The sequence below is a fragment of the Leptolyngbya sp. GGD genome, from assembly GCF_026735145.1.
Classification (GTDB): Bacteria; Cyanobacteriota; Cyanobacteriia; order Leptolyngbyales; family Leptolyngbyaceae; genus Leptolyngbya; species Leptolyngbya boryana.
Map to the genome: position 1 here is coordinate 343,546 of NZ_JAPQKE010000003.1, position 115,343 is coordinate 458,888.

At 47.6% G+C, this 115,343-nt stretch carries 100 protein-coding genes, 1 tRNA gene and 1 other annotated feature (1 of these 102 running past the window's edge); of the genes, 50 read left to right on the forward strand and 51 right to left on the reverse strand.

What is annotated here, in order from left to right:
* Positions 1–293: the 5' portion of a pyridoxal-phosphate-dependent aminotransferase family protein gene (locus tag OU814_RS16535; protein WP_017287823.1), read on the reverse strand. It extends 859 nt beyond the left edge of the window; the window shows 293 of its 1,152 coding nt (coding positions 1–293); its start codon is at positions 291–293; its stop codon lies beyond the left edge, outside the window.
* 108 nt (positions 294–401) lie between these two features.
* On the opposite strand from OU814_RS16535, the gene OU814_RS16540 reads away from it, so the two are divergent.
* Together OU814_RS16540 and OU814_RS16545 are read left to right on the forward strand one after the other, a co-directional pair.
* Entirely contained in the window at positions 402–1,934 is a 1,533-nt protein-coding gene (locus OU814_RS16540) for a metallophosphoesterase family protein (RefSeq protein WP_017287824.1), read from the forward strand.
* A 125-nt stretch (positions 1,935–2,059) separates the two neighbouring features.
* A complete protein-coding gene (locus tag OU814_RS16545) occupies positions 2,060–2,440 on the forward strand; it encodes a hypothetical protein (protein WP_017287825.1) in 381 nt (126 codons plus the stop codon).
* 17 nt (positions 2,441–2,457) lie between these two features.
* On the opposite strand, the gene OU814_RS16550 is transcribed toward OU814_RS16545, so the two are convergent.
* The 4 genes from OU814_RS16550 to OU814_RS16565 all read right to left on the reverse strand — a co-directional run bounded on the left by OU814_RS16550 (position 2,458) and on the right by OU814_RS16565 (position 4,442).
* Entirely contained in the window at positions 2,458–2,793 is a 336-nt protein-coding gene (locus tag OU814_RS16550; RefSeq protein ID WP_017287826.1) for a hypothetical protein, read from the reverse strand.
* Positions 2,794–2,801: 8 nt separating this feature from the next.
* A complete protein-coding gene (locus tag OU814_RS16555; protein WP_017287827.1) occupies positions 2,802–2,933 on the reverse strand; it encodes a type II toxin-antitoxin system HicA family toxin in 132 nt (43 codons plus the stop codon).
* 87 nt (positions 2,934–3,020) lie between these two features.
* Positions 3,021–3,230 carry a type II toxin-antitoxin system HicB family antitoxin gene (locus tag OU814_RS16560; protein ID WP_017287829.1) on the reverse strand — a complete coding sequence of 70 codons (210 nt, stop codon included), beginning with the start codon at positions 3,228–3,230 and terminating at the stop codon, positions 3,021–3,023.
* Between the two features lie 90 nt (positions 3,231–3,320).
* Positions 3,321–4,442: a geranylgeranyl reductase family protein gene (locus OU814_RS16565; RefSeq protein ID WP_017287830.1), complete on the reverse strand. Its 1,122-nt coding sequence runs from the start codon at positions 4,440–4,442 to the stop codon at positions 3,321–3,323.
* A 493-nt stretch (positions 4,443–4,935) separates the two neighbouring features.
* Here OU814_RS16565 and OU814_RS16570 point away from each other — a divergent pair, with 493 nt between their 5' ends.
* Positions 4,936–5,922: a hypothetical protein gene (locus tag OU814_RS16570; protein WP_268184403.1), complete on the forward strand. Its 987-nt coding sequence runs from the start codon at positions 4,936–4,938 to the stop codon at positions 5,920–5,922.
* Between the two features lie 110 nt (positions 5,923–6,032).
* Here the strand turns inward: OU814_RS16570 and OU814_RS16575 are convergent, their stop codons facing one another.
* The 4 genes from OU814_RS16575 to OU814_RS16590 all read right to left on the reverse strand — a co-directional run bounded on the left by OU814_RS16575 (position 6,033) and on the right by OU814_RS16590 (position 8,960).
* On the reverse strand, positions 6,033–6,860 hold the full coding sequence (locus tag OU814_RS16575) for a thiazole synthase (RefSeq protein WP_017287832.1): 828 nt from the start codon (positions 6,858–6,860) through the stop codon (positions 6,033–6,035).
* Between the two features lie 70 nt (positions 6,861–6,930).
* Entirely contained in the window at positions 6,931–7,971 is a 1,041-nt protein-coding gene (gene thiO, locus OU814_RS16580; RefSeq protein ID WP_017287833.1) for a glycine oxidase ThiO, read from the reverse strand.
* Between the two features lie 3 nt (positions 7,972–7,974).
* A complete protein-coding gene (locus OU814_RS16585) occupies positions 7,975–8,340 on the reverse strand; it encodes a hypothetical protein (RefSeq protein WP_017287834.1) in 366 nt (121 codons plus the stop codon).
* Positions 8,341–8,630: 290 nt separating this feature from the next.
* Positions 8,631–8,960 carry a 2Fe-2S iron-sulfur cluster-binding protein gene (locus OU814_RS16590; protein WP_017287835.1) on the reverse strand — a complete coding sequence of 110 codons (330 nt, stop codon included), beginning with the start codon at positions 8,958–8,960 and terminating at the stop codon, positions 8,631–8,633.
* Positions 8,961–9,059: 99 nt separating this feature from the next.
* On the opposite strand from OU814_RS16590, the gene cimA reads away from it, so the two are divergent.
* From cimA to OU814_RS16605, 3 genes are all read left to right on the forward strand, one after another.
* Positions 9,060–10,691, forward strand: a complete 1,632-nt coding sequence (gene cimA, locus OU814_RS16595) for a citramalate synthase (protein ID WP_268184406.1) — start codon at positions 9,060–9,062, stop codon at positions 10,689–10,691.
* A 447-nt stretch (positions 10,692–11,138) separates the two neighbouring features.
* Complete coding sequence (locus OU814_RS16600; RefSeq protein ID WP_017287837.1) at positions 11,139–11,357, forward strand: DUF4327 family protein; 219 nt, start codon at positions 11,139–11,141, stop codon at positions 11,355–11,357.
* A gap of 50 nt (positions 11,358–11,407) precedes the next feature.
* A complete protein-coding gene (locus OU814_RS16605) occupies positions 11,408–11,968 on the forward strand; it encodes a uridine kinase family protein (protein WP_268184409.1) in 561 nt (186 codons plus the stop codon).
* On the opposite strand, the gene OU814_RS16610 is transcribed toward OU814_RS16605, so the two are convergent.
* The gene (locus OU814_RS16610) at positions 11,956–13,758 is read right to left on the reverse strand and encodes a serine/threonine phosphatase (RefSeq protein ID WP_268184411.1); all 1,803 of its coding nucleotides are present in this window, start codon (positions 13,756–13,758) and stop codon (positions 11,956–11,958) included. The genes OU814_RS16605 and OU814_RS16610 overlap by 13 nt on opposite strands.
* Positions 13,759–13,984: 226 nt before the next feature.
* Between OU814_RS16610 and gatB the strand changes: the two genes are divergently transcribed.
* From gatB to OU814_RS16625, 3 genes are all read left to right on the forward strand, one after another.
* Positions 13,985–15,496, forward strand: coding sequence for an Asp-tRNA(Asn)/Glu-tRNA(Gln) amidotransferase subunit GatB (gene gatB, locus OU814_RS16615; RefSeq protein WP_017287840.1), 1,512 nt, complete (start codon positions 13,985–13,987; stop codon positions 15,494–15,496).
* A gap of 394 nt (positions 15,497–15,890) precedes the next feature.
* Positions 15,891–17,147, forward strand: a complete 1,257-nt coding sequence (gene argJ, locus OU814_RS16620; protein ID WP_017287841.1) for a bifunctional ornithine acetyltransferase/N-acetylglutamate synthase — start codon at positions 15,891–15,893, stop codon at positions 17,145–17,147.
* A gap of 16 nt (positions 17,148–17,163) precedes the next feature.
* A complete protein-coding gene (locus tag OU814_RS16625) occupies positions 17,164–17,991 on the forward strand; it encodes an FkbM family methyltransferase (RefSeq protein WP_268184414.1) in 828 nt (275 codons plus the stop codon).
* Between the two features lies 1 nt (position 17,992).
* Here OU814_RS16625 and OU814_RS16630 read toward each other — a convergent pair whose 3' ends face one another.
* The 4 genes from OU814_RS16630 to OU814_RS16645 all read right to left on the reverse strand — a co-directional run bounded on the left by OU814_RS16630 (position 17,993) and on the right by OU814_RS16645 (position 23,502).
* Positions 17,993–20,749, reverse strand: a complete 2,757-nt coding sequence (locus OU814_RS16630) for a zinc-dependent metalloprotease (protein ID WP_268184416.1) — start codon at positions 20,747–20,749, stop codon at positions 17,993–17,995.
* A 154-nt stretch (positions 20,750–20,903) separates the two neighbouring features.
* The gene (locus OU814_RS16635) at positions 20,904–21,704 is read right to left on the reverse strand and encodes an ABC transporter permease (RefSeq protein ID WP_268184418.1); all 801 of its coding nucleotides are present in this window, start codon (positions 21,702–21,704) and stop codon (positions 20,904–20,906) included.
* A 2-nt stretch (positions 21,705–21,706) separates the two neighbouring features.
* Positions 21,707–22,525 carry an ABC transporter permease gene (locus OU814_RS16640; protein WP_017287845.1) on the reverse strand — a complete coding sequence of 273 codons (819 nt, stop codon included), beginning with the start codon at positions 22,523–22,525 and terminating at the stop codon, positions 21,707–21,709.
* A complete protein-coding gene (locus OU814_RS16645) occupies positions 22,522–23,502 on the reverse strand; it encodes an ABC transporter ATP-binding protein (protein ID WP_268184421.1) in 981 nt (326 codons plus the stop codon). The genes OU814_RS16640 and OU814_RS16645 overlap by 4 nt, the downstream gene beginning before the upstream one ends.
* Before the next feature lie 74 nt (positions 23,503–23,576).
* On the opposite strand from OU814_RS16645, the gene pgl reads away from it, so the two are divergent.
* The 3 genes from pgl to OU814_RS16660 all read left to right on the forward strand — a co-directional run bounded on the left by pgl (position 23,577) and on the right by OU814_RS16660 (position 26,270).
* Complete coding sequence (gene pgl / locus OU814_RS16650) at positions 23,577–24,299, forward strand: 6-phosphogluconolactonase (protein WP_017287847.1); 723 nt, start codon at positions 23,577–23,579, stop codon at positions 24,297–24,299.
* A gap of 57 nt (positions 24,300–24,356) precedes the next feature.
* Positions 24,357–25,673, forward strand: a complete 1,317-nt coding sequence (locus tag OU814_RS16655; protein WP_268184423.1) for an ABC transporter substrate-binding protein — start codon at positions 24,357–24,359, stop codon at positions 25,671–25,673.
* Positions 25,674–25,775: 102 nt separating this feature from the next.
* Positions 25,776–26,270, forward strand: a complete 495-nt coding sequence (locus OU814_RS16660) for a glutathione peroxidase (protein WP_017287849.1) — start codon at positions 25,776–25,778, stop codon at positions 26,268–26,270.
* 13 nt (positions 26,271–26,283) lie between these two features.
* On the opposite strand, the gene OU814_RS16665 is transcribed toward OU814_RS16660, so the two are convergent.
* The 6 genes from OU814_RS16665 to cbiM form a co-directional block, all read right to left on the reverse strand.
* Entirely contained in the window at positions 26,284–26,475 is a 192-nt protein-coding gene (locus OU814_RS16665) for a hypothetical protein (RefSeq protein ID WP_268184425.1), read from the reverse strand.
* Between the two features lie 158 nt (positions 26,476–26,633).
* Positions 26,634–27,497, reverse strand: a complete 864-nt coding sequence (locus tag OU814_RS16670) for an NHL repeat-containing protein (RefSeq protein WP_268184427.1) — start codon at positions 27,495–27,497, stop codon at positions 26,634–26,636.
* A 336-nt stretch (positions 27,498–27,833) separates the two neighbouring features.
* A complete protein-coding gene (locus tag OU814_RS16675) occupies positions 27,834–28,598 on the reverse strand; it encodes an energy-coupling factor ABC transporter ATP-binding protein (protein WP_190649808.1) in 765 nt (254 codons plus the stop codon).
* Complete coding sequence (gene cbiQ, locus OU814_RS16680) at positions 28,588–29,370, reverse strand: cobalt ECF transporter T component CbiQ (protein WP_017287853.1); 783 nt, start codon at positions 29,368–29,370, stop codon at positions 28,588–28,590. The genes OU814_RS16675 and cbiQ overlap by 11 nt, the downstream gene beginning before the upstream one ends.
* Before the next feature lie 119 nt (positions 29,371–29,489).
* Positions 29,490–29,810 carry a PDGLE domain-containing protein gene (locus OU814_RS16685; protein ID WP_268184431.1) on the reverse strand — a complete coding sequence of 107 codons (321 nt, stop codon included), beginning with the start codon at positions 29,808–29,810 and terminating at the stop codon, positions 29,490–29,492.
* Positions 29,811–29,823: 13 nt separating this feature from the next.
* Positions 29,824–30,531: a cobalt transporter CbiM gene (gene cbiM, locus OU814_RS16690; protein WP_190649804.1), complete on the reverse strand. Its 708-nt coding sequence runs from the start codon at positions 30,529–30,531 to the stop codon at positions 29,824–29,826.
* 241 nt (positions 30,532–30,772) lie between these two features.
* Between cbiM and rplS the strand changes: the two genes are divergently transcribed.
* The 8 genes from rplS (at position 30,773) to rplL (ending at position 34,622) form a co-directional block, all read left to right on the forward strand.
* Positions 30,773–31,138 carry a 50S ribosomal protein L19 gene (rplS, locus tag OU814_RS16695; protein ID WP_017287856.1) on the forward strand — a complete coding sequence of 122 codons (366 nt, stop codon included), beginning with the start codon at positions 30,773–30,775 and terminating at the stop codon, positions 31,136–31,138.
* 88 nt (positions 31,139–31,226) lie between these two features.
* Positions 31,227–31,299 (forward strand) — tRNA-Trp (locus OU814_RS16700).
* 103 nt (positions 31,300–31,402) lie between these two features.
* On the forward strand, positions 31,403–31,624 hold the full coding sequence (secE, locus tag OU814_RS16705) for a preprotein translocase subunit SecE (RefSeq protein ID WP_017287857.1): 222 nt from the start codon (positions 31,403–31,405) through the stop codon (positions 31,622–31,624).
* Complete coding sequence (gene nusG / locus OU814_RS16710) at positions 31,621–32,250, forward strand: transcription termination/antitermination protein NusG (protein ID WP_017287858.1); 630 nt, start codon at positions 31,621–31,623, stop codon at positions 32,248–32,250. Before secE ends, nusG begins: the two co-directional genes overlap by 4 nt.
* A gap of 24 nt (positions 32,251–32,274) precedes the next feature.
* Positions 32,275–32,700 (forward strand): 50S ribosomal protein L11, encoded by a 426-nt coding sequence (gene rplK / locus OU814_RS16715; protein WP_017287859.1) that lies wholly within the window; start codon positions 32,275–32,277, stop codon positions 32,698–32,700.
* A gap of 49 nt (positions 32,701–32,749) precedes the next feature.
* Positions 32,750–33,466: a 50S ribosomal protein L1 gene (rplA, locus tag OU814_RS16720; protein WP_017287860.1), complete on the forward strand. Its 717-nt coding sequence runs from the start codon at positions 32,750–32,752 to the stop codon at positions 33,464–33,466.
* 10 nt (positions 33,467–33,476) lie between these two features.
* Positions 33,477–33,622, forward strand: a sequence feature (ribosomal protein L10 leader region).
* A gap of 35 nt (positions 33,623–33,657) precedes the next feature.
* Positions 33,658–34,185 (forward strand): 50S ribosomal protein L10, encoded by a 528-nt coding sequence (gene rplJ / locus OU814_RS16725; protein ID WP_017287861.1) that lies wholly within the window; start codon positions 33,658–33,660, stop codon positions 34,183–34,185.
* A 41-nt stretch (positions 34,186–34,226) separates the two neighbouring features.
* The gene (gene rplL, locus OU814_RS16730; RefSeq protein ID WP_017287862.1) at positions 34,227–34,622 is read left to right on the forward strand and encodes a 50S ribosomal protein L7/L12; all 396 of its coding nucleotides are present in this window, start codon (positions 34,227–34,229) and stop codon (positions 34,620–34,622) included.
* A gap of 104 nt (positions 34,623–34,726) precedes the next feature.
* Here the strand turns inward: rplL and OU814_RS16735 are convergent, their stop codons facing one another.
* From OU814_RS16735 to OU814_RS16750, 4 genes are read right to left on the reverse strand one after another with little or no spacing between them, the layout of a single operon-like run.
* On the reverse strand, positions 34,727–35,410 hold the full coding sequence (locus OU814_RS16735; protein ID WP_268184435.1) for a hypothetical protein: 684 nt from the start codon (positions 35,408–35,410) through the stop codon (positions 34,727–34,729).
* Positions 35,407–36,129 (reverse strand): hypothetical protein, encoded by a 723-nt coding sequence (locus OU814_RS16740; protein ID WP_268184437.1) that lies wholly within the window; start codon positions 36,127–36,129, stop codon positions 35,407–35,409. Before OU814_RS16740 ends, OU814_RS16735 begins: the two co-directional genes overlap by 4 nt.
* A complete protein-coding gene (locus OU814_RS16745) occupies positions 36,126–38,738 on the reverse strand; it encodes a CHAT domain-containing protein (protein WP_268184439.1) in 2,613 nt (870 codons plus the stop codon). The genes OU814_RS16740 and OU814_RS16745 overlap by 4 nt, the downstream gene beginning before the upstream one ends.
* Entirely contained in the window at positions 38,731–39,021 is a 291-nt protein-coding gene (locus OU814_RS16750) for a hypothetical protein (RefSeq protein WP_268184441.1), read from the reverse strand. The genes OU814_RS16745 and OU814_RS16750 overlap by 8 nt, the downstream gene beginning before the upstream one ends.
* A 144-nt stretch (positions 39,022–39,165) precedes the next feature.
* Here OU814_RS16750 and OU814_RS16755 point away from each other — a divergent pair, with 144 nt between their 5' ends.
* A complete protein-coding gene (locus OU814_RS16755; protein ID WP_268184443.1) occupies positions 39,166–39,999 on the forward strand; it encodes an Rpn family recombination-promoting nuclease/putative transposase in 834 nt (277 codons plus the stop codon).
* On the opposite strand, the gene OU814_RS16760 is transcribed toward OU814_RS16755, so the two are convergent.
* Together OU814_RS16760 and OU814_RS16765 are read right to left on the reverse strand one after the other, a co-directional pair.
* The gene (locus OU814_RS16760; RefSeq protein ID WP_017287867.1) at positions 39,996–41,303 is read right to left on the reverse strand and encodes an APC family permease; all 1,308 of its coding nucleotides are present in this window, start codon (positions 41,301–41,303) and stop codon (positions 39,996–39,998) included. The genes OU814_RS16755 and OU814_RS16760 overlap by 4 nt on opposite strands.
* A gap of 182 nt (positions 41,304–41,485) precedes the next feature.
* A complete protein-coding gene (locus OU814_RS16765; RefSeq protein WP_268184445.1) occupies positions 41,486–42,073 on the reverse strand; it encodes a GIY-YIG nuclease family protein in 588 nt (195 codons plus the stop codon).
* On the opposite strand from OU814_RS16765, the gene OU814_RS16770 reads away from it, so the two are divergent.
* Positions 42,073–44,427, forward strand: coding sequence for a GH116 family glycosyl hydrolase (locus OU814_RS16770; RefSeq protein ID WP_268184447.1), 2,355 nt, complete (start codon positions 42,073–42,075; stop codon positions 44,425–44,427). The two genes, OU814_RS16765 and OU814_RS16770, sit on opposite strands and share 1 nt — an antisense overlap.
* Positions 44,428–44,533: 106 nt before the next feature.
* Here the strand turns inward: OU814_RS16770 and OU814_RS16775 are convergent, their stop codons facing one another.
* The 6 genes from OU814_RS16775 to OU814_RS16800 all read right to left on the reverse strand — a co-directional run bounded on the left by OU814_RS16775 (position 44,534) and on the right by OU814_RS16800 (position 53,200).
* Complete coding sequence (locus OU814_RS16775) at positions 44,534–45,319, reverse strand: CsgG/HfaB family protein (protein WP_268184449.1); 786 nt, start codon at positions 45,317–45,319, stop codon at positions 44,534–44,536.
* Positions 45,320–45,540: 221 nt separating this feature from the next.
* The gene (gene infB / locus OU814_RS16780) at positions 45,541–48,588 is read right to left on the reverse strand and encodes a translation initiation factor IF-2 (RefSeq protein ID WP_268184451.1); all 3,048 of its coding nucleotides are present in this window, start codon (positions 48,586–48,588) and stop codon (positions 45,541–45,543) included.
* 488 nt (positions 48,589–49,076) lie between these two features.
* Positions 49,077–49,379 (reverse strand): YlxR family protein, encoded by a 303-nt coding sequence (locus OU814_RS16785; RefSeq protein ID WP_326498313.1) that lies wholly within the window; start codon positions 49,377–49,379, stop codon positions 49,077–49,079.
* A 44-nt stretch (positions 49,380–49,423) separates the two neighbouring features.
* Complete coding sequence (nusA, locus tag OU814_RS16790) at positions 49,424–50,743, reverse strand: transcription termination factor NusA (RefSeq protein ID WP_268184455.1); 1,320 nt, start codon at positions 50,741–50,743, stop codon at positions 49,424–49,426.
* A gap of 43 nt (positions 50,744–50,786) precedes the next feature.
* Complete coding sequence (gene rimP, locus OU814_RS16795; RefSeq protein ID WP_017287874.1) at positions 50,787–51,248, reverse strand: ribosome maturation factor RimP; 462 nt, start codon at positions 51,246–51,248, stop codon at positions 50,787–50,789.
* A gap of 200 nt (positions 51,249–51,448) precedes the next feature.
* Positions 51,449–53,200 (reverse strand): iron uptake porin, encoded by a 1,752-nt coding sequence (locus tag OU814_RS16800; RefSeq protein ID WP_017287876.1) that lies wholly within the window; start codon positions 53,198–53,200, stop codon positions 51,449–51,451.
* A 261-nt stretch (positions 53,201–53,461) separates the two neighbouring features.
* On the opposite strand from OU814_RS16800, the gene rpmI reads away from it, so the two are divergent.
* Genes rpmI through OU814_RS16820 form a run of 4 tightly spaced genes read left to right on the forward strand, consistent with a single transcriptional unit; the run spans position 53,462 to position 55,405 of the window.
* Positions 53,462–53,659 (forward strand): 50S ribosomal protein L35, encoded by a 198-nt coding sequence (gene rpmI, locus OU814_RS16805; RefSeq protein ID WP_017287877.1) that lies wholly within the window; start codon positions 53,462–53,464, stop codon positions 53,657–53,659.
* 53 nt (positions 53,660–53,712) lie between these two features.
* A complete protein-coding gene (gene rplT / locus OU814_RS16810) occupies positions 53,713–54,063 on the forward strand; it encodes a 50S ribosomal protein L20 (RefSeq protein WP_268184459.1) in 351 nt (116 codons plus the stop codon).
* Between the two features lie 57 nt (positions 54,064–54,120).
* Positions 54,121–54,831, forward strand: a complete 711-nt coding sequence (locus OU814_RS16815) for a transporter substrate-binding domain-containing protein (protein WP_268184460.1) — start codon at positions 54,121–54,123, stop codon at positions 54,829–54,831.
* A gap of 43 nt (positions 54,832–54,874) precedes the next feature.
* Positions 54,875–55,405, forward strand: coding sequence for a tetratricopeptide repeat protein (locus OU814_RS16820; protein WP_190649786.1), 531 nt, complete (start codon positions 54,875–54,877; stop codon positions 55,403–55,405).
* Positions 55,406–55,470: 65 nt separating this feature from the next.
* Here the strand turns inward: OU814_RS16820 and OU814_RS16825 are convergent, their stop codons facing one another.
* Complete coding sequence (locus OU814_RS16825) at positions 55,471–57,792, reverse strand: FecR domain-containing protein (protein ID WP_268184461.1); 2,322 nt, start codon at positions 57,790–57,792, stop codon at positions 55,471–55,473.
* Between the two features lie 394 nt (positions 57,793–58,186).
* Here OU814_RS16825 and OU814_RS16830 point away from each other — a divergent pair, with 394 nt between their 5' ends.
* Entirely contained in the window at positions 58,187–59,614 is a 1,428-nt protein-coding gene (locus OU814_RS16830; protein ID WP_268184462.1) for a hypothetical protein, read from the forward strand.
* Here the strand turns inward: OU814_RS16830 and OU814_RS16835 are convergent.
* Positions 59,600–60,403: a sulfurtransferase gene (locus OU814_RS16835; RefSeq protein WP_268184463.1), complete on the reverse strand. Its 804-nt coding sequence runs from the start codon at positions 60,401–60,403 to the stop codon at positions 59,600–59,602. The genes OU814_RS16830 and OU814_RS16835 overlap by 15 nt on opposite strands.
* Before the next feature lie 109 nt (positions 60,404–60,512).
* On the opposite strand from OU814_RS16835, the gene OU814_RS16840 reads away from it, so the two are divergent.
* Positions 60,513–60,692, forward strand: coding sequence for a YqaE/Pmp3 family membrane protein (locus OU814_RS16840; RefSeq protein ID WP_190648742.1), 180 nt, complete (start codon positions 60,513–60,515; stop codon positions 60,690–60,692).
* 78 nt (positions 60,693–60,770) lie between these two features.
* Here the strand turns inward: OU814_RS16840 and OU814_RS16845 are convergent, their stop codons facing one another.
* Positions 60,771–61,181: a hypothetical protein gene (locus OU814_RS16845; RefSeq protein ID WP_017287885.1), complete on the reverse strand. Its 411-nt coding sequence runs from the start codon at positions 61,179–61,181 to the stop codon at positions 60,771–60,773.
* 134 nt (positions 61,182–61,315) lie between these two features.
* Positions 61,316–62,023 carry a rhomboid family intramembrane serine protease gene (locus OU814_RS16850; protein WP_017287886.1) on the reverse strand — a complete coding sequence of 236 codons (708 nt, stop codon included), beginning with the start codon at positions 62,021–62,023 and terminating at the stop codon, positions 61,316–61,318.
* A 115-nt stretch (positions 62,024–62,138) separates the two neighbouring features.
* On the opposite strand from OU814_RS16850, the gene hisA reads away from it, so the two are divergent.
* Both hisA and OU814_RS16860 read left to right on the forward strand, forming a co-directional pair.
* Complete coding sequence (gene hisA / locus OU814_RS16855; protein WP_268184464.1) at positions 62,139–62,912, forward strand: 1-(5-phosphoribosyl)-5-[(5-phosphoribosylamino)methylideneamino]imidazole-4-carboxamide isomerase; 774 nt, start codon at positions 62,139–62,141, stop codon at positions 62,910–62,912.
* Positions 62,913–63,244: 332 nt separating this feature from the next.
* The gene (locus tag OU814_RS16860; RefSeq protein ID WP_268184465.1) at positions 63,245–64,885 is read left to right on the forward strand and encodes a M48 family metalloprotease; all 1,641 of its coding nucleotides are present in this window, start codon (positions 63,245–63,247) and stop codon (positions 64,883–64,885) included.
* Positions 64,886–65,131: 246 nt separating this feature from the next.
* On the opposite strand, the gene bicA is transcribed toward OU814_RS16860, so the two are convergent.
* Entirely contained in the window at positions 65,132–66,790 is a 1,659-nt protein-coding gene (gene bicA, locus OU814_RS16865) for a bicarbonate transporter BicA (protein ID WP_017287889.1), read from the reverse strand.
* Positions 66,791–67,462: 672 nt separating this feature from the next.
* Here bicA and OU814_RS16870 point away from each other — a divergent pair.
* On the forward strand, positions 67,463–68,833 hold the full coding sequence (locus OU814_RS16870) for an AAA family ATPase (RefSeq protein ID WP_268184466.1): 1,371 nt from the start codon (positions 67,463–67,465) through the stop codon (positions 68,831–68,833).
* Positions 68,817–70,703: a tetratricopeptide repeat protein gene (locus OU814_RS16875; protein WP_268184467.1), complete on the forward strand. Its 1,887-nt coding sequence runs from the start codon at positions 68,817–68,819 to the stop codon at positions 70,701–70,703. The genes OU814_RS16870 and OU814_RS16875 overlap by 17 nt, the downstream gene beginning before the upstream one ends.
* A gap of 231 nt (positions 70,704–70,934) precedes the next feature.
* Here OU814_RS16875 and OU814_RS16880 read toward each other — a convergent pair whose 3' ends face one another.
* Positions 70,935–71,159, reverse strand: coding sequence for a hypothetical protein (locus OU814_RS16880; RefSeq protein ID WP_268184468.1), 225 nt, complete (start codon positions 71,157–71,159; stop codon positions 70,935–70,937).
* A 139-nt stretch (positions 71,160–71,298) separates the two neighbouring features.
* Between OU814_RS16880 and OU814_RS16885 the strand changes: the two genes are divergently transcribed.
* From OU814_RS16885 to OU814_RS16905, 5 genes are all read left to right on the forward strand, one after another.
* Positions 71,299–71,604: a type II toxin-antitoxin system Phd/YefM family antitoxin gene (locus tag OU814_RS16885; protein WP_199329274.1), complete on the forward strand. Its 306-nt coding sequence runs from the start codon at positions 71,299–71,301 to the stop codon at positions 71,602–71,604.
* Between the two features lie 3 nt (positions 71,605–71,607).
* Positions 71,608–71,994 (forward strand): type II toxin-antitoxin system VapC family toxin, encoded by a 387-nt coding sequence (locus OU814_RS16890; RefSeq protein ID WP_268184469.1) that lies wholly within the window; start codon positions 71,608–71,610, stop codon positions 71,992–71,994.
* A 135-nt stretch (positions 71,995–72,129) separates the two neighbouring features.
* Positions 72,130–74,376, forward strand: coding sequence for a phosphoketolase (locus tag OU814_RS16895; protein WP_326498314.1), 2,247 nt, complete (start codon positions 72,130–72,132; stop codon positions 74,374–74,376).
* A 63-nt stretch (positions 74,377–74,439) separates the two neighbouring features.
* Positions 74,440–74,907 (forward strand): CRR6 family NdhI maturation factor, encoded by a 468-nt coding sequence (locus OU814_RS16900; protein ID WP_190648217.1) that lies wholly within the window; start codon positions 74,440–74,442, stop codon positions 74,905–74,907.
* A gap of 28 nt (positions 74,908–74,935) precedes the next feature.
* The gene (locus OU814_RS16905; protein WP_190648215.1) at positions 74,936–76,282 is read left to right on the forward strand and encodes an oligosaccharide flippase family protein; all 1,347 of its coding nucleotides are present in this window, start codon (positions 74,936–74,938) and stop codon (positions 76,280–76,282) included.
* Positions 76,283–76,496: 214 nt separating this feature from the next.
* Here the strand turns inward: OU814_RS16905 and OU814_RS16910 are convergent, their stop codons facing one another.
* The 3 genes from OU814_RS16910 to OU814_RS16920 all read right to left on the reverse strand — a co-directional run bounded on the left by OU814_RS16910 (position 76,497) and on the right by OU814_RS16920 (position 79,730).
* Positions 76,497–78,389, reverse strand: coding sequence for an alpha/beta hydrolase family protein (locus OU814_RS16910; RefSeq protein ID WP_268184470.1), 1,893 nt, complete (start codon positions 78,387–78,389; stop codon positions 76,497–76,499).
* Between the two features lie 114 nt (positions 78,390–78,503).
* On the reverse strand, positions 78,504–78,809 hold the full coding sequence (locus tag OU814_RS16915; protein ID WP_017287902.1) for a hypothetical protein: 306 nt from the start codon (positions 78,807–78,809) through the stop codon (positions 78,504–78,506).
* A gap of 36 nt (positions 78,810–78,845) precedes the next feature.
* Positions 78,846–79,730, reverse strand: a complete 885-nt coding sequence (locus OU814_RS16920; protein ID WP_268184471.1) for an RluA family pseudouridine synthase — start codon at positions 79,728–79,730, stop codon at positions 78,846–78,848.
* Between the two features lie 15 nt (positions 79,731–79,745).
* Between OU814_RS16920 and OU814_RS16925 the strand changes: the two genes are divergently transcribed.
* Together OU814_RS16925 and OU814_RS16930 are read left to right on the forward strand one after the other, a co-directional pair.
* Positions 79,746–80,585, forward strand: coding sequence for an alpha/beta fold hydrolase (locus OU814_RS16925; protein ID WP_190648209.1), 840 nt, complete (start codon positions 79,746–79,748; stop codon positions 80,583–80,585).
* 192 nt (positions 80,586–80,777) lie between these two features.
* Positions 80,778–82,943, forward strand: a complete 2,166-nt coding sequence (locus OU814_RS16930) for a sensor domain-containing protein (protein ID WP_017287905.1) — start codon at positions 80,778–80,780, stop codon at positions 82,941–82,943.
* A gap of 110 nt (positions 82,944–83,053) precedes the next feature.
* Here OU814_RS16930 and mutS read toward each other — a convergent pair whose 3' ends face one another.
* Positions 83,054–85,726, reverse strand: coding sequence for a DNA mismatch repair protein MutS (gene mutS / locus OU814_RS16935; protein WP_268184472.1), 2,673 nt, complete (start codon positions 85,724–85,726; stop codon positions 83,054–83,056).
* Between the two features lie 192 nt (positions 85,727–85,918).
* Positions 85,919–86,479 (reverse strand): hypothetical protein, encoded by a 561-nt coding sequence (locus tag OU814_RS16940; RefSeq protein ID WP_268184473.1) that lies wholly within the window; start codon positions 86,477–86,479, stop codon positions 85,919–85,921.
* A gap of 431 nt (positions 86,480–86,910) precedes the next feature.
* Here OU814_RS16940 and OU814_RS16945 point away from each other — a divergent pair, with 431 nt between their 5' ends.
* From OU814_RS16945 to OU814_RS16970, 6 genes are all read left to right on the forward strand, one after another.
* Entirely contained in the window at positions 86,911–89,250 is a 2,340-nt protein-coding gene (locus tag OU814_RS16945) for a response regulator (protein ID WP_268184474.1), read from the forward strand.
* Between the two features lie 395 nt (positions 89,251–89,645).
* Positions 89,646–92,129 carry a DUF7925 domain-containing protein gene (locus OU814_RS16950; protein WP_268184475.1) on the forward strand — a complete coding sequence of 828 codons (2,484 nt, stop codon included), beginning with the start codon at positions 89,646–89,648 and terminating at the stop codon, positions 92,127–92,129.
* A 104-nt stretch (positions 92,130–92,233) separates the two neighbouring features.
* A complete protein-coding gene (locus OU814_RS16955; protein ID WP_017287910.1) occupies positions 92,234–92,797 on the forward strand; it encodes a DUF11 domain-containing protein in 564 nt (187 codons plus the stop codon).
* 143 nt (positions 92,798–92,940) lie between these two features.
* Positions 92,941–94,443 (forward strand): DUF11 domain-containing protein, encoded by a 1,503-nt coding sequence (locus OU814_RS16960; RefSeq protein WP_268184476.1) that lies wholly within the window; start codon positions 92,941–92,943, stop codon positions 94,441–94,443.
* A complete protein-coding gene (locus OU814_RS16965) occupies positions 94,440–97,967 on the forward strand; it encodes a TonB-dependent receptor (protein ID WP_268184477.1) in 3,528 nt (1,175 codons plus the stop codon). The genes OU814_RS16960 and OU814_RS16965 overlap by 4 nt, the downstream gene beginning before the upstream one ends.
* Positions 97,968–98,018: 51 nt before the next feature.
* Positions 98,019–102,272 carry a beta strand repeat-containing protein gene (locus OU814_RS16970; protein ID WP_268184478.1) on the forward strand — a complete coding sequence of 1,418 codons (4,254 nt, stop codon included), beginning with the start codon at positions 98,019–98,021 and terminating at the stop codon, positions 102,270–102,272.
* Between the two features lie 99 nt (positions 102,273–102,371).
* Here OU814_RS16970 and kdpB read toward each other — a convergent pair whose 3' ends face one another.
* Entirely contained in the window at positions 102,372–104,438 is a 2,067-nt protein-coding gene (gene kdpB / locus OU814_RS16975; RefSeq protein ID WP_036044575.1) for a potassium-transporting ATPase subunit KdpB, read from the reverse strand.
* A 198-nt stretch (positions 104,439–104,636) separates the two neighbouring features.
* On the opposite strand from kdpB, the gene OU814_RS16980 reads away from it, so the two are divergent.
* Positions 104,637–105,635, forward strand: a complete 999-nt coding sequence (locus OU814_RS16980) for an SAM-dependent methyltransferase (protein WP_268184479.1) — start codon at positions 104,637–104,639, stop codon at positions 105,633–105,635.
* Here the strand turns inward: OU814_RS16980 and OU814_RS16985 are convergent.
* Both OU814_RS16985 and OU814_RS16990 read right to left on the reverse strand, forming a co-directional pair.
* Complete coding sequence (locus OU814_RS16985; protein ID WP_268184480.1) at positions 105,604–106,998, reverse strand: ATP-binding protein; 1,395 nt, start codon at positions 106,996–106,998, stop codon at positions 105,604–105,606. The genes OU814_RS16980 and OU814_RS16985 overlap by 32 nt on opposite strands.
* The gene (locus OU814_RS16990; RefSeq protein ID WP_017287917.1) at positions 106,998–107,672 is read right to left on the reverse strand and encodes a response regulator transcription factor; all 675 of its coding nucleotides are present in this window, start codon (positions 107,670–107,672) and stop codon (positions 106,998–107,000) included. Before OU814_RS16990 ends, OU814_RS16985 begins: the two co-directional genes overlap by 1 nt.
* A 139-nt stretch (positions 107,673–107,811) precedes the next feature.
* On the opposite strand from OU814_RS16990, the gene OU814_RS16995 reads away from it, so the two are divergent.
* The 3 genes from OU814_RS16995 (at position 107,812) to OU814_RS17005 (ending at position 109,670) form a co-directional block, all read left to right on the forward strand.
* The gene (locus tag OU814_RS16995) at positions 107,812–108,408 is read left to right on the forward strand and encodes a hypothetical protein (RefSeq protein ID WP_268184481.1); all 597 of its coding nucleotides are present in this window, start codon (positions 107,812–107,814) and stop codon (positions 108,406–108,408) included.
* Positions 108,409–108,481: 73 nt separating this feature from the next.
* Positions 108,482–109,192 carry an intradiol ring-cleavage dioxygenase gene (locus OU814_RS17000; protein ID WP_268184482.1) on the forward strand — a complete coding sequence of 237 codons (711 nt, stop codon included), beginning with the start codon at positions 108,482–108,484 and terminating at the stop codon, positions 109,190–109,192.
* A 97-nt stretch (positions 109,193–109,289) separates the two neighbouring features.
* Positions 109,290–109,670 (forward strand): response regulator, encoded by a 381-nt coding sequence (locus OU814_RS17005; RefSeq protein ID WP_190653669.1) that lies wholly within the window; start codon positions 109,290–109,292, stop codon positions 109,668–109,670.
* A gap of 84 nt (positions 109,671–109,754) precedes the next feature.
* Here the strand turns inward: OU814_RS17005 and rpsD are convergent, their stop codons facing one another.
* The 5 genes from rpsD to OU814_RS17030 form a co-directional block, all read right to left on the reverse strand.
* Positions 109,755–110,366, reverse strand: a complete 612-nt coding sequence (gene rpsD / locus OU814_RS17010) for a 30S ribosomal protein S4 (RefSeq protein ID WP_017287921.1) — start codon at positions 110,364–110,366, stop codon at positions 109,755–109,757.
* Positions 110,367–110,421: 55 nt separating this feature from the next.
* Positions 110,422–110,925: a MogA/MoaB family molybdenum cofactor biosynthesis protein gene (locus OU814_RS17015; protein ID WP_017287922.1), complete on the reverse strand. Its 504-nt coding sequence runs from the start codon at positions 110,923–110,925 to the stop codon at positions 110,422–110,424.
* Between the two features lie 119 nt (positions 110,926–111,044).
* Positions 111,045–111,380 carry a photosystem II reaction center protein Psb28 gene (gene psb28 / locus OU814_RS17020; protein ID WP_017287923.1) on the reverse strand — a complete coding sequence of 112 codons (336 nt, stop codon included), beginning with the start codon at positions 111,378–111,380 and terminating at the stop codon, positions 111,045–111,047.
* A gap of 78 nt (positions 111,381–111,458) precedes the next feature.
* Positions 111,459–113,000 (reverse strand): asparagine synthetase B family protein, encoded by a 1,542-nt coding sequence (locus OU814_RS17025; RefSeq protein WP_268184483.1) that lies wholly within the window; start codon positions 112,998–113,000, stop codon positions 111,459–111,461.
* A gap of 131 nt (positions 113,001–113,131) precedes the next feature.
* Entirely contained in the window at positions 113,132–114,145 is a 1,014-nt protein-coding gene (locus OU814_RS17030) for a PEP-CTERM sorting domain-containing protein (RefSeq protein ID WP_268184484.1), read from the reverse strand.
* Between the two features lie 570 nt (positions 114,146–114,715).
* On the opposite strand from OU814_RS17030, the gene OU814_RS17035 reads away from it, so the two are divergent.
* Positions 114,716–115,183 (forward strand): hypothetical protein, encoded by a 468-nt coding sequence (locus OU814_RS17035; protein ID WP_268184485.1) that lies wholly within the window; start codon positions 114,716–114,718, stop codon positions 115,181–115,183.
* The last annotated feature ends 160 nt before the right edge of the window (positions 115,184–115,343 follow it).

Below are 115,343 nucleotides of genomic sequence, written 5' to 3' on the forward strand. Positions count from 1 at the left end.
TCCGTCACTTCTGCCCATCGTTCGCCAAATTTTCCATTCGTCCCGACTAAAACGCGATCGCCTGGGCTAAGAAAATTAATAATCCCGGCTTCCATCGCGCCTGTGCCACTTGCTGCGAGGATTAAGACATCATTTTGCGTTTGGTGGAGCCATTTGAGATTTTGCGTGACTTCTGCCACAATTTTGCCAAAATCGCCGCTCCGGTGTCCGATCGGATGCTTTGCCATTGCCGATAAGACCTGTTCAGGGACAGGAGTTGGTCCCGGAATCATTAACATTAACTTGTCGTCCATGATGGGTTCCTTAGAAAGCTAGAAATTTACGCATTGATCCAGGATTACACAGATGGTTGAAAATTCGGGTTTCAGCGTTCAGAATTTAATCATGTATCGAGATTGATCATGATGAGATTTGTTTCGGAACCCTCTACTGCACTCAAAATTCAAAAAATGCGGGAGCGGGTGCAGTGGAAAGCCCCTAGTTTGCGCGATCGCGGAATTGATCAAACCCGTTTTGTCATTGATGATCCGCGCGAACAAAATGCTTTTTCTTTCTTGGTGATTGGTGATAGTGGATCGGGACGACACCCTGGGCATTTTCCCCAACGCCAAATTGCTGAGCAGATGTTGCTTCATAAGGACGAATGTCGGTTTGTTTTACATACTGGAGATGTCGTTTATCTTGTTGGCTCTAGTGAATTTTATCCCCAAAATTTTATTGAGCCTTACCGAGAATTTTTAGTTGGGGGAGAAACACCGACCAAGATTAAGTTTGATCAAATGGTGTTTAACTTCCCATTCTTACCTGTGTTGGGAAATCATGATTATTATGATTTAACCCTATTTTATGGTGTATTAGCTCAGGTTTCTTATCCATTGAGACTGTTATTACGAAAAAAGATTGATCTCGATATTCGTTTTCATGGATCTTATCAAGGAAAAGCATTTGCCCAAGCGTTCATGGATACGTTGTGGCTGAAAGACCCAATGCATTTAGCCGAACATCTCGATCGACATTACACGGCTGAAACTTCAACAGGACGGTGCTTAAAATACGAGCCTGGGTTATTTACTCGTTTGCCAAACCGCTACTATACGTTCCGTTACGGCGGGATTGATTTCTTTGCCCTCGACTCCAATACATTTAATGAGCCGATTGTGCCTTCGAGTACTCAAGAAGACCGTGGGAAATTACTCGATCGTCGTAACGAGATCGAGCAAGAAATGCAGCAATTGCTACAAGAACTCTCTCGCTTAAATGTCAATCAACCCGAACAGTCAGACGCAGCAGATGATATTCGCGTCAAACTTCAACAACTTGAAGAGATTCAGCTTGACATTGATAAGCAATTGAATACAGAAGCATCGGTGACAGATTATGAGCAGTTAGACTGGTTACGCGATCGCTTAATTGCATCCCTCAATTCTCCTGACGTGCGAGGCAGAATTATCTATTTTCATCATCCCCCCTATGTGACCGAGGCGACGAAATGGTATCAAGCACAAACTCATGCGGTGCGCTATCGATTGCGGCAGGTTTTTGATGATGTAGCGAAAGCGGTTGATATCAAGGAGCGCTCTATTGTTGATCTTGTGCTTACGGGTCACGCTCATTGTTTTGAGTACCTTCGGACGGTTGAGACTGGACATGCAGATTCCAATATTAATTGGGTGATCTGTGGTGGGAGTGGCTATAGTTTGCGACGACAACGAGAGGAGGGAACCGAGATTGAAGAAGACGATCGCATTGTGGCGAAGTCTCAACTTTTTGTCGGACGAACTGGGCAAGGAAAGGACAAACAGCGTCCTTATTCTTTTCTACGAATTGACGTGATGGATGGTGAACCTGTGAAATTTGTTCTGCGTCCTTATGTTTCGGAATGGTCGCAGCGGCAATGGCACGATCGAGCATTAGACCCGATTGTAATCGGCTGATGTTTGATGTGAATCAGATCATTCTTTGGATCAGCTTGATGCGGATCATTTGAATCTTTTGGCAGAAGTCATCTTAGATCATCAGTTCTACAACAGTCATAGTAGATCAATTTATTGAGAAGTCTATGTCTGTCGAAGATTTGAGAAAAAGTGACATGATGGCGCATTTACTGGATGCGTTAGATGCAGGTGAAAATATCGAGCATTATGGGCGTTTAGTTTTCGCAATGGTGGCTCGACATTTTCTTTCGCAAGAAGAGGTGATTGAGTACCTTCTGAAAGATGAAGAATGCAGTGAAGCGGAAGCAAAATCGCTTTATCAGCAGGTTCAAGGCAAAGATTACAATCCACCGAAACGAGATCGTGTTTTAGATTGGCAGCAGCATCAAAACTTTCCAATTTGTCCAAATCCTGATGATCTCGATGCTTGTAATGTCTATCGAGATCTAGAGTTTCCGCAACATGTTTACGAGCATATTTCTAGCTACTACGAGCAAAAAGCTTAATTGATCTCGTCGGAAGCTCACAGGCTGTTTGTATGATTGTCTTTGGCTTCCGATGAAGGATACAAGTATTCCTCATAGTCAGGATTCTTGCCCGGAGACATCAAGTAGAAGCCAAAAGACCAAAGCGCCGCAAGCAGAAATGAGATACTCGCGAAGATATAAATCCAACCTGCTACCCAGAATGGTAAGGGTATAGGAATACTGTACCCATTCGTGCTGAAAAAGAAGGTCGCAAACTCCAGTCCTTGAAGCGTGGGGGTGAAACAGCAGTATGCCAATAATCCCATTAAGAGGCTGACGACTGTAAACGCAATCATTCCAATCTTGCCGATCTCTCTGTCGTCATCTAGCATAAAGACCCTTATAGATTCTCGATAAATTCATCGGTTGTGACTTGTGCTTGATTGAGAATTCCGCTGAGTGTTCCAACCTTCAATTCCCGATGCAGGGGAACAACACATCCTACAGTGCCCTTGTCCGTCTTTTTTTGCATCACAACATGACTACCCGTTTGACGAATCTGCTCAAACCTAAGTGCTCTAATGCCCGAATTGCTTCTTTGCTTGAAATTCGTGGCAGTTTAGGCATAACTCACTTCAATGCTAGTGATGTATTTGGGCGATCCGTCAGGTATTGGAAATTCTTCAAGATACAGACGGGTTGCCTCTTTCAGTCCGGCAACAGCTTGTTCGATCGTTTCACCTTGATCAACTGTGCCAACTTCTGGGCATTCGGCAATATACATGTCGTCTTCTTTAGAGATAATGACTGTAAAGCTACGAGTTTTCATCGCATTCCCAAAACTCTACCTACATTAGTCAGCATAGCAAAGCCTCGGAATTAATCTAAATTCCGAGGCTTTGCTTCATTAAAAGCTAGACTAACCGCCCATTCCAGGGATCAATCCACCGCCTAAACGCTTCAATGCACGGGTGGCTACATCTGCATAACGCAACTCACCGCACATAATTTTGCCCAAACGATCGGTTGCAGTCGGACGTTTCACACCCACCTTGTACCCGATCCCCGGAACTCGATAAAACAGATTTGCTAATCGTTGTGCCCAAACCATATCGCTGCCCCACTCTTGCTGAATCACGTTGGTATATTCAGCAAGCGCGTTTGCATTGCCGTTGAGTGCTTGATCAATCGCTTCTGCCGCTTTCATGCCGCTAAACATCGAAGGACGAATGCCTTCTGCGGTCATTGGATCAACGATCGCTGCCGTTTCTCCAGCAAGGACTGCATTCTGAGTATGTAAGACTTGATCCCCGTCCCAAAATACGATCGGATGGGTATAAATCTGTGCGCCGCTCGTATTGAATCCAGCCTCTTTTGCATAATTCGACAAGGCTTTATCAAAGTCGGTCTTATCGTTGCCTCTAAATGATGCAGTTCCGGCACTGAACCCTTCGGATTTCGGTAAATTCCAGATAAATCCGTTCTTCAACATGCCGAAATCAAATTGAGCCGTTTGCCCGATCGCATGAGGTGCTTCCATGACTGCACCCATTTGCGTCTTGCGCTCTTTGAATCCGAGCCATTTCGCCATCAGACCCTTTGCACCATCTGCTGCAATTAGATACTTTGCTTCTAGAGATCCGGCGGTGGTCTGGACGAGCCAGAGATCGCCTTTAAATTCGATCCCCGTTACCGCCGTTCCGTCTCGAACTTCTGCACCGACTTGCTGAGCTTGTTTGATCACAAATTGATCAAACTCATCACGGCGTACCATCCACATCGGTTCAGGCGTTTCCAGTGTCGCATCGACCGGATCACCGAGCTTCCAGGTATAGCGGATTGTATTGACTTTGCGAGAAATGACGGGGCTGAAATCAAACTCGAACCATTGCGCGATCGCAGGTGAAACTCCGCCGCTACAGGGTTTGTAACGAGGCAGAGCGTCTTTCTCTAACACTAAAACTGAACGTCCGCGTTTTGCGAGATGGTAAGCAGCAGTTCCGCCGGCGGGACCTGCTCCAACAACAATACAGTCAAACATAAAGCTGGAAGTTCACTCCTACGTCAACGCTATCTAGGTCATTCAAACTTTCTCACCGCGATCCGAACTGTTTTAAGAATCCTCATAAGTGTGCGAGGTGAGGAATGTCATATCACTTAGAGCAATGTAACCTGTTTTGGCAGATTTTACCCTATAGATTTTCTTAGCCCACATTATTCAGAAGAACTTTTTGTATCTAACAATTACATTAAGTTTGACGAAAGCTTTGCGAATTCGCTATTTCAGGTAATCAAAAAAGTGTTTTGCTTCTATATAATTCAGGTTTTAATTATTTAGTTTTATCCCTTTTGATTCATCAAATCTATGAGTTTTCTTGCGAAATAAAGCCATTAAGTTTGTCAAAACTTCATCCTTGAGCGGGAATAATCATGAAGTATTTAAAAACTTACCGGGAGTCTCTGTAGTCTCCTGTAAGGGTGAAATGAAGGCTCATCAATCATTAGTTATCAAATCTGTTTGAGTGGAGACGGATGTGTTCTTAGGTTTCTATTGGCTGCGCAATTTTTACCATGATGCGTATGACTACGGCTACGAGTTGTTTCGAGGGATCACTAAAAATCCAAATTGGCTACTGATGCGGAAGTTAGGACGGTTTGGTGCAGTGCGATCGCTGATCCATCGGTTCAGATCCCGTGCAAGCGTGATCGCTCGATTTTCAGGCGAGTCTGCGTTTCCCGAAACTGCTCCTGAGACAGTCGTGCAGTCTTTAGTCAAGGACGGAATTTACTTAGGTTTGAATTTGCCGCCGGATCTGCGCGAAGACATCATTACTTATGCAAAGCAGTACCCTTGTTATGGCGATCGTAAACCGGAATATGGCTTTCACTACACCCGCAAGCGAGAAGCGCAACAATGGTATCACCGGGCATTTGTCACGGCGCACTATTTCAATACGGTGGAGAATTGTCCTGCGATCGAGCGGTTGACTCAAGATCCCACATTGTTGTCGATCGCAGCAGAGTATTTAGGAACCGAGCCAATTTTGATTAGTAGTCAGCTTTGGTGGAGCTTTGCAACAGAAGCCTCTTTACACGCTCGTCGTAAAGCAGCGCAACTGTTTCATTACGATCTTGATGATTACCGCTTTATCAAATTCTTTTTCTATCTCACGAATGTCGATTCACTCACGGGTGCTCATGCCTGTATTCAAGGCACGCATCGTCGAAAACGATTTGCTCACGAATGGGTGAGAAAGCGATTTAGAGATTCTGAGATTGTTGAGACTTACGGAATCGATAAATTAGTGACAGTATGTGGCAATGCAGGGTTTGGGTTTGCCGAAGATACCTTGTGCTTCCACAAAGGAATGCCCCCGATTCGCCACGATCGCTTAATGCTACAAATCGAATTTGCCACGCACGATTACAAGATGCAGTCGGATCAAGTCGATCCGCAATCGCTCTACGTTTACTCAGCTTATTTAAAGAGCGATCGGGCTTTGGATCGAATTGTAGATTAGTACAGCACGATCAATCTGATGGGAGATAGGGAGAGGGTCTGAAATTAAGGTTATTGCCCCGCATCTCCCTACTTTGCACAATGAATGCAGGTGACGAAGTCACCCTTTGATTAATCGTTGATCCTGCCCGTTAACGGCGAACTCGCACTTGCATACGCCTTGACCGGAATTCGACCTGCTTGATATGCCAAACGACCGGCTTCAGCAGCTAATCCCATTGCCCGCGCCATTGCTGCCGGATTCGCTGCTTGAGCGATCGCGGTATTGATCAACAATGCGTCCGCACCAAATTCCATCGCTTGCGCTGCCTCACTGGGAGTCCCAATCCCTGCATCTACTACGACCGGAACCTTGGCATTCTCGATAATGATCTGAATGTTTGCCGCATTCCGAATCCCTTGACCTGAACCAATTGGAGACCCCAATGGCATCACGGTTGCGCATCCTACCTCTTCTAATCGCTTGGCCAGCAGTGGATCTGCATTGATGTAAGGCAGGACGGCAAAACCTTCTTTCACCAATTGTTCAGCCGCTTCTAGTGTGCCAATGGGATCAGGGAGAAGGTACTTCGCATCAGGAATCACTTCGAGTTTGACGAAATTATTGTCTTCTTGTCCCAACAGTTTCGCCATCTCACGCCCCAAGCGTGCCACTCGAATCGCATCTTCGGCGGTTTGGCAACCTGCGGTATTCGGGAGCATCCAAATCTTGTTCCAATCGATCGCTTCCGCGAGTCCTTCATGTCCAGGAGCCTGCGTTTGTACGCGCCGCACAGCGACTGTGACAATTTCACAGCCACTCGCATCAATACTTTGACGCATCTCATCGAAATTGCGATATTTTCCAGTTCCAGTCATCAAGCGGGAGCGAAATTTGCGTCCTGCGATGATTAAACTGTCCTCTAAATTCTTGTCTAGGGGTTTTTCTAAAGTTTGCATAATGCTGCCTCGATCGCGGATTGCGGATATCCATTATGCCGAAAATTGCCCCCTCCCAAACCTAGAGAATCTATGAAAACCGCGAATAATGGAAAGCTTCTAGGCGAGAGTCAGACTTTTGCGTGAGGACAAATTGCGCGATCGCACTACCCGTAATCGGAGCCAGTAAAATGCCATTCCGGTAATGCCCAGTTGCCAGCGTCAAATTTGTATAGGGACTTTCGCCCAAAATCGGAAGTTCATCCGGCGTTGCAGGTCGGAACCCTGACCAAATCTCTTGCAATGCAAAGTTCTGGATCGGGGGGTAAAGTCGTATGGCCTTTGCTAACAACGTGTGAATGCCGATCGCAGTATTGCCTCTCTGAAATCCAACATTCTCGCTAGTTGCGCCGATAATAATGCGCCCATTCTGACGCGGCACAATGTAAGCGTCTCCAAACAACACATGTTGCAAGGGCAGCCTTGCAGGGTCGGGAACTTGCACCGCAAGCATTTGACCTTTTCTGGGAAAAACGGGAATCGGCAGCAGTTCTTGTGCCCAAGCTCCGGTTGCCAGAACGTAATGATCGGCTTTCCAAGTTCCCTGATTTGTCTCTAGATAATTAATGTTGGTATCAAATGCAAATCGCTCAACATTGATTCCGGTTTGAATTTCGACTCCTAGCTCTTTTGCTGCTATCCACAGCACTTTTGCTAGCGCGCGATTATCCACTTGCGCGTCGTGCGGGAACCAGTAGCCTCCAACGACTTCTTCACCAAGGTCTGCTTGATGCGCGAGTAGGCTGGCTCGATCGAGCCATTGATCATGGGCACTGAGTTGATACCGTGGTGCAAGAATGCCACAAGCCCAATATCCAGCATTCATTCCGGTTAAAGATTCGAGCTTATGAATCCAATCGGGGTAGCGCGCCCGACTCTCTAGACAAAAATCGAGCATCGGACTGGGCGGAAGTTCTTCTGCTTGAGGCGCGAGCATTCCTGCTGCTGCATGAGTTGCCCCTTCAGCAAAATCGCGGCAGAGAATGGTCACTGCCGCGCCTTGAGATTTAAGTTCGATCGCGATCGCGAGTCCGATAATACCGCCACCGATGATCAACACCTCACGTTGCATCGATTACCAAGCTCCTCGAATTGCGGGTCGTGTTGTGGCTCCGCTCGGTCTGGTTGTGCTGCCTGTCGAAGTGCCTGAGTTAGCAGTACTCGTTCCCGGAGCATTTGCCAAGTCTCCAATCGTGGAAGAACCATTCCCCGATGTTGTTCCATTCGGATTTAACGGCTGAGTTGTTGTCGGAGGGTTGAAGTTCGCGATCGTGGTGCGCGAGGCATCCAGATCTGAGATGGGAGGACGATCTTGGGGAACTTGTGCTGCCACTTGATTGATTGAGCGATCGCTAAAAGGTAAGGCTCCTGCAATTCGCAAAATCCATAACAATGCGATTAAGACCAATCCCCCACCCACAATTCTTCCAGTCGGATTCATAACACTTGCCTGACGTAATGTTTCTTTTCTAGAAAGCCCGATCGCGGGCAAAAAACGCTCTTTGTGTAAAGTATAGCGCTAGGGTTTGCGCCCCAATAATTGTACTGTTCTATGATTTTATCGCTCTAGCCAAATGGAGCGACTCTTCTAATCTTTTGAAAAGTCCAGGATAATGAGAAACCCGCCAGTTTGAGGATGCACTCATGCGCATAGCCTTGGCGGGTTTTGTTACTTCTACTGTGCTATTCAGCGATCATGATGTCAATCTATCGTTAACGCTGAAGCAGGCATTATTCCCATTGAATCGCGTCATCTTGTCCCCAAAATCCACTGTGTTTTGTAACCCGAATATCACCTAACACGCGAACTTGGCAGGCTAAACGGCGAGATTTTTCAGGATTGTGGGGTGGCAGAGAAAGGCGAGTTTTTTCGCGCCATTCCATCGGCGAAACTTCTCCTTCAATTTCAACTGAACAGGTTCCGCAAGTTCCGAGGCCGTGACAGTTAATCACAGTAGAACCGCCATTGTAGAGATCAATCCCGTTTTTGAGCAAAACTTGACGTAAATTTGCACCGGATTCACATTCAATCGTCTTTCCCTGGGCTGTAATTTGCGGCATTTCGCACCTCGTTGAATTAAGTTTTGCAAATGGTCACTCTGGAAGGTTTCTCAGTCTTTCAGAATAGGAAGCTGTCTTAATTTTTTTAGAGTCAAACGTATGACTCCAATCTCTTTATCGATTTACGATACAACATTGCGCGATGGTGCTCAGCGAGAAGGGATTTCATTTTCAGTCGAAGACAAGATCCGCATTGCGCGAGAACTCGATCGACTCGGGATTCCATTTATCGAAGGCGGATGGCCCGGAGCAAATCCCAAAGATGTGCAATTCTTCTGGCACCTCAAAGAGCAACCGCTGAGTCAGGCTGAAATCGTTGCGTTCTGCTTCACTCGCCGTCCTGGAAAGACGGCTGCAACTGATCCAATGTTGCAGCCGATTTTAGCAGCCGGAACAAAGTGGATCACGATTGTTGGCAAGTCCTGGGATTTGCATGTCACCGAAGGCTTACAAACTACGCTCGACGAAAATCTCGCGATGATTCAAGACACGATCGCGTATCTCAGAAGCCACGATCGCCAAGTGATTTATGATGCAGAGCATTGGTTTGATGGTTATAAGCACAATCGAGAATATGCACTTGCAACCTTGAAAAGCGCGATCGCAGCAGGAGCAGAATGGATAACTCTCTGCGATACCAATGGCGGAACATTACCGCATGAGATTGAGCAGATTGTGAGAGATGTGAGAAATGCATTTGGAGATGTGAAAATCGGCATCCATCCGCATAATGACTGTGATTTGGCGGTTGCAAATGCGATCGCGGCGGTCAATGCTGGCGCAACCATGGTTCAAGGCACGATCAACGGCTATGGTGAACGCTGCGGCAATGCCAATCTTTGCTCGGTGATTCCGAACTTGCAGTTGAAATTAGGCTATGACTGTTTACCCGCTGAGCAGCTCGCGACGCTGGCTCAAGTCAGTCGCATTGTCAGTGAGGTCGCAAATCTTGCGCCAGATGATCATGCAGCATTTGTCGGATTGTCTGCATTTGCCCACAAAGGCGGATTGCATGTCAGCGCAGTGCAGCGTAATCCAATTACTTACGAGCATTTGCAGCCAGAACTGGTAGGGAACGGTCGGCGAATTGTGATTTCAGAGCAAGCCGGAATTAGTAACATCCTGGCAAAAGCAAAATCTTTGGGATTCAATCTCGATCGTCAAGATCCCACCTGTCGGGAGATTCTTGAATCGTTGAAGCATCTAGAGCAAGATGGCTATCAGTTTGAAGCCGCAGAAGCGAGCTTTGAATTGCTGATTCGGCAGGCTTTGGGAGAGAGAAATGCACCCTTTGAAGTTCGAGGATTTCAGGTGCATTACGACATGATGGCAGAGGCAGCCCCAACGCATAGTTATTGTGGACGCGCGCGATCGCTAGCAACGGTGAAAGTTGCGATCGCAGGCAAAGAAATTCTGGAAGCCGCAGAAGGGAATGGACCTGTTTCTGCTTTAGACGCAGCCTTACGCAAAGCCTTGATCACGGTCTATCCTGAGATTGAAACCTTTTACCTCACAGACTACAAAGTTAGAATTCTCGATGGTGCAGCGGGAACTTCCGCCAAAACGCGTGTGCTCGTTGAGTCAAGTAACGGTGTTCAACGTTGGGCAACGGTAGGAGTCTCAGGAAATATCCTGGAAGCGTCCTATCAAGCTGTCGTTGAAAGTTTAGAGTATGGGCTATTGTTGCAACAACGTGCTCAATCACCATTGCCTAGTAGACTTCTTGCATAGTTTGCTTTGGCGGATTTCATCCGCAGGGTCTAGATGCGAGGCTTTAGAACTTGCATAGACATATCCCTGTCAAGGGATTGCAACACGATCGATGCACCCTACGATCGACTATCTTGCTAAAATTGGAGGGCATCCAATTCTGGTTTCATAAGCAGTACAACTGCTTAGAAAATACGGGGCGCATCTTAATCTAGAAATAGATTCAGGGTAGATTTACGGATCGGGAAATCAAGAAACAATAAATTTCAATGCTTCCCGGTGTATGTACGGCAATCCGAAAGCGAATTGTTGAAACGACTTGTCAAAAACTCAAAAAAGTAAGCTAATATTAGTAGCTGGAATGGCAATGCGCCGTAAGAAACAGACACCTCCTCAGTGATATGTCTTCTGGCTGTAGCCCGTATGCAACATTTGTACAACTCAATTGAATTTTGGTAAATCAAAGGTATGAACCTACAGGTTGCTCATCCGATGGAGAAGTTGCAGCGTCAAGTTCAAAAATTAGTGGACTCGAAGCTGCTGAAGCCAAATGATAGTCTTTGGAAAATCGCACTGCTTTATGGGGATGATTGGAGCTTTTGGAAACAAGAATTAGAAGCATTCGAGTTTTCAATGAAAGATCCGGTCAGTGAACTATTAGCGGTTGAGAGTTGGGAAGAAGACTAATTTGTTTGAAACGGGCGATCCATTTGAGTTTCGCCCGTTTTGCTATAGATATGATTTTGCAGATTGCAGATCAAATTCGATCGCGGTTTCAGTCTCCACCTTTTCTAATTGGCATCTCTGGCTTTGGCGGCTCTGGAAAAAGTACGCTTGCTAGAGAACTCGCTCAACAATTAGAAAGCGTTGAGACTGTTTCGATCGACGAATTCTGGCTTCCCGATTGCAATGTTCTATCCGAAGATTGGATTGTGTTCGATCGAGATCGACTCAGACAGCAAGTCATTATTCCAGCCCATCAAAATCAGCCCATTACCTATCAAGTCTTCGATTGGGAACAAGGCAAGTTAGGAAACTTAAAACAGCTTCCTAACTCAAATTATTTGATCATTGAAGGCATCAGCGTACTCCATCCAGATTTATGCTCCTATTATGGGTTCACAATCTGGGTTGATTGTCCTTTGGAACTCGCTCAGGCTCGCGGTCTAAACCGGGGAAAGACAGAATACAACATTGATGAATCCGAAATTTGGATCAATTGTTGGACACCCAACGATCGTGCTTATTTCGAGAAATATCGTCCTGACTTAAAAGCAGATTATCTCTACCGCAACTGATCCAAATTGGGGCGAACCTTAGCTCGAACTGCGATCGCGGTAATATTGTCGTGCCCATTGTATTGATTTGCCAACTCAATCAAATTCGCGACACTCTGATCCAGATTGGTCTGCGAACTCAACATTGGGTCAATATGACTTTGCCAATACGTTTCCAGCAGATCATTATCAGTTAAGCCATCCGATGCCAGAATGAGCACCATATCTTCGTTAATTTCAAAGAACTGCACATCTGGATTCACAAAATACTCGTCCCGTGGTCCTAATGCCTGAGTCAGTTGGTAGGCATCTGGGCGACCGTATGCGATTTCAGGCTCAACGCCTCGTAGAATTTCGCGTTGTCCCACTTCATGATCGAGCGTCACTTGTTGCAAGCCGAGCTTGCGGGTATAGCGATACATGCGACTATCTCCGACATGCGCGACTGCGGCTTCCGTATCTTGAACCAGCAGCATGACTAGAGTCGTCCCCATTCTGCCACTGCCTGATTTTAGTCCTTCCTGATTGACGTTATAAATCGCCTTATTCGCCTGCTGAATCGCATCCCGAATGACATCTGCCGCAGGCAACTTGGCAGGAATTTTGCCTGCATCAATCTCGCGCCAATATTGCCGGAAGAATGCTCTGAGAGAATCCAGTGCCATTTGGCTTGCCACTTCTCCACTGGCATGTCCGCCCATGCCATCGCACAGGATGTACAGCCCACGTGCTTTCACTAATCTGCCTGTAGGAGACTGTACCTTATCAATGATTGCATCGATCCCGAAGCAATCCTCGTTGTGAGTTCGCTGCCGTCCAATATCGGTTCGACCTGCATCGTCAAGGCTAAACAATAGCATCGGCAGCACGATCGTGGGCATATCATCGCCTTCTGAATCTGGCTCCGAATCGGCAAATACCGTGACGATCTCTTCAGGTGGAACTTCGGAGTTGGGAATCGGAGCTTGGGGAAAATCGGGCACTTGTGGGTCAGACATGATCTCAATCTCAGAGTCAATTAAATCAGCTTGGGTTTCTTGGGCGATCGCTTTTAGCCGTGATCTTAATTGGTCAGGTGTGGAAACAGATTCGGTACAGAGATCAGCAATCAGGAAATGCAAAGACGCAGATTGAGTCTGAGTCAATTGAGCAAGCAGTGTTTGCCAGATTGTACCCAAGTTTCGCAGGGTCGGCGCAGTTGCGCTGTTGGGTAGCAGTTGTTCGAGACACAGCAGGTGATCTTCATCGAGTCGAAGATTGGGCAAACTCAGCAAGCTCTGAGTCAGGTGATGGGGTTCGAGAACTTCCCAGAGATCCACCATTTCATAAAACCAATGCAGAATTTGCAGCATCGGAATTTGCTTATTGTGCTTGAGAAAGGTAGCGAGTTGAGTGAACTGAGATCGCGCTTCTAACACCAGAAAGTCTCGCTCTTCCTCATGCCAGGCGTTGTAAAGCAAGGGCAGAATTTGATGTAAGTAGGGTTCTAATTCGAGATAAGGTACGGCACTCGTTGGCGGGACATCAATCATCGCAGGTTTGAGCGGTTCGCGATCGAGAACTTGAATCAGCGATTGGGTCGCGTCGAGAATTTGATAGCGTGACTCAAGTTGCCAAGTCCCTCCTGGAGGAATGACTGCTAGCGATCGCACGGTTCCCGTAATCGCGCCGCATTTTGGGCATTCATAAGTACTCCAATCGACCAGTGCATCACAATTGGGGCAGGGTTTTTCAACTAATGAAGTTCCGCACGCCTGACAAAAGTTATGCTCTTCTGGGTTCTCAAATTGGCATTGAGGGCAAACCAGCATTCCAAATTCCTCGGTTCCCGATCGGGAAGTTTTCTCAATCTTACTCAGTCTTTTTCAGGGTGTAGCAATTTTAGCCTACGTTGTCTCGGTTCGGGTGGGGGGAGTGGGAGTGGGGAAGTAGGGGATAAATTCTTTTTCCTACTCCCCACTCCCTACTCCCTACCTCTTCTAAATCAACCTTCATCATTTAAAATGAATAAACCTTTTTACAGGCGTATGATTTGCCATGACTACTGCTGCTCCCGCTAAAACTCAGTATGAAGCGATTATCGGTCTTGAAACTCATTGCCAGTTAAACACTGAGACCAAGATTTTTTCCGATAGCTCAACCAAGTTCACCACTGATCCGAACGTCAATATCGATCCTGTGTGCATGGGAATGCCAGGGGTATTGCCCGTTTTGAATCAGAAAGTGCTGGAATATGCAGTTAAGGCTGGGCTAGCGTTAAATTGCCAAATTGCACCCTACAGTAAGTTTGATCGTAAACAGTATTTTTATCCTGACCTACCGAAAAATTACCAAATCTCACAATACGATTTGCCGATCGCAGAACATGGCTGGATCGAAATCGAACTGACCGACAACAAAGGGAAACCGCTGTTGGATGAAAACGGCAAAGCGAAGACAAAACGCATTGGGATCACGCGACTGCATATGGAAGAAGATGCAGGCAAACTGGTGCATGGAGGCAGCGATCGACTGGCGGGATCAACCTATTCTCTGGTTGATTACAACCGCGCGGGTGTGCCTTTGTGTGAGATTGTCTCGGAACCCGATCTGCGTACCGGATTAGAAGCGGCTGAATATGCGCAAGAAATTCGCCGGATCATGCGCTATCTCGGAGTCAGCGATGGCAACATGCAGGAAGGCTCACTGCGCTGTGATGTGAATGTGTCCGTCCGTCCGATTGGGCAAGAAGAATTCGGTGTGAAAGTCGAGATCAAGAATATGAACTCGTTTAGCGCCATTCAAAAAGCGATCGATTACGAAATTGAACGGCAAATTGCTGCGATCGAGAACGGTGAAAAGATTGTTCAAGAAACTCGATTGTGGGAAGAAGGCGCACAACGCACGATTAGTATGCGGATCAAAGAAGGATCCAGCGATTATCGCTATTTCCCGGAACCTGATTTAGGTCCGATCGAGGTTGCTCCGACGCAATTAGCAGAGTGGAAATCTCAACTGCCGGAATTGCCGAATCAGAAACGGCATCGGTATGAAGATGAGTTAGGGCTATCCGCTTACGATGCGAGAATCTTGACCGAGGACAAAGCGATCGCGGACTATTTTGAAGCAGCGATCGCAGCGAAAGCAAATCCCAAACTGGCAGCTAATTGGATTATGGGAGATATCAGTGCTTATCTAAATCAGGAGCGACTGAGTATTTCTCAATTGGCATTGCAGCCTGAAACCTTGGCGGAATTGATTGCCCTGATTGAAGACGGCACGATCAGTAACAAAATTGGGAAAGATGTCTTGCCAGAATTACTGACCACAGGTGGCTCGGCAAAGGAACTGATCGAGAAGAAAGGACTGATTCAAATTTCAGATACGGGCGCGATCGAAGCAGCGATCGATGCCGTTCTGGCAGCGAATCCGAATGAGCTAGAACAGTATCGCGCCGGGAAGACGAAGCTTTTAGGATTCTTTGTGGGTAAGGTGATGAAGGAAACCGGAGGACGGGCAGATCCAAAACTGACCAATCAACTCTTGGCAAAGAAGCTGAATCAAGGCTAAGGTGAAGTCGCAATTTGATCAGGCTCTAAGTGCGATTTGTACTCAGTAGACACATCAAACTCATCATTGTGCTTGCTTCACCGCAAAAACACTGATTTTTGTGAAGCCTTATCGAAAGATCCATGTATTTTTTACGAAGATCCGCTGAGAGGGGTTTTACCCCTCACCCCATTAATGGCATACTGTGATAAGTAGATGCACCCTGATGACAGGGGGGACTCGCCAACCGCGACCCTCCTTTTTTCTTTTTAAAGTCGAATTCCGAGTTGACTTGCAAAGGAAATCAGAAAATGGAACCTGAGAGAAGCGTCTGATTTCCTCGCCAAAACACTAGCCTTCCATCATAACTCCCGATATAATCGCGGTTCAGGAATTAGAGAGAGGGCTACACTTCATGGCAGACTGGCAGCAAATCTCAGGCGGTATTACAGCACCTAAAGGCTACAAGGCAGCAGGAATTACTGCAGGACTCAAACCCTCCGGCTTACCCGATCTCACTCTCATCGTCTCAGAAGTAGACGCGATCGCGGCTGGAGTTTTCACTACAAGTCAAGTCCGCGCCGCTTGCGTTGATTACTGTCGAGAACGTCTCCAAACTAAATCCACCACTCGCGCGATTCTTTGTAATGCAGGACAGGCGAATGCTGCAACAGGCGCACAAGGCATGATCGATGCGCTCGAAAGCGCTCAAGCAGTCGCGCAAGCTTTAAATATTTCCTCGGATATGGTGTTGCTCGCATCAACAGGCGTGATCGGTCAACGCATTAAAATGGATGCGCTGAAATCAGGTATCCCGAATCTGGTTGCGAGTCTGAGTGAAACCGGAAGTGATGCGGCTGCAAAATCGATCGTGACCACAGATTTAGTCACGAAATCGATTGCTTTAGAAACCACGATCGGCGATCGCCCTGTTCGGATTGGTGGAATTGCGAAAGGATCGGGAATGATTCACCCGAATATGGCAACGATGTTAGCATTCGTCACTTGTGATGCAGCCGTGTCTTCTCATCTGTGGCAGCAAATGTTAAGTCGAGCTGCCGATCGCAGTTTTAATCAAATTACTGTGGATGGTGATACTAGTACGAATGATAGTTTGATTGCTTTAGCGAACGGTCAGTCAAGAACGCCTGCGATTACGGAAGCAGGAGCCGAAGCGGATAAATTAGAAGCGATGCTGACAGAAGTCTGTATTCATTTGGCAAAAGCGATCGCGAGAGACGGAGAAGGCGCGACTTGTTTGATTGAAGTTCAGGTGTCGGGTGCAAGTGATGATGAATCGGCTCGGAAAGTTGCCAGAACGATCGCGGGATCTTCGCTAGTTAAATCTGCGATTTTTGGACGCGATCCGAATTGGGGCAGAATTGCGGGAGCAGCAGGACGAGCAGATGTGATTTTTGATCAAGAAGAGTTGCAGATTACGCTTGGTGAGTTTGTGTTATTAAAAGATGGTCAGCCCCAATCGTTCGATCGCGTTGCGGCAAATGAATATTTGAAGCAACAGGCAGCGAAGAATTTAGACGGCGATCGCCAAGTTTTGGATCAGCCTGTGGTGATTGGAGTCAAGATTGGCAATGGTTCAGGCAGTGGAAAGGCTTGGGGTTGTGACCTGAGTTATGACTATGTAAAAATCAACGCGGAGTATACAACCTGATCAAAGGGTTCCGCAAATGGGCATTCCAACAATGGCACTTCCGAATGGCAAGCGAGTTTGCTACTTGCGGAAACAGGAAGTGCCTGTTGTTTATGGACAGGTTCAACAATACGTTCGGAATGGGATTGAGCTACATCCAGGCGACACGTTGTTTGATGTTGGGGCAAATATTGGGTTATTTAGCCTTTGGGCGGCTGAGCAGTGTCAAAACGATTTACAGATTTATGCATTTGAGCCGATTCCAGAGGTCTTTCAAGTTTTAAAGCGCAATGCACAACTGCTGCCACAGAACAGGATGAAGGTGTTTGAGTGTGGACTCGCGCAAGCATCGAAATCGGTTGTATTTGATTACTATCCAAATCTAACCATTCTCTCGACGGCTTACTCTGATTCTTGGGAACAAACCCGATCGACGATTCGCCAAACGATCGCGACTTCACTTGCCAACCCATCGGATGATGAACCCGCTGATATCACTCTGTTACGACGATTTCCATCTTTTTTGCGATCGCTGCTGGTCAATTTCAAGTTGAATCAGCTCTTACGGGTCAAGTCGGTTCGTTGCCAGATGCGATCGCTGTCTGACATCATTCGCGATCACGACGTTCAACAGATTGATCTGCTGAAGATTGATGTTGAGGGTAGCGAATTAGATGTGCTCCTGGGAATTGAATTACAAGATTGGCATAAGATTCAGCAAATTGTAGTTGAAATTCACAATCGAGCGCAGCGAGTTGACCAAATTGCTACGTTACTCAAACAGCAGGGCTTTAGCAAAATTACGATCGAGCAAGAACCCATGTTTCAAGATACAGAGGTCTTTAATCTGTATGCTATTCGTTAGATTACTGCGATCGCAGTTGTGCTTCTAAGGCTTTGCCAATTCGATCTTGTGCTTCTTCTAAATGAGCTTTGGTGTAAATGTCTCGATCATTGACTTTCCGCATGGCTCGATCGATCGATTTCTGCAATTTTCTCAATTCATAGCGCGCGACCGTGCGAGCATCTTCAGGAACCTCAACTTCGCGCAGAATCATCGAAATCATGGCATTCATGTACTGCCGTTGCAGTGCCCGCCGCAATCCTGAGAGTTTGAGATTATCTTTGGGATTGGTCACTTCTCCCCAAATGCTCGATTGCAGACTGTCAAACAAGTCAGGAATCGTCAGTGTCGGTTGTCCTGCTTGCACTCGCAATTCGGAATCTCTGAGACGAGCTAAGCGATCGTAGTTCAGCAGGTCATACAAAACAATGCTCTGCAAAAACAGAATATTGTCATGAATCGGATAGTCCAGGTTCGAGGTTGGCTCACTGCCCCAATGTGCCCAGCGAGAAGGTGCTAGCTTATTCAGCAAATCCGGCGAAAATCGGAAAGGCTCTTCACTAAAAACATACTGATTAATCAAAGCTAAAGCTTGGCGTTGTTGCTCAACGGAGACTGGCTCAAAGGGTAATCTCCCCTTGGCATCTCCGGCTTTGAATCGGTTGAAATACTGTCCACCAATGTATTCTGGTAAAAAGAGCGAGTACTGGAAGTAGTAGTCAAGTACGGCATTAAAAGCAACCCGCACTTCATTAAAACTATCTCCTTCGACTGGAAATCGCTGGTTGACTCGATTCCACATTTCTCGCGCATTCGTTAGCTGCCACTGCGCATAGGTGAGTAAATCTCCACTGAGATCGAAGACATTGACTTTTGGATCAAGCGTTGTCACGTCTTCATCGGTTGCATAGGCAAGCTCAGGAGTCGGAGCACGTTGAGCGATTTTATCGAGTTCGCGCTTTTCGGCTTGGGGAACTTTTGCATCGATCGGGGTGTAGCCGTATTCGATCGCCCATTCGTCGTAGGCTCCAACTCGATGGGTAAAGTAATCGCCTTGCTTTGTACCGAGGGGCGCAAGATTCACAGGTGCGTAGTCCATCACAGAAGCCGTTAACCCGCGCTGCTGTGTAATTGCGGGATTGTTTAACTCTTCTGGTTTAAGCATTGCGCTCGCATGGAAATTGTGCCGCAGTCCTAGAGTATGACCGACTTCGTGAGCAATCAATTCACGCATGAATTCTTGAGCAAATGCTTTGCGCTCAGGGCTGCTTGGCAATTCATTTTGCATAATTCCTAAAAACATATTGCCGACAGCAAATTGTTTAGCAGTATCGACGCCAAAACATAGGTCTTGATAGTTGCCGAGATGAGATCCGAATCGCAAGCGAGGAATCGGTTTCTTTTCTTGTGCTTTGGCTGTTTGTGCCAGCGATCGCGCTGCCATACCATAGTTACAGAGGTTAGCATTCCCGACTAATTGCGACACGAAAGGCGCTGTTCGCATTTGGTTTTGCTCAACCAAAGTCCGATAGTCTTCTTTCATGACCCGAGTAAAGTCGGCAGACACCATGATGTCGGCATCGAGAATCTCACCGGTTAGCGGATTGACGCGCGATGGTCCCATTGCAAAGATGGCATCATTACTATTGAACCAGCGAATCGTATTGTATCGGACATCTGCCGGATCCCAATCGGCTTGATCGGGCATTTGTTTCACTTCGATCGCATCTTTAAATCCAGCTTTCTCAAAGGCTTGATTCCAGAACAATGCTCCATCTCGAACTGCATCGCGATACTCTAATGGCACGCTGTTTTCGATCCAAAATACGATCGGCTGTTTGGGTTTCGACACAGGAGCGGCTGGATCTTGCTTTTGTAAGTTCCAGCGATTGATATAGCGAACAAAAGGTCGTCTAGAATTGTCGTTTGTGAAATCTTTGTAGGCAGTAATAAAGTAGCCGATGCGATCGTCAGCAAGCCGAGGACGATAGCCGTTATTTTCTGGCAGTTGAGACAAGCTATAGCGAACTCTCAGCGAAAAAGCTCGACTGTCCGGCAACGTGTTGATGTAAGTGGGTGCATCAACACCTTTATCTCCGCCTGTAAAGCCAAACACAGATTCGACTTCCACATTTTGAGGGAATGCTTTGACTGTTTCAAAGTACGAAGCGCTTGCTTCTGGACTGTAAGAGCCGCCTAATGTTGCAGAGAGAACGGGTAACAATCCAGGCAGATCAGAGAGGAGTAATGGATTGAGTTCGACTAAAAAGCTTTTGCGCTCGGCATGGATACTCCGAATCGGCAAAGACTGTAGCACAGAGTCGCTAAACGATCGCTGAATTGATCGCTCAATCGGCAGACCGCGCTCGGCTCGGAAGTAAATATTTGGAACGACAAATTGAATATTGTTGTTGACTCGCCGGAAGGTGAAGAGAAAATCTCCGATCGGTAAACCGCTATAAATTCCACTCTGTCCGATGCCCGATTCGAGTGTCATCGTAGCCAGATAGTTGCGCTCTAGCTGATCGGGCAGGATTTCCGCAAACAGTTTCCCGTTTTTCTCATTGCGGTAGAGCGTGAATAATCCTTTGATCGTTTTTGTTTCTTTGATCACATCGTCAAACGGTCGAAGCTGCGATCGATCTGGCTCAGCAGTCGGTTTCTGGGCGGGTTTAGCGGAGGATTGACCCATACTTGGGACAATCCAGGGAATGCTAGCTGGCAACATCACTAACATTAACCCCAGCAGAAAAGCCAGGAACCTTGATGCTCGTTTCATTCGTGCGCTCTACTCTTCGGACAACCGTGGACGATGTTCGATCGATACTATCCCGCTCTTACGTACTTGAGTGGGATCAATCAAAAATTTAAGAGATTTTTAATCTCACTTACGATACACGGTTTAGCCCAGATTGAGCATGAACTTCTGAGCATTAACTTCCAGTTGAACAGTAATACCGCTCGCCAATTCGCCACAATTTGAGTGAGACCCCTAGGAAAATAAAGCCAGCGATCGGAGAAACATAACACACCCACAACGGGACTGAAAATTCAGCAGCTTTATTTAAAACAGCGAGCAGCGGAAAGTAGCTGACACAAGCGAGCGGAATCAAAAAAGTAAAGAATCGCTGGAACCATTTGCGATAGATCGAAAACGGATATTGCGCCGTTTCGACTCCGCCGTAAGTAAGGATATTCATGATTTCGAGCGATTCAATTGTCCAAAAGGTCAGCGTCGCCTGCACAATCACAATTCCAACAAATAGCGCAATACTGCCGAGCCAAGCGGTAAAGAGCAGCCATACTGTAGACAGAGATAAAGGAATCTGCAAAGTAGAGAGCGACCAACCTAGCACCGCTAATCCTTGGAGTAGGCGACCCATTCGCTTTAAGGTAAATTCCGTTCCGAGAAGTTGTAAAACCGTCGATCGCGGACGTAGCAATAAGCGATCGAATCCGCCGTCTCGAATCAGTTTGCCAAACAGATCAAAACCTCGCGCGATCGCATCGGCACAGGCAAACGCAGTGTTAACCGTGCCATAGAACAGCGCAACTTCAGCCAGTGTCCAGGTTCCAAGTTGGTTGAAGCGATTGAACAATGTCCAGATAGCAAAGAACTCGATCGCTGTTCCACCGAATTGTCCGATCAGTTGCAGTAAGAAAGAGACTTTGTACTGCATTTGAGCTTGAAATGAGACAGAGATATATCGTAAGTAAAGCTGTAAAGCATTCATCTCTAGCCTCCTTGGATAATCAGTCGATTCACGCCTCGACTGACGAGAAATCGCCCTAATCCGATGAGCACAACAATCCAAACGGTCTGATGAAGCAAAACATTGAGCAGTGCTTCGGGCGGTAGATTGCCTGTAAACAGGCGAAAGGGCTTATCGAGCAAACCAGAAAAGGGCAGAATTGCCAAAATGGGCTTGAACCAATCTGGAAACAAGGGCAATGGCACAATCATGCCCGACAAGATGGTGACTAAAGTTGGAGCCATTTGATTCAGTCCCTCTCCAGAAAGTGTCCACATCATTGAAACGGTCAGCAGCATGGTGAGAGCCGCAGAAAGTAGAATTGCTCCCATGAAAGTCAGCAAGAAAGCACCCAAAGATGCAACCGAAGGAGGCGGAGCTAATGCCCATTCAGCCAGTCCAATTTGCGGGAATAGCACCATTGTCAGGATGAGTAAAGGCAAGGCACGCAGTACGATCGGAGCGGTTCGCATGGCTAAAGCACGAGTTAGCCAGAAGTTATATAAATCTGTCGGGCGCAGCAAATCATATCCGACTGCTCCAGAGCGAATCAGTTCTTGAATTTCGCGATCGCCCGACCAAGGCACGATCGCAAACAGAAAAGCTTGTCCGAGCCAGATATATCCCAATGTTTCTTGCAACGTGATCGGTTGAGCGGTCGTCGATTGCTGAAAAAAAGCTTCTAGTACCATGACTTTCAGCAATCCCCAGAAAAACTGAGTGCCAATTCCTGCCAAAGCTGCGGCGCGATATTGTAGTAAGAGCGAAAATCGCGCAACAAAGAGCGATCGATAAGCATTCATCTTGCACCTCCATACAGTTCAGCAACAATTTCCTCGATCGGCGGATTCTCAACAAACAAATCCTCAACCTCATAGCGCTCTGTGATTTTCTGAATCAAAGTCGCAGCAGAGATTTGCAACGGATCAAAAGCGAGTGTGATCGTATGACCTTCTTGATTTAAAACACTGACTCCTGAAGCTTCAAATTGAAACTGATCGGTTTTGAGATCAATCTTGAGATAGCGACGTGATGAAACTTGCGATCGCAGTTTTGCCAGCGACCCATCACAGAGAATCTCACCATTGCCGATGATGATGACGCGATCGCAGAGGGCTTCAATATCATCCATGTCATGAGTTGTGAGAATGGTCGTCACTTGATGCCCTTGATTCAGGGATTTGATAAATTTCCGTACTGATAATTTTGAAACTGCATCGAGTCCGATCGTTGGTTCATCGAGAAAGAGAATATCTGGTCGATGCAACATGGCAGCCGCAAAATCACAGCGCATTCTTTGTCCTAAACTCAATTGCCGCACGGGAGTATTCAGCAGGCTTTCTAAGTTCAAGAGCTCGATCATTTCTGCGCAGGTCGATCGATAAACCGATTCAGGCACTCGATAAATATCTCGCAGCAGTTCAAACGATTCGATCACGGGCAAATCCCACCAAAGCTGAGTGCGCTGACCAAAGACAACGCCAATCCGCCCCACGTGCTGAATGCGATCTTTCCAAGGAGTCCGTCCTCCAATCAAACAAGTGCCACCCGAAGGCACGAGAATGCCGCTCAAAATCTTAATCGTGGTCGATTTGCCCGCGCCATTTGGACCGATGTATCCCACGAGTTCTCCTGGCTCAACCGAGAACGAAATGCCTTTTAAGGCTTGAACTGCTTTCGTTTTTCGATCGAACAGTCCCCGCACCGATCCCCAGAGTCCAGATGTTCGTTCAGATAAGTAAAAGGTCTTGCTGAGGTCTTTGACAACGATATGAGACATAAAGTCCAGCTAAAGACAGCAGAGAAATCATAAATCCTCTCTTATTCTGATGAGTGCAGTATTACAAATCCGCTATGAACCCACAGATTGAAGTTTTGTCTGATGTCCCTGCTTTAGTCGATCGTGCTCTCGAACTTGTTTTAGAGAAATTAAAAAGCGCGATCGCCGAACGGAATATTGCAACGATCGCACTTGCAGGCGGCAGCACGCCCAAACCACTCTACGAAAAACTCGCTCAACAAGACTTGCCTTGGGAAAAATTGCACGTCTTTTGGGGCGATGAACGCTATGTTCCTGCCGATCATCCGGATAGTAATCAACGTATGGCAAGACTGGCATGGCTCAATCACGTCCCGATTCCGGCGGAAAATATTCATCCGATGCAGATGGATGCGATTGATCCCACGATCGCAGCCGATCGCCACGAAGCAGAAGTCAAAAAATTCTTCAACTCAAAACCGGGAGAATTCCCTGCATTTGATGTGATTTTGCTTGGTATTGGCGATGATGCTCATACGGCTTCTCTGTTTCCGCATACTCAGGCGTTACAGGTCTGCGATCGCCTCATCACCGTGGGCAACAAAGACGGCAATCCTCGCATTACGTTCACAGTGCCGCTGATCAACGCCGCCCGCACCGTCATTTTCATGGTCGCAGGTTCAAACAAACACCACGCACTCACTCAGATTTTCGCCGATCAAGCTGATACGGATACTTATCCAGCGCGGCTGATTCAGCCTCAAGGAGAATTGTGGTGGTTATTGGATCAATCCACGAATTTCAGTAAAGAAAACTGAATATTGGAAGACTTGGGTTTACAATCGGCTTCATCGATTAGGAGTTGAATTGTATCAATGAGCAACCTGATTTCCTCAAACCGTCTGAAACTTGGACGCGCTTTATCCCTCGCTGCCGTCACTCTCACGGTTGGAATTCTGGCGGCTGCCTGCCAAGAATCCGCCCCGCCCACATCTCAAGGTCAAGGAGCAACGTCTGGAAATTCTACCCCTGCTAAAGGTCTCAAGATTGGTTCACTCCTACCTTCAACGGGGGATCTTGCGTCTGTCGGACAGCAAATGGTCGCTTCAGTGCCGATGCTGGTTGATACGGTCAATGCCTGTGGGGGTGTGAATGGTGAGCCGATGACGCTCGTGAGTGTCGATGATCAAACTGATCCCGCCGCAGGTGCAGAAGGGATGACCCGCCTTGCTGAGAAAGAGAGAGTTGCAGGCGTTGTCGGATCGTTTGCCAGTAGTGTTTCGACTGCCGCTTTACCGATCGCGGTTCGCAATAAAGTCGTCTTGATTTCACCAGGAAGTACTAGCCCTGTCTTTACCCAAGCTGCCAAAGAAGGCAAATATCAAGGCTATTGGGCAAGAACGGCTCCCCCTGATACCTACCAAGCTCAGGCATTAGCCAGACTGGCAGCCGAGCGCAAATTGGATACGGCAGGCACGATCGTGATTAATAACGATTATGGCGTTGGCTTTGAGCAGGAATTTGTTAAAGCGTTTGAATCGCAAGGCGGCAAAGTGCTGAACAAAGCAAGACCCACTCGCTATGATCCGAAAGCAACAACGGTTGAAACCGAAGCTGCTGCTGCCTTTGCCGGGAATCCGAAAGCTGTCGCCGCTGTTCTCTATGCGGATACAGGAAGCTTGATTGTCAAATCGGCGTATGAGCAGGGTAAACGATCGCAGTTTCTCTTGACGGATGGCGTTTATTCTCAAGATTTTGTGGATAAAGTTGGCAAAGGGCAAGACGGAAAATCGATTTTGACTGGGGCGTTAGGAACGGTTCCAGGGGCAAGTGGCAAGAGTTTAGATGCGTTTACAAAATTGTGGGAAGAGAAGCAGAAGCGCCCGTTAGTTGCGTATGCGGCTCATGCTTGGGATGCAGCAGCGATTCTAGCTTTAGCGGCACAGGCAGCGAAGTCGAATAGCGGTGAAGCGATGAAAGATAAACTCCGCGAAGTCACGAATGCCCCTGGAGAAGAAGTGACTGACGTTTGTAAAGGTCTGGCATTGCTGAAAGAGGGCAAAGATATCAATTACCAGGGTGCAAGTGGTGATGTCGATATCGATGCAGCAGGCGATGTGGTTGGCTCTTACGATGTTTGGACAGTCAAGGATGATGGGAAATTGGCAACGATCGGGAAAGTGAAACCGTAGTGTCAAGAGTGGGGAGTGGGGAGTAGAGTGTGTATTTCCCCATCTCCCTATCTCCCCATCTCCCTGTAAGATCAGAGCAGTGTCGTTCTGAACCTTGAAATTATGACTGCTCAAGCATCTTCTTCAATTTATGATTTCTCAGCGAATAGCTTAGAAGGTCAGCCCGTTTCACTCAGCACGTTCAAAGATAAAGTATTGCTGATCGTGAATACTGCAAGTCAATGTGGATTTACGCCACAGTATCAAGGCTTACAATCGATTTACAATAAGTTTGAGAATCAAGGATTTGCAGTTTTAGGATTTCCCTGTAATCAATTCGGGCAACAAGAACCCGGAACCGCGAGTGAGATTCAATCCTTCTGTGAAACTCGCTTTGGGGTAACATTCCCATTGTTTGAAAAAGTCGATGTCAATGGCAGCAATGCTCACCCACTGTTTAAGTATTTGACCAAATCTGCACCGGGCATTTTTGGAACTGAAGGAATCAAGTGGAACTTCACGAAATTCTTAGTCGATCGCTCTGGTAAGGTCGTCAAGCGTTATCCGTCTACAACCAAACCAGAAGAAATCGAAAAAGATATTCAAGCGCTGCTCTAAGCTGGATCGTGTTCTACTGACAGTAAGGGCGACTGTAGCTTAACGGTGGCTCCAGAGCGTGTTCAGCGAGTAAATCAGGATCGCTCATGACTTTCTCAGTCGAGCCATCATAAACGACTCGCCCTTGACTCAAAACGATCGTGCGCTTACACAGTCCCAACGCCAAATCTAAGTCATGCGTTGCAATTAACTGCGTCAGAGGCAAGCTATCGAGCAATTCGCACAGTTAGATCCGCGATCGCGGATCTAACTGTGCGGACGGTTCATCAAGCACCATAACTCATGTTATGGTGCTTGAAAATAAAGTGCCTGTCCGAACAAAAGAATCGCGATCATAATTCTGAGTGCCAGAATATTAAGTTCCTAAAAACTCGACTCCTGCGCCGATGAGCGACTTCGCAGCTTTGAGAATTGCTGCTTGAGACGACGAATCCCCAGAGGCAAAAATCCCCAGAGTGGGCAGAACGCAAATGGCACTGGAATTGCAGTAAAGCGAGTAATCGTACCATCTCGCTGCCCTGCCAAGAGCGAACCAGTACCATCCAAAGTAAGTCCTTCAATCTCTCCTGTTCCCAATGGGATAAGTGTTTGCTGCAAAACACCAGCCCCGTTAAATCGCTGTACAGAAGTGGCGGTTGATACTAAGACATCCCCTGTACTGTCAATAACGACATCAATCACTCCAGGTAAGCCTGAGACCAATGTTGATTGAAACACCCCGGCACTGTCGTATCGTGTGATTGAGTCAGATCCTCGGTTTGCAACAAGAACCTCTCCAGTCGCACTATTGATTGCTATTCCAAGTGGATTGCTTAGATTCGATGTGGTAAACGTGCCTAGGAAAGTTCCTGTGCTGCTGAATCTACCGATAGAAGGGGCAGAGTAACTTGAAACCAACACATTTCCACTGCTCTCGATCGCGATACCCCCAGGCTCATTGAATGGAGTACTTCCTAGTAGCACTCCACTACTGTTGTAACGCTGCAACTCATTAGCATTAAAGTTAGCAGCGAAAATTGTACCCGTGCTGTCTGCTGCAATTCCCCAAGGACCGTTCAAATTTGTTCCAAATTGGGACAGCAAGCCTCCGCTGCTGTTGTAGCGTCGAATCCAACCGCCATCATAACTTGTTGCAAGTATTTCACCAGTGCTTGTCAGTGCTAGATCACTGGTGGGCACTCCAGTGTTTGCAAAGAATACTCCAGTTGGATTGTAGGACAACGCCACTGCTGCTTTTGATGGGCTAAGGCTCAGCGTAGCTGTAAGCGCTACAGTGCCTAATCCAAGTCTGCATGACCTGAATGATGCTCGCTTTTTCGTGTTCGAGGATCGAATTATTCTACTCATTTGAATTGTCATCACAGAATCACCGACTTGAATCAATGGCTGCCCTATTCAAGCGGTTGTTGCGATTTTATTTCTTCCGCATTTTTTCGTGAAAAAATCGGATATGCACTTTCGTCGTAGCTATATTGGCGTAGCCTCAATATTCAGTCAGTGAGATGCAGTACTGGACTCAGCAAAAAGCTTTGCAGTCGAAATCGAAAAATCTAGCCAAAGGTCTTATTTAAGATCCTCTAGCTGGCAGTAAGGGCGACTATAGCTTAAAGGTGGCTCTAGTGCATGTTGAGCAAGCAGGTCAGGATCACTCATGACTTTCTCAGTTGAACCATCGTAAACCACTCGACCCTTACTGAGTACGATCGTGCGCTTACACAGCTCCAACGCCAAATCTAAATCATGCGTCGCAATCAACTGTGTCAGAGGCAAGCTATCGAGCAATTCGATCAGTTGTCTTCGCGATCGTGGATCTAACTGTGCCGAAGGTTCATCTAACACGAGAACTTGCGGCTGCATCGCAAGCACACCCGCGATCGCGACTCGCTTTTTCTCCCCGCCTGATAAACCATTCGCGCTTCTCGACCCAAACAGCTCCGGATCAAGTCCCACACAGTTCATCGCGGCGGTTGCTCGATCGATTAATTCCTGCCCGTGAATCTCTTGATTTAGAGGTCCAAAGGTCACATCTTCCCAAACCGTTGGCATGAATAGCTGATCATCTGGATTCTGAAACACAATGCCAACAAAATTGCGAATCTGCTTAAGATACTGAGGCTCAACCGGAAGCTCACCCACAATGACCTGTCCCACTTGCGGTGTGATCAATCCATTAAAGTGCATTAAGAGCGTCGATTTGCCTGAACCATTTGCCCCCACAAGCGCAACTCGCTCAGTCGCACCAATTGAAATCGTAATTCCATTCAGTGCGCGATTGCCATCTGGATAGCAGTAGGAAAGGTTATAGATTTCAATCGGATTATGGTGCATGAAAAGTAATTGCTTGTCCGAACAAAAGAACCGAGATCATAATTGTGAGTGCTAGAATATCGCCCCTACCTCCGGACTGAGTTTCTGCCAGTGGAGGAAGACCTTGATATCCTCTCGCGAGCATCGCTTGATGGACTCGTTCTCCTCGCTCATAGGTGCGAATGAACAGCGAGCCAAACATATTGCCAACGATGATGCGTTGGCGCTTGGGATTTCCCATTAAATTGCGCGATCGTGCTGCTTTCTGCATCGAATGAAACTCATCGATCAGCACTGCAATATAGCGATACATGGATGCGAGAATTGCGACAAGCAACGGTGGCATTTTCAGTGCAGTTAATGCATGAAGCAATGCTGGAACCGAGGTCGTTAGAATTAAAGTATTCAATATCAGTAATGATAAGAACGCTTTAAGTGAGACACTCCCTAAAACGGTTAAGCCTTCAGTTGTAATTTGTATCCAACCCCATCGAAATAGGGTGTGCCCGCCGTCTCGAAACAAGGTTCCGAGCAGAACCACACCAATAAAAACAAATTCAACGGCAACGCGCCTGAATAAGACCCATAATCGAACACGACTCAAAAGCATAATCAGCCCGACTGCACCTGCATAAACTGCCCAAGTCAGCCAGCGACCATTGGGGGTAAGCGCGATCGCAAAGACTAAAAGTAAGGTGCACAGTAACCGCGACTTTGGAGTCAACCGATGCCAAAGCGTTTGATTTTTTTCAGCTTCCACAAGGTGCATTGCACCCAGGTGTAACAGGATCATTGAGATCTCCTAGACAAGTGTGGATCTCTGTTGAAAATAGTTAGAATCGCCCCCTAAGTTCCCAGAGTCAGGAATTTTAGGAGGCTAAAGGTCATGAGAACGCAGCAATTACTTCTCGCCTAGCGATCGCGAATCAAAACCTTCCCTGCACCCCATGCCAATCCAAATGTCACTAATGTTCCAATCAATCCCGCCGCAGGAGTCGAAATTTGTTCTGGAACTCCTCGCAACTGATACTCTTCAAACATTTGATAAAACGGCAACTTATGCGCGATCGGCTCCTCTGCTGCCTTTTGCTCAAACCCTTGATCCTGAGCAACGCGATCGAGTCCATCCGGATCAGAACTCGCAAACGGCGACAAAAGCACTGCAACCAACAGCGCAACTCCCAATCCCGAAATCACAAACGCTCGATTTCGAGTCTGTGAAACTTGAGTCATACTACCCCCTAAATTACCGTGAAGAATAAGAACGATCCGGTTCCAAAGCTCCCAATCTTGGCGCTTTATAAATCAAATCTGGACGAGTCTTAAAAATATAGCTCACAGCAATCACCGTAATGATCGCTTCCCCGATTCCAATCATGACATGCCAAAATGTCATCGCTGATAATGCAACTGGTAACGGAACTGTTCCAGAAATTGCAAGCTGAACTGCACAGATGATTGCAGCCACAACCACACTTGTCCAACTCGCGATCGCGCTTCCGGTCAAAACCCCTTTCAAGGAATCTCTCCCCATCATGTAGCGAATGGTGCGGTAAAGGTAATACCCGCCAAATGTTCCAATCAACCCCATATTGAAGATATTTGCGCCGAGTGCAGTCACCCCGCCATCTTGAAACAGAAACGCCTGTACGATAAACACGACCGACATCACGAGCGATCCCGCCCAAGGACCCAGTAACACACCCGCTAATGTTCCACCGAGCAAGTGTCCTGAAGTGCCGCCTGGAATCGGGAAATTAATCATCTGAGCTGCAAAAATAAAAGCAGCGCAAACGCCCATCAAAGGCACAGCCCGCTCTTGATAATCTGCTTGAACTTGTTTAAGACTAATAGCAATTAACGCGAATGCACACACCCAAGTTATTAACGTAATCGGTAAATTCAGAAAGCCATCTGGAATATGCAGGGCAAGCTGAGTCGAAACAAAAACCATATTTGCCTATCTCCAATACGACATTCTCGGATGAGAAGAAATGCTTAGGACAAACTTTGTGGAGGTCGGGGATGAACCCTCAGTAAAATTGACCTATCTCTGAGAATTCAATCCCCTCTAGGAGGATGACAGGCGGAATTTAAGCGAGACTTAAGAATTCAACAACTTTCTTGAATCTTCCTCTAGACAAAGTGCACGATCACGCGCTAAGATACGCGATTGTGAGTTTTGCAAGCCCTTTATGAACGCGCAAGAAATCATCCGCTCAATTGAAGCGGAACAAATAAAAGACAATCTCCCAACGATTTACATTGGGGATACGGTTCGCGTCGGCGTAATCATTCAAGAGGGCGATAAGGAACGGACGCAGCCGTATGAAGGCGTTGTGATCGCAAAAGGTAGTGCAGGTCTTACCCAGAGCATCACTGTACGTCGGGTTTTCCAAGGCGTAGGTGTGGAACGGGTCTTCCTGGTTCACTCCCCACGAATTGAAAGCATCAAAATCATGCGTCGGGCGAAAGTGCGTCGGGCTAAGTTGTACTATCTGCGCGATCGCGTTGGTAAGGCGACCCGCTTGAAGCAGCGTTTCGATCGTCCCTTGGTCTAGTAGTTAAAGTGCACTCGGTTTTTTTAGCTAGAATGCACAACACCTGGTAGACTAGATAAAGAACGCAATTCAGAGTCGTTCAGCATATGCGCTCTTAGTTCAGTTGGTAGAACGCAGGTCTCCAAAACCTGATGTCGGGGGTTCAAGTCCTCCAGGGCGCGCTGAATTACTCTGATTTTGCATGTAATAGGATTTTTTCGGTAGTGTGCCGCGATCGACAAAAATCATTATCATAAAAGTTCGGTCGAACAATGGAGCAGAGCAGTGGCAAAGAAAGGCGAGTCAGCTTTGGAGCAAAAATCAGGATTTAATCCGAACGAGTTCGCAAAAGAAACGAAGGAAGAACTCGACAAAGTTGTGTGGCCTAGCCGTCAGCAACTGATTGGAGAATCGCTTTCTGTGATTTTGATGGTCACGCTCTCTGCTAGCTTGATTTACTTTGTTGATCAGTTCTTTCATTGGGCACAAGTGAGAGTATTCGGATGACATTTACCTCAGACGAAACGCAGTACGACGATCGCTCCGAAGAAAACTTGGAGGCAGAGCTAGCCAAAGGTGCTCGATGGTATGCTGTCCAGGTCGCATCAGGCTGTGAAAAGCGCGTCAAAATGAATTTAGAGCAACGGATCGAGACGCTCGATGTTGTGAACCGGATTTTGGAAGTTCAAATTCCTGAAACGCCCATTCTCAAGCACCAAAAAGACGGACGAGCCAAGGAATCGGCTGAGAAAGTTTTCCCAGGCTATGTCCTCGTCAAAATGGTGATGGATGACGAAACGTGGCAGGTAATTAAGAACACCCCCAACGTGATTAACTTCGTCGGCGCGGAGCAAAAACGGCGCTACGGACGAGGCAGAGGTCACGTCAAACCAATGCCATTGGGGCATGGAGAAGTGGAACGCATCTTCAAACAGTCCCAAGAGCAGGAGCCTGTCAGAAAAATTGACATGGCGATGGGCGATAAGATTACGGTGCTTTCAGGTCCATTTAAAGACTTTGAAGGCGAAGTCATCGAACTCAGCCCTGAGCGGAACAAGCTCAAAGCACTTCTATCTATCTTTGGGCGTGAAACCCCGGTAGAACTAGAAGTGAACCAAGTGCAGAAAATTTAATCGGCTTTCAGAAAGTCAAGATCGATGGCAAAAAAAGTAACCGCAGTGATCAAGCTGGCGATCAACGCTGGCAAGGCGAATCCTGCACCCCCGATCGGACCTGCACTGGGTCAGCACGGGGTCAATATCATGATGTTCTGCAAGGAATACAACGCGAGAACTGCTGACCAAGCAGGGATGGTTGTACCGGTAGAAATCTCTGTTTACGAAGACCGTAGCTTCACGTTCATTCTCAAAACGCCTCCTGCCTCGAAGCTGATTGCAAAAGCAGCCGGAATCGAAACAGGCTCAGGCGAACCGAACAAAAAGAAAGTGGGCAAGATTACTCAAGCTCAACTCGAAGATATCGCGAAGACCAAAATGCCTGACCTCAATGCAAACGACATTGAAGCAGCTAAGAAAATCATCGCTGGAACCGCTCGTAACATGGGCGTAACCATCACCGACTAGTTCAATTTTTCGGGGGAGAGATCTTCTCGCCATTTACCCCAGGAGACACATGGTAAAGAAACTATCAAAGCGCACCAGAGAACTGCGTGCAAAGGTTCAAGACAAGGCTTATGCGCCGCTTGAAGCCTTGCAATTGCTCAAAGAAACAGCAACTGCGAAATTTCCTGAATCGGCTGAGGCGCATATTCGTCTCGGTATCGATCCCAAGTACACCGACCAACAGTTAAGAACCACCGTTGCACTGCCGAAAGGAACGGGTCAAGAAATCCGAGTCGCGGTCATTGCTCGTGGTGAAAAAGTAACGGAAGCAACGAACGCAGGCGCGGATATTGCAGGTTCTGAAGAACTGATCGATGAAATCCAGAAAGGACGGATGGACTTCGATCTGCTGATTGCAACTCCCGACGTGATGCCTCAAGTTGCAAAACTTGGCCGTGTGCTAGGTCCACGTGGTTTGATGCCTTCGCCGAAAGGTGGTACGGTGACCTTTGATCTGCCGCAAGCGATCGCTGAATTCAAAGCAGGTAAGCTTGAATTCCGGGCAGATCGGACTGGGATCGTCCACGTTCTATTTGGTAAAGCAGGCTTTTCCGCAGAAGATTTGTTGACGAACCTGAAAGCCCTGCAAGAAACGATCGATCGAAATCGTCCTGCTGGTGCAAAAGGACGCTATTGGCGTACAATGTACGTGTCGTCAACGATGGGTCCGTCCATTGAGGTCGATATCAACGCACTGCGTGACCTCAAGGTTGGAGACGCTGCTTAGACAAAAGTTTTTCAACTGAATATCCAAACCAAAGACAGCAGGTGGTTAAAGCCTTAATGTCCTGCCGAGGTTTGATTTTTCCAGACACTTTCGAGTGTTCTTTAGAAATCATGCGAACTCGGCTTTCTCTTAAAGTCGAGTTTTTTGTTTTTGGATATTCTCATTCGTCCCAAACCAGGAGGTGAGAAAGAGTGGGAAGAACGTTAGCAAACAAGAAAGAGATTGTTGCAGGTCTGAAAGAAACGCTCAGCGAATCACAGTTGATGTTCATCATTAACTACAGTGGTTTGACTGTTGCGGAGATTTCGGATTTACGGAATCGTTTGCGTCCGAAAGGTGCGATTTGTCAGGTGACAAAGAACACGTTTATGGAGAAAGCGACCGAAGGTGACGATCGCTGGCAAGCGGTGAGCGAATTACTGAAAGGTGATTCCGCGTTTGTGATGGTCAAGGACGACCTTGGTGGTGCGATCAAAGCATATCAAGAGTTCCAAAAGGCATCCAAAAAGACCGAGATGCGCGGCGGTGTGATGGATGGCAAAGTTCTCAAAGAAGCGGATCTTAAAGCGATTGCAGATCTACCTTCTAAGGAACAGCTCATTGCACAGATTGCTGGTGCTATCAACGGTGTCGCAACCAAGCTGGCAGTGGGTATCAACGAAGTACCGTCTGGTTTGGCAAGAGCGATCAAACAGGTGTCCGAAAAAGAAGCAGCGTAGTAATCTGCTTGGCAAATTTCAATTGATTTAGGAGTTAGTCCATGTCTGCTGTAACTGATGAAATTGTAGAGAAGTTGAAAGGTTTGACCCTGCTCGAAGCTTCTGAGCTGGTTAAACAAATCGAAGAAGTTTTTGGTGTAAGTGCTGCTGCTCCCGCAGGTGGCATGATGATGATGGCTCCGGGTGCTGGCGGCGGTGCTGCGGCTGAAGAAGTCGAAGAGAAGACCGAATTTGATGCAGTCTTGGAAGAAGTTCCTGCTGATAAGAAGATCGCCGTTCTCAAAGTTGTTCGCGGTATCACTGGCTTGGGTCTGAAGGAAGCAAAAGACCTCGTAGAAGCTGCGCCGAAAGCAATCAAAGAAGGTGTTGCTAAGGCTGAGGCTGAAGACATCAAGAAACAAATCGAAGAAGCTGGCGGTAAAGTGACGGTTAAATAGTCACTCGTTCGATTCTGATGATTTTGGGAGTCTCTTGCGAGAGGCTCCTTTTTTGTTGGTTGTGATTTCTTGTGGAGTGATTGGAAATCGATAGATGCAAAATGCTACTGCTTTGAAAGTTTGGATAGATATTTGTTTAAGAAGGCAGTGCTACATCTGAAGCGCTTTAATACTTCGGGTAAATCGCGTCGTCGGATTGCAATAAGAGTCCGAATCGCTTTTGTTTGTTCAGATTTGACCGTCATTTGACGAACTCGATCGAGACGTTTCTGGTAATCCTGTTTTGCGATTTCGTCGAGAGAGACATCATTTTGAAAATAGTTTTCTAGATAGTTCAGACCTTCGCTGATATCAGGCTGATTTTGGTTCAGATCGGCTTCAAAATCTGTCCAAAATGCAGCAGTTTCTCTGGTTTGGCTGGCCGCGATGCGATCGTAGGTAAATTGAGTGAGATATTTGTAAAACTTCTCGATATCGACTCCAAAAAAGCCAGTATCGACACGAGCATTGGCAAAAGCCGTGAAGATCAAGCCAAATGTAATTGCTTTGGTTACGAGATCTGCGTTGACGGTTGGTTTAGTGGGAATTGAATAGAGAAGCCAGAAAACGGTTGCAGGTAGAGCTAAATTCACCAAAATCCACCACCAAAAGGCGATCGTGCTGAGTGGTTTGAAGAAGGGAAGAGATTGACACTTATTCAGTAGTTTTTTGATGGAGATGGGGAGATTGATTAGTCCAGTCAGGAGCGCGATCGCGATGTACGGTTCCCAAGATTGCAGCCAATTCATCGATTCAATGCCTCGGATGGACTGGCTGTGATAATCGGGTGCAGGAAGAAATAGCCTGTTGAGGTTAAAGCGAGTGGAATCTGTGGATCGAGTTGCTGTGCTTTCTTGCGTTGGGGAAATAGCATCGAGATAAAACTACTGGTAGCGCGATCGATGTATCCGCGTTTCCAGAGATTTTGGATAATACTCGATACCTGATTGATAGGGAGTCCAACTACATAGACTAAATCTTCGATCGAGGTCGGATGGTGTTCGATCGCTTTGAGGATTTTGATTTCGGTTTGCTCGACTGTGGCGATCGTGCGTTGCAGAGAATTGAGGTAAGGCTGAGTGTTTGCTGTCTGCTTGGATTTTGTTCGCTTGAGCAGATTTTTAGCTGTTTTGATGGGATCTGTCGATTGCAGAATGGGGAATGCGAGAGCGTCCCAAGTTAGAGTTGCCTCACTGGTCGGTGAATCGAAAAATCCTTTGGCACGTTCTTGGGTTTGGTAGGACTGTGCGAGGCGATCGTATTCTGAGTCGTAAATAGATTTGAGTTCGGAATCTTGATCGAGAAGTTGCCGGATTTGATTTACAGCGGATTGAGGTTGACGGCTGGCGAGGTCGCTAATGCTTTGTAGCGTGGGTTGCAGGGTTTCCAAGCGAGAGGGGTCTAGCTGAAGGAGTGCCAGAGAAAAGGCTTGAAAGGTAAAAGCATCGAAGGCATTAGCGATCGTCATAGTCCAGTATGGGTAAAGGCTGCCCAGTAATAAGGATCGCGATACGGCGGGTCTGTTTCGTCTATTTTACATTCAATGCTTTGAATACAACTCCGAAGATATTCTTGAGCGCCGGGATCGCTTTCAGTGTAAGGGAGCAGGTCTTTGAGCCATTGGGCGAGTGTGGCATTTGAGCAGATGCGGAGCCAGTTTTGGGCGGATCGAAGTGCGATCGCGCTTTCTTGACCCGATTGCCAAAATTGATAGAACCGGATCATCAGATAGGCGTTTGAGGCTTCTTCGACTGTCCAAAGGGTGCTGATGATGTGTGAAACTCCGGCTTGGAGAAAGGCGCTGGTTAAGCCGACGTATTCGGTATCGATCGATTGAGTCCCATTTAGCGCAGTTTCGCAAGCGGAGAGGCTGACGAGATGATAGTTTTTCAGATCTAAACTACTGATTTCCTTGGCTGTGAGCGTGTCTGAGTTTTTGAGTGCGAGTTCGGAGTTTTCAGGTTTGCGATCGTTATAGTTGGCGTGTCCTGTGAAATGAAAGATGCCGTGATGTGTTTTGAGAGCGGATTCGACGGTTGCGCGATCGCTCTTTTCTGGTGGAATCGAGAAGGCGTTTGGGGCGAACATTGCTTTCAAAATCACTGATTCGAGTTGGGCGAAAGGCATTGAATTGCCGCGATCGGGATCTTCAACATTGAGAAGGAAAGAAGTGCGATCGCTGGATCTCGATTTTAGATTTAAGCCAATTTGGATGCTAGGAAGATAACTGATGGTCAAACTTTCTGAGAATAGAGCGTGAAGGGGAAAACGATGCAAATCTCGATGGGGCAGGAGAATGAGGTTTTGAATGTTTGGGAGGTGAGATTCGATCGTCTGAATTTGTAGAAGTTCTTTTAGCTTTATTAGTTGGGTTGATAAGGTTTTGTGCCAAGGATGATCGGATTGATTGGCTTTTTTGGTTCGATAGTCGTTGTATTGAGTGTTCCAGGATTTGATCCAGGATTGGAGCTTTTGAGAGCGATCGTAGGGAAGCAGATTTTCTAAAACGATCGGGTCTTCTGAAGTTGGGGTAAGGATAAAGGTGGTGAGGGACTCATCGCTGAAATGCCAGTAAACGATCGCGGTTTGCGGGTTGAGCAGTTGGCGGATTTCAGCATAGCTTAGGCTGATGACTTGTTCTTTCCATTCGTCGAGAATCCAGGTGAGGCAGCGATTTTTGTAGCGCTCTGCGGTTTCGAGAGCGACGATAGTTTCGCCTTGAGCTAGTAGGCGATCGATAGCAATGCGGCTAAAGCTTGAGAACTTTGTTTCAAGATTGCGCTTTTGTAATGGTGTCGATTGGGCATTAAGCAATTGCCGAAAAACTTCTAATCCTTTGATACGCCATTGATCAGCAGTTTCGGAATCGCCTAAGCCAATATAAGTTGTAATAAGGTTTTGAATGAGTTCTAAATAGAACCTCGGAAATGATTCTAACGTCTGTCTTGCAGTGTTATAAACAGTGACTGCTTGACTGTAGTAGATTTTGCTAGTTCGAATATTTTGACTGTTCTGCGCTTGGTAGAAGTAGATGTTACCTTTTCCACGCTGAAGGTTCCCCCATCCTTCAGGGTTAGCTTCCTTTAGAACGCAGGTAAGTCCTTGATCATAGTTCGAGATCGCCTCTTCGTGCCGTCCTAGATTATCAAGTGAAATGCCGCGATTGAACCAAGCTTCGTAAAGGTCAGATTTGATGTCGAGGGCTTTATCAAGGCTTGTGATCGCCTCTTCGTACCGGTCTAGAATATTGAGTGAATTGCCACGACTCGTCCAAGCTGCATAATAATCCGGGTTGATGTCGAGGGCTTTATCAAAGCTTGTGATCGCCTCTTCGTACCGTCCTAGATCATGGAGCGAAATACCGCGACTGTGCCAAGCTGCATAATAATCCGGGTTGATGTCGAGGGCTTTATCAAGGCTTGCCATCGCATCTTCGTACTGATCCAGATTATGGAGTAAAATGCCGCGATTGAACCAAGCTTCGTGAAGGTCAGATTTGATATCGAGGGCTTTGTCAAGACTTGCCATCGCATCTTCATGCCGTCCTAGATTATCAAGTGAGATGCCGCGATTGTGCCAAGCTGCATGAGAATCCGATTCGATGTCGAGGGCTTTATCAAAACTTGCGACCGCCTCTTCGTTCCGTCCTAGATTGTGGAGTGAAATACCGCGATTGTACCAAGTTTGATAATCCGGGTTGATGTCGAGGGCTTTATCAAAGCTTGCGACCGCCTCTTCGTCTCGTCCTAGATTATGGAGTGAATCGCCGCGAATGAGCCAAGCTGTATGATAATCCGGCTTGATGTCGAGTACTTTATCAAAGCTTGCGATTGCATCTTCGTATCGTCCTAGATGATCGAATGCAATGCCACGAATGATCCAAATTTCGGGAAGATCCGGTTTAGTGTTGAGCACTTTGTCATAGCTTGAGATCGCACCCTCAAAATCCCCTGCACGGTAACACTCATTTCCTCGGTTCCACCAAGCCTCCGCTTCATCTTTCGGAGCCTGAGGACACTCTCGCTCCAACCGACCCCCAATCAATCCTGCGACTCGGCACAATTCACCTTCATCCAATCGCCCCAACCTCAACAACCGTTCCCCTAATTCCTGATGCTCTTCCCCACTCTGCAACCGTTCTCCAAATCCACGCAACCATCTCTGCTAACGCTTCCCGCGCCACCCCTCGCTGCTCCAAAAATCCCCGAATCCAGCCGCGATTAAACTCCGATCGTCGTTCCACCTCATCCAGCAAGACAAACAACACCGCTTCATAGTCAACCGAGGAACTTTGAGGCGGCGAATTTTCGACTTCAGCCTTAGAACGATCGCCACTCTTGCGCCAGAAATTCCGAAACATCGATCAGAGCCTTGAAACAATCAGATTTATTCTACAAAGCGAAAAGTAGAGATTGGGGAACTCTAGCGATCGCTTTTATCCTTTGCTGTGATGGATGCACGATCGCGAACCTGATACACTACACAAAGATTTTGATACATATGTATGAGCTTCGACAATCTTTGTAAGCTGCTAGCGGAAAAGCACCCGGAGCGATTTGCAGCTTGGTTACTCGGCGAAGAAGTGACAAGCACGATCGAAGTTCTCAAAACCGAACTGAGCATCGAACCCATTCGAGCAGACTCGGTGACATTTCTGAAAACGAGCGATCGCATTCTTCATCTAGAGTTCCAGACCATTTGGACATCTGATCCGCCTATCCCTTTTCGGTTACTAGATTACTGGGTGCGGCTGTATCGATTGTATCGATCCTCCATTACTCAAATCGTGATTGTGCTGTTGCCGCCGAGTGAAGGAATGACGATCGAAAACTTCTTTGAAGAAGAATCAACTCGCCATGAATTTCAAGTTGTAAAAATGTGGGAGCAAGACCCAGACCCATTTCTACACGATCCAGTTCTGCTGCCTTTTGCTGCTCTGACTCGAACTCAAAATCCAGATCAACTGCTCAATCGCATTGTTCAACAAGTTGCAGAAATTCCTGAAACCGAAGAACGACGCGAGGTTTCGTCGTATGTGCAGCTTATGGCAGGTCTAAAGTACGATAAAGATAGAATCCACCGCCTATTTCGGGAGGACATGATGCGAGAATCCGTAATCTATCAAGAAATCCTTCAAGAAGGCGAAGAACGCGGACTTTTACAAGGGCAACGATCGCTGATTCTCCGTATGCTGGAGCAAAAAATCGGTTTACCCTCGCAACAAGAACGCGATCGCATTTCCACACTCAACTTAGAGCAACTTGGAAACTTAGCGATCGCGCTTCTAAACTTCTCTTCTCAAACCGATTTAGAAGTTTGGCTAGCAGAGCAAAATTAGGTCAACTGCTTCTTCTTCAAAGTATTCTGAAGCAAAATCAGCAATGCGCCAACTGTGATAAAGCCCAATGCGAAAATATGGCTCTTTTGCTGTGCATAGGCAATGAGCAAGAGATTGAGTAAAACTGCGATCGCAGGAACGATCAGCGGAACCTGAAACCCAGAAATGATGGGCTCTCGACGCTTAATCACTAGCAGAGAAAGATTGGTCAGAACAAACATAATGAGAATCAGCGTTGCGGTTGTTCCTGCTAGCAGTTCTCGTGTGCCAGCTAGAGCAATCACAATCACGATCGCTAAAATCACCAAAATTGCTCGATAAGGTGTTGCTCGTTCAGGATGTAATTTACCTGCCCAGGTCGGAATTAAACCCTCGCGAGCCATCCCAAAAACTAATCGCGACGCAGTCACAAAGTTCAGCAATGCTGTATTCATCACAGCAAACAGAGGAATGAATGTGAAAATCAACTTCGGGAAACTTGGCTGAGCGCGAGTGACGACATCAAGCAAAGGCGCTTTTGAGCCAGCTAAATCTGTAGGACTCAGCACATTCACAGCCAGCCAAGCGATCGCAATATAAATGACTCCCGCGATCGCCAAGGACAAAACAATTGCTCTTGGCACATTCCGCTCAGGATTTTTGACCTCTTCAGCGACATTCACAATGTCCTCAAAGCCAATGAACGCATAGAACGCGATCGACGCTCCTCCGATAATTCCTGTCCAGCCTGTTTCAGGTTGAATCGCCACAACTGGAGCCGTTGTTGCTGCACCTCCGAATATATAAATGCTGGCAAGTAGAATCACGATCAAGAGTCCTGAAGTCTCGATCGCGGTACACACCAAGTTCAGTAACGAGGACTCTTTCATGCCTCGAAAATTGACATAGCCCAGTGCTGCAAACAGAAGAATGACCAGAAACCACTCGGGCAATACCGGGATCGAAGCCATTAGATAGCCTGCAAATGCTTTGGAAATCGTTGCCATTGAGACAATACAGGTACAAAACATGACCCAGCCAACTAATGTCGAAAGCCAGTCAATCCGAAAAGCTTGCTGGACAAAATGCGCGACTCCTCCACACTTTGGCAATCGTCCTCCTAACTCGGCATAGCTCAAAGCCGTAAAAGCAGCAACGACGAGGGCAATGATAAATGAAACCCAAACCAGTGAAGCCGAAGGTTTCGTGATATCTCCAATCACGGCGTAAATTCCCGCCCCCAAGATGTCACCGACTCCATATATCACCAAGGCAGGTAGCCCAAACACTCGTTTGAGTGAGGTCGATTCTTCATTCGTTTCCATGTCAACTTTTTTACCTCTAACAAGGGTGGAAATCTATCACTTTCGCGATCGCTCACGGTCTAGCTTAAGGTTTACACGTTGCGATCGTCTCGCGGTATGCAATGATTGCAACACTCGAACGTGTTTAGAAAATGAAGCTTATAGAAGCGATCGAGTTCTTGCAAGAGTGCAAGCTGCTCAGCTTATTTCAAATCCAATAATCCTTCTTCTTTCAGCTTCGGATTAAATCGAATCTCAGCTTGAACGTTGCGCGCTTTGAGTTGCGTCATGATCTCCGACTCCACTCGGCGGGCAACGTTTTTTAATGCTTTCATTTGAGAGAGTTCATCGATCGCGCTTTCAAAGGTCGATCGCTCTTGAGCAGTCATGAATTCTTTTACCTGAATCGGCTGTGTCCACTGTGATTCATCGCTGAGTGGTGCACCATTTTCTTCAATCCAAGCGGCGCGAGTCGTTTCTAAAATTGTGCGATTTGGTCGATCGATTAAACTGACTTTCACCCAATAGCACTCCCGTGGACACCTCACCAAATGCTGTCTCAGGCTTAAAAAGACATCTCGCGAGAACCCAACAAATTTCAGGTTTTTCTCTTGATCAAAAATTGCATAGATGCCGATTTTGCCTTGAAACTGTTCTAGCAATTGACCAGCTTGATCAACGTAGGGAAGAAACTCTAACTCTGACAGCGATGGAATTTCGGACATTGGATTCACAGGGCGAAGTTGCTCGATCGTAGTATATTGAGCATTGCCGATCGCCAAATTTAACAATGACTCAATCTTCTCAGATCCCGAATTGCGCTTGGAAGCGTCCGATTGGAAAAGGATGGGAAAAGCCCTACACCGTACGCTATCCGAGCAATTTGGATGATGGGGCTTGGCATGGCGCACCGTTGGGAGGATTCGGAGCGGGATGTATTGGGCGATCGTCGAAAGGAGATTTTAATCTTTGGCATATTGATGGCGGAGAACATGTGTTTGAGTCGATGCCAGCATGTCAATTTAGCGTGTTTGAACAGGTCGGAGAAACCGTTCAGGCTTATCAGTTGACCACGGATCAGAGTGTAGAAAATTCATATCCTGAAAATGGTGGAACTTATTCAGCTTTGTATCCGCGGAGCTGGTTCCAGTACGAGAATGTGTTTCAAGCGCAGCTAACGTGTGAACAGTTCTCACCGATCATTGCTCAGAACTATCAAGAAACGAGCTATCCCGTTGCTGTCTTTCAATGGACAGCACACAATCCAACGGATCAGCCGATCACGCTCAGTATTATGCTGACCTGGCAGAATATGGTCGGTTGGTTTACCAATGCATTGAAGTCTCCGGAAATTCGCCTCAGAGATGATGGTAGCCCTGTGTATGAATACCAGCCTCGAATGCGGGAAAGCGCAGGCAATTTCAATCAGCTAACGGGTAACGAGAATCAATTGGCGATCGTCATGTCTCGCGCTTTTGAACAACCGACTGAAGGCGACGGACAATGGGCGATCGCAACGAATCTCAATCCTTACCTCTGGGAAGTCTTCTACGATACTCGCTGGCTGGAAACTTCAGAACTTTGGCAAAGTTTCTCGCAAGATGGCTCGCTTCGGGATCGAGATGACGAAACCATTTCAAACGGAGAAACGCTCGGCAGTGCGATCTCAGTTCGCTTTACTTTGAAACCTGGTCAAACTCTACAAATTCCCTTTGTTCTCAGTTGGGATTTTCCAGTCACCGAATTTGCTCAAGGAATTGAGTATTTCCGACGCTACACCGATTTCTTCGGTCGCAGTGGACAGAACGCATGGTCGATCGCTCGAACGGCTTTGAAGCATCTAAAATCATGGCAAGAAAAGATCCAAGATTGGCAGCAACCGATTCTCGATCGAGCCGATCTCCCGGATTGGTTCAAAATGGCATTGTTCAATGAACTCTATGACCTGACTCAAGGTGGAACCTTGTGGAGTGCTGCGGACGAGCGCGACCCCGTTGGACAGTTTGCTGTACTAGAGTGCATTGATTATCGCTGGTATGAGAGCTTAGATGTGCGGCTGTATGGCTCGTTTGGACTGCTTATGCTTTGGGAGAAGTTAGAGAAATCCGTCATGCTAGCTTTCGCGAGAGCAATTCCAGCACAAGACGATCGCACCCGCGTGATTGGTTACTATTACACGATCGGCTCTGAGAGTCCGATGGCACTGCGCAAAGTAAAAGGCGCAACTCCACATGATTTGGGCGCACCGAATGAGCATGTATGGGAGAAAACGAACTATACCGCTTATCAAGATTGCAACTTATGGAAGGATTTAGGCTCTGACTTTGTGCTGCAAGTTTATCGAGATTACTTGCTCACAGGCGCAACCGATGTTGAATTTTTAGCAGAATGCTGGGATGCGATCGCTGAAACACTTCTCTATCTCAAACAGTTCGATCTCGATAATGATGGCATTCCTGAAAACTCTGGCGCACCCGATCAAACCTTTGACGATTGGCGATTGCAAGGAGTCAGTGCTTACTGTGGTGGTTTGTGGATTGCGGCACTGGAAAGCGCGATCGCAATTGGCAAAATTCTCGATCGTCCGGTCGAACTCTACCAAGCATGGCTCGCTCAATCTCGTCCAATTTATCAAGAGAAACTTTGGAATGGAACTTACTACCGCTTAGATAGTGAGAGTGGCTCTGATGTTGTCATGGCCGATCAACTCTGTGGACAGTTCTATGCGAAGTTGTTAAATCTGCCGGACGTTGTGCCAACCGAATGCACCGAGTCTGCACTCAAAACGATCTACGATGCTTGCTTCGTGAAATTCAATCAAAAGATGAATGTGGAACGTGCGATCGGCGCAGCCAATGGAGTTCGACCCGATGGCTCTCCTGAAAATCCGAATGCAACCCATCCCCTTGAAGTCTGGACAGGAATTAATTTTGGCTTAGCTGCTTTCTTGATGCGAATGGGCATGAAGTCTGAAGCCTGGGCGATTACAGAATCAGTTGTCCAGCAAGTTTATGATCATGGCTTGCAGTTCAGAACCCCAGAAGCGATTACCGCCGCAGGGACATTCCGAGCGAGTCACTATTTAAGAGCAATGGCGATTTGGGCGGTTTATCTGATGTGCGATCGCAATACTCCAGCCGAATAATTCACCGCATGAGGTTTGCAAGTGGGAGATGGGGAGAATCTAGGCTCAGATTATTCCCTATCTCCTCAATTCCTTGATCTCAAAGAGATCGATGCTTTTATCTCATCTATTCATCCAAATCCAAAACGCCTCGCGTTCTTTCCCGACGATTTTGATCTTTCGCCTCATATTTCGCAATGCAAGAACCTTTCTCAACCATTACGCAACTTAAATAATCTGTTGCTTCGATCAAGGCAGCACGCAGTGCTTTCCCAACCGGCGCACGTTTTGCCTGGGAGCGATCGCCACCCAAACTCACGCCACCAATACTCACACCCAAATCGCCCCCTCCCGCTTCTGAAGTTGCGCGACCTTCAATGGTTCGAGAATGGACAACTTCGCCTGTTGTCGAATCTACAACCCGCAGATCAACTGCAATGTAAGCTTGTTGCTTTTCTTGGCGTGCTCCTCCGCCTAATCGGATGCCACCAATATTAATTCCGCCGACTCTGCCCCCGGTCGATTCTTCAGCAACTCCTTCTTCATAAGAAGTCACTTGACCGACGACAATATACTGCGATCCCGTCAACTGTCCTCTCTTGGCTTCAGTCCCTCGACGGACTAATCCAAGCTCTGCTAATTCCTGCTCTGAAAGAACGGCTCCAAGTTTCTGACGCTCAACAACCGTAAACTTTCCAGTCGAACTTAATTCATTACTGAGTGCGTCAGCTAGCTCACGAGCTGTCGAACCGCGCCACCACCACCAATTTGTCTCATTCTTAAACTCTGGAACAGAGATGGTTAGTTTGGATTGCGCGAATGCTGCGGTTCCAGCGCTGAGACTGAAACCCAAGGCGACGATCGTTGCGGCAGCATTCAGACTGAGTGCTCGAAAGGTAGGTGAAATTTTCATAAGTGTGATTCATCCGAGTGATATGAGAGTTGTAGATGATCACCTTGATGAAATAAAACATAGTGCTCTATGCAACAGCATATCATTACACTCTACCTAGAATTATGTCGATACCGTGTAGATTTTGCTCGTTGACTGATTCTTCGACTAATGGCGTCGATCGTGATTTCCATAAAAAAACCGCCCCTCAACCAAAGAGGAGCGGTTTTAATTGAATCAAATTATCGAGCTAGCGTGCGACGTTTCGTGACCATCTTATAAGCCTCGATGGTATCGCCTTCGACCCAATCCTTGAAGTCATCCAGACCGATACCGCACTCGTAACCCGTATTCACTTCCCGCGCATCTTCTTTCATCCGCTTCAGTGAATCCAAAGTGCCAGAGTAGATGAGCTTACCACCGCGATGAATCCGAATCTTACAGTTCCGAATCAGCTTACCTGACTGAACATAACAGCCCGCAACAGCACCCCGTCCAACCGGGAATACTGCCCGCACTTCTGCTTGTCCAAGTGCCTCTTCCACCAATTCAGGTTCGAGCAGACCTTCCATCGCACCCTGAACATCATCCAACAAGTTGTAAATGATGTTGTAGTCGCGGACATCAACACCTGCTCGATCGGCGGCTTGACGCGCACCGGGAGCTAATGTGGTGTTGAAGCCAATAATGACTGCATCAGAAGCCGCTGCTAAGTCAACGTCTGTCTCTGAGATTTCACCCGGAGCTGAGAACAAGACCCGCACCTGCACTTCGTTCTGAGGCAACTGACTTAACGCACCCAGAATCGCTTCGATCGATCCCTGTACGTCCGCCTTCAAGACGAGATTCAGTTCCTTGAGTTCGCCTTCTTGCGCCTTCGCTGAAAGTGTATTCAAGCTCACCCGACGAGAAGACATCGCTGCCAACAGTCTCGATTGTCGTTGCTCATCGGCACGATCCGAAGCCGTTGCTCGTGCTTCCTTCTCATCTTGGAAGACTTGGAATTCATCCCCTGCGGCTGGAACATCGCTCAAACCGAGGACTTCCACTGCAAATGAGGGCGAAGCTTCTTGAACGCGATGACCGCGATCGTCAACCATTGCCCGCACTTTACCCAAGGCAGATCCAGCAACCAACACGTCACCGACACGCAGCGTACCATTCTGAATCAGCAAGGTCGCGACAGGACCTTTTGCCTTGTCTAAGTGCGCTTCAATCACAGTTCCTCTTGCAGGACGATCTGGGTTTGCCGATAGATCCTCAACTTCAGAGACGAGCAGAATCATATCGAGCAGCGTATCGAGATTGTCCCCGGTTAACGCACTCACCGGAACCATGATCGTATCGCCACCCCATTCTTCCGGCACAAGGTTGTACTCGGTTAATTCTTGCTTAACGCGATCGGGCTGTGCCCCTTCTTTATCTACTTTGTTAATCGCCACGATGATCGGCACTTCTGCTGCCTTCGCGTGACTGATCGCTTCAACCGTCTGAGGCTGTACCCCGTCATCGGCTGCAACAACAAGAATCGCTACGTCAGTGACCCGTGCCCCACGTGCCCGCATTGCAGTGAACGCTTCGTGACCCGGTGTATCCAAGAAGACGACCTGTTGCATCGCGTCGTTGTGCATGACATCGACGTGATATGCCCCAATGTGTTGGGTGATACCGCCTGCTTCTCCGGCTGCAACTTTCGTTTTCCGAATTGAGTCGAGCAGGGTGGTTTTACCGTGGTCTACGTGACCCATGATCGTGACGACCGGTGGACGGCGGTGCAGATAATCTAAATCATCCGCATCGATCATCTCAGTCAGTTTCTTGGCTGCTGCTTCTTTGGTACCGACTTCCACAAGGATGTCGTACTCCTCTGCCACCATCGTGGCAGTTTGAACGTCCAACATCTGAGTGATCGTTGCCGCGATGCCCTTCATAAAGAGCTTGGTAATGATCTCCGTCGGTGAAATTGCCAAGAGATTTGACAATTCTTGAACGGTTAACCCACCCGTTAAGGTAATGATTTCAGGACGCTCTTGTTTTTCGGGTTCGTTGTTCCGATTGCGACGATCGCGGAAATTATTCCGTTTGCGCTGAGTCGGCGCTGCTGTTGCAACCGGGCGAACTTGCTGTTGTCCAGGCAGATTTTTCGGTTTGGCGGGACGAGCAAGCGAGAGGCTAACTTGAGCAGAACTCACTGCTCCCTCATCGTCATTGCCGAACAGATCGAGATCGTCGTCGTCGTCATCCTGAATTCTAGGCTGAGCGCGACGCTTGCCTTTACCCAACTTCGCGGCTTTTTCGACTTCTTGAACGTCTTCCTCTTCTTCCTCCCAGCCTTTCGTGCGTCTACGAGGAGGTGTAGGTTTGTTCAGTGTGAGATCCGGAGCGGGTGCGGTTGGATCTGGAGCAGCAGGCTTCACAGGGCGATTCCGCAGCACTGGAGCAGTCGCTCCTTCTGAGGCAGATGCGTCTTCAGCTTGCGCAGGTTTGGGTCTCCGCAGTTCCACAATTTGCTGCGGTTTTGGAGCAGCTTCTCCCGGCTTCACAGGTCCGCCAGGACGGCGATTGATGCTAGGACGCTGGGGTTTTTCGCCGCTGCCTTCTCTCGTCGGGCGACGATTATCAGAACTTCCTGCCTCACTCGCGGCTGGCTTGTCCCGCTTGAGTACGGGTTTGTTCACGAGCGAAGGACGCGCTGGTGCTGGAGTAGCGGGGCGCGCTGGCGCTGGAGTTTGCAGGGTTGGAGCTGGAGCACTGGGCTGTACAGCACGTTCTTCCACAGGTTCTGCCGGAGCTACAGGAGGAGCCGAAGATACTTCAACTTGAGGTTCAGAAGCGGGCGGCTCAGTTGGGGTCGGTGCTTCGGTCAGGCTCGGCCCTGAAGCAGTCGCAGGGCGGCTCGGACGAGGAGGCTCTGCTGCGCGAGCAGAGGGCGCTTGGGGTGCAGTCGGTGATTGCGGCGGGCGAACCTCTGAGGCTTCCGCTGCGGCGGTCGATCGCGTAATAGGGCGACGGATTTCGAGAATTTGCTGTTTCTTCTGAATATTCAAGGGCGTTTTCTTTCGAGATTCAACAGATTGGGGGGTAGAACGGGGTGCGCTTTTTGCCGGAGATGGGTGGCTGGCAGCGTACTTTTGGGCAGCAGCGCGGATTTGTTCAGTTTCCGCTTCTGTAATCGTGCTGCTATGACTTTTAACCGGAATATTTAGTTGTTCGCAGATGGCGAGTATATCTCGATTGTCGAGATTTAACTCTTTCGATAGGTCGTAAATTCTAATTTTGCCGTTGTTCATCCACTCTTTCCCTCGTTCGATCGTTGGGTGTTACATAGTGACCTTCTGTTTTAACTAAAACGACAGGTTTTTTCGGGTTTTGATAGTATAATTGAACTATCTAAATTAATACTTGATGAAGACGTTACCCTCTTAGCGTTGCATGTTCTTAAAATTTTGTGGTCTTAACTCACAAGTTTTTAATGGTCTTTAAGTAGCATGGTAGCTCAGAACGCAATTTGTCGCTGAGCAGTTTGATAAATGCACAAGACTAGCTGAGCGATCGCAGATGGTGCGATCAATTCTTAGCAGTAATGTTGGTGAGTAGTCACCCTCCCCGCTGTACAGATCTGAGTTGCTCTGGGGCTGAAACTGAAGAGAGGACACAGAAGACTGACTCAGAGCAAGGGGCGGCAAATCTCCTAACGACAGGACAGGGAGACAAAAATAATTTGGACATTATCCCTAGTATATCGCAGGAGAAGAGTTGGAAAAGATGTTCTGCAAGTTTAGATTTTCGTGTTTGGCTGAAGCGAGGGGTGTAAAGTTTGGTAGATCTCAGGCGGGACGGGGGCTTTGAGGACGCGACTGAGGCGATCTTTTTTTTGAACTGCTTTGAGACAGTCTGCGGTCGGGCAGAGATAGGCGGAGCGTCCCATGCCAGTATTGATCGCGATTTCATGCGATGGATGGAGACGAACGATACGCAAAAACTCGGCTTTTGGTGCGACTTTGCGACAACAGATGCAGCGACGGTAATTCGGGAGCATGAAAAACAACACAGGATGAGATCTCAATTTTAGCGATCTCATCCTGCATTTTTTCTAACTCGCTTAAAGTGAGCAGCACTCAATTTCTAGACTTGCTGTTCTTCGAGTTCGGGTTCTTCTTCGAGTTCGGGTTCTTCTTCAGGTTCTGGGACTGGAGGAGCGATCGCGACTTCCTCTTCTTCGTAGTCATCCTCATCGTCATACTCATCCATGGCGGGTTGAGATTGGCGACGTGCTTCGATTAGAGCCGAAATCTTCTCAGTTTCAGCCGCTTCATCATATTTACGGCTGTCTTTGATATCAATTTTCCAGCCCGTTAAACGAGCAGCAAGACGAACGTTTTGACCTTCTTTGCCGATCGCTAAACTCAATTGATCTTCACCGACTAATACATGCGCTTGCCGACCTTCGGGATCAACTAAGCGCACTTCATCCACTCGCGCTGGACTTAGTGCATTGGCAATATAAGTGGACGGATCGGGCGACCATCGAATGACATCGATCTTTTCACCGCGCAATTCATTGACCACCGCTTGAATGCGAGAGCCGCGCGCCCCGATGCAGGCTCCAACTGGATCAACATCTCGTTCTAAAGTATCAACAGCGATTTTAGTCCGAGGTCCAACATGGCGGGAAGGAGGGTTCGCTTCGCGCGCCACTGCAACAATCCGCACCACATCATCTTGAATCTCAGGCACTTCGTTTTCAAACAAGTAAACGACCAGACCTGCATCCGCTCTGGAAACGAGCAACTGTGGGCCTCGGTGCGATCCTTCACTGACTTTTTTCAGATAAACGCGGAACGTTGCATTGGCGCGGTAATTATCGTTTGGCAGTTGATCGCGTTTGAGCAATTCCGCTTCGACTTCTGGCTGCCCAAACCCGCTCACGACTGCCATAATCACTGACTGCCGCTCGAATCGTAGAACTCGCGCTTGCAAAATTGTGCCTTCGAGGTCTTGGAATTCTTCTTGAACGAGTTTTCGCTGTTGATCGCGCAGCTTTTGCGCCAAAACTTGCTTGGTTTGGATCGCTGCCATGCGTCCAAAATCACCTTGATCGGGGGTGACATCCAGCACGACTGTATCGCCTGTTTGAGCTTCAGGTGCAACTTCTTGTACTTCGGTCAAAGAAATTTGGTGATCTGAATTATCGACTTCATCTACGATCGTTTTCGTAGCTAATACGCGGAAGCCTTCTTCTTCGACATCAAGTTCGACCTCGAAGTTATTGAAATATTCTTCGTCAAACCCATCGCCATCGATTCTCTGAGTGCGGCGAAACCGCTCGTATCCCTTCATTAGGGCTTCTTTGAGCGCGGCTTGGACTGAGTGCTTGGGTAAATTACGTTCACGGCTAATGCCGTCAATCATGTCTTTGAGTCCGGGCAAGGCGACCATTGACATAGGGAAAATCTCCGTAGGTACTAAATATTGAATTGTCAGGAAATTAGTCTTCTTCGCTTTCGGTCAGTTGAACGCTCGTGATCAGGGTTCGAGGAATCGAAATTGTACGTCCTTTTTTGCTGATGTAGACGTTGGTTTCGTCGCGTCGAATCAGATTGCCTTCCCAGTAGATATGACCTTGATAAGGTTCTGATGTCGTGACCATGGCGGGAAAGCCGCGGAAAGAAATGAATTCTCGATCGCTCGTCAGCAATTTAGAAATTCCGGGGCTAGAAACTTCCAGCACATACTGATCCGGAATCAATTCATCCAAAATCGGTTCCAATGCCCGACTCATCCGTTCACAATCCACAAGTCCCGTATCGGCTTGTTGATTACGCACATCAATTCTGAGGACAGGAGGATTCTGATTCGTGTGAAACACCGCATGAACCACTTCTAGACCGAGCGTCTCCGCGACTGGAGCCGCAACTTCTAAAACTTGAGGAATCAAAGGATGTGCCATCGAACAACTTCTCCAAATAAAAAAGTGGGACAATGCCCACTTCTCATGAAACGACTGATTTCATGGAGTTCGGTCAAACAGAGTTACTGTTCTTCCAACCCAAGTTTAGCGAAAAATTTCAGAGTCGCCCGTTTTTTATGTGGGGAGTGGGGAGTGGAGAGTAACCCAACGTTCCCCTATTCCCCACTCCCTACCCCCTACTAGAACGTAAAGGTCGTCCGAATTACCGGCACGATCGCTGTTCCATTCGTGCTCTGTCCTTCTGGATTGAAAATAGCAAACACTCCGGGTGTAATGCTCAGATTGTCGTTGACTCGGAAGTTGAAAAAGCCTTCAACCTGATAAGGGGTGCGATTTTCAGGATTGCTTGCAATGCCATCTGTGCTGACTCGCTTCAACGGTTGACCAAAAATCAGACCCGCTGAATTGCCCTTTTTGAGAATATCGGTCACATAAAGTCCGACCAACCAGGAGTTAAAGTTTGTTCCTGCATCGACATCGACGAGATCTGCAAAGATATGGCTGTAAGAGCCTGCTAAGGTGATGTTTTGCGAGAGGCGGAATGCGGCAGTTGCGCCCAAGGTGTTCATTTTGATCCCTTGGTTCAGATTTCCTAAGGTCAAACCGCCTGGTAGATTGACTGCGCCAATATCAGAACTGCTCAGACCCGTACCCAAAATATTGATTTGGTGATAACTATGAGCGTAGTTCAGTGCTACGGTGAACGCCTGACTGGGTTTTACCGTCAGTTGAGCCGCTGCAACGTAGCTTCCGCCGCCAACGCCTGCGCCCAGTGGAGTCCCACCGCCTAAGCCACGGTTGCCAGGAATGTTCGCGTTGACACTTCCATACAAAGCCCGGAAGTCGATCGCGTCGGAGATATTAAAGATCACCCCTGCTGCCGCTGCTAAACCTGTTTGAGAGGTTCCACCGGAAACTCGCTGAGCGGCTGGAAGCGACGCAAAGCGAGAGAGTGCGCCCTGTCCTTCACTTGCCCAGGGCAAGACGGATGGGAACGCGTCCGAAACTTCTGCACTCGTTCCAGCAAATGCGGTGACTTTGTCTGCAACGGGGAAGATGTAAAGCAGTTTGTAGAGAGACAGGCTATTGTTTGCGCCTTTTCCAGTCAGCGTTGAAGGATCAACTGTGGGAAACTGAGGCTCATAAGAAAGTCTGACATTGCTGTTAGAGCCAAAGACGGGATCAGCATAGCCCAAGGTTTGAGCAATACTAGAGCCGCTACCCCCTGCAATTCCACTTGCACCGAAGTTTTGAGCCTGCAATCCAGTGATTAACAGGTCTTTTCCAGTGAAACTCGTGTTGAGATTGAGGCGGACGCGGTTGTTGAAGACGGTATTGGCATCATTTCCGGCATCGCCTGACTCATAGCCATTTGCCACACTGAAAATTGCTTCTCCAGAGAGCTTAGTCGTTGTGGAGAATTGCTGTTTTTCCAGCGTTGAGGTTCTCGCTTCGAGAGAGTCCACGCGTCCGCGCAGGGTTGCCAGTTCTGCGGCAAATTGTTCTTGCAGTTTTTGTAGGGTTGCTAAATCTTCTTTCTTGACTAGATCAGCAGTGGCAGCCGCGATTAATTCGTTGACGCGATCGAGACAGGCATTCAATCCTGCTGCAAATTCGTATCGGGTCAAGGCACGATTGCCGCGATAGGTGCGATCGGGATAGCCTGCAATACAGCCATACCGCTCTACCAAGGATTGCAATGCCTGAAACGCCCAATCGGTCGGTCTGACATCTGAAAGCTGTGATACAGAGGTCACTTGTGACATTGTTGGAGCTGTTGGACGGCTCAACTCAGAGACGGAAGGGATTTGATTTAACTCGGAGGTGGGTTCAGCCGCGATCGCATTTCCGGCAGCTAAACTGATCGATCCCGCAACCAGGCTCGCTAGGCTCACCTGCATCTCAAATTTTAATTTTTTCACCTTCATCATCTCACCACGAATAAAAACGACGAATAAATCCTGCTGCCGCGTATTTCTTTTAGCGCAGTCTATTCTTAAAGCTATACGGTTAAGGGATCTCAGCGGGTAAAAGTGCCTTCGGGATTTGCCGGACATTATTATCGATTAAAGTCTATGCCCAACACATTTTCTGGTTTTCTGAACAATGTTAGAAAACTGAAATGGATCGAATTTGCCTAAATCTTTAAATTTGTAGTACGATTGACAACTGTGTCGAATTAGAGCAAACCCATGCCGAAGCTGAAAACCCGCAAATCTGCACAAAAGCGTTTCAAAGCAACTGGTGGCGGCAAGATCCAACGCCGTCGCACTCACGGAAACCACCTTTTATTCCATAAGAGTATGAGCCGCCGTCGTCGGATCGCAGGAGGCGATTTGGTGAACGAGCGCGATGCAGACAACGTTCGGTTGATGATGCCTTATCTCTAAGGGTTGGCTGAGACACGATCGCAATATTAAAAATTAGTCAAGGATAGTGAAACATGGCACGGGTTAAGCGCGGCAATGTTGCTCGGAAACGCCGCAAGAAAATTTTGAAGTTAGCGAAGGGCTTCCGTGGCTCTCACTCTAAGCTGTTCCGCACCGCGAATCAGCAAGTTATGAAGGCATTGCGGAATGCATACCGCGATCGCCGCAAGAAGAAACGTGATTTCCGCCGGTTGTGGATCACTCGGATCAATGCTGCTGCGCGCATTCATGGCGTGAGCTACAGCCAGTTGATCGGCAAGCTGAAAAAGGCTGATATTTTGATTAACCGCAAGATGTTGGCACAACTCGCAGTTCTCGATCCCGATGGATTTGCGAAAGTTGTTGAAAAGGCTGTTAAAGCCTAGATGCTGAAGCGATTCGTCGCAATCTGTAGTTTGTACGTTATGGGGGCGCAGTTGTTTGTGTCCCCATCTTTGTGTGCAGCCGAGATCGCCCAAAACCGTAAGCTGGTTGTTGCGGTGAAAGACAATGTTCGCCCGCTTGGATTTCGGGACGCTCAAGGCAGATTGCAAGGCTTTGAGATTGATATTGCGAAGCGATTAGCCGAGGAATTATTGGGAAGTTCAGCGGCGATCGAATTTCAACCCGTCTCGAATCGCGATCGACTGCAAGTGGTCATTGATGGAAAAGTCGATTTTGCGATCGCGCGGGTCACAGTAAACTCTTCTCGCGCTCGAATTGTTGCGTTTAGCGAACCTTACTACTTGGATGGAACAGGATTTGTGACTAAAAATTCTGCGATTCGGAGTGAGCAGGAGTTAACAAATCAGACGGTCGCTGTTTTGAATCATGCCAGCACTATTGCAACTCTGAAGTATCGATTCCCACAGCTTCAACTGGTTGGAGTGGATTCTTATGCAGCGGGAAAGCAGTTGCTTGAATCGGGAACAGCGATCGCATTTGCGGCAGACGCTAGCATTCTCACAGGGTGGGTGCAGGAGTTTCCAGAATATCGAGTTTTGCCATTTCGAGTTTCAACTGAATCCCTAGCGATCGTTTTCCCGAAAGGGCTTGAGGCTGATCAACTTCGCCGCAGTGTAGATCAAGTGATTCGACGCTGGAAAGCTGAAGGATGGTTACAGCAACGAGCTAACTATTGGGGACTTCCTTGAGATACGCTGAAAAGATGCCTTTTAATTTGCGAACGATAGTCTTATGGATAGTGTAGCCTCTCCAATCCTTTACATCTCGCTTTTGCTCGTTTTACTGGGCAGTGTTGCGTTCTTTGTGGTTCGGCAAGTTCTGAAAACTCGTCGGATCGAGAGCGCTCTTTCTCGACTTCAAAGCAAACTGAACAAAGAAAAAGGCACTGCTGAAGAATATTACGAACTTGGGAGCATTTTGCTCGATAAGCGGTTATTTACTCAAGCGATCGCTCAATTCCAAAAAGCGATCAAGCTTGAAACGCTCGAAGGTCAAGATCTTGCAGCGGTCTACAATGCTTTGGGATTTGCCTACTTTGCTCAAGAACAGTACGATCTTGCGATTAAACAGTACAAAGAAGCACTTAAGCTTCTGCCTGAGTATGTGACAGCGTTAAATAATCTTGGGCATTCCTATGAGCGCAAGCAACTCGCGTCGCCAGCATTGGAATGTTATGAGCAGGCTTTAGCGATCGAACCGAGTAATCAGACAGCAAAGCGGCGGGCTGAGTCATTGCGGAAACGATTGGTCACTTCAGCATAAGTTTGATTGAGTTGAAAAAAGGAGGACGATTCAGCGATCGTCCTCCTTTTTTATTTGTGCCGCTCCTAGTTTGGGGCAGAGTTTTGAGTGGGAGTTGAATTCTGCGGGGGCGTAGAATTCTGGGGTTGAGGAGTTTCGACTGGAGTTGGAGTTGGGGCTTGAACTGGAGCAGTTGGAGCCGGAGTTTCAACTGGAGTTGAAGGAGTTTCGACTGGAGTTGAAGGAGTTTCGACTGGAGTTGAAGGAGTTTCGACTGGAGTTGAAGGAGTTTCGACTGGAGCAGTTGGACCTGGAGTCTCAACTGGAGTTGGGGCTTGAACTGGAGCAGTTGGACCTGGAGTCTCAACTGGAGTTGAGGGAGTTTCGACTGGAGTTGGGGCTTGAACTGGAGCAGTTGGACCTGGAGTTTCGACTGGAGTTGAAGGAGTTTCGACTGGAGTTGGGGTTGGGGCTTGGACTGGAGCAGTTGGAGCTGCTTGCTCTACAGGAGGGTTAGTAGGAGATTGGGTTGGCTCGACTACTGGTTGAGTAGGTGGAGTATTGATTGGATTTGAAACTTGATTGGTAGCTGGTGTAGTAGGTGAAAGGGGAGGAGTTTGGTTTTCAGGCGAAGCTTGAATAGCTCTTCCAGGGGGTGTTGTTTCTAGAATCTGGCGGGGCTGTTCAGGTTGGGAAGATTGCCCAGGATTCGAGTTTGCTGGGGGATTTGAGTTTGCTGGAGGATTCGAGTTTGCTGGAGGATTCGAGTTTGCTGGAGGATTCGAGTTTGCTGGAGGATTCGAGTTTGCTGGAGGATTCGAGTTTGCTGGAGGATTCGAGTTTGCTGGAGGATTTGGTGCAGGATTGTTTGAAGGCTTAGTCGATTCTCCTGAAGTTGGTGCAGGGTCTGCTGATCTGGGAGTCGCTGGTGCTGAATTTGCCGGATTTGGGTTACTGGGAGTGGAGCCAGATGGATTTGGAGTGGTGGACGTTGGATTTGAGTTTGAATTAGGTTGATTTGAATTGGGGTTTGGTTGATTTGAATTGGAGTTTGGTTGATTTGAATTGGAGTTTGGTTGATTTGAATTGGAGTTTGGTTGATTTGAATTGGAGTTTGGTTGATTTGAATTGGAGTTTGGTTGATTTGAATTGGAGTTTGGTTGATTTGAATTGGGATTTGGCTGATTTGAGTTTGAATTGGGGCGATTTGAATTAGAGTTCGGTTGATTTGAATTAGAGTTTGGTTGATTTGAATTGGAGTTTGGTTGATTTGAATTGGAGTTTGGTTGATTTGAGTTTGAATTGGGTTGATTTGAATTGGAGTTCGGTTGACTCGAGTTTGTAGCGTTTCCAGCACTACCGCCCGTTGTACTCTCGGGAGCTTTTTGTGCGCCTCTGGTAGCATCAACTTCTACAGGTTCTCTACCGTTGTTCTGTTGGGAACCAGTTGAATTTTGATTGGTTGGAGTCGTGTTTCCTGAAGTTTGTCCACTGCTAGGTGTCCCTCCAGTTCCCGTGCTCGAATTTTGGGAAGGTGGGTTTCCGGTACTTGGTTGACTTGTGGCAGTATTGGTCGGGGAGGTTTGGGCTGACTGCTGACCCGTGCCAGTAGAATTTTGTGCAGGGGGATTTGGCGCAGGATCCGGAACTGGAGTTAGCTGCACCATTCGGGGATTTTCGATCACCGGTCCCGTTAAAGGTTTTTGCTCTTGTAAAGCTTGTGCTGTTTCTGCTTGTACAGCGGCAATTCCTGGTTCTGGATGAGGCTGTGTTTCTCGTCGCTGCAAATCAAGACCGCGCACCATATCGCTCGTTTCATAGAAGCGGTGCATGTCAAAATTGAAAAGCCGAACTCCTAAGGGATCAACGATCGCCATTTGTCCTGCTTCTAATGGCACCTTGCGCCCAGTTGTGTTGTCCACAATTTCCATTGGACCTGCTGGATTATTCGTCAAAGCGCCAACTACGGTCGTTTCAGTTTGCTCGTCATACCGAACAAATAACGCTGATCCGCGCACTCCAGTTGAAGCATTGGGAGTATCGATCGTCGTTCTTCCCTGCCCTGGCTTAATCAATAAGAGAACCGTTCCATTTGTGAGACGAAAATTTCGTGTTCCAGGCACAAATCGGAACACTGCCATCTCACCAACCCGTGCCCAAGAGCCATCGTTAAATCGTAAACCCACCCGTGACGCTCTCATCGTATGCAGCGCATCATCAGGGCGCAGAATTTCTGATAGGACGGCATCTCGCGGGCTTTGTCCCTTCGGCACAAACTGAACTCGCCTTACAATTTCCCGGATCTCGGCTGAAGTGAGTGGAGTTAAGGCATAGGCTGCCTTTGTGGAAACCACAGTACCAACTCCTAGGATCAGAGAGGCGATCGTGAGGAACAATTTACGGGACATAGACGCTCCAAGAACAAAAGGACGGAATGCGATGGCACGCATCCAGAGGCGGGTTAGCCTAAGCAGATTCAACCCAGTTCTACTCGTGTGAGATGATTAAGTGAAATTACACAATGTAGTCTTCATAAATACTTTACATGTCAAGCGAAAAATCTGGATTGTTTCTGCTCAAGCTTTAACTAGACTTTATACAAGATTAAGTGAAGATACGAGGCTACTTTTGTATATGCAACAAGAATTGAAGTTCTCCGGATTACTTGATCTAGAAGTCACAAAATTATTCTTTAGGACAAGCTGTCTCTACCGAATAGAGGGCGCGTGAACAATTGGTGAACGATTGGTGAACGATTGGTGAACGACTGTGAGATGCTCGATTCTACGATTACCTAATGCTGTGAAATCTCTGCTTAAGGCTCGAAAACAAATTTGCAACAAGAAGCAATTATGTAAATTACGCTACCACTTATTGGGTCAAATTAGCGCCTCGCTTATCCTGGCTTTTACGGATAAAGCTCAGTGTAGTTTTATACCTAAAGAGGAGCTACCGCTAAAAGATCAAACTCCAGAACTTCAGACAGATGCATCGGAACTCCAGACTTCTGAAGCTGCCCTAAAGTTTCCTAGGACGCGATCGAATCTCAATTCTGTGTCGTATCAAGCGAAAGATCTTGCGCCGCTCCCGTCATTGACAGCACCCGCTGCCTCAGGGTTAGACCCAACCCAGGCGATCGCAGTGCTGCCTGCCCCCGCTGAAAAAGCGAGTATGACTCGTACCTTTTCAGATCAATCTTTTCCTTCTCCTCCTTTACCCTCTAGCCGTTGTTGGCGATCGACTGCGCAATGTTCTTATACGTCTAGTAAAGCTCCACTCCTGCCGATTCCTCCTACTGAAGGACAAGTCGATCCGGAGATTGGCGATTTGCGCCTCAGTCCGATTCCGAAGTCTGAGTTAGGAGAATTGAATATTCAGCCGATCGCGGTTGATCCCCCAGCGGGGACAAGTGATCCCGAACTAGGCACATTGCGATTGCAAGAGCGCACCGCCCCACAACCGTCGATCGCGATACCCAGTCGTCCGCGCCAAACTTCTGCTTTTCTCTTAGCAAGAGCGGACTACTTCAAAACCTCGAATGTCTTTTCAGAGCGTGATCCCGTCGATGATGGGCTACTTCGGACAGGGTTAACCTTCTTTTATGCGCCTCCGATCGGGCGGAAAACGTTTTTGATTACCTCGATCGATGCCAATCTCGTCCGCTATGCCCGACTTGGGCGATATGAGGGACGATCGTTGAATTATGACGAATTGCGGTTTCGTGTGGGCGTTTTTCATCGAATTACGCCTCGCGTGTCCGGGGAGATTGGGTGGAGTCATCAGAAATTAGTTGAATCTAGCCGAGGGTTACAGCAGATCTTTAGTGGGAAAGAGTTTTTTAACGATCATTCACTTCGCTTAGAATTAAGCCGTCAAGATCAACTGTCTCCGCGATTGTCGCTGAATACGTTTTATCAATTTCGCTGGAGCATTGCAGACCCGGATCAGCGCAGTCGGATCCTTAATTCATTCATTACCACTTTGGGATATCGCCTCAACCCTCGGCTGCAAACGGCAATTGATTACCAATTTACTTGGTCGCATTTTACCCAGATAGATCGCGATGATTTGTATCATCAACTCGTCGCGCGAGTGACCTACAATGCTACGCCTCGAACTCAAGTGAATCTATTTAGTGGCTTTAGTTTTGGGAATTCCACAGAGCGAGGCATCAATTTCAACGGCTTTATTTTTGGGGCTGGCTTGGTGTTCAACTTACCCCTGTTCTAAATATGAGCACCAATCGCTCCAACTGCCGGGGTAGAGTTTTGCGCGATCGATGCCGCTTGCTGCTAATGCCAACAAATTCACACAAGCGGTGACACCAGAACCGCAATATACGATCGGGTCATCTTTGATGCCTGACCAATGTTTTTTCAGGGCTTCAGGCGTTTTGAGAAATCCACGATCGTCGGTGACCAATTGCCAGGGATAATTCACGGCACCGGGAATATGACCTGCGATCGGATCGATTGGCTCACGTTCTCCCCGATATCGTTCTGCCTCTCTCGAATCGATTAAAGTTGACGTTCCGGCTTTGACGGCTGCAATATCGGCAATCCAATCGGACTGAATCTCAGGTGTAAAATTTCCGGCTCGCTCAGTCGGCACGATCGAGGTCACGGGATAGCCCAAATTTTGCCAATTCGCAAAGCCACCGTCGAGCACTCTGACATTTTCGTGTCCGAAGTAGCGCAGGAGCCACCAAAACCGCGCCGCAAATCCAAATCGCGAGTCATCGTAAGCAACCACTAAGGTTGAAGGCGTGATCCCCAGTTGCGAGAGCTTGTGGGCAAACTGTTCGGGATCAGGTAGAGGATGCCGTCCACCGTGTTTTTGTACGGGGCTAGAGAGATCTTGATTGAGGTCGAAATAATATGCGCCAGGGATATGTCCCTCTCTGTATTGCTGCCGTCCGAGTTCGGGTTGCATCAGCGCAAATCGACAATCTGCGATCGCCACATTGGGATCGTTGAGATGATCCGCTAACCATGCCGCTGTGATTGCAACTTCTACCATGACATTCTCCTGATCGGTCTTTTCAAATCCTACCTTCAGGAAGACGGCGATCGCCCATGATTACAGGAAAATCGGATTAACTCAAAAAATCGAAAATTAGAGACCTCTTATGAACTTCTTACGCTTAGTCTTCGCTATTGTCCTGCCTCCTGTCGCTGTTTTCATGACTTCTGGAATTAGTTCAGCACTGGTTGTCAACATTCTGCTGACTCTACTCGGATGGGTTCCCGGAATTATTCACGCAATTTGGTATCTACAAAAGACCGAAGAACGACGTGGCGCTTACTAAATGAAAGCTCACAGGCTGACAAGAAAACCGCTCGATCGTAAGATCGAGCGGTTTTAACTAATGCGAAAAAATTAAAGATTAGCTGTTTGGAGTCTTGACCGTTTTTGCCATGTCCAAGAATGCACCCATGTTTGCGCCAGGACGGCGACGAGGAGTGGTGATGGTTGGCGCTGTGGTTGAGAAACTAGCAGTCGGCTGGGGCAAATTCAAGGTATTTGCTGAAACCGGCGGCTTCGATCCATTGGCTGAACCATTCAGATCAGCCGTTGCAGGCTTACTGACCTTTTCCGTTTTTGCAGGTTCTGGTTTCGCAACTTCTGCCTCAGTCGCGGCTAACTTCTGAGTTTCTTGCTTTGTCTCTTTCGGAGCTTCGGTTGCTGACAAAGGCTCAGCTTCCATGTAATAGCCACCCGATGACTTACCGCCGAGTCCAATCAAAGAAAGAATTCCGCTAAAGAGCTTTTTAATTAAGTTAATGACACCGCCCATTGAACAATACTCCTGGGTTAGTTGCTGAATCGTGGTTGCTGATCCGTTGAGATCAACAGATGAAAAGTAGTCCTATCTACGATTATCAGTCTGCGGTGGAACTCGACGCAAGCCTCTATCAAGATTTTCTATGCTTAGTATGTTCGATCCCTATTGGAGAACAATCCGAGCAGCGGTCCTAAAATTGCTCCAAACACAAATCCGCCTGCATGTGCCCAGTAGGCAACTCCGCCCCGCTCCATACCGATATTCGCAGGAACATTTAAACTGGCAACGCCGTAGAAGGCTTGTTGAATAAACCAAATACCTAGATATGCCCAAGCGGGAACGCGAAATGGAAAGAAGAAGAACGGCGGAATAATCGTAGTGACGGCTGCGCCCGGAAAGCGCAGAATGTATGCCCCCATCACGCCCGCGATCGCGCCACTGGCTCCCAAGGATGGAATATTAGAGTCCATTGAGAAAAACCATTGAGTTGCGGCTGCCAACATGCCACAGCCGATATAAAAAATCAAAAATCGCAGATGTCCCAGTTTTTCTTCGACGTTGTTGCCAAAAATCCAGAGGAACAACATGTTGCCAAAGATATGGGCAAACCCACCATGCAGAAATTGCGACGTGATTAGAGTAATCCACTCTGGGAAAGGTTGATAGCGAAGAGAGGCTCCTGCAAGGTCTGCACTAAGTTCACGGGGAACAACTGCCCAAGTGTAGAAAAAATTGTCTAGTTCCGCAGGTGTAAGCGTTAATTGATAGAAAAAGACTAAAACGTTGACCGCAATAATTCCGTATGTGACATAGGGTGTAATGCGAATTGGATTATCGTCGCCGACCGGAAACACAGCTTATCCCCAATTAAATAATTTTAGTCAAAAGAGTAACTGATTTTTTCGATCGCTGTCTGTTGCTCTCTAGACAGATCTATGATGGCAGTCTGTCTTTGGAAGGAGAAGCGGAATGGAAGTGATCCCAGCAATCGATTTGCTCGGTGGTAAATGTGTGCGTCTGTATCAAGGCGACTATAACCAGTCGCAGGTGTTTAATGATGATCCGGTTGCGGTCGCACGTCAGTGGGCAGCAGAGGGTGCAACTCGATTGCATTTAGTCGATCTCGATGGCGCAAAAGTTGGACATCCTGTGAATCTGGATGTGATTCGATCGATCGTGGAAGCTGTGGAGATTCCGGTTGAGGTTGGGGGCGGTTTGCGCGATCGCGATGCCGTCGCCGCATTACTTTCGACAGGGGTAAGATGGGCGATTTTAGGAACGGTTGCAGTGGAACAGCCCGATTTGGTTGCGCAATTGTGTGGAGAATTCCCTGGTCAAATCATTGTGGGAATCGATGCGCGCAATGGTAAAGTTGCCACAAAAGGCTGGCTCGAAACTTCAGAAGTTTTGGCGACAGAGTTAGCGGAGCGGATGGCGCAACTGGGAGCCGCAGCGATTATTTATACTGATATTCATCGGGATGGAACCATGCAGGGACCAAACCTGGAAGCATTGCGGGATTTAGCAGCGATCGCGGCAATTCCGGTGATTGCTTCGGGGGGAGTTAGTTCGTTGACGGATTTACTCAGCCTATTGGCATTAGAACCGCAAGGAGTGACAGGTGCGATCGTTGGAAAAGCGATTTACACCGGAGATGTTTCTCTGAAAGAAGCGGTTCGAGCAGTGGGACAAGGACGCTGGCAGGATGTTCCCCCGGATTTTGGATCGTCGGCATTGGCATAGAGGACAGTTATGGGACATCACAAGAAAAAATTGGCGAAGAAGATTGCGAAGAAAGTAGTTCACAAGCTGAAGAAAAAACTTCCGAAGAAGTTGGCGAAGCAACTTGCTAAAGAATCTGCAAAGCGTCAAATTGAAGCACTGTTGCAACGCTAGATTTGTGCGAGTTTAGAACTAGCTATCCAAACTTTTGACGGGCGTGTGCGATCGCTGAAATTCGGCAAGACTCTTCGGAGATCGTTGTCCCCTTTGCGTCTTGAAGGACGTTCAAGGGGGCGCGTCAGGTCGGGTTGGATGGGTACAGATTGATCCTCATACAAAATTTGGAGTTCCCGATGAAGAAGCAAGTTTTCCGGCAACGCTGGCGCTGGTACTTTCCAAGATTCGTCACAGTTTGTTGTGCAATCTTGCTTTTGATTCGCCCGATCGCATTTGCAATTTCTGCCAGTGCGACGACTCCAAGCCCGACTCCGACAGTTGAGAAACCCACAGACTCTAAACCTGATGAGAAGCCTACAGAGTCTAAACCTGCCGAGCCAAAGCCTGATGAGAAGCCCGCAGAGTCTAAACCTGCCGAGCCGACCAAAACCCCGGAACAGTTAGAGCGGGAGAAGACATTGATCGAAGCCGATCGACTTTACCGATCCGGTGACAAAGCTCAAGCGGTCAAGCTTTATCAAGCAGTCAAGCCTCCTTTTCAGGGTGTCATCGAAGCGAGCACTCAAGAAGTGATCACTGATCCTGCTCAGTTATCGACTGCGGGACAAGTGTACTGGCGCGAATCTGAAGCGGGACTGGCTCAGAATTTAGAAAGTCGAATTTTTGTCCCCTTGGAACTTTTAGTCAAAGAAGTTCCGCAATTCGTTCCGGGACAGCTGCGATATGCGGAGGCGCTAGAGAAGTTTGGCAAAACCGAACAAGCGTTGGCGGTACTCGAAAAAGCGGCAACTCGCTATCCCAATCAGCCAGAGTTGATCAAAGCAAAAGTCGCAGCATTGGCAAAAAATGAGAAATGGATTGATGCGTCGATCGCGGCTCGACAATTTGCCTTACTCAACCCCAATCATTCCGAAGCCTCAGCACTGACAGCACTAGCAGATGACTATCAGAAACGCTATCAAAAGCAACTTCGTAGCAGACTTCGAGGCAATCTCGTTGGTGGAATTCTCACCGGGGCATTAGGGTACGCCCTCACTGGAAGCTTATTTGGTCCACTGACTTCAGTTCAGAATACTGCGCTACTGTTGCGAGGCGAATCTGCGGTTGGCGATCGTGTTGTTCGGCAAGCAAAACGTCAGCTTGATTTGGTTGAAGATAAAGAAGTCAATGACTATGTAGCAGGCATCGGACAGAAGCTTGCGGATGCTGCTGGCAGGAAAGAATTTAAGTACGAATTTTATGTGGTCTTAGATGACAAGCTCAATGCATTTGCGCTGCCGGGTGGGAAGGTGTTTGTGAATGCAGGCGCGATTGAGAAAGCAAATTCCGAAGCTGAACTCGCTGGACTATTGGGACACGAACTCTCTCATGCGATTCTGTCTCATAGTTTTCAACTAATTACAGAAGGCACACTCACGGCTAATATTACTCAGTTCATTCCTTACGTGGGTGGCTTGATTACAGACCTGACAACACTGAGCTATAGCCGCGATATGGAACGTCAAGCCGATGTGCTAGGAACTCGACTTTTAGCTTCGACAGACTATGCAGCAGACGGTTTGTACAATCTGATGGTGACGCTGCGTAAACAAGAAGAAGAGAAGAAGCGAGATCTTCCGCCTGCTTGGTTAGCTTCGCATCCTTTACCTAACGATCGAGTGAACTATCTGCAAGAGCTAATCACTCAGACGGGTTACAATCGCTATGCTTTCGAGGGAGTGGAGCAGCATTCAGCCATTCAGTCGAAAGTGAAGCAACTCCTGAAAGAACATAAAGAGCGGGAAGAGAAGAAGGGGAATCGACGCGATCGCAATTAACGCAGCTTATTAAATATTAAATAAAGGGGCGATCTCAAACCTGATCGCCCCTTTATTCATTTTCAAACCCTACTTCGCCAAACACTAAGCTCTACGTTGCCACCGAGCTTATTGGTGAGATGCATCACAAGCAAAGTGAGCAGGACACCCGATAGCACGATCGTCCCATTCTCAGCTTCTACGGTGGCAAGTAAAGGGGCTAGGACAGTGATTTTCCCTATCAAAGGTTGGACTCAAAACCATCAATTAAGCAGTCTCTTTGAGATAGACATGGCTCACAGCTTGCTCTAAGGCTGCGGTACGATCGCTGAAAAAATGGTCAGCATGAATGACATCGAACAGCCCCAACTTTTGCAAGCGACGCTGAACTTTCTCACTTGCCCCAACCAGGTAAATCGCTAAGCCTTTATCACTCGCATCCCGAATGACATTCTCGATCGCTAACGAAGCCGTTACGCCCATTGTTGGAACATCAGTCAGATCCACAACTAAGGCATCTGCCTCTTTCATAGCATTGTGTTCCCGCGCGATCGCTTTCGACAAGCCAAAAATCATGGGCCCACTAAGGCTGAACAATAGAACACGTCCTTGTCCTTTATCGAGCAGTTGTTTTTGCTCCGCTGAGAGACGCGCATCATCATCCATATCTGAAATCAGTTTGACTTCTGACGATTGCATTTCACTCAGTCGCTCAATCGTCAGAATGTTAGCAATGAAGACCCCTACGCCGACTGCCACGATCAGATCCACAAACACCGTTAACAGCAGTACCCCGTACATAATCAGGGAACCTTTGAGCGAGACTTTATGCGATCGCTTCAAGAAGCTCCAGTCGAGAATATCGATCCCTACTTTCAGAGCAATCCCTGCGAGAACTGCCATCGGAATCGGTTCAGTGAGCCTTGCAGCACCCAGGACTACTACCAGAAGTACGATCGCACGCGTCAATCCAGAAACAGCAGTTCTCGCACCAGTTTGGATGTTGACCACGGTTCCCATCGTAGCTCCAGCACCCGGCAACCCTCCACACAATCCAGAGACAATGTTGCCAATTCCTTGACCGATGAGTTCTTTATCTGATTTATGTTCTGTGCGAGTCAGACTATCTGCAACAACCGCTGTCAAGAGTGTATCAATACAGCCCAGCATCCCAAGCATTACCCCATCCACAAACATGGTGGTCAGTTGACTTGCAGTAAAGGTAGGGAGTTGCAGCGGCGGCAATCCAACTGGAATCGAACCAATCCGACGAATATCAGCGCCTTGGAACACGGTTAACGAAATGATTGTTCCAATGATTAACGCAACCAACTGAGGCGGAACGAGTCGCTTCAGCTTTTTCGGCATCAAGAAGATAATTGCCAAAGTGACTGCACCGAGAATTGCTTCTGGTGTTTTGACATTGGCAATCAAACCTGGAATTGCCATCACTGTTCCAAGCACGCCACCTTTCGGAGCTGCCTGCCCTAGGAAGGGTGCAATCTGTAGAATGATCAGAATTACGCCAATTCCAGACATGAAGCCGGAAATGACGCTATAAGGCATCAGCGTGACATATTTTCCCAGTTTGAAAATACCGAACACGATTTGAAACAGTCCAGCCAGCATGACGACCGTAAATGCCATCGCTAAGCCGTTTTCTGGATTGCTTGCGGTCAATCCAGCGACGATCGCGGTCATGACAACGGTCATCGGACCAGTTGGCTCAGAGATCAGTGTTGGAGTGCCACCAAACAGTGCAGCGAAGAATCCAACGCAGATTGCGCCATACAGTCCACCAATGGGACCGACTCCAGAGGCGACCCCGAAAGCGAGTGCGAGGGGCAATGAAACGATAGCTGCGGTGACGCCTCCGAAGATATCTCCTCGGAGATTATTAAATCGAATTAGATTGGTAATTGTCATAACCCAAGTGAATGAACGGTAAGTGAATCTCAATTTGAGACAATGCAACCCTGTCACCTTCTATCTGTACAAACAAAAGGTGTAGAAAATGGCTAGAAAACTCGCTATGTAGATAGCGTAAAACTAGGCTCTCCGACGAGTTCCTCTATAGAGTTCAAATTTTGGTAATAATTGAATTATTCCGATGATTTCACTGTACGGCACTCTAGGTGACGTTGCTCAAGTGAATCCGTCAGAAACAGGACTTTTTTCCATAGAAGCTTTCTATCTTTTCCATAAGGGTTGACCGAAAAAGCATAGAGTACGGGATGTAATGCAGCGCAATCACCGCGATTGTCTTCTATTGGGATCCATCGAAACTAATCGATACATATTCTCTTGTGTCTGAGAGCGGTCATAACCCTGTTCTCAATTGCAGGTCAGGTTGCGATCGCGTCTGAAGTCTATTTCGACATCGATCGCTCGGAGTTTCATTGTCCGCAGTTGAGCTTTTTCGAGAATTTGTGAAGTTCTAAGTGAAAGTTGTAATCTTTCGGAAATTGTCGCCAGAGGGTGTCTCAAATTGATTGACCTTTCTAATTAGAGACAAGCCGAATCGATGGATTGAAGATTATCAATCGTGGTAAATCAAGCGAATACAATGGGGAAGCAATTGAATGAAGCAGGAATCGCATGTCCAGTTTAGAAGCGCTGCATCACCGTTTAGACCTCTTCCGAGAAGCGGGGCGCAATCTCCAACTTGATCCACTAGTCACCCGTGAGGCTTTAGATCGGTTGGGGGTGGAGTATCAGGCGGAGTTGGTGGATGAGCTAGAGCAAGCGATCGAGGATTGTGTCTCGCGTGATAATAAACTGATTTTCACGGGGCATCGTGGCTGTGGCAAATCGACGCTGCTGGCGGAGTTGGGATTCCGCTTGCTGGAGACGAATCGATATTTTGTGGTGATGTTTTCAATTGCAGATACGATCGAGCGATCAGCTGTGGATCACGTGAATATTCTGTTCTCGATCGCATTGCAACTCCTGGAAGCGGCAGAAGAGAGGGGAATTCGGCTCAAGCCAGGAATCAAAAGAGAGTTCTATCGCTGGCTTGGCAAGCATACTCAGACCGAATCGAAGGCAGTTGAAGCAGAGATCGAAGCGAGTACGGAAGCAACCGTAAAAGGTGGGATTCCAGTGATTTTGGAATTTTTAGCAAAGATCAAGTCGAAACTCAAAATCAATTCGGTGATTCGGCGGGAAATCTCGATCGAGTTTGCGCGGCGCATTTCGGATCTGGTGGCTCAAATTAATCAACTGCAAGTCTATATCGAGAATGCAACGGGTCAGCAAGTTTTAGTGATCATTGATGACTTAGACAAGCTAGATTTGGCTGTGACAGAGGAGATTTTTAACAAGAACATTCAATCGCTGCTCGACCCCAATCTGAGAATCATTTACACGGTTCCGATCGCAACGTTGCGCGAGGTTTCAATCAGAACGAGCATTCAAACCTATGTGAACAAAATTCATACGATGCGGGTGGCGAAGTTCTTTAGCAAAGCAGCGGTGAGAAAGCCCGATCGAGTTCCCGATGAGTCCTGCGTCGAGGTCTTTGCTCAGATTCTCGATCGACGGTTGCCGCCTGAATTGATGCACGCTGAGGTGAAGCGACAGATTATTCTCCTCAGTGGAGGGGTGTTGCGGGAGTTGATTCGGATTAGCGATCGCTGTTGTGGCAAGGCGATGCAGAAGATTCGCGGACAGATTCGACGGCAGCAGGTCGATCAACCGGGTGTGATTGTGGATCAGGCGATTTTGAATGAAGTGGTGACGGAGCTACAGCTTGAGTATGCGGAAGTGTTAGGACAGACTGATTTTGACGCGCTAAAGTTAATCTATACAGAGTTTAAGCCGAAAGATACTGAGAATCAGCGCTTCTTAGATTTGCTACATGGGTTGTATGTGTTGGAGTATCGTAATGCGCTGCTTTGGTATGACTTAAATCCACTGGTGCGAGATTTGCTAGTGCAGGAGGGAATCTTGGATGTCGCAAGCGCTTAAGCCGCTCACGTCAGAGAATGAAGCAACTTATGAGAGCCTAATTTCGCTGATTGAGAACAATCAGGATCGACTGGCATTGATTATTGTGGCGTGTGATGATTTGCGATTGCGGCAGCGGATTATCGATCGATATGAGGCAGAGGCGCGACAGTCCAAGATTCGATCGTTTCGGATTGTTTTAGGGAATGAGCCAAGTTTACGATCGAGCTTAGCAAAGTTAGCAATGAAGCCTGGAGATGAGGCAGTTGTGACGGTGACGGGGGCGGAGTGGTTACTGCGGGTGAAGATGCGGGAGCAGGAACAAAGTGACCTTGATAAGTTTTTTGGGTATTTGCAATGGACGCGAGAGGGATTGAGAGAGTTTCGTGTGCCAATCGTGCTGTGGGTAACGCATCGGATTCTACGTGAGATGAGCCGTCAAGCACCGGACTTTTGGAGTTGGAGAAAGGCAGTGTTGCGGTTTGCCTCGCAGGAAACAGAGTTGATTCCAGTTCTGATTCAGGAGCAGATACAGCCCTCAGAAGCTCAATCAGATGACAAGTTTTTACCACCTTTAGAAGAGTTACTTTCAGAGATTCAACAGCTAGAGTCAACCTTACCAGAGTCACCTAATTTAGCAACGCTCTATGATCAGCTAGGGCAGGTTTACGGCAAGAGGATTGCAAGTGGGAAAGCAGAGAATCTAGAGCAAGAAAGGCAGCTTGCGATCGATGCTTTTCAGAATTCTCTCGATCGATATCGGCAACTCAACAAGCAACCTAATCTTATGTGGATGCTAATAAGTTTAGGGAACTTTTTAATTAGTCAATCTCGATATGAAGAGACTATTACAGCTTATCAACAGTCTTTAGAGATTGCGCGTGAGATTGGTAATCGTAGGGGTGAGGCCGCTTCCCTCGGTAATTTGGGCAATGCCTACGATTCTTTAGGACAGTACGACCGTGCGATCAACTTTCATCAACAGTCTTTAGAGATTGAGCGTGAGATTGGTAATCGAGAGGGTGAGGCCGCTTCCCTCGGTAGTTTGGGCAATGCCTACGATTCTTTAGGACAGTACGACCGTGCGATCAACTTTCATCAACAGTCTTTAGAGATTAAGCGTGAGATTGGTAATCGAGAGGGTGAAGCTGCTTCCCTCGGTAGTTTGGGCAATGCCTACTATTCTTTAGGACAGTACGACCGTGCGATCAACTTTCATCAACAGTCTTTAGAGATTAAGCGTGAGATTGGTAATCGTAGGGGTGAGGCCGCTTCCCTCGGTAGTTTGGGCAATGCCTACTATTCTTTAGGACAGTACGACCGTGCGATCAACTTTCATCAACAGTCTTTAGAGATTGCGCGTGAGATTGGTAATCGAGAGGGTGAGGCCGCTTCCCTCGGTAGTTTGGGCAATGCCTACTATTCTTTAGGACAGTACGACCGTGCGATCAACTTTCATCAACAGTCTTTAGAGATTGAGCGTGAGATTGGTAATCGTAGGGGTGAGGCCAATTCCCTCGGTAGTTTGGGCAATGCCTACTATTCTTTAGGACAGTACGACCGTGCGATCAACTTTCATCAACAGTCTTTAGAGATTAAGCGTGAGATTGGTAATCGTAGGGGTGAAGCTGCTTCCCTTGGTAGTTTGGGCAATGCCTACGATTCTTTAGGACAGTACGACCGTGCGATCAACTTTCATCAACAGTCTTTAGAGATTAAGCGTGAGATTGGTAATCGTAGGGGTGAGGCAGATTCTTATTTTAACTTGGGACTTGCTCTAGCAAAGCTCAGGCGGAAGACAGAATCGATCGAAGCATACCAAAACGCTCGCCGTTTATATCAAGAAATGGGACTTGCTCAAGACGTTGAGGACTGTGATAAAGCACTCTGACCGCCCCGCTATAAAACCAATCGGATTCTCTGGTTCTGCGTTGGAATCGCGATCGTCCTTCTCATCGCATGGCTCCGCAGATAAGCGATGTGGAATGAGCCATCTCTACCAGCTTATGATCGTCAACTCCTTCACCTTTGCAAACGCTCGATCTCCCGTCCTCAAACTTGCCATGTTCTGTTGAACCAGGTGATTCTCACCCTTAAGCAATGCTGATATTAGAAATAACGATTACCACTCATCTCGCAACGCTCTCTGCATAACCATCGCATCCCCTTGCCAATCTAACTGTCCTGCCAAATCCGAAAAATCATAAGAGGCTTTCTGCCCAGTACTAGACAAACTCGGATTCACAATCACCACAATATCCACTTGCCCCGAGGAAAGCTCCGTCGGGATATCCAGATGCAAGTGTCCAGACTCATCGATCGTTGTAGTGAACTTAAGAACTTCCATCGCAAGAGCTGTCCAGTGAATGTTGCTTCATTTTAGAATCAAAACCTGCTCACGTCACTTTCGACAAATCAATGTAGCGTCCTTGCTCATTGCATCGCTCTAGTCAAAATAGCGCGATCGACTTTCTGCCCCGACTATAATGACAGACACAACCATCCTGGCTTACCCACCCATGGTCACCCACGTCACTCTACCCGAAGCCACTGCCAACATTACCCAACTCCTCGATCGGGTGATCCAAGGCGAAGAAATCATCATTTCCCAAGATGGACAAGCGGTCGCCCATATCTCTCCTGCAAACCGCGATCGTAAACCTCACCCCCCAGAAAATTCACCTCGTGTTCCCGGACAATACGCAGGCAAACTGATCATCCCAGACGACTTTAACGCCCCCTTACCAGACGATATCTTAAACAGCTTTCTCAATCCCGCCGACCCTCAGTAGACCATGCGTGCTTTACTCGATACCCATGCTCTACTCTGGTGGGTTACCAACAACTCTCGACTCTCTGTGCCCGTTCAAGACATCATTTCAAATCCTGAAAACACGCTTTATCTCAGCGTTGCCAGCAGTTGGGAAATTATCATTAAATCCAACATTGGCAAGCTTCCCCTTCCAGAACCTCCGACCCAATTTATTCAATCTTGCCTAACGGCTAACCGTTTTGAGAGTTTGACCATCAATCTTGCCCACATTCTGCAAGTGGATAGCCTTCCCGATCATCACAAAGATCCATTCGATCGAATTCTAATTGCCCAAGCTCAGGTCGAAAACATCCCGATTCTGACGATTGATCATCTCATCGCTCAGTACCCCGTACAAACCATTTGGTGAAGCATCGCGATCACCACGATTCTCTATTCTTTCACCTAAAATCATCGATTTTGTTCTATTCACTGTATCAACACATCGATCCCTCACATGCCAGCAAGATTGATTCTCAAGCGTGCAACGTCTGTGTACGATAGAGTGTCAGACCCATTACAAGACGCAGCAGGTGTAAGTATGACCGCAGTGACAAACCCAATCTCGACCAAACCCGCTTTTACAGAAGGCATTCAATACTTCAGCGACGAGTTACCAGGGTTTGAGACATATGGCAAAACATCAGCGATCGCCGACGGCAAAACCGCGATCGCTGACCCAACCGACCCGGCTGCGGGCTATCAAACACTGCTCGCTGCGGACGCACTGCGCTATTTGATTCTGCAAATGACTGCCAGTAAAGCCTCTGGACACCCCGGCGGATTTGCCAGCCAAGCCGAAGCCTATGCAGCCTTTGTAATGTTAGGGCATAAAAACATCATCACCGAAGTCGGACATCACGCGCCCGGATTTTATAGCGCCATGTTCCTCGATCGCTCTCTTGAAGATATGGGCATCGAAACCGTACAGCAATTGCGCGATCGCTTCCGGGAAAAGCATGGACTCTTAGGGCACTTGTCCGGCTTCATTCCGGGAATTTTGGCTCCGGCAGGGCCTTTAGGTCAAGGGCAGCACTTTGCAATGGCAGCATCCCTTCTGCATCGCGATAAATTGTTCCCCTTTACTGTCGGGGATGGTGGATTAGGTGAGCCATACATTATGAGTTCGATGGCACACTTCAACACCGCATTCCCAGGGGTGACGAACTTCTTGCCGATCTTGGTTTGGAATGGCTACTCGCAAGAGCATCACAGCATGGTGTCGCTCAAAACCAATGAGCAGATGATCGACTTCTGGAAAGGGAATGGATTCGAGAATGTTGTCCTAGTCGATGCGAAAGATTTTGACGATCGCAATCAACCCAGCGAATACGTCGATAGCACCATTTTCTCTTTGGAGAATCGGATTAAGTTTACAAACGCAGTCTTAACCGCCGCAGATCAAGCCGCGAAATCGGCATTAGGCGGTCAGTTAACCGTCTTCATCATCAAACAGCTCAAAGGTGCAGGGGTTCACGCAAAAGGCTCGAAGTCTCACAATCTCTATGCTCAACACACGTTAGAAAATGAAGACATTATCGCCGCATTGAAAGCGCGGGCATTGACTCCTGAAGCGTGGGCATTAGTGCGATCGAACTGTGAACGTGCAGGCGGTGGTTCTGCTAGCAAAACGGTTGTGACTGAATTCGAGCGGGCTTTACCCGATTTAGGACAGTTGCCGCTCGAAGAATATGCCGTAGGCGGAGATGCGAAAGTTTCGACGACTGCAATGGGTCGATTGGTGGGACATGTTGGACAAAGCGATCGCGCCTTCTTAGTGACCAACGCAGACGGAAACGAAGCCTCTGGGATTGCCAACATTAACCAGGCATTGAAGATCATTCACCCGACTGAAGATTCGCTCTATAACCAAGCCCCCAACGGTCAAGTCTATGAGCCTTTGAGCGAAGATGCTTGTGCAGGATTGGCAGCAGGACTGGCATTAATGGGATGTCGATCGCTGTGGTGTTCTTATGAATCCTTTGCGATTAACGGACTGCCCATCTGGCAAACGGTAACGCAAGCGATGGCAGAATTGCGTCGTCCCACCCCTTCGACCATTACATTGTTTACCGCTGGAGCCTTAGAGCAAGGACGAAATGGCTGGACTCACCAACGTCCTGAAGTTGAAGCGTACTTTGCCGCAATGCTCAGAAATGGCAACGTGTTCGCACTATTCCCACCCGATGCGAATAGCATTCAAGCTTGTTATGACTGGGCACTGACCACGAAAAACAAAGGCGTTGTGATCACAGCGAGTAAATCCCCGTTGCCGATTCGGACAACCTTAGAACAGACGCGACAAGCGATCGAGCAAGGTGGCATCATTCTGCATGAAAGCACTGGATCGAAAACGATCGTATTTGGTGTCATTGGCGATATGACTTTAGTGCCTGTGTTTGAAGCAGCATCGAGTTTAGAAGCTCAAGGATATGGCGTGCGAATTATCTCGATCGTCAATCCTCGCCGCTTATATCGTGCATCCGATGTGGCTTGGGACACTTGCTCTGAGCCGGATGGTGGATTTATTGATGATGCAACGTTTGACACACTGTTTGGTGGCGATGCCTTAATCGGTGTCACCGGTGGCGCAAGCGGAATGCTAGAGCCAATCATGCTTCGGAGTACCGCAAAACGCGATACCTTTGCTTGGAGACGCGGTGAGACGACTGCAACTGCAGGCGAACTGATGGCATTTAACAGCATTACCGCAGCAGGTATGGTGAACCGAGCGATCGAGCTTGCTCGCTAAGACGAACAGGACTCAGAGTTCTCGAAGAACTTTGAGTCCTCAACCCTCACGCACGATAAAGCAATGATTATCCATCTCACTGCCGAACAGATTGATACAGTCGATCTCAGTCAAGCGATCGACCGCATCGAATCTCTCAAACCCAACCTCCGCGAACATGAGCAATCGATTCAATTTAAAATTGATTACCCTTTAGACCCTAGCGATCCGCGTGAATATTCAGAGATTCCAGAGATCCGATTGTGGTTTATCCGACTCGATGCGACCTATCCTTGGATGCCATTTTTACTGAACTGGTCGGAAAAAGAACTAGGGCGCTATGCTGCCATGCTCGTTCCACATCAAATCCAGAAGGATGGGATTGAATACAACCCGGAAGCCTTAGAAATCTTTGTCATGCAGAAAACGTTTGTGATGCTGAATTGGCTCACCGAACAGCAAATTGAAGCTCGATCGCGGGTCAAGTCGATGACGAAGACGTTAGGGTATGAGTTAGATGATGCCTTTTTCTTGATGCTAGAAGGACGCTAAGATAACTTTGCGTTCTAAAGGTGAGTGCATGAGGAATTGGGGAGGACGGATTGCAGAAGTTTGGCAGCGTGGATCTCGCTCGCTTCAGGGACGCGATGGCACATCTGCCATTCTTCAAACCTTGCTTGCTCGATTTCTGATCATTTTTCTCAATGTCGCAACCGGAACCATCACCGCAAGGCTGTTGGGTCCAAGTGGTCGGGGAGAACAAGCTGCAATGGCGATTTGGCCCCAATTTTTTGCATATTCTTTGTCGTTCGGCTTACCGAGCGCCCTACTTTACACGCTCAAAAAATATCCGACTGAGCGATCGAAAAGTTTCTCAGCCGCTATTCTCATTGGCGTGATCCTGAGTACTATCGGTGCTGTGATTGGAATTTTTACGATTCCAATCCTTCTGAGAAAATACTCAGTTGATACAATTCATTTTGCACAAGCGCTGATGTTAGCCGTTCCGATCGCAATGTTCACAGAAATTCTGCGATCGTCTATGGAGGCAAGTGACGAATTCGCGATCGCGAATCAAATGCGCTATGTTTTCCCACTCGGTACTTTAGTCATGCTAGTCGGACTGGCGCTCTTGGGAAAACTGACTCCATTTACGGCAGTGATTTCTTACTGGCTGCCTGGAATCCCGATTTTGGTTTGGATGATCGCTTGTACTCGGCGATTTTTTACAATTCGATTTGAGCGGGTTCGACGATCGACCAAACGACTGCTCAGTTATGGCTTGCGGGCTTATGGGATTGACCTCGTTTCTACTTTAGCGGGACAACTCCAGCAGGTCTTAGCTGTCAGTTTGTTAGTTCCGGCAGCAATGGGGCTATTTGCGATCGCGTTTAGTCTCTGTCAATTGCTGTATGTCGTTCAAAGTTCATTTGTCACCGTGCTATTTCCCAAAGCGGCGGCACGTCCTACAGAAGAAGTTTTACAGATGACAGGTCGAGCGGCTCGAATTGGCGGATTTTTAGCAATTGTAATGGCAGCTTTCATGATGATCTGTGCACCGCTCGTTCTGAACTTACTCTATGGAAAAGAATACTTAGCAGCAATTCCGGTCTTTCGAGTGTTAGCGCTTGAAACGGTTGTGAGCGGGACTTCGGTGATTCTAGCGCAAGCGTTTATGGCACTTGATCGTCCGGGGATTGTAACTGTGATTCAAAGCTTAGGGCTAGGCTTGGGCATCCCGTTAATTTTATGGTTGACTCCGAGCTACGGATTACTAGGTCTAGGTCTAGCTTTACTGTGCTCAGCGCTCATTCGATTAGCTTCAACATTAATCTGCTACCCAGCCGTGCTAAAAACCGCTCCACCTAGCTTATGGTTTGTCCCGCAAGACATTGAGTTTATACGGGACAAACTCTATCGGCGTTAGAGAAGCAGGAACTGTTTGGCTGACAAAACCGCCTGAACATTAGCTTGACTGCGTTTCTGTCCCGCACCGGATTGAAAACCCGGTGCTAACCGTGCAAACTCCCTCAAGGGACTACAGAACCTAGCCATTGGCTCAAAAATACAGCCTCTTTAGAGACTTTGCCCGACGAGCACGGGGTTTCAACCGCGTGCGGGACAAGTAGAACTTGCAAGTTTTACTTTAACAAGGTCTCTTTGATAAACATGATGGTGGAATAGAACTGAAAATCGATATTTCTCTTCTTCGAGAATCCATGACCTTCATCGGTTGCCATCAGATACCAAACCGGAACATTGTTCTTTCTCACAGTTTTTACGATCTGTTCTGCTTCATTTAATGGAACTCTGGGATCGTTTTTACCATGAATGACAAAGAGAGGCTTCTTGATTTTTTCCGCGTTATTTAACGGAGAAATCTTGAGCAGAAATTCTCTCATTTTTGGATCGCGTTCGTCTCCATATTCAACTCGGCGTAAATCCCGACGATAGCCTTCCGTCCGCTCTAAGAAACTGACAAAATTCGAGATTCCGACAATATTAATTGCAGCACGAATACGATCGCTATAATTCGTCGCCACCGCCAATGACATATATCCGCCATAACTGCCGCCTGTGACTAAAACTCGATCCTTGTCTAACCCCGGTTGAGTCGCAATCCAGTCTAGCAATGCGCCAATATCTTTCACAGAATCTTCGCGTAGATAGCCATTATCTAGCTTCAAAAATGTTTTGCCATATCCAGTTGATCCCCGCACATTTGGGAAAATTACGGCAACACCTAATTCATTTAAGTAATAGTTGATGCGTCCTAAAAAGCTAGGTCTGGATTGCCCTTCTGGACCTCCATGAATATTGATAATGACAGGACGTTTGCCTGTGAATTTTGCAGGCGGACGATAGAGAAACCCAGAAATTGTACGATCGTCAAAACTCTTCCAGCGAACCAATTCTGCTTCTGAGAAATTCGCAGTATTTAATCCACCTGTTTCACTCTCTGTCCAGCGATCGATTTTGTTCGTCACTGTATTCAGCGAATATACATCTGCTGTTGAGCGCGAAGAAACTAAAGTAAATCCTAGATCTTGATTATTGCGATGCCAGATAATTCCGCTCACTTGTCCGATCGGCAACTTTGGCAAAGCTTTCTCTTGATTTGTCGCCGTATCTAGCAAATGCAGCACGCTAATGCCATCTTCATTGGTCACAAACGCAAGCTGTTTGCCATCGTGAGACAAATCAAAATCTTCAACATCCCAAGGAATTTGAGTGCTGAGGTAAGTATGCTTGAAGGTTGCTAAATCGATGTAGGCTAAGCGTTGAAATTCCGATTCTCGATCGGTAATCACATACAATCCTTTGCCATCTTTACTAAACACACCGCCTTGATAAGAAACCTTATCTTTTTCACCTTTTGGCGTGAGTAGCTTTTTCTCACCCGAAGTCGTATCAAATAACCAAAGATAGCTCTCATTGATCGAGACGTATTCGATGACTAAAAGCTGTTTATCATCGGGTGACCAATTTAATCCACCCCAACCGCCGCCTTCAACTTCAGCCAGTAAGCGATCGCTCTTTGGATCGGTTGGATTAATCGTATAAAAATCAGTATCCTTTCCAGTCCGCCGGGTCGAAGTATAAATCATGCGATCGCCTTGATTCGACCAAACCCCGCCGCTATTCTTCGACTTGCCATCTGTGAGTAACGTAATATCGCCTGTTGCAAAATCATAGCGATAGTTCTGGCTAAACTCATTGCCGCCTGTATCTTTACTAAACACAAAGTAATCCCCTTTCGTCGGCTGATAACTTGCCCGAAACACAGGTTCAGTAAAGAAAGTCATCTGCTGCCGACTTCCCAGTGGAAAAGCAACGCGGTGGATTTGAGGCGCGTCTCCGAATCGCGTCACAATCAAGGCTTCGCGACGTTCAGGATGCCAACTCACAAATCCTGCGGAACGGAACTGAGTATAGCGATCGACGGTTTGTGCCAACGATTCAGGAATAGGTGCAATGCCTTCGGCGACGAGGTTATCGCCCGGCGTAATGTTGGTTGTCTGCGCTACTGTCATAGATCCAGAGATGAGAAGAACCGCGAGAACTGCGGCAAAAAAACGTGTAAGAAATCGCATTTCCTCATGATACGAGAGATCTTCGATCGTGATTCGCTCTTTTGCAACCTGCAACTATCTAAGGTGTTGCATTTTCGGTATCACTCTATTGCGAATCGAATCGCTTTGAAATTCCTGATCGCGTAGTTTCGGATCAATCCTTAACGGGCTTTCTTGCTGAGCTGTAAATCGCCGTTCTAAAAGTCGAATTTCGCGCTCTAGTTGGTTGTGCCCAAGATTGAAAAATTCTTGTGAGTTTGAAGGAGTGAGATCGCGGCTGAGGCGTTGGCGATCGCGCACAGATAAATTTGGAATGGATTGAGCTTGAACAGCAGAACTGATCAGCAGCAAGGGAACGATCAGAAACGCAAATTTAAGCATAGTGACCTCTTTAAAATGCAATTCGCATCCTAGACTTCAATTATAGGAAGGACTGAGCAAAGTCGGAGGTTCTGCTTGAATCGTCATCTTTTCTTTGCTAACAGGATGAATCAACCCGACAGCATACGCATGAAGTAAATAACCACAATCTCCAGGCACTGAGTTTTGATTGATAGCGACTCCTCCCACTCCATAAAGCGGATCACCCCAAAGTGGATATCCTGCTGCCGCTAAGTGAATCCGAATCTGATGCGGTCTTCCGGTGGGAATTGTAACTTCTAGCAACGTGGCATTCGGAATGCGATCGCGCTCTAGCACCTGGCAATGGCTGATGGCTTCTTTCCCGGTTTCCGTTGCGACATACAACTCTCCAAGCTGTGGATAGGCAACCTTGCCAATTCGGTGAGTGACAGTGAACTGATCTGCATCAGGAATTCCAGTAACGAGCGCCCGATATCGTTTTTCAAACGTACGATCGCGCAAATCCTTCGATAACTGCGATCGTGCTAGCTCTGTTTTTGCTAAAACAATCACTCCCGAAGTTCCTCTGCCTAATCGGTGAATTGGAACTGGAGGAGTCGCATACTCGCGGCGTAGCCATCCCCATAATGTATTTTCCAGAAAGCCTGCGCCTGGTAAGACAGGCAATCCAGACGGTTTGGATAAAATAAGCAAGTGCTCATCCTCGTACAGCGATTGAATCTCGAATGAAACATCTGGCTCGATCCAAGGCGAGCGCTGATAAGACAGCAGTTGACCAGGCTGCAATGGCATTTCGGGATCGCTGACTGGAATATCATTGATCGAAATTGCGCCAGACTGAATGCGATCGAGCCAATCTTGTCGAGAAGAATGCGGATAACGCTCAGCATAATAATCTAGTAACGTCCTTCCTTGCCGATCGATTCGATCTGTGTACACCCAACCCTGATTGAAATGACTCAAAAAAAGATTCTCCAAATTCAACTCGATTTTGACGGATTACCAGACGGATCAACCTTGCTGCCTGCTGCTTATCTCGATGTGGGTGAAGGCACTCCCATTGTCATGCTACATGGGTTTATGGGTAGCGCAGCCAATTGGTTGCCGCTGATTGAGTTGCTCAAACCAAATTTTCGCTGTATTGGCATTGATTTGTTCGGCTTCGGAGCTTCTGCCCGTCCTATCATTCGCTATGACATCGCCAAAGAAGTCACATTCTTACGCCAAGTCGTTCAAGCATTAGAACTAAACTCTTTTTATTTACTCGGACATTCTTTTGGCGGATGGGTTTCGGCTGCCTATACGTTGCAATATCCTGAATCGGTGAAAGGTCTAATTCTCGCGGCTCCCGCTGGAATTCGCGATGATAGTTTCTGTGGACGATATGATCATCTGCGTCCTCTGCTCTGGCAAACTCCTGTGATTGATTGGGCATTAGCCTTGATTAAACCGATCGCAGTTCAGATTGGACAAGAAAAAACAATTGCTCAAATTGCTTGGATGCGGCAAGAATTAAATGCCCAACCTGCCGCCCGATCCTTTTTAGTCGATCGCTTAAGACCCGAAGATGCGATCGATACGGTTGAAAAAGAAATTCACCAAATCACCACACCGACTTTAGTGATCACAGGCGATCAAGATGAAACGATTCCACTTTGGCATAGCGAAACGTATGCTCGTGAAATTCCAAACGCCAAGTTCTCTATCCTGAAGGATGCCGATCATAGTCTGCCACAAAATCATTTTCCCGAACTTGCCTCACTCATCTCTCAGTGGCGTTCACTCCATCCTTAACGTTCACTCATCTCTGATCGTGGGCAGACTGAATCTATCAATTTCAGTTGGATTTGTGCTGCTTTTATTAAGCAAAACTTAGCGATCAACTTCTATAGATTAAGCGTGGATAAAATTATCCATTTGCAGTTAAGCTTTATCGCCTTCAACGTGAACTTCTTAATGAGCGTCAATTTCCAAAGGTAAGCAGGCATGGCAAAGTCGATCGACCTGGAGACATCTCGCACTCCAAGCACAGCAGTAGAGCCAAATCGTCCTGCAATGCTCAGAGAAGCCGACTGGCTCTTGCAGACTGTGGTCGAAAATCTCAATGATGGCGTTGTGATCACAGATTTGCAGGATGAAGTGCTGTATGTCAACTCGCGTTTGGCGAAATTAGTCGGCTGTTCTGTTGCCGAAATGGTGGGGCGACCCGCCCATCAATTTTTTCATGAAATCGAAGGATGGTTAGAATTTCAAGGCTCCGCCGATCAATCTCAGCCGTTTTATGGCTGGAAGGAAGGACAGCTTCGCCGCAAAGATGGCAGAAAGTTCTGGGCGGAAGTCAACTCCACGTTACTCTGTAACGCCGTGGGAGAAGCCAGCGGAACGTTAATCACGGTCAAAGATATCACAGAACGCAAATGGCTTGAGGAATATCTCCGACTGCTTGAATCGGTCGTGGTCAACGCAAATGAGATCGTCATGATCTCGCAGACGGAAGAAGCGATCGACGATCCCCTGGGTTTGAGAATTGTTTATGTCAATGATGCCTTTTCCCGAGCAACAGGCTACTCTTCTGGTGAAGCGATTGGGAAGTCTGCTTTGCTTTTGCTAGGTGAAAAGACTTCGATCAGTGAAGTTGATCGCATTCGAGATACGCTCAATGCTCATGAACCCGTTCGAGCCGAAGTGATTCTCTATCGCAAAGACGAGTCTCATTTTTGGGTCGATGTCAACATGGTTCCGATTCGCAACGAGCAGGGGCAAGTGACTCATTTTGTTTCGGTCATGCGGGAAGTAACAGAACGCAAGATTGTGGAAGAACAACTGCGTCGGAATGCGTTTCACGACTCTCTGACTGGTCTGCCGAATCGGCTTCTCTTCATGGAACGGTTGAGTCAGACTGTTGAGCGTGCCCATGAAGATCCGAACTATCGATTTGCGCTCTTGTTCTTAGACCTCGATCGCTTCAAAGTGATCAACGATAGTTTGGGGCACATGATTGGGGATCAACTGTTAATTGCGATCGCCCGACGACTTGAATCTTGTCTGAATAAGCATGACACGGTTGCCCGACTGGGTGGAGATGAATTCACGATTTTGCTGGAAAACATTAAGAGTGATGCGGACGCAACGAAAGTTGCAGAGCGAGTTCAGAAAGCTCTCTCTACCCCATTTAATCTCAGCGGTCATGAAGTGTTTACTTCAGCCAGTATTGGCATTACGCTCTCTTCAACTGATTTTGATCGCCCAGAAGATTTGCTCCGCGGTGCAGATATCGCTATGTATCGTGCTAAAGCGCAAGGAAAAGCTTGTCATGAAGTCTTCGATCACGATATGCATACGCATGTTGTGGCGTTGATGCAGCTTGAAAATGATTTGCGTCGAGCGGTTGAACGCCAAGATTTTGAATTGTACTATCAGCCGATTGTTGCTTTAGCGACGGGGCGGATTATGGGATTTGAGGCGTTAGTGCGCTGGCAACATCCAGAGCAAGGCATTATCTCACCTGCAAAATTCGTGCCGATCGCAGAAGAAACTGGCTTAATTATTCCATTAGGGCAATGGGTACTGCGTGAAGCCTGTCGGCAATTAAAACAGTGGCAAGATGAATTTTCATCAGAACCGCCCTTGACAGTGAGCGTCAATCTTTCGAGTCGGCAGTTTTCGCAGCCAAGTTTGATTAATCAAATTCGCCAGATTCTGGTAGAAACTGGGATTGATGCTCACTGCCTAAAGCTCGAAATTACTGAGAGCGCGATCATGGAGAATACTGAATCTGCGATGGATATGTTGCTACAGCTTAAAGCGATGGGCATTCAGCTTTCGGTAGATGATTTTGGCACAGGATATTCTTCGTTGGGCTATTTGTATCGATTTCCGATGGATGTACTGAAAATCGATCGCTCTTTTGTGAGCCGGGTCGATGTCGATGGTGAAAAGCTAGAACTCGTTCGCACCATTATTACACTGGCTTGGAATTTGGGGATGGATGTAGTCGCAGAAGGGGTAGAAACGACGAAGCAGTTAGCGCAGTTGAAAGCGCTGAAATGTGAGTATGGGCAAGGGTTTTTATTCTCGAAGCCATTGCCTCGACTTGAGGCTGCCAAGTTAATTCCTCAGCCCCATCCGTTCTTACATTTGATTCAGACTTGATCTGGATTTCGCCTTTAGCGGATAACGTGAAGACAGAACGAGCTTGTCTTCAGTTGATGAAGTGGGATCGCTCAATTGTCTGCATCAAGCTTGAGAAATTCCTGGCTGCCTTAAAGTTCAGTAAAAATGTCAAGTTGTTGGGCTGGTTCTTTCGCTCGCTCTGATGGCTTGGCTTTGCCTTTACGCAGTCCGATCGCGATTTTGCTATGTTTCTCGATTTGAGTCATGACTTGCCGGGCACGATCGATGACTGAACTCGGCAGTCCTGCGAGTCGTCCAGCTTCAATGCCATAAGAGCGATCTGCTCCTCCGGGTTGAACTTTATGCAGGAAAATAATTTGCTCGGGCATTTCTCGCACTGTGACTTGATAGTTTGCGACATTCGGCAAGATCGAAGCGAGTTCATTCAGTTCGTGATAGTGCGTTGCGAAAATCGTTCTAGCTCGAATCTCAGTTGCGAGATGTTCGGCGACTGCCCACGCGATCGACAATCCATCAAACGTCGCAGTTCCTCGTCCAATCTCATCAAGTAGCACGAGCGATCGCTCAGTGGCATGATTCAGAATATTGGCAGTTTCATTCATTTCAACCATGAATGTTGATTGTCCAGTTGCGAGATCATCGACTGCCCCGACCCGCGTGAAAATGCGATCGCAAATGCCAAGTTGTGCGGATTCAGCCGGAACAAAGCTCCCAATCTGTGCCATGAGTTGAATTAAACCAATCTGGCGCAGGTAGCAGCTTTTACCACTTGCATTCGGACCAGTCAGAACAATCAGATCGGGTGCAGGAGAACCCAGTTCTGCGGAGTTTGGTACAAAGAATCCTGAGGGAATCGATTGTTCAACAACCGGATGACGACCTTCCACGATCGCAATTTCTCGTCCTACTGACATTTGAGGACGACAAAAATTTTGATAAACGGCTAGCTCTGCCAGTCCTGCTAGAGCATCTGCTGCTGCGACTGCATGAGCCACTTTACGAATGACTTCGGCTTGTTCTCCTACTTGCGATCGCAGTCCCGCAAAAATTTCATACTCTAGCTCCCCGATTTCTCGCCGAGCGTTCATCACCCGACCTTCTCGAACTTTTAGTTCTGGAGTCACAAAGCGTTCTTCATTCGTTAAGGTCTGCTTGCGTTCATAGCCTTCGGGACATTGATCAGCTTTGGCGCGAGAGATACTAATGAAGTAGCCAAAGGCTTTGTTATAGCCAACTTTTAGCGTTTGAATGCCGGTGCGATCGCGTTCTTTTTTTTCGAGTTCGGCTAACCATTTCTCGTCGTCTACAGCTTGCTGGCGCATTTCATCTAGCTGCGGCACAACGTTTTCACGAATCAAACCGCCTTCTTTCAGACCTAGCGGTGGACGATCGACTAAATGCGCCTGAAGATGTTTGCCAAGCTGTTCCAGAATCGGTGGAACATGCTGCAATGCTTTGAGATAGGGAGATTTTGCCTGAGCGACAAGCCTCGCAAGTTCGGGTAGTTTACTCAACGACTCAGCTAAATTGACTAAATCGCGCGGGTTGGCAGTTCCCGATCCAGCTCGACCTGCTAAGCGCTCCAAGTCATAAATCTGATTGAGCATGGCTTTGAGGTCTTCGCGAAGGATGCCATTGCGGACGAGTTCTTGAATCGTGTCGTGTCTGGCTTCAATGTCGTCAATGTTCAGCAAAGGTTGCAAGAGCCATCGTCTCAAAGCACGGCTTCCCATCGACGTTTCAGAGCGATCGAGTGCCCACAGCAATGAGCCATGAAATACACCATCTCGAACGGTTTGCGTGATTTCTAGATTGCGCCGAGTCTGGGGATCAATGGTGAGATATTCACTGATGGTGTAAGTACAAATCGGTTGAAGTGGCACTTGGGTGAGTTCGGGTGTTTTTGATTTGGTTGTATCAATCACACTGCGCTCTGAAGTAGTTTCGAGATACTCAAGCAATCCTCCTGCGGCGCGAACTGCTAAGGGGAGATGTTCACAGCCTAGACCTTCGAGCGATCGCACTTTGAAACGTTCGAGCAATCGCTGTCGAGCTTCATGTTGATTAAAGGGAGCTTGCGATCGCAAGGTATAGCAAAACTGGGTTGGCAAGCTTTCTGGAACATGGGGAGAGCGCTCTCCGGGTCGAAGTAACCCGCCTAAATCAGGTGCATTGGTTGGGATCAGAACTTCCGCAGGCTGCAATCGCATTAATTCGCTACAGAGCTGATCGAGTCCGGTGGCTTGCGTCGTTAAGAATTCTCCAGTTGAAATGTCCGCATAGGATAATCCCCAATGATTTCCAGCAATCACAATTGCAGCTAAGAAGTTATTTCGCTTTGCATTCAACATTCCTTCTTCAAGAATGGTGCCGGGCGTAATCACACGGGTAATTTCTCGCCGAACTAATCCTTGTGCTTCGGCAGGATCTTCAACTTGATCGCATACGGCGATCGCATATCCTCTTTCGACTAACGTTGCAGAATAGCGATCGAGCGCGTGATGCGGAATTCCTGATAAAGGGACGCGCCCAACTTCTTTGCCGCCGTCTTTGGAAGTCAGAACAATTTCTAGTTCTCGTGAGACAATCAGTGCATCTTGGAAAAACGTTTCATAAAAGTCCCCGACTCGATACAGGACAATTGCATGGGGATATTGATCTTTGAGATCCGCGTAATGTCGCATCATGGGAGTGAGATGCTCCCGCTGGACAGCACGATGATCTGCATATCGCACTGAATGTTTGATTAAGCGATCGGGAACTCCATGAGTCGGATCGGGCTGAGTCGAGGGAACAGTCATGAAAGAATTAGTACTCTTTTACTAAATTTTAGCCTGCCTCAATTTATTATGCGGGTTTACGATTCAAAGTGGGGAAAGATTATGCGATCGTAAACTTTCCCTAGGATTTACCGCAGGCTAAAATTTCTCGAGACTAAGGTAGGATGCCATGCGCTAGAACCAGGCTATCGAGTTTGCCAGACCGCTGCCTTACTACCGCACACTCACTTCGTAACTCATTTCCACCGCAGATTTCGGTGCGATCGCTCGATTAAACACCCAACGGAGATGGCTGTAAGTATCAGCAGGCGCAGGCTGCATTCCCGTTCTACCATCTGGCAAAGTGATCAAAATCATTGGATTTTCAGAAAACGTTTTGCCGCCATCAATGCTGTAGGTTAATTCTGCATCCCCTTTGATTGCGGAGTTGAGGCTATAGATTGTTCCTTGCGGAATCGGTTGAGTCACGACTAATTTTTCAGCCGGACGATCGCTTGTATTTTTGCCGATAACCTGAAATCGCAGCACCGTACCTTTTTTCACCATCGTATCTTGTTTAAGCTCGTTCCAAATGACTTGCTCTTTGCCTCGTGCATCTTTCTGCACGTGCTTTTGCTTAGCAATCAGCTTCAATTCAACTTCCGTTTGATGGATGGATTGTGCGACAGATCTGCCCTGCTCAAAAAAACGAGCCGCAGCAGGGGTTCCATCGACTGGGATCATGGCGATCGCAGCTGCAATTCCCAAGCCAAATACCACATAGCGACGTGTCATTGTTCTCTCCTAGGGGTTAGTGAATCTGACAACGGAAGAAGAATGTTCTAGCAGCGTCGATCGCAGGCTGAAAGTCGGTTAGACTACTTCTGAGTAGAGAACTTGCGGCTAGGAACTGATGCAGATTTTTCATGATGAGCAAGGGTGAGTGAGCGAGAACATAGCTCGCAAAACTCGTCAGCAGAACAACACTTTTTACATTTAAGAGAGTCCCCAGGTTTTTGTAATCTTTATCAAACTCTTGGAAAATTCCGTTAGAACACGGAAGAGATTGCGCAAAACTTTGGGGTAGTTGCGCTCGGTTAAGTTCGCTGATTGATCTGAGGCTGAAACTGATCTCAACCGTTCAATCACCGAAAGTCTGAATAAAAAACCGTGACAAAAAAAAAGGCGGTGCTAAAACGGTTTAGCGAATTGTGTGATGCAAGCCTATGCGAGTTTTGCTAGTAGAAAATGATGAGCAAGTTTCTACAGCGATCAAAGCGGCGTTAACCAAGCAACTTTACACGGTTGATATTGCGATCGATGGTCAAGCAGGTTGGGAACTCGTCGAAGCGATCGAATACGATTTGATTTTGCTGGCTGTGATGCTTCCTAAAATCGATGGCATCCAATTTTGCAAGCGCTTGCGAAATCGAGGTCATTCAACCTTGGTGATGATGATTACTTCCAAAAGTGCGATCGCAGATCGAGTACTAGGCTTAGATAGTGGTGCTGATGACTATATTGTGAAGCCGATTGCTCTAGCAGAGCTAGAAGCTCGAATCCGGGCGTTGTTTCGACGTAAAACAGCCGCAATTTCAACGATTCTACGCTGGGGAAAATTGCAGCTTGATTGTCATACTCGCGAAGTCCTTTATGATCAGACTCGGTTAGATTTAACCTCTAAAGAATTCGCGCTGCTAGAGCGATTGCTAGAGGGTCGAGTATATAGTCAAAGCGATCTAGTCGATCATCTCTGGTCGCTGGATGAAGACCCGCGCAAGGAAGAAGCCGTTCGGGCGTTGATTAAGCGATTACGACAGAAATTGAAAGCGATCTACGCAGAGGAGCTGATTGAAACGGTGTATGGACAGGGATATCGCCTCAATCCTGAGTTACGAGAACCGATTCGATCTTTATCTGTCAAAAGTGAAGTTTCTGCAACGCTCAAGCCTTATCGAGTACAACAGCAGCCCCAAGTCTTAGTCGTCTTATCCGATCAGCACTTGCTCGATCAAATTATTCAAGAATCAGATCTGTATTCCATTCAAGTGACGGGTGCTCCGACAAGCGCGATCGCCCAGATACGACTTCAGCATCAACGCTTTGCTCTCATTGTGCTGGACTGCGATCTGGTTCTGCCTGAATCATCGATTCAGAACACGCCCGTTTTGCTGCTCAAAAGACTGAATCCAGAGTGTGAACAGAACTGGTCTGCTCAAATCCGGGGCAGCTTGTACTACCCGATTACACCAACTGAGTTGCTCAAAGCGAGTCTAGATCGGTTGGAACCGTCGCAACCTCTGATGCAGCGGGTCATGATTGTCGATGACGACCCTATGGTGGTTCGTTTAATTAAAGGAATATTGGAGGACTGTAGCATTCAGGTCAACGCCATCACGAATCCTTTAAGACTCTGGGAAGAACTTGAGTCTTTTGCGCCTGATTTAGTCATTCTTGATGTCAAATTGCCGCATATTGACGGACTTCGTTTATGTCAGGCAATTCGCGAGGATGTGCGGTGGTCTTGGCTACCCGTTTTATTTCTAACAGGTCTACATAATCTTGATATCATTCGAGAAATTTTTGCAGTCGGGGCAGATGATTATGTCAGTAAACCCATTGTTCCGGCTGAATTAATCGAGCGAGTCTCTAAACGATTAACTCGAATGCAGCATATTCGGCATCAGGCCGATGTTGATCCATTAACCAATTTGCCGACGCAACAGCAAGCCCGAGGAATGCTCAGACAATTATTGCATCTCGCCCATCAGAACCAACAGGTGCTATGCTTTGCTGTTCTCAGGCTGAATGACTTGCAAACCCTAAATCAGCAGCACGGATATCGCTATGGCAATCAAGTTTTACAGCAAATTGCGACTTCTCTTCGGAAATCATTTCGTATCGAAGATGTGATTGCTCGTTGGAGTGGATCAGAATTTGTGGTTGGAACCTACAATCTGACGCAAGGTGAGGTTGGAGATTGGCTCGCACAGATGCTAGAGTCCCTACACCAGACAGAATTAAGATTGCCTATGGGTTCGATTGCGATCACATTCAGGGCAGCAGTTGCCGAGTATCCCAAGGATGGAGTCGATCTTCCCTCACTTTATCAAGCCGCGATCGCCACACTAGAGCAAACAAAAGCTGACATGATCGATCGTGTTCTACCTGCGGGCTGGCAACCTGATGCAACAGATCGGGATGTCATTTTGCTGCATCGACCCTCCACGTTTGCTGAGGAGATGGTGCGCGCGCTCTTGACGCGGGGCTATCGGATTCGATGGCTCCAAGATGGTCGATCGGGATTAGAAGAATTACAAGCTGAAGGCGCAAGCAAAAAAGTCCTGCTCCTTGAAGCACAATTACCTAAATTAAACGGGATCACACTGCTACAGCGTTTGAAAAAGCAGAAGTTTTTGCAAACTACCCCCGTTATTTTACTGGCTACCCAACCTGCAGAAGCAGAAATGGCAAGGAATTTTGGCTGTTTTGATTATGTGATTATGCCTTGTGCAATCCCACTGCTAATGCAGAGTGTATGCAAGGCGCTGGACTCGATCCGTTAATCTGCAAATGCAAGTGAGAGAAGACACAATTCTTTGTGATTGCAATCACTCAATCTCGCACTTTCACGGAAGATTTTGCGAAGCTCAACTTAAAATCAAGAATCTTACTGAGTATCTTTTTTTACAATCAGGATTTTTGTCACAACTTTGTCACAACTTATTGCCTAAACTCCTACTTGAGCTAGATGCTGACTGGATATATCTACCAAATTCAGTATTCGGCAATTCAATTAGAGATTCATTTTATACTCGCAATTTAAAAGGGTGAGCATTCAATGAGTCCTACAGGGTATTGCATATGAAATTGCCTATCTGCCTAGATTGCCCGTAACCGATAACGCGGAGCGGTTTGGCATAGGTTCAGCAGAGTTTGTCACTTATTTAATTGGTCAATCATGCAACCACGACGCACCCCCCGGCGAGCGAGTCAACTGCTTGCTGCTACATTTTTACTCACCACTGGATTCCCTCTCGCACCTGTATTTGCAGAAGGAACTCAAGCCGGTACTTCGATTAGTAACACCGCCAATGTTACCTACCGTTCTCCCAGAGATCCGGGAACGACCATCAATGCAACCTCAAACACTGTCTCAGTGCAAGTTGCAGAAGTCGCGGGGATTACGGTGACCGCCTCAGGGGTTACAGATGTTGACGGCGGACAGGTTGAGGTTGGAGACACCCTTTACTACACCTACAGCTTGACCAACGTTGGTAACGATCCAACGAGTTTCCGGATTCCAAACCTGGCAAGAGTGACTGGACCAGGTACACCTGGAACCCTAGAGTACAGCATTGATGGGGGAGCGACTTGGACTGCGTTTCCAGGAAGTGAATTGCTCACCAACACAATCCCAAGCTTAGCGAACGGGATTGTGCCGGGCGGTTCAATTCTAGTGCGTGTGCCTGTGACGATCGCAGCTGGGGCACAGGCGAATGATGTGGTTTCTGTCACCTTAGGGGATACTCCTGGAGATGCCCAAAACCAAGCCCGAAGCCCGAATGGAGGCGACGTTTATACCGTCGATAATCCAGACGGAACGCCAGGCGGAGAAGTGACAGGCGCACCTGTCAACGGCGTTCGAGAAGCGAGCAGTACAGCACAAGCAACGGTCAATCAAACGGCAAGAACCTATGCGTTAGCAACATTGCTGAAGACTCGGACAGGCTATACCCCCACTGGAGCACCGGGTCCCGGTGATGATCAAATCTCCTATGGATTGAGCTTGCGAGTTGAAAATACTGATCCAACCGGACTTGGAATTACGCCTGCGCCTTTGGCTGGAACGACAGTCAATGGTGTAGCTGGCTCAAATATCTTAGTCTCGGATGCGATTCCTCTAGGCACAACGTTTGTCAGTGCTGTTGCTCCACTGGGTTGGCAAACAGTTTACACTAGCTCTGCGATTTCAATCGATGCAAACCAAGCGACGTGGAGCACAACTCCGATCGCGAATCCAACCCGGGTTGGTTTTGTCAGAACGGGCACGATTGCGCCTGGAACGACAGTCACCGGATTCCAAATCACCGTAGCCGTAGCAGGAACTCCTGCGTCTATTACAGTTGCAAACATTGGCCAATTGTTCGGTTCGACTCCAAGCCAAACGGTTGGACAACCTGGTGTACCAGTTTACGACGAATCTGGTGACCAGAATCCAAGTAACTACAGCGACGATGGAACTCCTCCTGGAACAGATTCAAACGGCGATGGTGTGCCTGATGCTTTGCCTGATACAGACATTGACGATGGTTTCGTCAATACTCCAGCTAGCCCTGAAACAGGTATCGATTCCGGCAACAATAATTCGGGTCAAGACAGCACCCCAACTGAAGGGGGTGGTGAAGCCAGTGTTTTCACCCTAAACACGCCTGTCCCGGCTGCTGTGAGCAATGGTCCCGATGGCGCACCCACCGCAACGGGCCCTTCTGGTACAGACAATGACGACTTTACGAATGCTTCGTCTCCTGTTCCACCGAACCTCGTTGCTGGAACTAATGCAACGCTTGACCCCGCTCCTGTTGCCTTTACAAACACGGTGCTGAACAGTGGAACGAGTCCTGGCAATATTGTGCTGACTCCACAACCTCCAGCAACTCTGGATCATCTTCCTGCAAATTCTACGGTGACGATTACGGCTGGTAGCAGTTCTGTGACTTATCAGTATGACGGTGCAGGGAACTACACGATCGTATCGAGCAACACAGGTGGAAACCCGATTCAAATCAACAATGTTCAACCGGGTCAGCAGGTGAACTACGGGGTTGAGGTCAATCTTCCGCTGAACACGCCGCTGTCAACCGATATCAATCGAGGTTTCCCGGTTCCAATTCAGGCAGGAATTGATACAGATAGTAACATTGCGACGATTGAGGCGACGAATTTGACCATCGATCGAGTCTATACAGGCTACCTCAGAACGGTCAAAGAGAGCCGCATTCTGCCGGGTACAGGTCCAGCACCGACAGCTGCGGATTCCACGTTCAGCACTACCCAAAAAACGCCTGCTCCAGGCAACATCATTGAGTATCGGATTACCTACACCAACATTTCAGAACCGCAATCCGGCACAGGCAACATCATCCTGGAAGCTGAGCAAGTGGTGATTGATGAAAATGGCGTATCCGGTGCAAACAACACGAACAACTGGGCAAGAGACAATGATGGCAATGGCATCATTGACACGAGCAACATTGTAGGAAGTGCAGCGGATTCTGGTGCTTCGACGGTTAATTTCTTTAGCGGCAATCCAGCAACGACTGGGGCTGTTGATCAGACGGGAACGACGGCAACTACTGATGTGACGCGATATGTGAACACGGTAACTGGCATTGTTGCACCTCAGCAATCTCGAACCTTCACGTTCCGCCGTCGCGTGAACTAAGCTCAGTAGCCTTTTTGCAAGGAGTGATTTTCTAACGCTGCTCCTTGCAAAAGGTCTGATTGTTCATCCCATCATCTGCATTTATTTTTTACCGGAGAACCTTTATGAAACGTTGGTCTATTAGTTTAGGTGCAGTAGCTCTCATTGCTGCAACATTGCCATTCCTCAACGGTACGCCTGTGATGGCAAGCCTGCAACAGGCAGGAGCCGCGATCGCAGAGCGCCTACAACGCCCAGAAGTCAAACTCAACCTTGCAGTTGAGAAGCAAACCGTCATGGTCAATGAGCAAGGGCAAAAACAAGTGAAGTGGAATGCTCTGCAAGGCAAAGCTCTGGTTGAACCCGGGAATGTTCTGCGGTACAGCTTGACCGGGAAAAATGCGGGAGATCTGCCTGCTCAAGGCATTGAATTGACCCAACCGATTCCGAAAGGCACAAAATTTGTGTTGAACTCAGCCACAACAAACAGTGCAGGACAGATCACTTACAGCATTGATAACGGCAAAACTTTTGTGGAAGCACCGACAGTGACGGTGACCTTAGCAGACGGCAAGACGGTCGAACGTCCTGCACCTGCTGAAGCTTATACCCATGTGCGCTGGAACCTGGCTAAAGATTTGAATCCTCAAGCTGCCCTGATGGCTGCTTACCAAGTCGAAGTCCGCTAGAGCGAAGTTTGGACTAGAGGGAAAGAGCGAGCTTAGAAATAGAGCGCTTCTATCGGTTTCTTTTCCCTCTTTTTTTCATACATTCAATTTTTTCAACTGTTATAGCTTTATTCCCCCAAGAGTTAGGGACTAAGAGGAGCCTCGTGAATCGTCCTCAGATGAGAGAAAAAATATATCGAACTTGGCAGAGTGTGCTGTTAGCGATCGTTGCTAGTGGAGTCACAGCCCCTGCTACGTTTTCCCAAAGTCGTCCTCTCTTAAGCAATCAAGCCGAGTTACGTTATGTCGATCGGAGGTCGCAGCGCCCCTATAGTCTCATTTCTAATTCCTTGGGAACGGTTGCTAGTGGACTTGTTGATCCATTAGGACGGGTGCTTGGGTGTAATGGTGAATTGCTGCCAGACTATCGCGGATTCTCGGTCGCTCTATATGAGCCAGATCCAAGCGATCCGACAGGGACAGAGCTGGGTCGGTTAGTTGATCTGACTCCTACTGAGAGTCCCGACATTCCGGGGAATGGAATCCGTCCAGGACTGGCACCCAATCTGAGTAACATTAATCCTTTCTTTCTCACGAATGGCGAGGGCGGTCGATATAACTTCCTGTTTGACCCAAATCGTGGTCAAACAGATCCAGGAAAAACTTACATCCTTGTGATCAATCCGCCTGCCAATTCAATCTATCGACAACGCCGCATCAAGATTGAAATTCTCACACCTACTGGAACAGTCAATAACAGCATCGTCCGCTATCTGGCAACGTCGCTTGATGATCAACCGATCAGTACGACTGGCGGAACGAATATTACAAGTACAGTCGTGTTTGTTCCAGATGCTGAGCAAGTTGGCTTAGACCTTTTATCGTTGCAGTTTAACTCTTTGCTTTGTCAGTCTGAGCAAATGCAATTAGTCAAGAGTGGCGATCGCGCAACCGCAGAGCCGGGGGACTCTGTGATCTATCGATTGTCGATTCGGAACCAATCAGATGCAGGCTTAACTCAAATTCAAGCGACCGATACTTTGCCAACTGGGTTCAAGTTCTTAGCGAATTCAGTGCAGGCAGAAGTCGGCGGGCAGATTGTGCCTGTCATGACTGAAACACAAGGTTCGACGGTGATTTTCCGCTCGACTGCGACGATTCCACGGGGCAGTGTCATGAACATTGCTTATGCAACACAGCTTACGCCTGATGCAATTCGAGGATCGGGACGCAATAGCGCGATCGTCAATGGGCAACGAGTGGATAACGGGTTTGCTGTGAAAGATGGCCCGGCAACTCATCAACTCCGCATTCGTCCGGGGATTACTTCCGATTGTGGAACCATCATTGGGCGAGTGTTTGAGGATAAGAACCAAGACGGAGAACAGCAGAAGGATGAACCTGGAATTCCTAATGCTGTAATTTTCCTTGATGACGGAAATCGAATTACGACGGATAAAGATGGATTGTTTTCGGTCGCGAATGTTTTGCCTGGAAGCCGATCTGGTGTTTTGGATCTCAGTAGTATTCCGTCTTATACCCTTGCACCAACTCCCACGTTTAGAGAGCGCCGGAGTCAATCTCGGCTAGTTCGTCTTGCTCCGGGCGGACTGGTACGAATGAATTTTGGTGTCGTTCCAGTCTCGCGTAAAGAGGGCAAGTCATGAAGTCGCAGTTTTTCTTGTATGTCTCTCTCTTCTTGGCGGGAGTTTTGCTCGCTCCAGTACAAGCTCAGGAGGCGAATTCTAAACAGCAATCAACCCCGACATCTCTTGAATCAGTTGATGCAGCAAAACCGAGTTCAACCGCAGTTGAGGTAAAGCCTGAACGGCAACCCAACCCGGAATTCTCTGCGCAAAGCACAACTGATGAAGTCAAGATTCTTTCACCTGCGATCGATGCGGTTATTGATGTGCCTGCTGCAATGGTTGTTGTTCAAGCTCCAGAAGGTAAGCAGGTCGAACTGCGAGTCAATGGTGTACTTGTCTCTGATCAACTGATTGGACGAACCGAGACGGATCAAAAATCAGGTCAGGTGCTCCGAACTTACTATGGTGTTTCGCTGCAACCAGGTAGCAATACAATCTCTGCGCAAATCATTGGTGCTCGTCAATCAGCGCAAGTCACCGTACAGGTACGTGGGGAAGCTGAGAAACTCTCTGTACAAGCCGCAGAAGCCAAAATTCCTGCAGATGGACGATCGACTGCGGCGATTCGAGGCGAGCTTCTGGATGGACAAGGCAATCGATCGAATCGAGACGCATTAATCACGCTTTCAACGACCGCAGGCGAATTCCTAGATACAGATGCAGCAGCGGATCAGCCTGGCTTTCAAGTCAAAGCAGAGCGAGGACAATTTACGGCGCGATTGAGATCGGGATTAGAAGCAAGGACGGTGACCATTCGCGCGGCTGTTGGAAAGCTAGAAGACTTTACTCAATTGCAGTTTGAGACGAACCTGCGTCCTTCGATCGCGACGGGGGTGATTGATTTACGATTCGGTAGACAAGGCACAGATTTTTACAGAAGCTTCCGTGATTTTCTGCCTGTGAATCGAGATAACAACTATCAACTCGATTTCGGTGCAGCCGTTTTTGCGACGGGGCGAATCGGAGATTGGTTGCTCACAGGTGCATACAACAGTGCTCGTCCTTTGAATGAGACGTGTGATGGCACGAATAGTTTGTTTCGACCCAATGACCAATCCTGTGATCAGAACTATAGTGTTTATGGAGATAGCTCTGAATCAACGATTCTCACGCCTTCGATCGATAGTCTTTTCCTGAAGCTAGAACGCACCTCACCTGTTGCTGGAGCCGGGACAGACTATGCCATGTGGGGTGATTACACCACTGAAGAATTTGCGACGCGATCGCAAGAATTCAGTGCGACAAATCGTCAGCTTCACGGTTTTAAGACGAACTACAATTTCGGCAATCTCCAAATCACAGGACTGTTTGCGAACAATATTCAGGGATTTCAACGCGATACGCTTGTTCCTGATGGCACAAGCGGATTTTACTTTCTCTCTCGTCGGTTGCTCGTTGAAGGGAGCGAGTCGATTTTTCTGGAACTCGAAGAACTCAATCGACCCGGAACCGTGCTCAAACGTCAGCAACTGAGCCGTGGAAAAGATTATGAAATTGATTACGATCGAGGCACGATTTTATTTCGTGAGCCGATCACTCGAACTGATGTTGGAGAGGTTGGAGAAACGCTGGTTCGTCGTATTGTTTCGACCTATCAATACGATACGCCTGGCTCAGATTCTCGGATGTTTGCGGGTCGAGTGCGATATCATTTCGCCCGTGGCTTAAATCGTGAAAGTTGGCTAGGTGCGACTTATCTTCGAGAAGATCAAGGCACGAGAGACTTTGAGTTGTATGGAGCCGATGCGTTTGTTTCCCTCGGTCAGAATAGTCATGCTTTAGCAGAATATGCTCGATCGACAAATCTCTCTGATGTGCTGGGATTAGTCAGCGGGTCCGCTTATCGGTTTGAGCTAGAAAGCAAACTTTCGCAAGGCATTGATGCGCGTGCCTACTATCGTCAAGCTGATACAGGCTTTGCAAACAATGCAACGGTTAGTTTTGTTCCAGGTCAAACTCGCTATGGGACTCAACTGACAGCACAAGTTGGTAAAACGACAAATTTACGATTTCAATATGACCATGAGGATAATCGCGGCATTGCACCGCGTCCGTTAACCACACTCGAAGATCTCTTTAATCCTCGAACAGAGCCACTCCCAGGGACACAGGTTGACAATTCGCTCACGACGATTTTGGCAGGGATTCAGCAGAAAATTGGCACAGCGGATTTAACCGTCGATTGGATTCACCGCGATCGCGAAGATCGGCTGAATTCTGGTTTGGATAGTAACTCGGATCAATTGCGATCGCGCCTCAATGTCCCGCTGACTCGCGACTTGACGTTTATTGCTCAGAATGAGACGACGCTTTCTCAAGAAACAGATGCGATTTATAGCGATCGCACGTTACTGGGTCTAAACTGGCAAGTTGTTTCTGGTATCAATGTTCAGTTAGCCCAACAATTTTTCACTCGTGGGCAATTTGAAGGACAATCGATCACCAGCTTAAATGTGATTGGCGACTATAAATTGGCGCGAGACACGACGTTGAGAGGGCGCTATACGCTCTGGGGCGGTGCGAACGATTTAACGATGCAGGGCGCAATTGGAATTAATCAAGGCATCGTGATTTCTCCTGGGTTACGGCTTGACTTAGCATACGATCGCATCTTCGGCGATTTTCTTGGTCGAAGTGCTGCTGGTTCTCGATTTGCTCAGCCTTTTGCGTTTGGACAAGGTGCTTCGGCGCTTGGACTTGAAAGTGGTGATAGTTATAGCGTTGGGCTTGAATACACGGGTAGTCCAGACTTTAAAGCGAGCGCTCGTTATGAGCATCGCTCGTCTTCACAGAGTCGCAATACAGTAATTTCAGCCGCAGCGGCTGGAAAAATTAGTCCTGAGCTAACCGCGTTGCTGCGATATCAGCAAGCGAATAGCGCGAATCAGACCTTGGTTGGGTTGCCAGACACAGCGAACTTGAAATTTGGTTTAGCTTATCGCAATCCACGCGACGATCGATTCAATGCCCTACTACGGTACGAATACCGCAAAAATCCTGCGACGATTCCTGACAGTATTTTATTCAGCACTGGCACTGGCACAAAGGATCATCTATTTGGACTCGAAGCAATCTATGCCCCGGATTGGCGATGGGAATTTTATGGTAAATTTGCTCTGCGGAATAGTCGCTCTTATTTAGCAAGTGATTTGGCAGGAACAAGCACTGCAACGTTAACTCAGATTCGCGCAACTTACCGTTTTGCAGAGCAATGGGATATAACGGGTGAGGCTCGTTGGATTCATCAAACTGCTGGATTTAGTGAAACTGGCTTAGCGATCGAAGCGGGCTACTACCTCAATCCAAATCTTCGGCTTGCCGCAGGCTATAGCTTCGGGCGTGCCCACGATCGAGACTTAACCGGATCGCGTTCTGCTGGAGGAATCTATCTTGGCTTAACCATGAAAGTGAATGAACTTTTCAACGGCTTTGGATTGCAAAAAGTGCCACCTCCACAAAATGTCAAAGAGGATCAAGTCACTACCCAACAAGCCACACCAGCAACGCCGCAAGCAAATTCCTCTACCGATACGCCACGTTAAACTATCGCGATTCTTCTCACTCTGCCCCGAAACTGAGCCAGGATGTTACCCATGTATTCCTTTCTACGATTCTTTAGAGCATTGCGTCGCGCCTTTCAGAAGCAACGGCGAAACATAAAATATCGAAAAACGATTTATCCAGTATTATCACTCATTGCCTTCTTATTCTCATCATTTGCGTCAGTGGCAAATGCCCAAGTTACGCTTAACAGTACCAACGTCTATGCTGTATGGGGAAGTACTGCGGGTACTGCAAGGAATATTAGTACTCTCAATGTAACAACGGGTGCACTTTCTTCACCACCATTTACTTCATCTAGGATTACGGCTACAGCAGCAATGGCGTTTGATCCGAATGGATCTGCCTTATATTACTCCGATCGTACTACTAGTCCTAATAACCTCATTCGGTACACTAGTGCTGGTGAATCAGCTAGCCTTGGAACATTTCCAGGAAGTGATAGCAATGTGCCAATCTTACGCATGGGATTTCGTGGGACAACAGGATATGCAATTTCTAGTAACAATACAATCTATACCTTTACAACAGGCACTCCATCCACAATTACAAACCTAGGAACAGTCAATTTTCTTGGAACTTCTCCATCAGGAACGACAGCTAGCGGTGACATTGCTTTTGATGGTTATGGTAGAGGGTGGGCAATCTTTGGAAATTCTTTGTATCGCCTGAATATGAATGTTACTCCTCCTGAAGCAATTCCGATCGGGCAAGTTTCGGTTGGGGGAACACCTCTTGCGACTAGCTTCATAACGATTGGAAGTATTGCTTTCGACAGTAATGGTAACTTATTAATTGCTGGTTCCCTTACGGCAGGAGGTGCTAACGTTTACAGGGTTAGTATCAATGATGCATCGGCTGTACAAGTTGGCTCAACCTTGGTAAATATATCTCTTCCTGATTTAGCAAGCGGTAATTTTCCGCTGATTGATCCCCAGATCCAGGCGACGAAAACGGTTAGTCCTACAGGGTCAGTGCTACCGGGTGCAACATTGACTTATACGATCGAAGTCGAAAACATTGGGAGTGCGCCTGCGGTCAACCTCGACTTCATTGATCCGCTTCCTGCGGGAACCACTTATGTTGCCAACAGCGCAACTTTGAATGGCACAAACCTGAACGCGGCAACCTACCCCTTCGCAAGTGCTTATCGAATTACAGGTCGTAATGCTTCTAATGGCACCTTGAAAGTTGGTAATGCGAACCGTGCCACTCTCACATTTCAGGTTACGGTTAACACTACAAACTTGCCTTCTAGTATTACAAACCAGGGTACGATCGTTTATCTGGATAGTCCCATCAGTGGCGTTTCCACTACCAATGCCACAACAACTATTACATCGCCTGTATCTGGCTACAAGTCAGTGAGATTAACCACCGACGCGGATGGCAGTGGTACTGTCACTCCTGGCGATACGCTGACTTGGACGATTTCTTATCGCAACAATAGTACTGCTGCCGTCTCTAACGTTCAGATCAATGATCAATTACCGACTGGCTTGACAACTGCGGCGGGTTCTCAAACCGTTACCGTATCGGGTAGCGGAACCAGTGCTACAAGAAACAGTGCCTACACAGGTGCCTCTGCGGGTGCGGTCAGCAACTTGCTCAACACGGGGGCAACGCTTGGCGCAAGTGGGGTGATTACGGTGAGTATTCCAACGACTGTGAACAGCGGATTTAGCGGAACCCTCAGTAATCAGGCAAATGCAACAGGTTCTAGCATTCCGGGAAGCGGCACACTCACAGATAACGTAGATAATACGAGTTCCCTGCCTTCGGGTGTTACTGTTCCTGCTGGCAGTATTACGCAAATCCAAAATTCCACGATCGATCCTACAACCGCAACTGTTGTTACTCCTGCTGTTATTAGCATCAGCGGAACTGTTTGGAATGATGCAGATAATAGTGCAAACAATACCTTCAGTAATATCAGAACTGGGTCTGAACCTGGAACCAATGCAGGTGGACTGAATGCAATTTTGGTAAATAGTGCCGGAAATGTCATTGCAACTACTCCCATTGCTGCCAACGGTACTTACACTTTCAACAATATTACTGGCAATCAAAGTAACGTCACGATTCGCCTGAGTACCATAGCTGGAACTGTTGGGAATACTGCTCCTACTGCATCAATTCCCGTAGGATGGACGAACACGAGTCCTTTAACCACGGCTGCTTTTAATATTAGTGCAACCAACCTCACTGGACGCGATTTTGGGATTGAACAACTTCCAACCACCAATCCTGTGAGTGCGAGTCCCCAAATAAATCCCGGCGGAACGAATACTGTTCAGGTTCCGACGCTTTCGGGAACAGACCCTGAAGATGGAGCTTTAGGTAGCGGCAATAACTTTAAGATTGTGACGTTACCGAGTAATGGCACACTTTACTACGATGGAACCCAGATTACGACTTCTAACTTTGTCATCAACGCTTACGATCCGGCTAGGCTGAGGATCGATCCGAATGATGGCACATTAACGGTGAGCTTTACCTATGTCGCGATCGATGCTGCTGGAAAGGAATCTCTCACTCCCGCAACCGTAACCATGCCCTTTACGGCTGCTCTAGTTTCGATTTCTGGTACCGTGTTTCATGATCACTCGGCAAACGTGGTTTTCGATAATGATCTGGGAAATGATATCGGAACGAATGCAGGCTCATCCAGCTTAACCGTGTATGCAGTGAATTCCTCGGGTCAGGTCGTAGATAAAGCGACCGTTGCAGCGAATGGAGCATATACGTTGAATGTTCCTCCGAATAGCACAGTCACATTGCGCCTTTCTAACAATGCAAGTATTGCGATCGGTGATCCTGCTCCAACTGCCCCCAGTCTTCCTAGCGGTTGGTATCACACAGGTGAAAACCTCAATGGCACAATCGATGCGGTCATCTCCACTTTGGGAGACATGGCGATTACAACGGCGACCAGCGCTCTGCCCAATCACAATTTTGGAATTCGTCAAGGCTATGTAATTGCTCCCGATCCTGCTCCTACCACTTGTAATCCTGATTACACAGGAGCTTTAACAACTGGAATCAGTTCTACGGGTGGTCAACTTTCTCCTGGAAACTTTGATCTGAACTGGTCAGTCGAGTGGCTCAATGCAAGTCTGGGAGCAATTCCCTATGCGCCTGCTCGTCCAGTTGGACCCATGCCTGCGGTTGTTGTTGGAAATTTAGCCCCAGGCGCATGGATCAATGAGCCATCGAATGCTCGATGGATTAGTTATCCGTTCCGCCTGTCGAACAATAGCAATGGTAATCATCAAAACGCAGATCTCGATGGGATTGTCGGTGAGATTGCGACCCCCGGATCGTATACAGGCACGTCAGACACGATCCGTCTCAAGTACACAGCGAGTGTTACTTTGCCTGCAAATGCAAACGCAATTAGCGTCTCTTTACCGATCGGGGTTTCAGTTGACAACCAATTTGTAAGCGTTAGAGTCAATGGTGTTGAAAATCTATCGCCTTTGCCAGCACAAGATCCGCAAACAGAAGATTATCGTGCGACGCGAACTGTCAATATGACCCAAGGTTGGCAGCCAGGAGTCAATATCATCGAAATCATCACAGATTCAGGATCACCTTTGACAGGGTTTTTCCTAAGAGTAGAGGCTGCGACAATTCAGGTCTGTGCTTCACCTAATGTATCTGTTGTAAAACGCATTACAGCGATTAACGGTCTGACGAGCACTCAAGGCGGAGACAATCTGAGCTTGTATAAAGATGAGGCGAGTAATCCCTACGACGATAATACGATTACGATTCCCACTCAGCCAAATCCCACCGATCCACCCAAAGATACGGATAAATGGCCAAATCTGAGCACTTTCCTAGTAGGAGGGACAAACGGCGGATTTACCAAACCCGGTGATGAGCTTGAGTATACGATCTACTTCTTATCCGCAGGAGACGGAGAAGCTCAAAACGTTCTCTTCTGCGATCGCGTTCCCACGAATGTCACATTTAATCCGACTGCATTTAGCACAGGCGTGCCTGCTGATCCAAATGGAATCAGTACAGCAAATCGCGGCATTGTGGTGAATGTTGGAGGCAATAGCCTAGCACTAACAGGTGTTGCCGATGGCGATCGTGCTCGCTATTTTCCACCCGGAGTTGAACCTAGCTTGGTTCCTGAATTCAGCGGAATTAATTGTAATGGAGCCAATACTAATGGTGCAGTGGTTGTCAATTTAGGCAATTTGAACAGCGCAACGGCTCCAGGTGTCCCTGCTGATTCTTACGGGTTTGTTCGCTTTCGAGCAAGGGTGAAGTAGGCGAATCCAGCACATTTGACGGGAAGATAGGGGATAAGCTGCATCTGAGTTCTCCCCCTTCTCCACTCGAATGTGCTGGACAGATTAAATTTATAATCCTTAGGAAAATGGCAAGAGGAGGTCAATGATCTTAATTGCAATAAAAGGCGCAACAATGCCACCCAAGCCATAAAGCAATATATTGCGTTTGAGCAGTTGATCCGCTGTCAAAGGGCGGAATTTTACCCCTTGTAGAGCTAGTGGAATTAAAGCAGGAATAATCAGTGCGTTGTAGATCAATGCTGACACGATCGCTGATTGTGCGCTTTTGAGTCCCATAATATTCAATGCTCCAATCCCCGCCGAAGCAAACAGTGTAGGGATAATTGCAAAATACTTGGCGATGTCATTCGCGATCGAGAACGTCGTCAATGCACCTCTAGTCATGAGAAGTTGCTTTCCGATCGTGACCAAATCGATCAACTTGGTCGGATCAGAATCCAAATCCACCATATTTGCCGCTTCTTTTGCTGCTTGAGTTCCAGAGTTCATTGCTAAACCGACATTCGCCTGTGCTAGAGCCGGAGCATCATTTGTGCCGTCTCCTGTCATTGCAACGAGCTTTCCCTGCGATTGTTCTTCGCGAATTACATGGATTTTGTCTTCGGGCGTTGCTTCTGCAATAAAATCATCGACTCCTGCTTCTTGAGCAATCACTGAAGCCGTAATCCGATTATCTCCCGTCAGCATGATCGTTTTCACACCCATGCGGCGCAACTGATCAAACCGCTCTCGAAGTCCTGGTTTGACAATATCCTTGAGATAAATCACGCCATAGATTTCATCATCTTGGCAAACCCCGAGCGGCGTTCCGCCTAACCGTGAAACTCTTTCATAGGCTTGCTCTAGTTCCGAAGAAATCTGACCACCCCTAGAACGTACAAAGCCCCGAATCGCTTCAATCGCCCCTTTTCGGGCTTCTCGCCCATTCGGAAGATTGGTGCCACTCATACGAGTTCGAGCCGAAAACTCTACCCCGCTTGCATTGTCCAAATCGAAGTCCAATCTTGCGCGACTTTGTTCAGCTAATTGCACAATCGATCGACCTTCTGGCGTTTGATCAAACACGCTTGCAGCAAGAGCGACTTGAGCCATTTCCTCGATCGAATGACCATGAATTGGAATAAGCTGTGCTGCAAGGCGATTTCCTAAAGTGATTGTTCCAGTTTTATCTAGCACCAATGTATTGATATCACCGCAAGCTTCAACGGCTCGTCCTGAAGTTGCAATCACATTAAATTGAGCGACTCGATCCATTCCCGCAATCCCGATCGCACTTAACAATCCCCCAATCGTGGTTGGAATCAAAGCAACTAACAATGAGATCAAAATTGCGACACTCGTACCTGCTCGTAACTGATTTGCAGCAGTCACATCTTCAATGCCTCTTGCAACAGAGTGAACTAGAGGGGAGAGCGTCGAAACCACAATCAGAAAGACTAACGTCAGAACGGCGAGGAGAACAGTGAGGGCAATTTCATTCGGAGTCTTCGATCGCTCTGCACCTTCGACTAATGAGATCATACGATCGATGAATCCCTGCCCTGGATCAGAAGTAATTCTCACCACTAACTCATCCGAAAGTAGCCTTGTCCCCCCTGTTACTGAGCTTGAAATATCTGTTCCAGGTTGTTTCAAAACGGGAGCAGATTCGCCTGTAATCGCTGATTCATCAACTGATCCGAGTCCTTGAATTACTTCGCCATCTGCCGGAATCAGATCGCCTGCAACGACTCGAACTTCATCGCCTTTGCGCAAGCTCGTTGAACTCACTTCTTGCACTGTGCCGTTGATGATTTTTTTCGCGATCGTATCTGACCGCGTTGCTCTCAATGCATCTGCTTGAGCTTTCCCCCGTCCTTCTGCGATCGCTTCTGCAAAATTAGCAAAGAGCACAGTAAAAAGCAGAATCACTGTGATCATGCCATTCAGCAATCGCTGTTGAGTCAGATCAGCTTGAATCGTTCCAAATAGATTCGGATCAAGAGTCACCAGTAAAGTCACGATCGTTCCGACCCAAACGATAAACATCACCGGATTTCGCACCGCAACACGAGGATCGAGCTTCACAAATGCGCCTCGAATCGCTTGCTGATACATCCTTTTGCGAGCAGTATTTCTCTTCATGACTCATCTTTTTCCAATTTGGAACGCTTCGGCAACACATCCTAATTCCAGCCTAGAGAAGAATGCCAACGCATTGAGACTTAAAATAACACTCCTATAAGCAAGTCTGTATCGAGGCTTCGAGGCGCATTTGTGACGTGTAGCGCTCGGCTGTTGAGCGAATGCGATAAAATCAGCAATCGTAGATGCAGCGCGTCAATGCAAGTTATTTTTACCGCTTCTCCTGAGTTTGCTCAAACTGCACTGGCTGAGCTTCAGAGAATCGATCGTCAATCCAAATTTCTCCACTGGCTCGATCAAGGCATCGGATTGATCGAATTGAATGAAGTAACTTTCTCTGCACTCGCTTCCCAAATCACAGCAACTAAAGCTGCATTCATTCGGCATCTCTGCCCAGTGATGGAGGTATTGCCCGTCGAAAGGTTGCAAAGCGCGATCGCATCTCAGATTCCCTTATTCGATCGCACTCAACCCCTCTCTGTTCAGATTCGCTCAAATACTAAAGCGATTAATCGCACTGAGCTAAGAAATCTTTTAGTGGACGATTTGGTGGCAGCAGGCTTAACCGTAGCAGTTAAAGATCCCGTGCAGATTATTTCAATTTTCTGCGATAGTTCCAAGTCTTATCTCGGGTTCTCCAATGCCACTGAAAATTTGAGTAATTGGGCAGGCGGAATGCATCGGTTTGCCCATGAAGATGACCAAATTTCTAGAGCAGAATTTAAGCTACTAGAAGCGATCGCAGTATTCAATCTCACGCTCCCAACTCAGGGACTCGCGCTGGATCTAGGTGCAAGCCCTGGCGGGTGGACAAGGATTCTAAGAAAGCTCGGTTTATCCGTTGTTGCCGTTGATCCGGGAAATCTCGCTGACTCGCTGCAATCTGATCCGAAAGTTTCGCACTATCGCCAACTGGTGCAGCAATATGTCCCAAACTGTCGTGATCGCTTTGATCTGATCGTGAATGATATGCGAATGGATGCGGTGGATTCTGCAAAAAATATGATTGCTGCAAGTCCAGTCCTCAAAGCTGGAGGACTCGCAGTAATGACGCTCAAACTCCCAAGTAAAGGTGTAAAGGGAGTGATCAATCAAGCGATCGCGATTCTGGAAACCAAATACGAGATCATCGGGATTAGAAATCTGTTTCACAATCGTCAAGAAGTTACGGTCGTGATGCAGTCTTCGGCAAAGTGAGAATAAACGCAGTTTGACCCATCTGACTTGCATCAAGTTTGAGATCCCCGTGATGCGCTCGTACAATCTCCCGCGCCAAACTCAAGCCCAATCCAATCCCTTCGACTTTGCGAGTTCGAGCCGGATCACCCCGATGAAACCGATCAAAAATGCGATCGCGATCCTGTACTGGAATCCCTTTAGAAGCATTCGCGATCGTCACTTGAATTGCAGTCTGACTTTGCCTGGCTCGAATCCGAATCCACCCCTTTTCAAGGTTGTACTTAATCGCATTACTTAAGAGATTCTGCAACACTTGCTTGAGCAAATCACGATCGCCTTGAACACTTAACCCCGGAGCAATATCAGACTGCACAGTCAAATGTGGTGCTAATAGCTCAATGTCTTCTAGCATTTCAAACAACAGTTCGGACAAATTCACTTTCACGCGATACAAGCTCATCTGCCCCGCATCAGCTAGGGAAAGTAAAAGTAACTTTCGCATGATGCTACTGAGTCGGCGTACCTCATCTAGTAAGCTACTTAATCGCTGCTGTACTTCTGAGCCAGGTTCTACTTGCTGAAGCGATCGCTCTAATTCCCCTTGTAAAATTGTCAACGGAGTTTTGAGTTCATGAGCGGCATCTGCACTAAATCGAGAGGCTTGCAGAAAGCTCCGCTCCAACCGTTCTAGCATTTGGTTAAAGACTTGAATCAGTTGCACAAATTCAACATCAGTTGTGCCGATGGGAATGCGTTGATCGAGTCCCGTGACAGTAACTTGCTGAATCACGCCCGTTAATTGCCGAACGGGACGAAGCGCCCGACCTGCGACAATCCACGCACCCCCTGCGACGAGCAGTAACATGCCTGGAATTGAGATCAGAAAGATATTGCGAATCCCATCCATTTCTTGATCGATCGCGTGTAAGTTGATCGCGATCGCGACTTGAGTCTCTGGAAAGTTAAGCGCTCCGATTCGCCAAGTTCCTGTTGGCGTTTGTCCAGTCACAAGCTGCGGGCGAGGTGGAATCGGTCGAATAGGTGGGAGTTCTCGTCGAGGAGGCGCAGGTGGAGCAAGCTGAAGATTCCGCCGCAAGAGTTGGTCTAATGTCTGATCGGACAATGCGGCGCTTTGATAGCGTACATTTCCTTCTGAATCGAGCACTAACAGTCCTATTTTTGGATCATCCTCGAAGAAACGTTGTTCACGATCGCGCGGGCGACCAGCTCGCATCAGTTGATTGAGCAGATCTGCATCTAATCGATTCACTTTCGCGTTGTAAATCTGTATCCAAGAGATTGCCCCAAATCCAAGCAGTGCGATGCCTGCAAGGGTCGCTGAGAGTAACGCAATCCGCAGCCGAAAAGAACGCATTTTCATCATTCAGGCTTGCGAAATCGATAGCCTACACCGCGAATGCTCTCAATCCAAACGGCTTGATCCAGCGGTTCTATCTTTCTGCGAATTCTTTGAATGCAGACATCAACCACATTTGTATTCGGATTAAAATCGTATCCCCAAACATGCTCTAAGATTTGAGTCCGAGTAAACACTTGTCCGGGAGAACGCATAAGATATTCCAGTAAATTAAACTCTCGGCTCGTTAGCTCGATCACCTGTTGATGGCAAGTTACTTCTCGCGTAATGCGATCGAGCTTTAGGGTTCCGACGGATAGTAAGTTCTGCCGTTCTCCAACGCTCCGCCTGACCACAGCATGAATTCGTGCCCCTAATTCTTCGACAAAAAAGGGCTTAGCGATGTAATCATCGGCTCCAAGGTTCAATCCTTGTAAGCGATCGTCGAGTTCATTTCGCGCAGTGAGTAAAATCACGGGCACATTTCGCCCTGCACTTCGCAACTGTTTTAGAATCGCTAATCCATCTTTGCCAGGAACCATGATGTCTAGCACAATCACATCATAATCATTGTGAAGTGCCTGCATATAGCCATCATCGCCGTTGTCGAAATAGTCCACTACAAACCCTTGTTCTTTCAGACCAGCCCGAACAAAGTCAGCAATCTTGATTTCGTCTTCGACAAATAGAACGTTCACGGCTATGTTATGTGACTCGAATCTTTTTATTCTAGGCTCAATTTCTCCAAGCAAAAATGACAAAACTGTAATTTAGAAAACGGGTGGTTTGTCATTTTAACGAACTGAATTAGAACAGTAACCGTTTAGAGGTAGCACGATGAGCCTTCGGAAAATTTTAGCAACAACTGCAATTTCTGTTCTCGCTGGTACATTAGGGGTGAGCGCTGTGAGTTCCCTAGCAACAGCACATTCAGCCCGCCAGATCGCTCAAGCTTCCCAATCTCCCAATGGTCAGCAAGAAAGACAGCGCCGTCCCCGAATTGATTTCGCTGCTGCTGCTGCAAAATTGAATGTAAGTGAACAGCAATTGAAAGACGCGCTCGGTGTTCCTGCCAATCCGCCCAGTCAAGGACAACGCCCGCCGCGTCCTGACTTCGCTGCCGCTGCTGCAAGATTGAATGTAAGTGAGCAACAACTCAAAGACGCACTCGGTGTATCTGCTAATCCACCCGGTCAAGGACAACGCCCGCCGCGTCCTGACTTCGCTGCTGCTGCTACAAAATTGAATGTAAGTGAGCAACAACTCAAAGACGCACTCGGTGTACCTGCTAATCCACCCAGTCAAGGACAACGCCCGCCGCGTCCTGACTTCGCTGCCGCTGCTGCGAAATTGAATGTGAGCGAGCAACAACTCAAAGACGCGCTTGGTGTTCCACCCCATCGCCAACACAATCGCTCTAATCAAAATCAATAATTGATGGTGTAGCAGGATCTCTCATTGAGATCCTGCTGAACATTGTTTTCTATCTACCGCTCAGATTCTACCCATGCAAAGGTTTCTCAAAGCTCAATTCAGTCGTCGGACTGCCTTGATTGTTCTACGATCGACTGCTACTGCGCTTTTAGTGGGCTGTCTTCCCAGGCGAATGAGTTCTGCACAATCTTCGCCTCCAGCTTGTACGGTTCGACCGCAACAAACAGAAGGCCCCTATTTTGTCGATGAAAAGCTAAATCGCTCTGATATTCGCTCCGACTCGAAAAGTAGCGCAGTCAAAGCAGGGGTTCCCCTGCAACTAAAGCTCAATATTGTTCAGGTCAGCGATCGCAGTTGTACGCCTATTTCAAACGCGATCGTTGATGTTTGGCACTGTGATGCAGCAGGCATTTACTCTGATGTTCGCGATCGCCGTTCTGATACAACGGGTCAGAATTTTCTCCGGGGTTATCAAACCACTGATGCGGCTGGAAATGTTGAATTTCTAACAATCTATCCAGGCTGGTATCAAGGTCGAACTGTGCATATTCATTTCAAAGTTCGTACTCCAACGGGGGCAGAATTTACGTCCCAACTGTATTTTGACGATGCGCTCACGGATCAAGTTCATGCAGGGCTTCCCTATGCTAGCAGAGGACAGAGATCGATCAAAAACGCCGAAGACGGGATCTTTCAAGAGGGTGGGAATCAACTCCTGCTGTCTCCGACTAAAAACACTCAAGGCTATGCTGCAACCTTTGAGATTGGACTACAAACTGCGTAAAGCGCAACATTAGTACGGCTTGAGGACTTCCCAATCAATCGTTTATTCCGAGAATGTCGCTCGACTTAAATCCTGGACTGAGGTATATGCATTCAAAATGAGAAAGGCTTTAATTATCGCTGCCGATGCGGCTTTGGGATCGGCTTTAACAAACTGGCTCGCTTTAGATGAATTTGAGACGATAGTGGCTTGGGATAGTTTTATTGGCTTGAGACTTGCCCAGGATCACCAACCCGATCTGATTCTTTGTGATGTGAGTATGCCAGAACTCGATGGCTTTGGCATTTTGGATGAATTGCAGATCAATCCAGCAGAAAAGAAACCTTGGATTGTGCTGATTGGGCAATCTGATGATGCTTCACGGGCGTTTGCTGCCGGGGCAAATGGTTTTCTGTTCAAATCGATGGCATTGAGCAATGTGTTGCGATCAATGCAGTCATACACTTGCAAAATCCAGCAAGATTCTGAGCCAAAATAACGAAACCTCCCTTGTTGACGGAACAGGGGAGGCTGTCAAATAGATATTCAATTGCCGCGGAGAATATCGATTTTGAAAAAAATTCTAAGCTTGACGTGAGTAGTACTCAACGACCAGCAGTTCGTTGATCTGAAGTGCGACCCACTCCCGATCGATGACACCATTCACCTTACCCGTCATCTTGTTCTTATCGAATTCTAAGTGACTCGGTAAGTTTGACAATCCTGGATATTGCAGGTTTGCTTCGACTAATTTGCGAGAGCGATCGCGATCGCGAACTGCAACCACATCACCCGGACGACAGTTGTAGCTTGCGATATCTACAACTTTTCCATTCACAGTGACGTGACCATGATTGACCAACTGACGTGCGCCTGGGATTGTCGGAGCCATGCCCAGACGGAAGACGGTATTATCCAACCGCATTTCCAACAATTGCAGCAGCACTTGTCCGGTCGAACCTGCTGCACGACGTGCTTTACGCACATAGCGAAGAAGCTGCTTTTCGCTTACACCATAGTTAAAGCGGAGCTTTTGCTTCTCTTCCAAACGCACTGCGTACTCAGAGCGCTTTTTACGGGCTTGCCCATGTTGTCCAGGCGGATAAGCCCGACGAGCAGATTTACGGGTTAGTCCAGGCAGTTCTGTTCCCAGACGACGAACAATTCTAAGGCGTGGACCTCGATATCGCGACATTGAAAGTTCCTCGTTTGACTCGAAGATTTAAACAACTTTTCTAGTATAGGTTGCCTCACGGCGTTTTAGATCGAATTTGTGTGACTAAATGCACAATTTCCGGCAAGATTAATTTTTCCAGGGCAAGCTTGACGGCATTGGTCGATCCGGGCAGTGAAAAAATTAATTTATTCGCAGATACACCTGCGATCGCTCTCGATGCGATCGCTCTTGAGCCAATCTCTGCATAGCTCAGTGCCCGAAAAATTTCCCCAAATCCGGGCAGTGTCTTTTCTAATAATTGCTCGATCGCGTCGTAAGTCGTATCTCTCGGTGCGATCCCAGTTCCTCCGTTGAGAATGACGGCATCGAGTTCGGGTAAATTCGCGAGTTGATGACGGATCACATCCGGCTCATCCGGCACGATCGCATAATGCGCGATTGTATGTCCTGCATGGGTTAAAAGCTGTTGAATCAGTTGACCACTGCGATCGGTTTCAGCAGTTCGAGTGTCGCTGACCGTGATGACAGCACATGAGACTGCGATCCCGCCAGAGTCAGGATGAGGCTGATGAGACATGAAGTAAAAAAGCTAAGTTCAATCTGCCGTTAGGTTTCGACTTCGCTCAACTCCCGATCTCCGGGGGCTGAGCGTTAAACGGAGCCGAACCGTATTGGATGAGCATTTTGCCGATCGACTTATGATTTGGTGAATCCTAAATCATTTGATTCAGCGTAGCGATCCATAAACCGCATGAAGCGATCCCATGCTTCTACCGATTTCATCACATACAGGGCTTCTAAGGCAGCAGGCTGACCATTAATAAATTTTGCTTTCACTTCACGAGTGACCAGTTCGCCTTCCTCATCAATCATGTACATGCCCGTGATGCTATCTGTATTCTCAGCCTCAAGCGCTTTCGGTTTTTCAAAGATAAAGGTTGCAGTCCCGTTTGACCCGTCTTTCGATCGAGTTAAGCGAACATCGGGAATCACTTCTTCTGCAATGCCTTTTGCAAATTGAATTTCTGCCATGATTTTTTCGTGCGATTTACTTCTAGATAGATTTTCTCTATTCTCCCATCTTTGCGGAACGTTACAAAATCTCTCATTTTACCGATTGACTCGCAACCAAATTTCTAAAGTCACGAGTAACCACAGTTTCAATCCGTAGCGATGCCAGACTTGTCCGCGATAGTCGAGCCAATCTTTGACGATCGCTTGATTGATATACGGTGCAATTTCAGCCTTGCGGTCTAACAATAATGCTCTGGCTCGTCGTCGCCAAATGTTGCGAAACCATTGCTGCATCGACATGATCATGCCGCTTTTCGGACGATTCACAATCACATCGGGAAGCAAATCTGCCACTGCCGCTTTCAATACGGCTTTTTCTTCTGCTCCTGCCAGTTTGTACTGGGGCGGAATCTGTAAGCTCAGTTCCACCATGCGCGGATCAAACAACGGCGATCGACCTGTGATTCCCGCTGCTGCGGTTAGCGCATTGACTTTTGTCAAAATGTAATCCGCACCTTTGAACTTGAGATTCAGCAACATCAACCGATTCAAATAAGCCACAGGTACATTCAGATCCGATTCAAACACCGAAGGAGCTTGTGCGATCGCGGCATAAATCTCCGGCTTCAACAAGGTTGGCAAATCTGAAAAACATTTTTGAAACGAAGTCAGATAAGCCTCAACATCACGTTTACTCCCACCAGAGCCATAAAGCTGATTTAACAACATTGGCTTATTCTTCGGACCCGCGAAACAGGGATCGCCGCCTTCTCCATTCAGCACGACATTCACCGATTCTTTCGCCGCTCGTGCCAATACCAAATTCGGAACCGTCAGCCCTTCCCCAATCGGATCATCCAAACTTGCTAACGTTTCCGGTAACATCTGCCAAATCATCTCCGGCGAAATCTCTAAAATATGGTGCTGAGTTCGACAATGTTCTGCGACGAGATTGGCAAACTCTAACTCACTGGGATACGGTGCGCCAAAGTGAATCGAGTACGTATGCACCGCTCGATCGTGTAATTTTGCAGCAAGTGCCGTCACACAGCTTGAATCAATCCCACCCGAAAGAAATGCCCCAACTGGCTCTCCTGACGGCAACATTTCCTCAATCAAGCTTTCGAGTAGCGATCGTACTTTTTGCCCATGCCATTCGAGCGATGCATCTGGGTTGTGAATTTGCTCTTGCGGCGACCAATAAATTGTTTCTTCCTGAAAATTCCGATACGTTCCGGGTCGTACCTCGCGCACCTGCCGCCACAAGGTCTGAGATCCAGGCACAAAGGCACAAGAAAGATAATCTCGCAGTGCGACTAAATCCAACTCACGCGAATGATAAGCATTCAGCGATCGCAATCTCGGCGAAATCCAGCGAGTTTCACCAGTTCGCGTGTAGTAAAGCGTCTTCTGACCCACACGATCGCGAATCATCCAAATTTGTTGAAGTTGGCGATCCCAGACGACAAAAGTTTTATCAAGCCGATCGAGCGATTCAAATCCTGTCCATTCGCAATCTTCACCGATCACGACATAGCGTTCACCAACCGAAAAAGGTGCATCGACGATCGCAATTCCCGCTTCTTTCCAAGTAGCTTGAACCGACTCAACGTTCCCAACTGCGATCGTCCACGACATAAGCGATTCACCTGAAAAAATATCCCCTCTTCATGATGAAGAGGGGATATCTGAAGATTAAATCACAGTTATTCACGTTTCGAGGCTGTGATACCTCTCGGATACTCTCGACCGTTCTCGATCGCACAGCGTTAGTCTTTCTTGTTCTTCTTCTTAGAACGACGGCGCTGCATTAGAGCGGCAAACCCAACGGCTGCACCTGAACCCATGATGGTCAACGGTTCGGGAATCGGCTCACCGCCGCCACCGCCACCGCCGCCACCGCCGCCACCGACAGCACCACCACCGCCGCTGTCGCCGCTATCCCCACTCAAACCGACCGCTAAGCCCGCGATCGCACCTGCGCCTAACAAGGCTGGCAACAAGAACGAACCGCCCGACGCAGTAGGCACAGCGGCAACAGGCAACTGACCCACAGGTGTGCCACCCGGACCGACTGGAGAAACCACTGGTGGAGGCTCACCCCCCCCAACCGGACAAGCTGTATCCCGCATCCGCACAATGAAATCGTCATAATCTCGATCCTGTGCATCCCGGTTGCGAACAATCCTAGAGCCAGTATCATCCCAGCCCAACGTCATGCCGCCTGATTCACACAGAGAATTGATGTTCCCCGTAAATTTTACGTGCTGTTCAGAATTGGGGTTCAAGCTATCCGTGGAATACAAAATCCCAGTCGGTCGCCCGTTATATGAAGACTCTAGATAAAACACGTAATCATTATTCGGCTGAAACGTGTATTGCTTGCTCGGTTCAGGAACCGCATTCCCAGGAGTGCCGGGAAAATCTAACTCACTTCCCGCGTCATCAATTTTGGTCGATGGGCGGAAAATTGTGTCTGGACTATCAGCAGGCTTTGTTTCGACCAAGAGAGGAGTTTTTTCCTTCGTGGTTAGGTTGATGACACCAAAGGTAGATTGGTAAGCACCATGCGACTCAACAAATTCTGATTGCAAGGTTGTGTTTTTGTTCGCCCGAATGCCTTCGTTCCCGATCGACATATCAGCAGCGCGTGCAGGCAGCACTAAACTACTCGTCAACCAACCGAGCGAAAGACCAAATGCGATCGAGGAAATCCGGCGATGCGGACGATTCGATTTCAGGTTCTCCTCTGGAGAACAGCAGGATGAAGGCTGTCTCCTCACACACTTGCTTGAGGTGGAAATATCTTCTGGCACCATCTAAAGCTGAACTCTACGAAAGGACTGAATAAACTAACCTCTGGCGCACCCATTTTATTACACTCAAGCAATTTATTACACTCAAGCAATAAAACAACCGATCTCAAAGCGATTCAGACAGAATCTCCCTAGCTTGGTTGGTGAGAGCGCAATTATTATGTTCCGCTAAGCATAAAAATCTTTGAGCAGAATCCACATCAATCCTACGGGAGATCAGATCTGATTTAAGGATTATGCCGCTGGAACTATCCAAGTCAATTCTGAGTAGTTAATAAGAACCATGTGCCAAAACTCAGCAGAACCCAAGCTTTCTGAAACCATTTCGCCAGCTGAAATTGAACATTTCACCCTAGATCTCAATGAATTACCCTGCACTGCTTAAGTCGCGATTGGCATACTGTCAATAGTTTAGGGAGATCCGAATGCGATCGCATCTGTCAATCGATAGGCATTGATAGATTTTTGTTGAATCGGAATCTAGTTGTGCGGGTGATAATTTGAAGAGATTACGTTTGAGGAGACGAAATTAAAATTATGGATAAAATTCAAGCGCAATTTGCGAAGCTGTGGAAGTTGCTGACTGCACCTGAAACATTTGATACCTACAAGTCAGCAGTGGTCATGACTTGGACCATCATCAAAGAAACGGCATTGCTGGTTTGGCTAGTGCTTTGCCTCGTATTAGTATTTGCGGACTGGTTCTGGAAAATTTCTGTGGGAGCCGGACGAAGTACACGCGCCTGGTTTAATGGGCTAGAAGGTTCGAGCGAACAGATTGCCTCTGAGACGGGAAGAGCACTCCTGAACGCAGGCAAGTCAAGTTTAGATTACACGCTCAATCAGGCAAGAGCACAGTTAGGATTTGAGATTCCGGCTCCTGCACCCGCAAAGGTTGAGCCTGTCAAAGCTGAACCTGTCAAAGCTGAACCTGTCAAAGCTGAACCTGCAGTGACGGCCCCCTCTCCAGTAGTGACCAAAGCAGAAGCGATCGCAGACGAGTAGAGGGATAGGGAGAGATAGGGAGATAGAGAGGTCATTCCTGTCTCTCCCATCCAATGTCACGACGAAGTGTAACGATTTGTCAAGCAAAATGAGAACTTCCTCTTTCGCATCGTCCCCGAAAGTCGGTACACTACAAAGTGAATTCTGAGATACCGCAATA

Bases quoted from the DNA above. Each gene is read 5' to 3' on its own strand.
- OU814_RS17000 (WP_268184482.1), top strand. From the start codon at position 108,482: ATGCAAAGGTTTCTCAAAGCTCAATTCAGTCGTCGGACTGCCTTGATT.
- pgl (WP_017287847.1), top strand. From the start codon at position 23,577: ATGAACCCACAGATTGAAGTTTTGTCTGATGTCCCTGCTTTAGTCGAT.
- OU814_RS16880 (WP_268184468.1), bottom strand. From the start codon at position 71,159: ATGGAAGTTCTTAAGTTCACTACAACGATCGATGAGTCTGGACACTTG.
- OU814_RS17015 (WP_017287922.1), bottom strand. From the start codon at position 110,925: ATGTCTCATCAGCCTCATCCTGACTCTGGCGGGATCGCAGTCTCATGT.
- OU814_RS16605 (WP_268184409.1), top strand. From the start codon at position 11,408: ATGATTTTGCAGATTGCAGATCAAATTCGATCGCGGTTTCAGTCTCCA.
- OU814_RS16800 (WP_017287876.1), bottom strand. From the start codon at position 53,200: ATGATGAAGGTGAAAAAATTAAAATTTGAGATGCAGGTGAGCCTAGCG.
- cbiQ (WP_017287853.1), bottom strand. From the start codon at position 29,370: ATGATCCTGTTACACCTGGGTGCAATGCACCTTGTGGAAGCTGAAAAA.
- gatB (WP_017287840.1), top strand. From the start codon at position 13,985: ATGACTACTGCTGCTCCCGCTAAAACTCAGTATGAAGCGATTATCGGT.
- psb28 (WP_017287923.1), bottom strand. From the start codon at position 111,380: ATGGCAGAAATTCAATTTGCAAAAGGCATTGCAGAAGAAGTGATTCCC.
- cimA (WP_268184406.1), top strand. From the start codon at position 9,060: ATGACTCCAATCTCTTTATCGATTTACGATACAACATTGCGCGATGGT.
- OU814_RS16740 (WP_268184437.1), bottom strand. From the start codon at position 36,129: ATGACGATCGCTAATGCCTTCGATGCTTTTACCTTTCAAGCCTTTTCT.
- infB (WP_268184451.1), bottom strand. From the start codon at position 48,588: ATGAACAACGGCAAAATTAGAATTTACGACCTATCGAAAGAGTTAAAT.
- OU814_RS16640 (WP_017287845.1), bottom strand. From the start codon at position 22,525: ATGAATGCTTATCGATCGCTCTTTGTTGCGCGATTTTCGCTCTTACTA.
- hisA (WP_268184464.1), top strand. From the start codon at position 62,139: ATGGAAGTGATCCCAGCAATCGATTTGCTCGGTGGTAAATGTGTGCGT.
- OU814_RS16610 (WP_268184411.1), bottom strand. From the start codon at position 13,758: ATGCTGGTTTGCCCTCAATGCCAATTTGAGAACCCAGAAGAGCATAAC.
- OU814_RS16750 (WP_268184441.1), bottom strand. From the start codon at position 39,021: ATGTTTCGGAATTTCTGGCGCAAGAGTGGCGATCGTTCTAAGGCTGAA.
- cbiM (WP_190649804.1), bottom strand. From the start codon at position 30,531: ATGGTTTTTGTTTCGACTCAGCTTGCCCTGCATATTCCAGATGGCTTT.
- OU814_RS16645 (WP_268184421.1), bottom strand. From the start codon at position 23,502: ATGTCTCATATCGTTGTCAAAGACCTCAGCAAGACCTTTTACTTATCT.
- kdpB (WP_036044575.1), bottom strand. From the start codon at position 104,438: ATGAAGAGAAATACTGCTCGCAAAAGGATGTATCAGCAAGCGATTCGA.
- rplL (WP_017287862.1), top strand. From the start codon at position 34,227: ATGTCTGCTGTAACTGATGAAATTGTAGAGAAGTTGAAAGGTTTGACC.
- OU814_RS16575 (WP_017287832.1), bottom strand. From the start codon at position 6,860: ATGCAAACTTTAGAAAAACCCCTAGACAAGAATTTAGAGGACAGTTTA.
- OU814_RS16875 (WP_268184467.1), top strand. From the start codon at position 68,817: ATGTCGCAAGCGCTTAAGCCGCTCACGTCAGAGAATGAAGCAACTTAT.
- OU814_RS16755 (WP_268184443.1), top strand. From the start codon at position 39,166: ATGAGCTTCGACAATCTTTGTAAGCTGCTAGCGGAAAAGCACCCGGAG.
- thiO (WP_017287833.1), bottom strand. From the start codon at position 7,971: ATGCAACGTGAGGTGTTGATCATCGGTGGCGGTATTATCGGACTCGCG.
- rimP (WP_017287874.1), bottom strand. From the start codon at position 51,248: ATGGCACATCCTTTGATTCCTCAAGTTTTAGAAGTTGCGGCTCCAGTC.
- OU814_RS17035 (WP_268184485.1), top strand. From the start codon at position 114,716: ATGGATAAAATTCAAGCGCAATTTGCGAAGCTGTGGAAGTTGCTGACT.
- OU814_RS16860 (WP_268184465.1), top strand. From the start codon at position 63,245: ATGAAGAAGCAAGTTTTCCGGCAACGCTGGCGCTGGTACTTTCCAAGA.
- OU814_RS16550 (WP_017287826.1), bottom strand. From the start codon at position 2,793: ATGCTAGATGACGACAGAGAGATCGGCAAGATTGGAATGATTGCGTTT.
- OU814_RS16630 (WP_268184416.1), bottom strand. From the start codon at position 20,749: ATGAAACGAGCATCAAGGTTCCTGGCTTTTCTGCTGGGGTTAATGTTA.
- OU814_RS16770 (WP_268184447.1), top strand. From the start codon at position 42,073: ATGACTCAATCTTCTCAGATCCCGAATTGCGCTTGGAAGCGTCCGATT.
- OU814_RS16980 (WP_268184479.1), top strand. From the start codon at position 104,637: ATGCAAGTTATTTTTACCGCTTCTCCTGAGTTTGCTCAAACTGCACTG.
- rpsD (WP_017287921.1), bottom strand. From the start codon at position 110,366: ATGTCGCGATATCGAGGTCCACGCCTTAGAATTGTTCGTCGTCTGGGA.
- OU814_RS16735 (WP_268184435.1), bottom strand. From the start codon at position 35,410: ATGAATTGGCTGCAATCTTGGGAACCGTACATCGCGATCGCGCTCCTG.
- OU814_RS16965 (WP_268184477.1), top strand. From the start codon at position 94,440: ATGAAGTCGCAGTTTTTCTTGTATGTCTCTCTCTTCTTGGCGGGAGTT.
- OU814_RS16775 (WP_268184449.1), bottom strand. From the start codon at position 45,319: ATGAAAATTTCACCTACCTTTCGAGCACTCAGTCTGAATGCTGCCGCA.
- rplS (WP_017287856.1), top strand. From the start codon at position 30,773: ATGAACGCGCAAGAAATCATCCGCTCAATTGAAGCGGAACAAATAAAA.
- OU814_RS16985 (WP_268184480.1), bottom strand. From the start codon at position 106,998: ATGAAAATGCGTTCTTTTCGGCTGCGGATTGCGTTACTCTCAGCGACC.
- OU814_RS16950 (WP_268184475.1), top strand. From the start codon at position 89,646: ATGCAACCACGACGCACCCCCCGGCGAGCGAGTCAACTGCTTGCTGCT.
- OU814_RS16625 (WP_268184414.1), top strand. From the start codon at position 17,164: ATGGGCATTCCAACAATGGCACTTCCGAATGGCAAGCGAGTTTGCTAC.
- rplT (WP_268184459.1), top strand. From the start codon at position 53,713: ATGGCACGGGTTAAGCGCGGCAATGTTGCTCGGAAACGCCGCAAGAAA.
- rpmI (WP_017287877.1), top strand. From the start codon at position 53,462: ATGCCGAAGCTGAAAACCCGCAAATCTGCACAAAAGCGTTTCAAAGCA.
- OU814_RS16590 (WP_017287835.1), bottom strand. From the start codon at position 8,960: ATGCCGCAAATTACAGCCCAGGGAAAGACGATTGAATGTGAATCCGGT.
- OU814_RS16940 (WP_268184473.1), bottom strand. From the start codon at position 86,479: ATGACACGTCGCTATGTGGTATTTGGCTTGGGAATTGCAGCTGCGATC.
- OU814_RS16915 (WP_017287902.1), bottom strand. From the start codon at position 78,809: ATGCTTAAATTTGCGTTTCTGATCGTTCCCTTGCTGCTGATCAGTTCT.
- rplK (WP_017287859.1), top strand. From the start codon at position 32,275: ATGGCAAAAAAAGTAACCGCAGTGATCAAGCTGGCGATCAACGCTGGC.
- OU814_RS16655 (WP_268184423.1), top strand. From the start codon at position 24,357: ATGAGCAACCTGATTTCCTCAAACCGTCTGAAACTTGGACGCGCTTTA.
- mutS (WP_268184472.1), bottom strand. From the start codon at position 85,726: ATGACTGTTCCCTCGACTCAGCCCGATCCGACTCATGGAGTTCCCGAT.
- OU814_RS17025 (WP_268184483.1), bottom strand. From the start codon at position 113,000: ATGTCGTGGACGATCGCAGTTGGGAACGTTGAGTCGGTTCAAGCTACT.
- OU814_RS16845 (WP_017287885.1), bottom strand. From the start codon at position 61,181: ATGGGCGGTGTCATTAACTTAATTAAAAAGCTCTTTAGCGGAATTCTT.
- OU814_RS16600 (WP_017287837.1), top strand. From the start codon at position 11,139: ATGAACCTACAGGTTGCTCATCCGATGGAGAAGTTGCAGCGTCAAGTT.
- OU814_RS16955 (WP_017287910.1), top strand. From the start codon at position 92,234: ATGAAACGTTGGTCTATTAGTTTAGGTGCAGTAGCTCTCATTGCTGCA.
- OU814_RS16995 (WP_268184481.1), top strand. From the start codon at position 107,812: ATGAGCCTTCGGAAAATTTTAGCAACAACTGCAATTTCTGTTCTCGCT.
- rplA (WP_017287860.1), top strand. From the start codon at position 32,750: ATGGTAAAGAAACTATCAAAGCGCACCAGAGAACTGCGTGCAAAGGTT.
- OU814_RS16585 (WP_017287834.1), bottom strand. From the start codon at position 8,340: ATGAATCCGACTGGAAGAATTGTGGGTGGGGGATTGGTCTTAATCGCA.
- OU814_RS16555 (WP_017287827.1), bottom strand. From the start codon at position 2,933: ATGCAAAAAAAGACGGACAAGGGCACTGTAGGATGTGTTGTTCCCCTG.
- OU814_RS16545 (WP_017287825.1), top strand. From the start codon at position 2,060: ATGTCTGTCGAAGATTTGAGAAAAAGTGACATGATGGCGCATTTACTG.
- OU814_RS16900 (WP_190648217.1), top strand. From the start codon at position 74,440: ATGATTATCCATCTCACTGCCGAACAGATTGATACAGTCGATCTCAGT.
- OU814_RS16560 (WP_017287829.1), bottom strand. From the start codon at position 3,230: ATGAAAACTCGTAGCTTTACAGTCATTATCTCTAAAGAAGACGACATG.
- OU814_RS16825 (WP_268184461.1), bottom strand. From the start codon at position 57,792: ATGTCCCGTAAATTGTTCCTCACGATCGCCTCTCTGATCCTAGGAGTT.
- nusA (WP_268184455.1), bottom strand. From the start codon at position 50,743: ATGTCAATGGTCGCCTTGCCCGGACTCAAAGACATGATTGACGGCATT.
- OU814_RS16870 (WP_268184466.1), top strand. From the start codon at position 67,463: ATGTCCAGTTTAGAAGCGCTGCATCACCGTTTAGACCTCTTCCGAGAA.
- OU814_RS16910 (WP_268184470.1), bottom strand. From the start codon at position 78,389: ATGACAGTAGCGCAGACAACCAACATTACGCCGGGCGATAACCTCGTC.
- OU814_RS16820 (WP_190649786.1), top strand. From the start codon at position 54,875: ATGGATAGTGTAGCCTCTCCAATCCTTTACATCTCGCTTTTGCTCGTT.
- OU814_RS16635 (WP_268184418.1), bottom strand. From the start codon at position 21,704: ATGAATGCTTTACAGCTTTACTTACGATATATCTCTGTCTCATTTCAA.
- bicA (WP_017287889.1), bottom strand. From the start codon at position 66,790: ATGACAATTACCAATCTAATTCGATTTAATAATCTCCGAGGAGATATC.
- OU814_RS16970 (WP_268184478.1), top strand. From the start codon at position 98,019: ATGTATTCCTTTCTACGATTCTTTAGAGCATTGCGTCGCGCCTTTCAG.
- OU814_RS16785 (WP_326498313.1), bottom strand. From the start codon at position 49,379: ATGAGATCGCTAAAATTGAGATCTCATCCTGTGTTGTTTTTCATGCTC.
- OU814_RS16885 (WP_199329274.1), top strand. From the start codon at position 71,299: ATGACAGACACAACCATCCTGGCTTACCCACCCATGGTCACCCACGTC.
- nusG (WP_017287858.1), top strand. From the start codon at position 31,621: ATGACATTTACCTCAGACGAAACGCAGTACGACGATCGCTCCGAAGAA.
- OU814_RS16930 (WP_017287905.1), top strand. From the start codon at position 80,778: ATGGCAAAGTCGATCGACCTGGAGACATCTCGCACTCCAAGCACAGCA.
- OU814_RS16565 (WP_017287830.1), bottom strand. From the start codon at position 4,442: ATGTTTGACTGTATTGTTGTTGGAGCAGGTCCCGCCGGCGGAACTGCT.
- OU814_RS16675 (WP_190649808.1), bottom strand. From the start codon at position 28,598: ATGCACCATAATCCGATTGAAATCTATAACCTTTCCTACTGCTATCCA.
- OU814_RS16840 (WP_190648742.1), top strand. From the start codon at position 60,513: ATGAACTTCTTACGCTTAGTCTTCGCTATTGTCCTGCCTCCTGTCGCT.
- OU814_RS16905 (WP_190648215.1), top strand. From the start codon at position 74,936: ATGAGGAATTGGGGAGGACGGATTGCAGAAGTTTGGCAGCGTGGATCT.
- OU814_RS16945 (WP_268184474.1), top strand. From the start codon at position 86,911: ATGCGAGTTTTGCTAGTAGAAAATGATGAGCAAGTTTCTACAGCGATC.
- OU814_RS16685 (WP_268184431.1), bottom strand. From the start codon at position 29,810: ATGACTCAAGTTTCACAGACTCGAAATCGAGCGTTTGTGATTTCGGGA.
- OU814_RS16760 (WP_017287867.1), bottom strand. From the start codon at position 41,303: ATGGAAACGAATGAAGAATCGACCTCACTCAAACGAGTGTTTGGGCTA.
- OU814_RS16890 (WP_268184469.1), top strand. From the start codon at position 71,608: ATGCGTGCTTTACTCGATACCCATGCTCTACTCTGGTGGGTTACCAAC.
- OU814_RS17005 (WP_190653669.1), top strand. From the start codon at position 109,290: ATGAGAAAGGCTTTAATTATCGCTGCCGATGCGGCTTTGGGATCGGCT.
- OU814_RS16540 (WP_017287824.1), top strand. From the start codon at position 402: ATGATGAGATTTGTTTCGGAACCCTCTACTGCACTCAAAATTCAAAAA.
- argJ (WP_017287841.1), top strand. From the start codon at position 15,891: ATGGCAGACTGGCAGCAAATCTCAGGCGGTATTACAGCACCTAAAGGC.
- OU814_RS16835 (WP_268184463.1), bottom strand. From the start codon at position 60,403: ATGGTAGAAGTTGCAATCACAGCGGCATGGTTAGCGGATCATCTCAAC.
- OU814_RS16925 (WP_190648209.1), top strand. From the start codon at position 79,746: ATGACTCAAAAAAAGATTCTCCAAATTCAACTCGATTTTGACGGATTA.
- OU814_RS16660 (WP_017287849.1), top strand. From the start codon at position 25,776: ATGACTGCTCAAGCATCTTCTTCAATTTATGATTTCTCAGCGAATAGC.